Source organism: Agrobacterium sp. S7/73 (genome assembly GCF_019355535.1).
In the GTDB taxonomy this organism is placed as follows: domain Bacteria; phylum Pseudomonadota; class Alphaproteobacteria; order Rhizobiales; family Rhizobiaceae; genus Agrobacterium; species Agrobacterium tumefaciens.
Genome location: NZ_CP072138.1, coordinates 799474 through 914816, shown reverse-complemented (window position 1 = coordinate 914816; position 115343 = coordinate 799474). Strand labels below are relative to the sequence as shown.

At 55.1% G+C, this 115343-nt stretch carries 98 protein-coding genes, 23 pseudogenes and 1 other annotated feature (1 of these 122 running past the window's edge); of the genes and pseudogenes, 42 read left to right on the top strand and 79 right to left on the bottom strand.

Features of this window, described 5'->3' with window-relative positions:
• Together J5276_RS28855 and J5276_RS28850 are read right to left on the bottom strand one after the other, a co-directional pair.
• Positions 1-278 carry the beginning of a benzoate-CoA ligase family protein gene (locus J5276_RS28855; protein WP_209160199.1) on the bottom strand. 1303 nt of this gene lie to the left of the window's left edge, so 278 of the gene's 1581 nt are visible here — the first part of the coding sequence; the start codon lies at positions 276-278; the stop codon falls past the left edge of the window.
• Between the two features lie 25 nt (positions 279-303).
• Positions 304-1470: an FAD-dependent monooxygenase gene (locus J5276_RS28850; protein WP_209160168.1), complete on the bottom strand. Its 1167-nt coding sequence runs from the start codon at positions 1468-1470 to the stop codon at positions 304-306.
• A gap of 116 nt (positions 1471-1586) precedes the next feature.
• Here J5276_RS28850 and J5276_RS28845 point away from each other — a divergent pair, with 116 nt between their 5' ends.
• On the top strand, positions 1587-2393 hold the full coding sequence (locus J5276_RS28845; RefSeq protein WP_209160167.1) for an IclR family transcriptional regulator: 807 nt from the start codon (positions 1587-1589) through the stop codon (positions 2391-2393).
• A 35-nt stretch (positions 2394-2428) separates the two neighbouring features.
• Here the strand turns inward: J5276_RS28845 and J5276_RS28840 are convergent, their stop codons facing one another.
• The 4 genes from J5276_RS28840 to J5276_RS28825 all read right to left on the bottom strand — a co-directional run bounded on the left by J5276_RS28840 (position 2429) and on the right by J5276_RS28825 (position 4972).
• Positions 2429-3013, bottom strand: a complete 585-nt coding sequence (locus J5276_RS28840) for a maleylpyruvate isomerase N-terminal domain-containing protein (RefSeq protein ID WP_209160166.1) — start codon at positions 3011-3013, stop codon at positions 2429-2431.
• A gap of 23 nt (positions 3014-3036) precedes the next feature.
• Positions 3037-4134: a cupin domain-containing protein gene (locus J5276_RS28835; protein ID WP_247750042.1), complete on the bottom strand. Its 1098-nt coding sequence runs from the start codon at positions 4132-4134 to the stop codon at positions 3037-3039.
• 253 nt (positions 4135-4387) lie between these two features.
• Positions 4388-4582: a hypothetical protein gene (locus tag J5276_RS28830; protein ID WP_209160165.1), complete on the bottom strand. Its 195-nt coding sequence runs from the start codon at positions 4580-4582 to the stop codon at positions 4388-4390.
• A gap of 54 nt (positions 4583-4636) precedes the next feature.
• On the bottom strand, positions 4637-4972 hold the full coding sequence (locus J5276_RS28825; protein ID WP_209160164.1) for a hypothetical protein: 336 nt from the start codon (positions 4970-4972) through the stop codon (positions 4637-4639).
• Between the two features lie 13 nt (positions 4973-4985).
• Here J5276_RS28825 and J5276_RS28820 point away from each other — a divergent pair.
• The 3 genes and pseudogenes from J5276_RS28820 to J5276_RS28805 form a co-directional block, all read left to right on the top strand.
• Positions 4986-6172, top strand: a pseudogene (locus J5276_RS28820) (ISL3 family transposase); the annotation flags it as partial.
• A gap of 48 nt (positions 6173-6220) precedes the next feature.
• Positions 6221-6509, top strand: a pseudogene (locus J5276_RS28810) (type IV secretory system conjugative DNA transfer family protein); the annotation flags it as partial.
• A gap of 60 nt (positions 6510-6569) precedes the next feature.
• Positions 6570-6971, top strand: coding sequence for a hypothetical protein (locus J5276_RS28805; RefSeq protein WP_209160163.1), 402 nt, complete (start codon positions 6570-6572; stop codon positions 6969-6971).
• Between the two features lie 251 nt (positions 6972-7222).
• Here the strand turns inward: J5276_RS28805 and J5276_RS30680 are convergent.
• Together J5276_RS30680 and J5276_RS30675 are read right to left on the bottom strand one after the other, a co-directional pair.
• Positions 7223-7681: pseudogene (locus J5276_RS30680) on the bottom strand (IS5 family transposase); the annotation flags it as partial.
• Between the two features lie 75 nt (positions 7682-7756).
• Positions 7757-7954: a transposase gene (locus J5276_RS30675; protein WP_229002323.1), complete on the bottom strand. Its 198-nt coding sequence runs from the start codon at positions 7952-7954 to the stop codon at positions 7757-7759.
• A 793-nt stretch (positions 7955-8747) separates the two neighbouring features.
• Between J5276_RS30675 and J5276_RS28795 the strand changes: the two genes are divergently transcribed.
• Both J5276_RS28795 and J5276_RS28790 read left to right on the top strand, forming a co-directional pair.
• Entirely contained in the window at positions 8748-9698 is a 951-nt protein-coding gene (locus J5276_RS28795; protein ID WP_209160162.1) for an IS481 family transposase, read from the top strand.
• A 68-nt stretch (positions 9699-9766) separates the two neighbouring features.
• A pseudogene (locus tag J5276_RS28790) lies at positions 9767-10533 on the top strand (IS5 family transposase).
• 14 nt (positions 10534-10547) lie between these two features.
• Here the strand turns inward: J5276_RS28790 and J5276_RS28785 are convergent.
• Positions 10548-11078 carry a hypothetical protein gene (locus J5276_RS28785; RefSeq protein WP_229002310.1) on the bottom strand — a complete coding sequence of 177 codons (531 nt, stop codon included), beginning with the start codon at positions 11076-11078 and terminating at the stop codon, positions 10548-10550.
• A 246-nt stretch (positions 11079-11324) separates the two neighbouring features.
• On the opposite strand from J5276_RS28785, the gene J5276_RS28780 reads away from it, so the two are divergent.
• On the top strand, positions 11325-11636 hold the full coding sequence (locus tag J5276_RS28780; protein WP_209160160.1) for a WGR domain-containing protein: 312 nt from the start codon (positions 11325-11327) through the stop codon (positions 11634-11636).
• Between the two features lie 32 nt (positions 11637-11668).
• The gene (locus tag J5276_RS28775) at positions 11669-11947 is read left to right on the top strand and encodes an HU family DNA-binding protein (protein ID WP_209160159.1); all 279 of its coding nucleotides are present in this window, start codon (positions 11669-11671) and stop codon (positions 11945-11947) included.
• Positions 11948-12133: 186 nt separating this feature from the next.
• On the opposite strand, the gene J5276_RS30670 is transcribed toward J5276_RS28775, so the two are convergent.
• Positions 12134-12262 (bottom strand): hypothetical protein, encoded by a 129-nt coding sequence (locus J5276_RS30670; protein WP_255610428.1) that lies wholly within the window; start codon positions 12260-12262, stop codon positions 12134-12136.
• Positions 12263-12400: 138 nt separating this feature from the next.
• On the opposite strand from J5276_RS30670, the gene J5276_RS30875 reads away from it, so the two are divergent.
• Positions 12401-12589: a hypothetical protein gene (locus J5276_RS30875; RefSeq protein ID WP_209160158.1), complete on the top strand. Its 189-nt coding sequence runs from the start codon at positions 12401-12403 to the stop codon at positions 12587-12589.
• Positions 12590-12815: 226 nt separating this feature from the next.
• Here J5276_RS30875 and J5276_RS28765 read toward each other — a convergent pair whose 3' ends face one another.
• From J5276_RS28765 to J5276_RS28740, 6 genes are all read right to left on the bottom strand, one after another.
• Positions 12816-12998, bottom strand: a complete 183-nt coding sequence (locus tag J5276_RS28765; protein ID WP_174067037.1) for a hypothetical protein — start codon at positions 12996-12998, stop codon at positions 12816-12818.
• Between the two features lie 47 nt (positions 12999-13045).
• Positions 13046-13402, bottom strand: coding sequence for a hypothetical protein (locus tag J5276_RS28760; protein ID WP_209160157.1), 357 nt, complete (start codon positions 13400-13402; stop codon positions 13046-13048).
• Positions 13403-13748: 346 nt separating this feature from the next.
• Entirely contained in the window at positions 13749-13997 is a 249-nt protein-coding gene (locus J5276_RS30660) for a hypothetical protein (RefSeq protein WP_229002309.1), read from the bottom strand.
• Positions 13998-14364: 367 nt separating this feature from the next.
• Positions 14365-16191 carry a ThiF family adenylyltransferase gene (locus J5276_RS28750; protein ID WP_209160156.1) on the bottom strand — a complete coding sequence of 609 codons (1827 nt, stop codon included), beginning with the start codon at positions 16189-16191 and terminating at the stop codon, positions 14365-14367.
• Positions 16184-17230, bottom strand: a complete 1047-nt coding sequence (locus J5276_RS28745; RefSeq protein WP_209160155.1) for a cyclic GMP-AMP synthase DncV-like nucleotidyltransferase — start codon at positions 17228-17230, stop codon at positions 16184-16186. The genes J5276_RS28750 and J5276_RS28745 overlap by 8 nt, the downstream gene beginning before the upstream one ends.
• A 3-nt stretch (positions 17231-17233) precedes the next feature.
• Positions 17234-18307, bottom strand: a complete 1074-nt coding sequence (locus tag J5276_RS28740) for a patatin-like phospholipase family protein (RefSeq protein WP_247750041.1) — start codon at positions 18305-18307, stop codon at positions 17234-17236.
• A 37-nt stretch (positions 18308-18344) separates the two neighbouring features.
• On the opposite strand from J5276_RS28740, the gene J5276_RS28735 reads away from it, so the two are divergent.
• Positions 18345-18875: a helix-turn-helix domain-containing protein gene (locus J5276_RS28735; RefSeq protein ID WP_247750040.1), complete on the top strand. Its 531-nt coding sequence runs from the start codon at positions 18345-18347 to the stop codon at positions 18873-18875.
• Positions 18872-19753 carry an ImmA/IrrE family metallo-endopeptidase gene (locus J5276_RS28730; protein WP_209160153.1) on the top strand — a complete coding sequence of 294 codons (882 nt, stop codon included), beginning with the start codon at positions 18872-18874 and terminating at the stop codon, positions 19751-19753. The genes J5276_RS28735 and J5276_RS28730 overlap by 4 nt, the downstream gene beginning before the upstream one ends.
• A 72-nt stretch (positions 19754-19825) precedes the next feature.
• Here J5276_RS28730 and J5276_RS28725 read toward each other — a convergent pair whose 3' ends face one another.
• Positions 19826-20158 carry a hypothetical protein gene (locus J5276_RS28725; protein WP_209160152.1) on the bottom strand — a complete coding sequence of 111 codons (333 nt, stop codon included), beginning with the start codon at positions 20156-20158 and terminating at the stop codon, positions 19826-19828.
• 144 nt (positions 20159-20302) lie between these two features.
• Positions 20303-20920, bottom strand: a complete 618-nt coding sequence (locus tag J5276_RS28720; protein ID WP_209160151.1) for a TetR family transcriptional regulator — start codon at positions 20918-20920, stop codon at positions 20303-20305.
• Between the two features lie 658 nt (positions 20921-21578).
• Here J5276_RS28720 and J5276_RS30870 point away from each other — a divergent pair.
• A pseudogene (locus J5276_RS30870) lies at positions 21579-21690 on the top strand (transposase domain-containing protein); the annotation flags it as partial.
• Between the two features lie 255 nt (positions 21691-21945).
• Here the strand turns inward: J5276_RS30870 and J5276_RS28710 are convergent.
• A pseudogene (locus J5276_RS28710) lies at positions 21946-22884 on the bottom strand (IS110 family transposase).
• A 276-nt stretch (positions 22885-23160) separates the two neighbouring features.
• Positions 23161-23924, bottom strand: a pseudogene (locus J5276_RS28705) (IS5 family transposase).
• Positions 23925-24873: 949 nt separating this feature from the next.
• On the opposite strand from J5276_RS28705, the gene J5276_RS28700 reads away from it, so the two are divergent.
• The 6 genes and pseudogenes from J5276_RS28700 to J5276_RS30640 all read left to right on the top strand — a co-directional run.
• Complete coding sequence (locus J5276_RS28700) at positions 24874-25623, top strand: isopentenyl transferase family protein (RefSeq protein WP_209160144.1); 750 nt, start codon at positions 24874-24876, stop codon at positions 25621-25623.
• Between the two features lie 162 nt (positions 25624-25785).
• On the top strand, positions 25786-27471 hold the full coding sequence (locus J5276_RS28695) for an NAD(P)/FAD-dependent oxidoreductase (RefSeq protein ID WP_209160145.1): 1686 nt from the start codon (positions 25786-25788) through the stop codon (positions 27469-27471).
• 40 nt (positions 27472-27511) lie between these two features.
• Positions 27512-28906: an amidase family protein gene (locus J5276_RS28690; RefSeq protein ID WP_209160146.1), complete on the top strand. Its 1395-nt coding sequence runs from the start codon at positions 27512-27514 to the stop codon at positions 28904-28906.
• A gap of 133 nt (positions 28907-29039) precedes the next feature.
• Complete coding sequence (locus J5276_RS30650; protein ID WP_247750039.1) at positions 29040-29351, top strand: hypothetical protein; 312 nt, start codon at positions 29040-29042, stop codon at positions 29349-29351.
• On the top strand, positions 29348-29710 hold the full coding sequence (locus tag J5276_RS30645) for an IS3 family transposase (protein ID WP_346016512.1): 363 nt from the start codon (positions 29348-29350) through the stop codon (positions 29708-29710). Before J5276_RS30650 ends, J5276_RS30645 begins: the two co-directional genes overlap by 4 nt.
• Positions 29605-30177, top strand: a pseudogene (locus J5276_RS30640) (IS3 family transposase); the annotation flags it as partial. The gene J5276_RS30645 and the pseudogene J5276_RS30640, both read left to right, overlap by 106 nt.
• 630 nt (positions 30178-30807) lie before the next feature.
• Here J5276_RS30640 and J5276_RS28680 read toward each other — a convergent pair.
• The gene (locus J5276_RS28680; protein ID WP_209160147.1) at positions 30808-31425 is read right to left on the bottom strand and encodes a RolB family protein; all 618 of its coding nucleotides are present in this window, start codon (positions 31423-31425) and stop codon (positions 30808-30810) included.
• A 614-nt stretch (positions 31426-32039) separates the two neighbouring features.
• On the opposite strand from J5276_RS28680, the gene J5276_RS28675 reads away from it, so the two are divergent.
• A complete protein-coding gene (locus tag J5276_RS28675) occupies positions 32040-32414 on the top strand; it encodes a hypothetical protein (protein ID WP_209160148.1) in 375 nt (124 codons plus the stop codon).
• Positions 32415-32719: 305 nt separating this feature from the next.
• Here the strand turns inward: J5276_RS28675 and J5276_RS28670 are convergent, their stop codons facing one another.
• Complete coding sequence (locus tag J5276_RS28670) at positions 32720-32875, bottom strand: hypothetical protein (RefSeq protein ID WP_209160149.1); 156 nt, start codon at positions 32873-32875, stop codon at positions 32720-32722.
• A gap of 723 nt (positions 32876-33598) precedes the next feature.
• On the opposite strand from J5276_RS28670, the gene J5276_RS28665 reads away from it, so the two are divergent.
• A complete protein-coding gene (locus tag J5276_RS28665; protein WP_209160150.1) occupies positions 33599-34711 on the top strand; it encodes a glycerophosphodiester phosphodiesterase family protein in 1113 nt (370 codons plus the stop codon).
• 704 nt (positions 34712-35415) lie between these two features.
• Positions 35416-35757: pseudogene (locus tag J5276_RS28660) on the top strand (helix-turn-helix domain-containing protein); the annotation flags it as partial.
• A 34-nt stretch (positions 35758-35791) separates the two neighbouring features.
• Here J5276_RS28660 and J5276_RS28655 read toward each other — a convergent pair.
• Positions 35792-37023 (bottom strand): IS3 family transposase gene (locus tag J5276_RS28655; protein WP_229002307.1). Its coding sequence is split into 2 segments (ribosomal slippage): positions 35792-36729 and positions 36729-37023, totalling 1233 coding nucleotides; the frame shifts between segments, so codons are not numbered across the junction.
• Positions 36623-36739, bottom strand: a sequence feature (AL1L pseudoknot). Its footprint overlaps the gene before it by 117 nt.
• Before the next feature lie 101 nt (positions 37024-37124).
• Here J5276_RS28655 and J5276_RS28650 point away from each other — a divergent pair.
• Positions 37125-37622: pseudogene (locus tag J5276_RS28650) on the top strand (transposase); the annotation flags it as partial.
• A gap of 616 nt (positions 37623-38238) precedes the next feature.
• Here J5276_RS28650 and J5276_RS28645 read toward each other — a convergent pair.
• From J5276_RS28645 to J5276_RS28600, 10 genes are all read right to left on the bottom strand, one after another.
• Complete coding sequence (locus J5276_RS28645) at positions 38239-39219, bottom strand: aldose 1-epimerase family protein (protein WP_209160143.1); 981 nt, start codon at positions 39217-39219, stop codon at positions 38239-38241.
• Between the two features lie 60 nt (positions 39220-39279).
• The gene (locus tag J5276_RS28640; protein ID WP_209160142.1) at positions 39280-39750 is read right to left on the bottom strand and encodes an NUDIX hydrolase; all 471 of its coding nucleotides are present in this window, start codon (positions 39748-39750) and stop codon (positions 39280-39282) included.
• Complete coding sequence (locus J5276_RS28635) at positions 39750-40556, bottom strand: inositol monophosphatase family protein (protein ID WP_209160141.1); 807 nt, start codon at positions 40554-40556, stop codon at positions 39750-39752. The genes J5276_RS28640 and J5276_RS28635 overlap by 1 nt, the downstream gene beginning before the upstream one ends.
• Positions 40549-41352 (bottom strand): glycerophosphodiester phosphodiesterase family protein, encoded by an 804-nt coding sequence (locus J5276_RS28630; protein WP_209160140.1) that lies wholly within the window; start codon positions 41350-41352, stop codon positions 40549-40551. The genes J5276_RS28635 and J5276_RS28630 overlap by 8 nt, the downstream gene beginning before the upstream one ends.
• Before the next feature lie 15 nt (positions 41353-41367).
• Positions 41368-42234, bottom strand: a complete 867-nt coding sequence (locus J5276_RS28625; RefSeq protein ID WP_209160139.1) for an ABC transporter permease — start codon at positions 42232-42234, stop codon at positions 41368-41370.
• A gap of 1 nt (position 42235) precedes the next feature.
• On the bottom strand, positions 42236-43153 hold the full coding sequence (locus J5276_RS28620) for an ABC transporter permease (RefSeq protein ID WP_209160138.1): 918 nt from the start codon (positions 43151-43153) through the stop codon (positions 42236-42238).
• Positions 43153-44169: an oligopeptide/dipeptide ABC transporter ATP-binding protein gene (locus tag J5276_RS28615; protein ID WP_209160137.1), complete on the bottom strand. Its 1017-nt coding sequence runs from the start codon at positions 44167-44169 to the stop codon at positions 43153-43155. Before J5276_RS28615 ends, J5276_RS28620 begins: the two co-directional genes overlap by 1 nt.
• The gene (locus J5276_RS28610) at positions 44166-45113 is read right to left on the bottom strand and encodes an ABC transporter ATP-binding protein (protein ID WP_209160136.1); all 948 of its coding nucleotides are present in this window, start codon (positions 45111-45113) and stop codon (positions 44166-44168) included. Before J5276_RS28610 ends, J5276_RS28615 begins: the two co-directional genes overlap by 4 nt.
• Before the next feature lie 56 nt (positions 45114-45169).
• A complete protein-coding gene (locus tag J5276_RS28605) occupies positions 45170-46705 on the bottom strand; it encodes an ABC transporter substrate-binding protein (protein ID WP_255610375.1) in 1536 nt (511 codons plus the stop codon).
• Between the two features lie 91 nt (positions 46706-46796).
• Entirely contained in the window at positions 46797-47570 is a 774-nt protein-coding gene (locus tag J5276_RS28600) for a DeoR/GlpR family DNA-binding transcription regulator (RefSeq protein ID WP_209160134.1), read from the bottom strand.
• 472 nt (positions 47571-48042) lie between these two features.
• Here J5276_RS28600 and J5276_RS28595 point away from each other — a divergent pair, with 472 nt between their 5' ends.
• Both J5276_RS28595 and J5276_RS28590 read left to right on the top strand, forming a co-directional pair.
• Positions 48043-49677: a Na/Pi cotransporter family protein gene (locus J5276_RS28595; RefSeq protein WP_370647650.1), complete on the top strand. Its 1635-nt coding sequence runs from the start codon at positions 48043-48045 to the stop codon at positions 49675-49677.
• Positions 49678-49731: 54 nt separating this feature from the next.
• Entirely contained in the window at positions 49732-50331 is a 600-nt protein-coding gene (locus tag J5276_RS28590) for an alpha-amylase family glycosyl hydrolase (RefSeq protein ID WP_229002305.1), read from the top strand.
• Positions 50332-50389: 58 nt separating this feature from the next.
• Here the strand turns inward: J5276_RS28590 and J5276_RS28585 are convergent, their stop codons facing one another.
• Entirely contained in the window at positions 50390-50971 is a 582-nt protein-coding gene (locus J5276_RS28585) for a TetR/AcrR family transcriptional regulator (protein WP_209160132.1), read from the bottom strand.
• A 321-nt stretch (positions 50972-51292) separates the two neighbouring features.
• On the opposite strand from J5276_RS28585, the pseudogene J5276_RS28580 reads away from it, so the two are divergent.
• Positions 51293-51452 (top strand): annotated as a pseudogene (locus J5276_RS28580) (IS630 family transposase); the annotation flags it as partial.
• A gap of 160 nt (positions 51453-51612) precedes the next feature.
• Here the strand turns inward: J5276_RS28580 and J5276_RS28575 are convergent.
• Positions 51613-52509, bottom strand: a complete 897-nt coding sequence (locus J5276_RS28575; RefSeq protein ID WP_209160131.1) for a LysR family transcriptional regulator — start codon at positions 52507-52509, stop codon at positions 51613-51615.
• Positions 52510-52609: 100 nt separating this feature from the next.
• On the opposite strand from J5276_RS28575, the gene J5276_RS28570 reads away from it, so the two are divergent.
• Positions 52610-52918, top strand: a complete 309-nt coding sequence (locus tag J5276_RS28570) for a DUF1330 domain-containing protein (protein WP_209160130.1) — start codon at positions 52610-52612, stop codon at positions 52916-52918.
• A 205-nt stretch (positions 52919-53123) separates the two neighbouring features.
• Here J5276_RS28570 and J5276_RS30865 read toward each other — a convergent pair.
• From J5276_RS30865 to J5276_RS28515, 13 genes and pseudogenes are all read right to left on the bottom strand, one after another.
• Positions 53124-53294, bottom strand: a pseudogene (locus J5276_RS30865) (Tn3 family transposase); the annotation flags it as partial.
• Positions 53295-53485: 191 nt separating this feature from the next.
• Positions 53486-53548 carry a hypothetical protein gene (locus tag J5276_RS30630; RefSeq protein ID WP_229002321.1) on the bottom strand — a complete coding sequence of 21 codons (63 nt, stop codon included), beginning with the start codon at positions 53546-53548 and terminating at the stop codon, positions 53486-53488.
• 27 nt (positions 53549-53575) lie between these two features.
• Positions 53576-53785, bottom strand: a pseudogene (locus J5276_RS28565) (IS66 family transposase); the annotation flags it as partial.
• Positions 53786-53858: 73 nt separating this feature from the next.
• A complete protein-coding gene (gene tnpB / locus J5276_RS28560; RefSeq protein ID WP_209160128.1) occupies positions 53859-54203 on the bottom strand; it encodes an IS66 family insertion sequence element accessory protein TnpB in 345 nt (114 codons plus the stop codon).
• Entirely contained in the window at positions 54200-54547 is a 348-nt protein-coding gene (locus tag J5276_RS28555; protein ID WP_209160127.1) for a transposase, read from the bottom strand. Before J5276_RS28555 ends, tnpB (J5276_RS28560) begins: the two co-directional genes overlap by 4 nt.
• A 38-nt stretch (positions 54548-54585) precedes the next feature.
• Positions 54586-55530 (bottom strand): annotated as a pseudogene (locus J5276_RS28550) (IS630 family transposase).
• 491 nt (positions 55531-56021) lie between these two features.
• Positions 56022-56168, bottom strand: a complete 147-nt coding sequence (locus J5276_RS28545) for a transposase (protein WP_209160126.1) — start codon at positions 56166-56168, stop codon at positions 56022-56024.
• Positions 56169-56361: 193 nt separating this feature from the next.
• Positions 56362-58662, bottom strand: a complete 2301-nt coding sequence (locus tag J5276_RS28540; RefSeq protein ID WP_209160125.1) for a pectinesterase family protein — start codon at positions 58660-58662, stop codon at positions 56362-56364.
• An 816-nt stretch (positions 58663-59478) separates the two neighbouring features.
• On the bottom strand, positions 59479-60798 hold the full coding sequence (gene repC / locus J5276_RS28535) for a plasmid replication protein RepC (RefSeq protein ID WP_209160124.1): 1320 nt from the start codon (positions 60796-60798) through the stop codon (positions 59479-59481).
• A gap of 85 nt (positions 60799-60883) precedes the next feature.
• Entirely contained in the window at positions 60884-61786 is a 903-nt protein-coding gene (locus tag J5276_RS28530; RefSeq protein ID WP_209160123.1) for a plasmid partitioning protein RepB C-terminal domain-containing protein, read from the bottom strand.
• 417 nt (positions 61787-62203) lie between these two features.
• Positions 62204-62959 (bottom strand): annotated as a pseudogene (locus tag J5276_RS28525) (IS110 family transposase); the annotation flags it as partial.
• A 215-nt stretch (positions 62960-63174) separates the two neighbouring features.
• A pseudogene (locus tag J5276_RS28520) lies at positions 63175-63423 on the bottom strand (transposase); the annotation flags it as partial.
• A 66-nt stretch (positions 63424-63489) separates the two neighbouring features.
• Positions 63490-63939: pseudogene (locus J5276_RS28515) on the bottom strand (IS30 family transposase); the annotation flags it as partial.
• A 70-nt stretch (positions 63940-64009) separates the two neighbouring features.
• On the opposite strand from J5276_RS28515, the pseudogene J5276_RS28510 reads away from it, so the two are divergent.
• Positions 64010-65050: pseudogene (locus J5276_RS28510) on the top strand (recombinase family protein); the annotation flags it as partial.
• Position 65051: 1 nt separating this feature from the next.
• On the opposite strand, the pseudogene J5276_RS28505 reads toward J5276_RS28510, so the two are convergent.
• Positions 65052-65573: pseudogene (locus tag J5276_RS28505) on the bottom strand (IS3 family transposase); the annotation flags it as partial.
• Positions 65574-65637: 64 nt separating this feature from the next.
• On the opposite strand from J5276_RS28505, the gene J5276_RS28500 reads away from it, so the two are divergent.
• On the top strand, positions 65638-66690 hold the full coding sequence (locus J5276_RS28500) for an IS110 family transposase (protein ID WP_209160122.1): 1053 nt from the start codon (positions 65638-65640) through the stop codon (positions 66688-66690).
• Between the two features lie 238 nt (positions 66691-66928).
• On the opposite strand, the pseudogene J5276_RS28495 reads toward J5276_RS28500, so the two are convergent.
• Positions 66929-67203, bottom strand: a pseudogene (locus tag J5276_RS28495) (transposase); the annotation flags it as partial.
• 96 nt (positions 67204-67299) lie between these two features.
• Here J5276_RS28495 and J5276_RS28490 point away from each other — a divergent pair.
• Positions 67300-68402 (top strand): IS3 family transposase gene (locus J5276_RS28490; protein WP_104679491.1). Its coding sequence is split into 2 segments (ribosomal slippage): positions 67300-67561 and positions 67561-68402, totalling 1104 coding nucleotides; the frame shifts between segments, so codons are not numbered across the junction.
• 244 nt (positions 68403-68646) lie between these two features.
• Here the strand turns inward: J5276_RS28490 and J5276_RS28485 are convergent.
• From J5276_RS28485 to J5276_RS28475, 3 genes are all read right to left on the bottom strand, one after another.
• Entirely contained in the window at positions 68647-70464 is a 1818-nt protein-coding gene (locus J5276_RS28485) for a hypothetical protein (protein WP_209160118.1), read from the bottom strand.
• A 64-nt stretch (positions 70465-70528) separates the two neighbouring features.
• Positions 70529-72079, bottom strand: a complete 1551-nt coding sequence (locus J5276_RS28480) for a VirE2 family protein (RefSeq protein ID WP_209160117.1) — start codon at positions 72077-72079, stop codon at positions 70529-70531.
• 14 nt (positions 72080-72093) lie between these two features.
• Positions 72094-72276, bottom strand: coding sequence for a hypothetical protein (locus J5276_RS28475; protein ID WP_209160116.1), 183 nt, complete (start codon positions 72274-72276; stop codon positions 72094-72096).
• 52 nt (positions 72277-72328) lie between these two features.
• On the opposite strand from J5276_RS28475, the gene J5276_RS28470 reads away from it, so the two are divergent.
• Positions 72329-72559: a hypothetical protein gene (locus J5276_RS28470; protein WP_209160115.1), complete on the top strand. Its 231-nt coding sequence runs from the start codon at positions 72329-72331 to the stop codon at positions 72557-72559.
• A 177-nt stretch (positions 72560-72736) separates the two neighbouring features.
• On the opposite strand, the gene J5276_RS28465 is transcribed toward J5276_RS28470, so the two are convergent.
• The 5 genes from J5276_RS28465 to virD1 all read right to left on the bottom strand — a co-directional run bounded on the left by J5276_RS28465 (position 72737) and on the right by virD1 (position 81139).
• Entirely contained in the window at positions 72737-75268 is a 2532-nt protein-coding gene (locus J5276_RS28465; protein ID WP_209160114.1) for a virA/G regulated protein, read from the bottom strand.
• Between the two features lie 94 nt (positions 75269-75362).
• Positions 75363-77354 carry a type IV secretion system ATPase VirD4 gene (gene virD4, locus J5276_RS28460; RefSeq protein ID WP_209160121.1) on the bottom strand — a complete coding sequence of 664 codons (1992 nt, stop codon included), beginning with the start codon at positions 77352-77354 and terminating at the stop codon, positions 75363-75365.
• A 59-nt stretch (positions 77355-77413) separates the two neighbouring features.
• Positions 77414-79405 (bottom strand): hypothetical protein, encoded by a 1992-nt coding sequence (locus J5276_RS28455; RefSeq protein WP_209160113.1) that lies wholly within the window; start codon positions 79403-79405, stop codon positions 77414-77416.
• A 13-nt stretch (positions 79406-79418) separates the two neighbouring features.
• Positions 79419-80669, bottom strand: coding sequence for a relaxase/mobilization nuclease domain-containing protein (locus tag J5276_RS28450; protein ID WP_209160112.1), 1251 nt, complete (start codon positions 80667-80669; stop codon positions 79419-79421).
• A gap of 26 nt (positions 80670-80695) precedes the next feature.
• Positions 80696-81139, bottom strand: coding sequence for a T-DNA border endonuclease subunit VirD1 (gene virD1 / locus J5276_RS28445; RefSeq protein ID WP_209160111.1), 444 nt, complete (start codon positions 81137-81139; stop codon positions 80696-80698).
• Positions 81140-81367: 228 nt separating this feature from the next.
• Between virD1 and J5276_RS28440 the strand changes: the two genes are divergently transcribed.
• Together J5276_RS28440 and J5276_RS28435 are read left to right on the top strand one after the other, a co-directional pair.
• Entirely contained in the window at positions 81368-82063 is a 696-nt protein-coding gene (locus J5276_RS28440; RefSeq protein WP_209160110.1) for a conjugal transfer ATPase VirC1, read from the top strand.
• A 2-nt stretch (positions 82064-82065) separates the two neighbouring features.
• Positions 82066-82668 carry a conjugal transfer protein VirC2 gene (locus J5276_RS28435; RefSeq protein ID WP_209160109.1) on the top strand — a complete coding sequence of 201 codons (603 nt, stop codon included), beginning with the start codon at positions 82066-82068 and terminating at the stop codon, positions 82666-82668.
• Between the two features lie 124 nt (positions 82669-82792).
• Here J5276_RS28435 and J5276_RS28430 read toward each other — a convergent pair whose 3' ends face one another.
• The 16 genes from J5276_RS28430 to J5276_RS28355 all read right to left on the bottom strand — a co-directional run bounded on the left by J5276_RS28430 (position 82793) and on the right by J5276_RS28355 (position 101029).
• On the bottom strand, positions 82793-83518 hold the full coding sequence (locus tag J5276_RS28430; protein ID WP_209160108.1) for a response regulator: 726 nt from the start codon (positions 83516-83518) through the stop codon (positions 82793-82795).
• 230 nt (positions 83519-83748) lie between these two features.
• The gene (virB11, locus tag J5276_RS28425) at positions 83749-84783 is read right to left on the bottom strand and encodes a P-type DNA transfer ATPase VirB11 (protein ID WP_209160107.1); all 1035 of its coding nucleotides are present in this window, start codon (positions 84781-84783) and stop codon (positions 83749-83751) included.
• Positions 84784-84815: 32 nt separating this feature from the next.
• A complete protein-coding gene (gene virB10, locus J5276_RS28420) occupies positions 84816-85946 on the bottom strand; it encodes a type IV secretion system protein VirB10 (protein WP_209160106.1) in 1131 nt (376 codons plus the stop codon).
• On the bottom strand, positions 85946-86824 hold the full coding sequence (gene virB9 / locus J5276_RS28415) for a P-type conjugative transfer protein VirB9 (RefSeq protein ID WP_209160105.1): 879 nt from the start codon (positions 86822-86824) through the stop codon (positions 85946-85948). Before virB9 ends, virB10 begins: the two co-directional genes overlap by 1 nt.
• A complete protein-coding gene (locus J5276_RS28410; RefSeq protein WP_209160104.1) occupies positions 86821-87534 on the bottom strand; it encodes a type IV secretion system protein VirB8 in 714 nt (237 codons plus the stop codon). Before J5276_RS28410 ends, virB9 begins: the two co-directional genes overlap by 4 nt.
• Positions 87521-87667, bottom strand: a complete 147-nt coding sequence (locus J5276_RS28405; protein ID WP_370647649.1) for a type IV secretion system lipoprotein VirB7 — start codon at positions 87665-87667, stop codon at positions 87521-87523. Before J5276_RS28405 ends, J5276_RS28410 begins: the two co-directional genes overlap by 14 nt.
• A 48-nt stretch (positions 87668-87715) precedes the next feature.
• Positions 87716-88603: a type IV secretion system protein gene (locus J5276_RS28400; protein WP_209160102.1), complete on the bottom strand. Its 888-nt coding sequence runs from the start codon at positions 88601-88603 to the stop codon at positions 87716-87718.
• 71 nt (positions 88604-88674) lie between these two features.
• Complete coding sequence (gene virB5 / locus J5276_RS28395) at positions 88675-89343, bottom strand: pilin minor subunit VirB5 (RefSeq protein WP_209160101.1); 669 nt, start codon at positions 89341-89343, stop codon at positions 88675-88677.
• 16 nt (positions 89344-89359) lie between these two features.
• Positions 89360-91729, bottom strand: a complete 2370-nt coding sequence (locus J5276_RS28390) for a VirB4 family type IV secretion/conjugal transfer ATPase (protein ID WP_209160100.1) — start codon at positions 91727-91729, stop codon at positions 89360-89362.
• Entirely contained in the window at positions 91729-92055 is a 327-nt protein-coding gene (locus tag J5276_RS28385; RefSeq protein WP_209160099.1) for a type IV secretion system protein VirB3, read from the bottom strand. Before J5276_RS28385 ends, J5276_RS28390 begins: the two co-directional genes overlap by 1 nt.
• Positions 92052-92417 (bottom strand): pilin major subunit VirB2, encoded by a 366-nt coding sequence (gene virB2 / locus J5276_RS28380; RefSeq protein ID WP_209160098.1) that lies wholly within the window; start codon positions 92415-92417, stop codon positions 92052-92054. The genes J5276_RS28385 and virB2 overlap by 4 nt, the downstream gene beginning before the upstream one ends.
• Before the next feature lie 14 nt (positions 92418-92431).
• Positions 92432-93148 carry a type IV secretion system lytic transglycosylase VirB1 gene (locus J5276_RS28375; protein ID WP_209160097.1) on the bottom strand — a complete coding sequence of 239 codons (717 nt, stop codon included), beginning with the start codon at positions 93146-93148 and terminating at the stop codon, positions 92432-92434.
• Between the two features lie 856 nt (positions 93149-94004).
• Positions 94005-95753, bottom strand: a complete 1749-nt coding sequence (locus J5276_RS28370) for an FAD-dependent oxidoreductase (protein ID WP_209160096.1) — start codon at positions 95751-95753, stop codon at positions 94005-94007.
• Between the two features lie 5 nt (positions 95754-95758).
• Positions 95759-98374: a two-component system VirA-like sensor kinase gene (locus tag J5276_RS28365; RefSeq protein WP_209160095.1), complete on the bottom strand. Its 2616-nt coding sequence runs from the start codon at positions 98372-98374 to the stop codon at positions 95759-95761.
• Between the two features lie 169 nt (positions 98375-98543).
• Entirely contained in the window at positions 98544-99560 is a 1017-nt protein-coding gene (locus J5276_RS28360) for a cytochrome P450 (protein ID WP_229002319.1), read from the bottom strand.
• 266 nt (positions 99561-99826) lie between these two features.
• The gene (locus J5276_RS28355; RefSeq protein WP_209160094.1) at positions 99827-101029 is read right to left on the bottom strand and encodes a pyridoxal phosphate-dependent aminotransferase; all 1203 of its coding nucleotides are present in this window, start codon (positions 101027-101029) and stop codon (positions 99827-99829) included.
• Positions 101030-101518: 489 nt separating this feature from the next.
• On the opposite strand from J5276_RS28355, the gene J5276_RS28350 reads away from it, so the two are divergent.
• From J5276_RS28350 to J5276_RS28330, 6 genes and pseudogenes are all read left to right on the top strand, one after another.
• Positions 101519-103417 (top strand): potassium transporter Kup, encoded by a 1899-nt coding sequence (locus tag J5276_RS28350; RefSeq protein ID WP_209160093.1) that lies wholly within the window; start codon positions 101519-101521, stop codon positions 103415-103417.
• A gap of 225 nt (positions 103418-103642) precedes the next feature.
• Positions 103643-103882, top strand: coding sequence for a hypothetical protein (locus tag J5276_RS28345; RefSeq protein WP_209160092.1), 240 nt, complete (start codon positions 103643-103645; stop codon positions 103880-103882).
• 213 nt (positions 103883-104095) lie between these two features.
• Positions 104096-104578: pseudogene (locus J5276_RS28340) on the top strand (transposase); the annotation flags it as partial.
• A gap of 724 nt (positions 104579-105302) precedes the next feature.
• Positions 105303-105926 (top strand): reverse transcriptase domain-containing protein, encoded by a 624-nt coding sequence (locus J5276_RS30625; protein WP_229002304.1) that lies wholly within the window; start codon positions 105303-105305, stop codon positions 105924-105926.
• Positions 105927-106050: 124 nt separating this feature from the next.
• A complete protein-coding gene (locus J5276_RS30620) occupies positions 106051-106686 on the top strand; it encodes a group II intron maturase-specific domain-containing protein (protein WP_255610374.1) in 636 nt (211 codons plus the stop codon).
• 83 nt (positions 106687-106769) lie between these two features.
• A pseudogene (locus J5276_RS28330) lies at positions 106770-107476 on the top strand (IS256 family transposase); the annotation flags it as partial.
• A gap of 267 nt (positions 107477-107743) precedes the next feature.
• Here the strand turns inward: J5276_RS28330 and J5276_RS28325 are convergent.
• Positions 107744-108331 (bottom strand): nitroreductase family protein, encoded by a 588-nt coding sequence (locus tag J5276_RS28325; RefSeq protein WP_209160091.1) that lies wholly within the window; start codon positions 108329-108331, stop codon positions 107744-107746.
• A 146-nt stretch (positions 108332-108477) separates the two neighbouring features.
• Between J5276_RS28325 and J5276_RS28320 the strand changes: the two genes are divergently transcribed.
• The gene (locus tag J5276_RS28320; RefSeq protein WP_209160090.1) at positions 108478-108822 is read left to right on the top strand and encodes a helix-turn-helix domain-containing protein; all 345 of its coding nucleotides are present in this window, start codon (positions 108478-108480) and stop codon (positions 108820-108822) included.
• 257 nt (positions 108823-109079) lie between these two features.
• Here the strand turns inward: J5276_RS28320 and J5276_RS28315 are convergent.
• The 4 genes and pseudogenes from J5276_RS28315 to J5276_RS28300 form a co-directional block, all read right to left on the bottom strand.
• Positions 109080-110183 (bottom strand): annotated as a pseudogene (locus J5276_RS28315) (IS701 family transposase).
• An 82-nt stretch (positions 110184-110265) separates the two neighbouring features.
• The gene (locus tag J5276_RS28310; RefSeq protein ID WP_209160089.1) at positions 110266-111936 is read right to left on the bottom strand and encodes an IS66 family transposase; all 1671 of its coding nucleotides are present in this window, start codon (positions 111934-111936) and stop codon (positions 110266-110268) included.
• 62 nt (positions 111937-111998) lie between these two features.
• The gene (gene tnpB / locus J5276_RS28305; protein ID WP_229002302.1) at positions 111999-112268 is read right to left on the bottom strand and encodes an IS66 family insertion sequence element accessory protein TnpB; all 270 of its coding nucleotides are present in this window, start codon (positions 112266-112268) and stop codon (positions 111999-112001) included.
• An 81-nt stretch (positions 112269-112349) separates the two neighbouring features.
• The gene (locus J5276_RS28300) at positions 112350-112796 is read right to left on the bottom strand and encodes a transposase (protein WP_032489286.1); all 447 of its coding nucleotides are present in this window, start codon (positions 112794-112796) and stop codon (positions 112350-112352) included.
• Positions 112797-113029: 233 nt separating this feature from the next.
• Here J5276_RS28300 and J5276_RS28295 point away from each other — a divergent pair, with 233 nt between their 5' ends.
• From J5276_RS28295 to J5276_RS30610, 3 genes are read left to right on the top strand one after another with little or no spacing between them, the layout of a single operon-like run.
• Positions 113030-113542 (top strand): hypothetical protein, encoded by a 513-nt coding sequence (locus J5276_RS28295; protein WP_229002301.1) that lies wholly within the window; start codon positions 113030-113032, stop codon positions 113540-113542.
• 34 nt (positions 113543-113576) lie between these two features.
• Positions 113577-114008, top strand: a complete 432-nt coding sequence (locus J5276_RS30615) for an IS5 family transposase (RefSeq protein WP_255610372.1) — start codon at positions 113577-113579, stop codon at positions 114006-114008.
• A complete protein-coding gene (locus J5276_RS30610) occupies positions 113960-114358 on the top strand; it encodes an IS5 family transposase (RefSeq protein WP_255610427.1) in 399 nt (132 codons plus the stop codon). The genes J5276_RS30615 and J5276_RS30610 overlap by 49 nt, the downstream gene beginning before the upstream one ends.
• The last annotated feature ends 985 nt before the right edge of the window (positions 114359-115343 follow it).

Here is a 115343-nt window from a genome sequence, read left to right as displayed (position 1 = left end):
GGCACAAAACCGGCGCGCACGGCGCCGAAATAGGCGGCGGGATAGAAGCTGGTGTCGTTGAGGAGTAGCACTACGCGATCCCCCCGCGCGAGACCAAGTGAGATCAGTGCATTGCCGAAACGCGCGGCTTCGGCACAAAGCTCGCCATAGGTGGTGTTACCGGCCCGGCAGTATATCGCGGTCTTGCCAGATCGGCCCGCCACGAGATTGTCGAACAGGATCGCGCTCGCATTGTATCGGTCGGGAACGGAAAAGCCGATTTCACCGCAGCAATCCATGTCGTCCGAAACGAAGTCGTTGAGCCTAATGTTCAATGGTTCCTCCCCGTCTGGATTGGCTGGCATCCGCCAAAAGGCCGCGCCGCTGCACCTCCTCGGCAAATTGCGGCGCGATCTGACGAAGCCGATGGAAATCAAGTCTGCCGGACCTCATGATGTAGCTGAGCGCGAACTCCCAGGGCTCCAGCTCCATATGGTCCGCGAAATTCTCGTACCAATCGGCGCTGGCATTCGCTGCCCTGACGAGCTTGTCGACGATCGGCCGGCGCGCGGCCTCGTAGCTCTTCAATGCGCCCGGAATATCGTCCGGGCTGGCCTTGAGCGCCTTGATGAGGGCGATAACGTCTTCCAACGCCAACCGGGTTCCCGAACCAATCGAGAAATGCGCGGTCCGCAACGCATCGCCGACCAGAACCTTGTTGCCCGAGGACCAGCGTTCGTTGCTGATCCTCGGAAACTGCCGCCAGACCGACTTGTTCGTCACGAATTCGTGGCCGCCCAGTTCGGGCGCAAAGACGCTCTCTAGATAAGACTTGGCCCTGTCGTCACTCATCGCGTCGAAGCCCGCGCGGAAGAAAGTCTCCTCATCCACCTCGACGATGAACGTGCTCATGTCCGGCGAGTAGCGATAGTGATGCGCGGTGAAATGGCCGTCGGCGGTCTCGCGGAAGGTCTGGGTCAGCGTGTCGAACCGTTGGCGGGTGCCGTACCAGACGAACCGATTATCCAGCAATTCCTGCTTGAACCCGAAGTCCTCGGAGCGCCGCACGAGCGAATTGACGCCGTCGGAGCCGATCAAGAGATCGTATTCGCCCAGCTCCGACAGATCGTGAACGACCTTTTCGTATTCGGGCTCAATGCCCAGTTCCCTCACCCGCCCCTGTAACAGCTCGAGCAAGTGAAGGCGCCCCACCGCGGAAAAGCCTACCCCATCGAGGCGGATGATCTCGCCCTTGTGGGTGATCGTGATGTCGCGCCAGTGTTCGAGCACAGACGAAATCAGCGCGTGGGTTTCGGCATCATCTTCGCGGAGGAATTCCAGCGCTCGATCGGAAAATACCACCCCGAAGCCGAATGTAGCATCGGAAGCGTTCTGCTCGACGATGCGGATATCGTCAGCAATTCCATTCCTTTTCAGAAGATAGGCGGCATACAGCCCCGCCGGCCCCGCGCCCAAAATAGCGACTTTCATCCCATTTCTCCTCCAGAATAGTTCCACTATATAAAAGTGATTTCATAATGCGCAATAGCAAAAACGCTTGCGCTCGTCGGTTTTTTTCGTTTTCTGGGAAAAAAGGGAGTTGGACCATGGATGACGTTCAGAAGACCGACGAGGGCGAGGCATCACGCGCAGGGATACAGTCGCTGGATTCCGCGCTTGTTGTTCTGCAGTCGATCGTGCGGCTGCGCGCCGGTGCATCTCTCACCGAGATCGCGCGAAGATCGAATATGCCGATGAGCAAGGTGCACCGCTACCTGGCCAGTTTCGCCAAGGCGGGCCTAGTCCGGCAAAAGCAGCGGGCCGGCGTTTACGAACTGGCTCAGGGCGCCATCGAACTGGGGCTTGCGGCTATGGCACAAATGGATCTCGTCAATGAAGCGGCCGAACATCTGGAGGATCTCGTGCTGGGGACGGGTGCGGCCGGTCTCATTGCGGTTTGGGGACCCCACGGGCCGACTGTGGTTCGCTGGCAGCGTTCCGGCAGCTTCGTCGTTACCTCCATGGGTCTGGGCACGACTTTGCCGCTTCTGAACTCGGCAACCGGTCGAATCTTTCTGGCATTCTCACAACCGGCATTGCTGAGCGAACTTCTACAGCAAGAGATCGCACGCGCCAGAAGCCTCGGGCTCATATGGCCGGATTTCGATCCGTCGAAACCGGATGATCTTCAGCGCCTTCAGGAAACCACGCGCGAGCGGGGTTACGCAACGGTCGATGGTCGGTTCATTCCGGGTTTGAACGCAATCAGCGTTCCGGTGTTGAACTGGCAGGGGGAGGCCGAGGCGGCCATCACACTCAATTCCGGGGACCCGGCCATCCTGCGACCAGACTCCCATGCAGCGGTCCTCCTGCGCGAGGTTTGCAAGAAGATATCCGTCTTCTTTCCCAAATAATCGCGCAGGCAACGCTTGCGGACTAGCAGTGCGCTTCAGGCCGGTATATCGCCAGCATGCAGCCGATCTCTGACGGGTGCGGGAAAATCGAGGACGGAAGCGCCGTTGGCGAGATCGACCGAGCGCAGCCATATTTCCCTCACTCGCAACCAGGGCGTATCGCGCATATGGACGACCTCTCCGGACAGGGTTGTCACGGAAGCGCTCCATGCCGTTTCGTCCATGTCGCGCCACTCGACGTTGAGATGCACCTCGGAATGCCTGAAGAGATAGCGCAGGGCATGTGCCGGCAGCGTGGCGCCGAATTCCACGTCTTCGTTTTGCGCCTCCGCTTCGGCCAGTTCCTCGACACCTCTGCCGGCACGCGCAGCCTCCGCCAATCTGGCGAGATGCCGTGCCTGATAGCCGACATGCGCGATGACATGGCGGCGGCTCCACCCGGCGACGCGGGAGGGGAGATCCAGTTCCTCGTTTGAAAGCTCACCGAGTTTGCGGGCGAAATAAGCCGTCCCGAGCCTCGCCCAGGCAAGTGTTTCCGCCGGTGCCTGCGGCGCATCGAAGCGTGCTCCTTTGCCGAGCCGCGATCGCAGTGCGGCTCGCGCATCGTCCAGATTTCCCATCGCCGATTGTCCTCCGCCTACCCTTATCGATCACGCTCGATAACCTGGCTTCGTGCGAAATTGAGCCTCTCGATGATGGGCGCGTCTGAAAAGCGAAATAGATCGAATTGGGTTTCCGCTTGCAAGGACCATGCGACCCACGACGGAACGACGAACATGTCGCCCTTCTCCAGCGCATGTTCGGTCCCGTTCAGAACGACGGAGCCCTTTCCCTCGAAGACCTGGAAGACGGACGAACCGACCTCCCGGCGCCCGGGAGTGATGGCGCCTTCGCGCAAACGGTGAAACTCCGCGCGGATCGTCGACATGACGTCGCCGCCAGTCGTGGGGTTGGTGTAGCGAACGGCCGCGTGCCCTTGTTCGACCGTCGCCGGCTGCCCCTCCTCTTCCAGAAGCAACTGCTCGGTAAGGGCCCGATCGGTATATTCCCAGCGATAGGCTCCGATCGGTGAACTGACCGTGTCCTGAAGACCAGATAGCGGCCGCAGGCCCGGATGACACCACAATCTCTCGCTCTTCGACACCATCGGGGTTGCGTAGTCGGTGACGCGATCGGATCCGAACTCGAAAAATCCGACATCATTCTGATAAGAAAACGGGATGTCAAGACCATCGATCCAGGCCATCGGCTGATCCGTATCGTTGTGATGGCCGTGGAAATGCCAACCGGGCGTCAGCAGGAAGTCGCCCCGGCTCATGCGAACGGGGTCGCCGTTAACAACAGTCCATACGCCCTCGCCTTCAACGACGAAACGGAAGGCATTCTGGGCATGGCGATGTTCGGGCGCGGTTTCGCGCGGTCCCAGATATTGGATCGCGGCCCACAGCGTCGGACTGATATAAGCCCGCCCCCCTAGTCCGGGATTGGCGAGGCCGATGGCCCGACGCTCTCCGCCGCGACCGACAGGAACGAGGTCACCCGATCTCTTGGCGAGCGGATAAAGAGTCGACCATTTCCAGACATGCGGCACAGCTTTGGGATTCGGTACAACCGGCATAAGGTCGTCGATTTGGGTCCAGAGGGGCTTCAAGTGCTCCGCTTCGAAATCCGCGTATAGCCGCTGAAGCGCCTCGGTATCTTCAGGGACCACCATGTTGCTGGTTGCGGTACGATCCATCATCTCTCTCAATCTCCTCATGGGTTGCACGATCCCTGTCGCGTCAAACAGGATGGCGATTTATTGCATATAATAAAGCTATTTTCACCCACAGCAAAAAACAAGTCGTCCCGTTGAGACGATCACACAGAAATCCCGCTACGATTGCTCGCGGCGGGCCGAGAACGTGTTGGGCCCGTGCGGCATGCCTGGCTTGCCGTCCCGCATCGCCGTTTAACATAGCATTTTCCCTTTATGCGCCAGCCTGGAGGCGTGACTACGTCCTGAGCGAAATGCCTGTCGCTAGATCGAAGAAATGAAGGTTGACAACGTCGACGGAGACCTCCACGAACTCATTCCAGAAAACATCAGTCCGCGGGTCGAACCGTCCCACGACCCGAATGGTGTCGTTCTTCGATCCGGGGCCGTGCATATCCGATAAGGAGGCGTCTATATCGCGGGCGATTTCCATGACATCATCGGACCTGACGGGTGTGCCAGGCATCTCAATCTGGACGAGTTTCTCTCAGCCGAGCGCTTCGATGACGACGGCACGTCCACGCAATCGCGGCAGATCGGGCGATCGGCGCAAGGGATCCACCAGATGCTCGGGGCGCACTCCGAGCACAACATTGCCGCCACATCGGTCGCGAAGCGACGAAAAGCTGGACAGGACCGTTTCAGGCAGCGCAAGGGCCTGCCGCGCGATCTCGCAGACGATCTTGCCGTTTCCGCCTTCGTGGATCCGCGCATCAAAGAGATTCATGGCCGGCGACCCTATGAATGTCGCGACGAACAGATTGGTCGGCTGATCGTATAACAGCTGCGGTGCGCCCAATTGCTGCAGTAGTCCCTTTCGCATCACGGCAATTGCTGCGCGATTTGCGGATCGTCTCGGGTTCCCGGTTAGCAATGATACGCTCCTTCGAACCGTTCGCCGGTATAATCGTCCGCCGCCAACGCCGCCGAAAGTTATCGGCATCGATGACTGGGCATGGCGTCTTAATCATCGATATGGCACGATCATCTGCGATCTTGAGCGGCGAAAGACGATAGCATTGGTGCCCGACCGGGAGCCCTCGACCGCCAAGGCTTGGTTGGTCCGGCAGCCGCAGATCGAAATCGTGGCACGAGACCGCGGCGGCGGGTATGCGCAGGCCACCGCACAAGCCCCGCCACATGCCGATCAGGTCGCCGACCGCTGGCATTTAATGGAGAACGCCAGCCAGGCTTTTCTCGACGCTGTGCGCAACTCAATGCGGCAGGTTCGCGTGGCAATAGGTACAGCCACCGTAAAAACGAAGCTTCTGACCGCCGCTGAGCGGCTCCAATACGAGGGATATCTGCGGCGTGAAGAGGCAAACGCCGTTATCCGTGGATTCGTCAGCGAAGGCGTGTCCATCAAGGAAATCGTGCGCAGAACCGGTCACAGCCGAAAGCTGGTTCGCAGCGTCGTTCGTGGTCAGCGGACCGACATCTTCCGAGTCCGGCAAACATCCCTGGAACAGCATCTGCCCTGGCTTGAGGCGCAATGGGATGCCGGATTGCGAAACGGTGCCGAACTGTGGCGGCAGCTTCGGCTGGCCGGCTTTGGCGGCGGTCTCCGTGTTGTCACAGAATGGGCAACACGGCGAAGGCGGGCTGAAAAGGCCGAGGACGGGCTTGGCCACGCGCCCGCCGCACGCACCATCGTTCGTCTTATGACCCTGGAGCGCAACAATTTGACCAAGGCTCAAACGGTCACTGTGGCTGCAATTGAGGAGCGGCTACCCGACCTCGTCGAGGCTAGGGATGTTGTCGAAAGTTTCCACGCTATGTTGCGCCATCAATTCCCGGGACTAAACATCTAGAGACCTGGATCAAGCGCGCGGCGCACAGCTTGGTAGCGTCGTTTGCCAGCGGCGTCATCCGCGACAGAGCCGCAGTTCAGAACGCAATCACTTCGATTTGGTCGAACAGGCAGACCGAGGGACAGATCACCAAGCTTAATCTTATCAAACGGCAAATGTACGGGCGTGGGAAACTCGACCTGCTTGAAGCGCGTATTATCGGAGCGCCCTAACATAATCGAAATTGCGTCAGACCCCCGTTACGACGCCGATTGACAATCGATACCGCCGACTACATTTCCAAGCGCTGCGGCGACACCACTGTCGAGGTGGATCAAACCAACCGTTCTACCAGAATGAAGGGATCGTCGCGATCGCGGTCGAAGCAGCTCAGCCGCCGGCCGCTGATCCTGCCGCATGAGGTGCTGCGGATGCGCAGCGACGAGCAGATCGTCCTTTACCGCCGGCAATGCACCGCTTCGATGCGGACGCGCGATCTGGTTCCGGCGTGATGACATGAAGGTCTGTGTCGGGCAAAATAGATTCCATCAGGAAAGAAGATCGATGTAACTTTGCCTGAAAGCCTTCAAATGCCACCACAGCTTACAATGTCGGAAGGAACAACAGAGCATGCACTGGAAGAAAGACTGGTATTCCCTTCTGGGGCCACTGAACATCTGGGCAGCGTTTATGGCTTTCACGCCTATTATCGTCGCCGAAGCGATCATCAGTCTGGAGGTATTTCCGCAGCATGCGGATTTGACGCTAAGGTTCATTGCTTTGATCTGTACGGTCGGGTTTGTACCGTTGGCGACCCTCGCTGAAATCGCGCCTCCCTTCGTGACCAGAGAAGAAGTCAGATGGCGTAACCGCAATACCGAAACGCTCTTCGAAGGCGATGTCGTCTGGGAAGATGTGCCATTCCTGCCACCGGTATTGAACCGTGTTCGCGCAACGACAGGCGAGCGGCAGCCACAGAACGAAACAACACCTATCACGGCGCAGAATGCTCCGTCCGTTGCTTCCGTCTGAACAATCTCGCGGCACTAGTCGGCTCAGGCCGGCAGTCAATGGTGTTGATGGAACCTGACAGTTAGCTCACCGAAAAGTTCAACAAGCGGGATATCAAGATTGCGAGCGATACGGTCGATGGTGCTCAATCGCAAGGTCACCGTGCCAGCCAGTTTATTCGCTCTCGCTCCATGACCAGTGCCATGTTCGTCAGGATTTCAGCTTGAAGAATTGTCGTCACCGCCGCTGGCCTCCTTTTGTCACCCCCACTCCTAGGCGACGTGGACAAATTTGAGCCAGTATCTGGCTGTGGCGATATGCACCATGCCGAGGAAGCTGTTTGCCAGTTGGTCGTAGCGGGTAGCGATGGCACGGTTGATTTTGAGATGGCCGAACATGCGCTCGATGCGGTTGCGCTGCCTGTAAAGCTTCCGATCATGTTCTATTTTCACGCGGCGGTTTGATCGGCCGGGTATGACAGCCTCGATCTTCGGTTGCGCAAGGTTGGCGCGGATGGCGTCTGCATCATAGCCCCTATCGGCAAGCAAAGCATTCGGCGTGCGCTCGGGCAGGTCGATCAGTTCCTCATAGGCCTTGCTGTCTGCTGCTTCGCCAACTGTCAGATGGAAGGCGAGCGGTCGTCCAAGGGCATCAGCCAGGCAGTGAAGCTTACTGGTGAACCCGCCCCGCGAGCGGCCAAGAGCGCGTCGATGAGCCCCCTTTTCCGCCCGCTGCCGAGACGTGGGCGCGGACTGTGGTGCTGTCGATGCTGTAGTGGCCGCTGTCTGCCATGACCTCGGCCAGCGTTACCGCCACGGTCTCCCAGACTCCGGCTTCGCTCCACCTCCGGAACCGACGATGACGGTGTTCCAATTCCCATACTTGGTCGGAACGTCGCGCCAAGGCGCTCCGCATCGGAGCCGCCAAAAGATTCCGTTGATGATAGCTCGGTTCTGCTCGGGACGCCTGCCTCGACCACGGTTCTTAGGTTCGATTGGCAGCAAACCCCTCAAAATCCGCCACTCTGCTTCGGTGAGATCGCCCCGGCTCAAACCTGCCTCCAAAAGGCAGCGTTGAATCAACCGATTGGCGCGGCGTCAATCATGCAGATTCAATGGGTGTAGATTTGCGCCAAGATCCACCGCTTCCGTGATACGTTTCTGCGCTTAACTCGAAATTTTGCGAGCATTCGGCGCACCGATACCGATAAAGTAAAAGATCGTCGAGCGGGCCGTTAGCGGTCAAATCGCAAAACGCTGTCCTACCCTCCATAGGACCAGCGTCAATTTCCTCGATATCACCATCAGCTAACGCCTGCCGCACTGTTCTGACTACCGAAAACAGCTCATACGGCGTCCTGATGCGCACGACCTCGTCAAGATTTTCACAGCGGGAACATGTCATAAGGCGAGAATAGCACGTCACACGATCCTCGCAAATTTGTCCACGCCGCCTAGTCATCGTAGGGCTTGCAGTAAACGACGTAAGTCATGCGCTGCAGTGCCAACCTGACCATTGATCGGCCGGGACAGGGATAGGGATTTGGGGAGAGGGAGGAGGGAACCGTCCCCTTTTCCCATGGTAGGGTGTTTGTGGGGGGCTTGACCTTCCCTCATGGGATGAGTGTCGAGATGGGGCTTGCGCTCTTTCGTCTGCCGGGTCGGCCGGTCGGTCCGGCTGGCATGGCTCCCAAACGGAGGAGAGGGACGAAAGGCGGCAGCGCCACCTTTCGTCCCCTAGGTGTTTGATCCCGGACTTTGATGGTGCATTATTCTCCCAAGCCTGGAGGGATGCATTGTGGGACAAATTCTGCACGGCAGCGCCACGACGACAGAGGCAATCCGTCGAGCAATACAAAATAGTCAAGAGAGCCTGAGGGCGCTGTCAAAGCGCTACGGGATCAACCAGACGACAGTCGCGAAATGGAAGAAACGGACATCGGTTGCCGATCTGGCGACCGGTCCGAAGGAGCCGAAGTCAACAGTCTTGTTGCCTGAGGAAGAGGCGGTCATCGTCGCCTTTCGCAGGCATACGCTGCTGCCGCTGGATGATTGCCTCTACGCGCTGCAGCCGACCATTCCGCATCTGACGCGGTCATCGCTGCACCGGTGCCTGCAGCGCCACGACATTTCCAGGCTGCCTGAGGTCGAGGGTGACAAGCCGGCCAAGAAGAAATTCAAATCCTATCCAATTGGCTATTTTCACATTGATATTGCCGAGGTTCAAACCGCCGAAGGTAAGCTCTACCTCTTCGTTGCCATCGATCGGACATCCAAGTTTGCCTATGTCGAGCTGCATGAGAAGGCAGGCAAGATGGCGGCTGCACAGTTCCTGCGCAATCTGGTCGAGGTCGCTCCCTATAAAATCCATACCGTGCTGACGGACAACGGCATCCAGTTCACAAACCGCCCTCGCGACATCCATGATTTCGGCCACATCTTTGATCGCGTCTGCGATGAGAATGGCATCGAACATCGGTTGACCAAGGTGAAACATCCTTGGACGAATGGCCAGGTCGAGCGGATGAACCGCACAATCAAGGAAGCGACCGTCAAGCGCTTCCACTACGATGACCATGACCAGTTGCGAACCCACCTCGCAGACTTTGTCGCAGCCTACAATTTCGGCCGCCGCCTCAAGACCCTCAAGGGCCTCACCCCATACGAGTTCATCTGTAGATGCTGGACAAAAGAACCCGAACGGTTCAGGCTAAATCCGATCCATCAAATGCCGGGACTGAACACCTAGGCGGTAAACTCATAAATTCTCTTGGCGCATTGCGTTCCGCGTGATTCAAGGCTTCCGAATTAGGAGCTATGATGACACGCCGCCGCTACGAACTCACCGACCACGAGTGGTCAATCATTTCGTCCCTACTGCCGAACAAGCCTCGCGGCGTTCCTCGTGTCGATGACCGACGGGGCCTGAACGGCATCCTTTGGCGCTTCCGAACCGGCTCGCCGTGGTCGGAAGTTCCAGAACGTTATGGGCGGCCAACCACCTGCTATAACCGCTTCGTCCGTTGGCGTAAGGCCGGTGTCTGGGATCGTCTTCTTAAAGCCGTTTCAGAGGCTTATGACGGCGACATCGTCATGATCGACTCGACCTGTGTTCGCGTTCATCAACACGCGGCCACGGGAAAAAAGGGGATCGAGACGATGGTTGCATGGGACGTTCCCGCGGCGGGCTCACGAGCAAAATCCACGCGCTCGTCGATGCCGAAGGTCGGCCAGTCACGCTCCGTCTGACCGGCGGCCAGATTGCTGACTGCACTGAAGCCGATGCGCTGACAGACGACCTCGGCGAAGGTGATATCCTGCTTGCCGATAAGGGTTATGACACCAACGCAATCCGCGCCAAGGCGGCCGAGCGAAAGGCCTGGGCCAACATCCCGCCGAAGGCAACCCGCAAGGGCTCCTTCTCGTTCTCGCGCTGGGTTTACAGGCAGCGGAACCTTGTCGAGCGTTTCTTCAACAAGATCAAACAGTTTCGAGGCATCGCCACGCGCTACGACAAGCGCCCGGAAAACTATCTCGCAGCTGTCAAACTCGTCGCCCCAAGAATCTGGTGTCAGAGTTTATGAGTCGACGGCCTAGGCTAATCGGCCGCAGGGTTGAGTTCGCGGATGACGGCATAGATGCGCCAGCCACCGATTTCCGTGCGGCGTTGGGCGACGAGGATATCCACGGCAGTCTCGTTGGCTTCGATGGCTTTTATCGCCTCGTCCATCGCATCGCAGGGACCGAGGTTCTCGAGGGGGATGACATCGCCATCCTCGTCATAGCCACCGGAAATGTAGGTTGGCGCGCGCTTGAGGCGATCATAGGCGTGCTCCGCTTCACGGATCAGCCGAAACCCTTCAGCGCGCTCGCGCCAGTACTGTGGGCTGCCACTATCGATGTCTTTGATCTTTCGCTGTGTCGTGGAACGTCTCCTTCGTTTTTGACGCAAGGAGCCCGCACCGTAGACGCGAGTGGTCCAGGATCGCATCGCGACCGCCGGAGGCGGCGAGCGGAGGAACCGATTTGCCAGAGCCATCTCAGGCGGCGGCAGCAAATTGGAGGTTGCCGCGACGTCCTTGACGCCGCAGCGGCGGGTGCAAAATAGCAGGTCAGAAAAGAAGAGCATCACGACGACGCCAGGCGTCGTGTCCGTGTGCCAGTAAAACGGCCAGCGAAAGGGGGTGTCACCGCAGGCGGAGACCGGGTCCGGGCTCCGTGAGCGCAAGCGAATAGCACCCGGTCGGCGAAAGCCGGTTCGCCCAAACGCTTCCCGAGATCGGCAAATGTCAAACATCACGGAAATGAATCGGAAGCGGTTCTTCGATTCATAAGTGTCGTTGGACCGTATCGTGAACATCGGCGATCATGCGGCATGGGCACTCACCACTACCAGTTTTATTGCCAGAGGATCGACGCCAACAGGAACATGGCCCGATATTACGCGCTTGCGATCCGGCCAACCCTGTTCGGGGAAATAGCCGTGGTGCGAAGCTGGGGACGGATCGGCAAGGCGGGCGGAGAGATGACCGAGGTGTTCGGCAATGAGAAGGACGCGATATGGCGCTTTCTCGAACTGGTGCTGCAGAAGCGAAAAAGAGGCTACAAACCAGCAATAAACTGTGGAAACACCAAGAGGATCACCGTTCCGCAGACATCGCCGCATGACAATATCTGGATCGGCTGAGATGGTTTTGCGTCTTTAACGAGGAACCCATCATGACCACGACCAACGAAATCGCCGACAAGATCGCATCCGAACAGAACCTGACCAAGGCGCAGGCAAAGACGATCGTCGAAACCGTGTTCGCATCGATCACAGCCGCTGCCACCTCCGGCGCGGAAACATCGATCCCCGGATTCGGCAAGTTCAAAACCAAGGACACGCCGGAGCGCGAGGCTCGAAATCCGGCCACCGGCGCCACCATCACGGTTGCCGCTGCGAAGAAGCTTACGTTCCAGCCCGCCAAGGCACTGAAGGATGCTCTGAACAAGTAATCCACACGAAGGGCTGGGGACGAACTGATTGAAGCCGCAGAGGCGGCTCTCCGCGCAGCATCATCGGCGCGCTCGCCTTCACGCTCGAAGCTGATCCCGATCCCCGTCCCCGTCAAGGAGACAGCGAAAGCGTTGCTTCTCATGACAGTCGGACGGTGGCGGCTGCATTGCGGATGATCGCCGCCCTCAAAAGGGCGGCTCGGCGTCGATGGAGCCATCTTGCACGGCCATGATGACCGCCAGTTCCGCCTGAGCCAGCTCCAGCTCCGCGGCAATCGCGCGGCGCAGTTCTTCGATGTGTTGTTCCAGCAGCATCGTCATCTCCTTGACGTTTAAGAAAGATGCTGCAGGAGCCGCATCTCGCGTTGAGCGTCGCCACTCCGGCTCTTGCAAGTCGATCCCAACCAGCGACGCGAGACGTGCCAGAGCATCAAGAAAGGAGAAGTCCTCCATATGTTGGATGAGGCTGAAGACATCGCCCTTGGCTTCGGACAGCGGATCAAACTAACCGCTGCCGCTGTGTATGACGATGACAATCTCCCCGCCGCGCCGGTATTTGATTGCCCGCCGTGTGCTTTCCTTCAGATCGACCGCGAACCCCGCCTGCTCCAGCACGACGGCGCACGGGACACGATCCCGTAAGTCTTCCAGTTTCTCCATCCTTATACCGGCGCTCCTGGCGCCGCCCTTCTTGTCCGATTCATTTCTCCCGCATTTTGCGGGACCGTTTCCGACGGTCCGCGAAGAGCAAAGGAGGCAAGGGCGCGACTGGCAACCTGCAGATCTGCACCTTGGCACCAGGGGCCACACCAGCCGCGGCGAAGCTTCCCTTGCCGCCTGCGGCTCGCAAGCGGCAATGAATGCCGACTCAATGAGCCGGCCCGTACGCGAAGGGATCGAACTCGGCGATGGTCTCGACCTCGCCGTCATCGAGTTCGTCGCTCGGAAGAACGCCGAACTCGTCGCCAGACCGGAAAAGCGTGACCGGGACCATAAGCGTACGGGAAAGCTGGAAGGCGTGGTTCTGTGCGAGGTTGAGATCTGTGTTCATCGAAGGGCTCCATCTTGGAGCGGGCCGTTCCCGCTCGATGGCTCCCGTCAGTGTCCGGAACCGGTCGCGATCACCGCGGAGGCAAAGCCGAGCGGCCGCAGCTTGCTAGCGGACCCCACAGCGGGTTGATCGACGGAGATCCGGGGCTGGACCAGGATGCCATCGAGCGGGAATGGAACGCCTCCATAAGCCCAGCCTTGAGCTTCAAAGGTCTCGCTGATGCGGAACACATCCCCCCACACCACACTCTTTGATCCGTCCACACCGGTCTGGGAGTAGCTTGCATTCAATGCAGGCGTCAGGTGGGAAAAAGAGGTGCACGCAGCAAGCAACCGCAAATTCGAGGGTGTTATGGAGGTCGTCCCCTTTTGCATAGGTGCGTTGCACAATTCTTGTTTGCGCATCGCTCAATATCTAGGCAGTTTGCGTATAGCTGATGCACGCGATGGCTTCCTCCGAGGTCCATCGTATCAGCTGTTCCCCTCTGGAGGTTTTTGACCTTCACACTTCAAGGGCCTCGGTATTCCGGTGGCCCTATTTTTTGTCTCTGTGGACGCTTTGACTACGACCGTAGGGAGAGGGGGAATCGAGATCGCGCTCATTTCATCGAAAGAGAGATAGCATGTCGGGGAAACCTTTGTACGGGAGATCAAGCTGCGCAGTGATACAGGGCAACCCATGAGGTGCTTACGCCGCGAATTGCCGGAACGGACATTTTCTATGGGCGATCGTTAGACTCTTGCGGCGCCTTCACAAGTGCGTTTTCGCCCATAGGAGCGCGCTTATTGCGGCAGCTTTAGCCCCTTCCTGGCTCGGATAATTCTTCCTACCAATCTGACGCTTATCCGTCCCGCGACGCGCGACAAAGATCCCAAATCCTTCACCGCGTTCAAAGACAGTAAGATTAAAGCCTTCAGTGTTGACGAAATGATTGCCTAGTTGCGAAATCCGCCACTTCTTCGCGGCCAAGGATTTTCGCCGGCGGGCAATCAGACGCATTCCCGTCTCACGCTGCTTTGGTCTGACGTAATCGTCCTACATATGCTCCGCGCATACGCACCCCACAGCAAGTGTCTCCGGATAGTGCGGAGGCTCCATGTAATGAACATAGCGCACATCAACGCTTTCGCACATTTCACATTCCTGCGACGGCGCTTCAAGATCGTCGATGCCTACGCAAGTCCACCCCTTATGCGGAATTCTTGGTGAAGACCACTTGCCCCGGCTGGTATGTACAACGCGATCTGCCATTTCCCGGCTTTCACAAAACAAGAAGGCGTTTGATTACTGCCGCAGCCTGGCCTGCCTGATTTCCCTTACCCACAGAGAAAAGTCAGCCAGAGGCTCAACGTTCTGGATAACATGATTATTTCTCAGAAGGCGCTCGGCGGCAAGCAGCGCAACCGCGTAGGCTCCAGTGACGATCGACTACCCGACCATCCCCATCTTTTGTCCCGAACTCGGAATACCAGTCAGTACTGTAGACCCCGCCCAGCATCCCAATGCGCTTGTGCGGGGCAGCAAAAATCCGATGGGCTGACGTGCTTGGCGCGTCAAGCAAGCAGTCGAGCGCCATGTCGCTGGCCATAGCGTTCACAAAGGAAAGCTCAACAGGGCCGTAAGGCTGGAAATGCGCGCCGCATGCCGGCTCTTCCTTGTTTTGGCCACCGTCTGGCCAATCCACCACTTTAAAATCCGGGGTACCGGTGCGGCCGAGATGGCATTGCAGGCATCCGCCGTGTTCGGCTATTGCCACGGCATGTCCTGCGCAAGCGTGCGCTTCGGTCCAGCAATAGAGGATTGGCTTCTTCCTGCCTTGCTCGACATGCCAGTCGTTCAAAGCATGCTCTGCCGCCCAACTGCCCGTCGCCGAGATGATAAGATCGGCCTCGGTGAGCAATTCGGTGTCCAACTGAAGGAGCGCGCTCATGCCATATGACCGGCTTTCGATAAGAAGATGGGGATAATCCATCTGCAAGCGCTCAGCCAGGGCAATCGCCTTGTTCTTGCCGATCGCAGTCGCCCCTAGAGGATGGCGACCGACATTCGGCCAGCTCAACTCGTCAAGATCGACAAGAACGAGATGGCCGACGCCAGCTTGCGCCAGCGAGCAGGCGACGGGCGCGCCGACTGAACCGCAACCGATGACCACAACAGTGGAGGAGAGAAGTCTCTCGGTTCGGGGATCCTGCCCTCGTCCGTGTATCCAGGCTACATCGGCGCGCTGCACTGACGATCTCACCACAGGTGTCCTCCCGAAAAATCGCTGACTGATTAATGTTGGCGGAGCGTTGCCAGCGCGAAATCCCTTCGTCACTGGCTCAGCAACCGGTGACGGTCGGCCATGCGCGAATTTCGGATTCAATGTCCGGACGGCAATGAGGCCAGCGCCGGCACGGCCCTCGGCGCCAATGACGGTGACAATTTCTTCAGGTATTCGGCGGGCGGCATCCTCGAGCGCATTAACGGAATCTGGTCCTAGTTCCGCCGCCAGCGAATAGAGGTCGGCTGCCCTGTCCGGATACTGTGCCGGAAGCGGTGGGGTTTCCATCCAGAGGAACGCGCCCTGCGTAATTTTGCCGGTTGCGCCTTGTCCATACCGCCGCGCAACCCAGGTCAGGAGAGTCTCCTCGTGCTGGCCGACGACGGTGATGCCCTCACCTTTCCAAACGCGCACGGAGCGCGATGGCGCTGCCGGGCGAATCAGGCTGAACAACCGGCTGCCATCGGAGTGGGTCTTGTAGGCCCAGTAGGTCAGAAACTCTTCCTTGAAGTCCCGTTCGACGATATCGCCCTGTAACAGCTCCTCTATCAGACCAACCGACCGGATCAGGAGGTTTTCTGCGACGGCCGTTGGGTCGTCGGGATCGACCTCTGCCATATTCGGTAGCAAACAAAGTATCCCATCACCCTCTACATGCGGCCATGTCAAAGCTTCGGGATGATCTACCAGCGCGGTCCGAACGGGGATTCTCGGAAATGCCGCCGTCGCAACAACATCGATACGCCGTGTCTTGCCGTCGCTAAACTTAATGCTCACTCTCCAGGCGGCGACCCAACTCCGATTTGGATAGGAGGTCGAAATCGTGTGACCGTCCAACCGCTCTGGCGCTTGACCTAGAAGGGCCCGCAGCCGCGCCTCGAGCTGAAGCGCGGCCTGTCGCCATTCAAGCGATGGATTAAAGTCATGCATGGCGTCCGCCACCTGCGCTGCTCACCGCAGCGGCAGCAGCGGCTGCCTGACCGAGAAGAGCGGCTGAACCGATGATCGCCGGCGCAAATGCATTGGCCCTTTTCTCTTCCTCCAGCCGTTCACTGAAAAAGGTTGTTGCAAAGACCTTGTCCCAACATTTCAGGGCTTTTTCACGGGTGCAGTCAGTGTCGAACAGCGGCGCGAGCATATCGATCGCATCGGTCAGCTTGTCGCGGAAGAACCGCGCGCGCGCGTCATCATTGCCGTTGGTGATGTCGCTGTTCGGCGTAACCGGATGGGCTATCTGCAGGTTCCAATCGAGCCTGTTTCGGATCGACACCATCGTGTCGTAGAGCGCCTTGTCTTCACGGGTGGAATGTTGGTAGCGCTCGGTCAAGACGACGGTAATGCCGAAACCGCTCAAGATCGATGAACGCCAGTTGAACCGGCTGCGCGCAAATTTCTTGAGGTCGCGATTGATGCGGCGCAACTGACGGCCATCCGAAGAATTTGAACGCTCATCTTCATACCAGGTAGAGACGTCGCGTGCGTCGGAGCGCTTCCAGCCGCTGCTTGCAGCCAACTCGTAGTGGTATACGTCTCCAAAGATCGTGGAGGTCGTGACGCGACGATAGACGGGAAGATCGACGTGATAGCCCGCCTCATAGAAGATGCGGACGCAATTCGAGCGCACCTCTGGTGCTCGCTTGAACTTTCCGTCGTCAACGGCATCACGCACCATCGAGCGCGCTTGGTGAGAGGTCATCTCGGCGCCACGCTCCCCGACTAGATCCTCCTTGGCGAAATAGACGCCATCGTCGATGTCGTAATCATTGTCCGGGTCACGGACCATTGTCTTCATCGCGTAACTGCCCTGCTTGACGAACTCCAGAGGGCCGGGCTTTTCTGCCTTCTGCAACCCGTTGCGAAGCCGCGTCCGGTTGGCGTCACGGCGATTGCGCATCTTATCCTGCTCGGTCTGCGGCAGGGTCACATCCTGGTCGTGGTAGGCCCGGACATCTTTTGAACAGTCGAACATGCCTTATCCTTTCCGGCCATCATCGATCGGCCACACAACACCCGATACCGGCATGGCCGGCAGATCATTCATGAGACGCGAGATCATTGCCCCCTCAGGGTTGTTGCGATCGTCGCAGGCACTTTTCGTCAAATCCGCATCCGTGTGAGCCTGATGAACAAGCCGATCCATCGCCTCCGGACGGGTATCGTCCAACGCGAGATAGGGCATCATGCTCGCGGGCACTGCCTTGTTGGGGAACCTCACGCGCCGAATTGAGCGTCCGCAGTCGCTCATCGCATTGGCGAGAAGGCGCGCCATATTGTCGAAAGCAAATTCCTGTGCGGAAATGCTCAACGGTGCGACGTCGGCTCCGAGGGACCAGTCCAGCATCGACCGATGAGCCGATTCCTCATCAAGGTGATCTCCCTCGGGACGCGGGCAGGTCCCGAGCGAATAGATTTCTATCGGCTGATCGGGTCCCGCAATGGTGAGGGCATCGACGAGACCAACCATGATAGGGTTGTTGGCCCAGAGTCCGCCATCGGCGAAGACCTGCTTCGGCCCGCCAACCGAATTGGGGTCATCAATGGCAGCAAGCGACCGGTAGATTGGCGCGGCACTCGTCGCCATGCAGACGTCGACAAGAGGATAGAGATCGTCCCGCACACCGCTCCGGGGCGTCTTTTTGAAAACCCACGCTCGATGCGTGCTCATCAGAACCGCAGGGATGGAAAGGGAAATATTACGCCTCTGGAAGACGTCGAGCATCGTCCTGGTGCCAAGAACAGCTGTCAGCGCCTCGCGCAGTGCTTTATCACCTTGGCGCACGTAGGTACTGCCGCGTCCCGCGCGGAAGAGCGCGCTGCGCTTTCCAGTAATGCGATGGGGAAAAATTTTTGGCCCGTGATCGCGATAAAGGTTGACGACCTCTTGCATCGGACGACCGACAGCAAGGGCGCATCCGACGATTGCGCCAGTGCTGGTACCAGTGATCAGATCGAAGCCCGCGCCAAGATCGAGCGGGGTTGTCCCGCGAATGCGCGCGAACTGATCAGTAAGCCGCGCGAGAAACGCCGCGGTGTAGATCCCGCGCATCCCGCCACCATCGAGGCTCAGGACACGGAACGGTCGCTTGAGCGACGAAACGTCCGCTTTGTCTGGCGACGCGGTACGTGCAACTTCATCTGAACTACCGGCCAACATCGCTTCTTTCTCTTGGACTTGTCGCATTCGACATGAGATAACTGTCTATCCATATATGATGTGGTTTACAATTCGTCAAGATTTTCATGCCGGAGTAGACATGCCAGAAGAAAAGAACCCGTCGCAAATTTTTCAGGAACGGCTGAAAAGTGCCCGGATTCTAAGGGGTTACAACCAGGATGAACTCGCAAAAAAAGCGGGGATGCCTGCGAGCTCCATCGCTCATTTTGAGACGGGTACACGCAAGCCGTCGTTCGACTCACTGCGCCGACTCGCAAACGCACTCGAGATTACGACCGATTACCTGCTGGGGCGATCCGAAGAGCCGGAGCTTGCAAAGGACGGCGACCCGCTGTTCCGTGACATGAGCAAGCTGACAGGAAATGATCGTGAAATTGCGAAAGACTTTTTGCAGATGCTCGCGCGACGCGCGGCTGAGAAAAAGGGTTCGGGTGGATGAGCAAGGTATTCAGCCTTAAGATGGCACGGCAAGCTGCTGAGGCGCTGCTAAAGGAAGAGGAACTCCTGTCTCTTCCGGTCGATCCGTTTGCAATTGCCGCAAGTCGCGACATCATGGTGGAGGGCAAACCGGAAAAGGTCGATGGCGTCTCAGGGATGCTGCTCCGACACGGAAACGATTTCGGCATTGTCTACGCGACCCATATTCGCAGCGAAGGCTTTCAACGGTTCAGCGTGGCCCATGAGCTCGGCCATTATTTTCTTCCGGGCCACGTGGATCAGGTTATTCAGAACGGCATTCACGTTTCTCGCGGCGGATTCGTCACGAATGATCCCTATGAGCTTGAAGCCGACCATTTTGCAGCTGGTTTGCTGATGCCGGAACAGCCGTTCCGCAAGGAAATTGACCGCCAGAAGCCCGGCCTGGCGGCGATCGAAGCCATCGCCGACCTCTGTATAGCCTCAAGGACGGCGGCTGCAATCCGGTATGCGGAAATCAGCGATGCTGCCACGGCCGTGATCATGAGCACCGGCGGTGTCATTGATTATTGCTTCATGTCCGAGGCCATGAAATCGCTCCCAATGCTGGACTGGCTTCGGAAGGGGCTCAGGTTGCCCCTGGGTACCGTGACTGCCACGCTCGCTGCTAATCCGATGCGCGTTGCCGCCGGGGAGCGGGTCAAGGATGAGATCGATGTCCGGGAGTGGCTTGGAGGCCCCACACGCGAAACCGTCAAGGAAGAGTCCCTTGGCCTTGGCGCCTACGGAAAAGTGTTGACTGTTCTCACGTCTAACAAGATCGGGCAGGAATTGGAGCCCGACGAAGAGGACGAGCAGCAGGAATTGATCGAAAGCTGGACGCCACGCTTCAAGCGCTGATGGTAGTCTTCGCTCAGAAGTTCGAGTTCAGTCGAGCCTATAAGCTGAAACTAAATCTTGAGCTGCCAATGACTACGTTCTGATGCCATCATTCTGTAGCCGCGTTTGACGAAGAGCGCCGCGAGGCCCCAGTGAGACCGAGTATTCACCGCGATGACGACCATTGAGCAGACCTAGATCGCAAAGGCGATCGAGACGCGGTCGCGCCTTGGTGACCTTCGTGTTGGGGCTGAAGTTCAGCAGCTTCGAAAGCTTTTTCAGATTCACGCTTGTACCCGGTTTGATTCCGTGGTGCCAAACCACTGCCTCTCGACTGAGAGAAGGCAAAGCAGGATCCACGAGCTCAGCAATGTATTTTCTCGCCAGCGGATGCAACAGGGCCTTTCGCCGTTCAAGGTCGCGCATGACGTGCAGAATTCCATGCTCAAACCCTCTCGAATGGAGGGCGGTCTGTCGGGTTTAGCATCTACTCCACCTCATTTGAGGAAGTACCGGAAAACGCTCGGCGATTATAAAATCGAATTGTCGAGCGAACTCTTCTCGTTTTATCTAGTGACCATAGTCGGCGCGCTCGTATGAGGAAAGCATCGTTTGAACGATACGCGTGCCGTCGGACTTCAAGTCAAACCGCGGATCCTCCTCCAGCCAGGTCTGGAACGTTCCGCGCATTGCAAACCAAAAGGTATTTGCCGCAGTGTCCGACGTCCAGGGATCTGATAATTCCTTTCTCGCCTCCGCGTATCCAAAGATGCTCCCTAACGTAGCACGCATCTCCTGTTGAAACTTGCGGTCTTCATCATAGAGGGCCACTGTATCGGAGACCTTCTTATCGTAGATCTGGAGAATTTGCCTGCCGTTTGCATTGTCTGCAAAATATTGAATGGCTGATGCGGCAATCTCGGCGATTGCCTTCAATGGCTTCTCAACCAAACCCGCGTCATGGAGCCGGCCCAGCTTTCTCCCATGCCAGCATAGCTCATCGCGCAAGGCTAGTAGAATGTGCATCTTTTGTCCGAAATGCCACTGAACGGCGCCGGTTGATACAGCCGCTTCGGTGGCAATTTGCTGCAAGGAGGCGTCATCGTATCCTCTTTCGATAAAGACAACTTCGGCAGATCGTAAAATCCGCATTCGGGTAGCTGCAGCCTCTTCCGACGTCCTTCTCATGCATCGCCTCCCTGTTTCCAGCCGCACAAATCCTCCTGCGAGCGCTTTTCAGCCGGCCCACGAGAAACAAGAAATAAGAAACAGGTCATGATTTGTCACGATAATTTCGTTACAAAATTAACATCGCCGACCTGGGTGTGCGTGTCGCCCGCGCTCGTAATATCATTCCGCTTTTTAGACAACGCGTTTCAGGTAGCCGGCAAAAGGGCCTTGATTTACCCTGCACCCACCTAAACATCGCTCTTTTCTAAACATGACTTTAGAGTGGGACTACCATTTTCAGTGGTAGTTAGAAGCGCCTCGGCGTCCTCTTCAACGAGGAGGATGTTCCGATGACTTGCCGTCAAGAACGCTTTGCCAACAACATGATCAAGAGTACCCCTCCGCTAAAGGCCGCCTGTCCTGACTTGCTGACTGGCGTTATGTCCATGGCTTATGTCATGTGCTACAATCATTTACCCCCATTGAAATATTGTCCGCCGACGATCTTGGTCGCCGGCGGGATTGATCAGACGAGAGAAAGTTTGGATCGTTGATGAGAGCCCGCAAGGATTCGGCAGGGGCCGGCGACGGCCCAGCGATATGGATTGTCGCGATCACTGTTGACGACCTGGCGTCGTCAACATCGTGGCGAGCTTCTGAGCTTCCTTCACTCATCTGTTCCTTAATCGTCACGGCAAAGATGAACGATATCGATCCGCAGGCCTGGCTGGCCGACGTGCTCGCCCGCAGTCCTGGCATTTCCCGTATCACGGCTACCGGAACTGTTGCGTGGAACTGAGGGCAGCACACCCTTTACCGACCGCAGCATCGAGAGCCTGCAGGAGTTCCTTGCCGGCGTGCGCTCCTGGGAAGGCGGCGTTCGCCCTCGCCAAGGGATGGGCTATCCCAGCCTGGTCTGTGGTTGTCAATGCCGTGTGAATTTTCTCGACTATTGGGGAGTATCGCTCCGGTAATGACACGTGGTGAGCGATCAACGGGTGAGACGGTCAGAAGGGGTTCTATTACTAGAGTATCCGTTTTGATCAAGCGTGTTTTGGCTGCCATTTTCGATTTTTCCGCAGCAATGCGTTTGCGAGCACAATGAGCTTTCGCATGACGGCTGTTATCGCGACTTTTGGTGGCTTTCCGGCTTTAGTGAGTTCTTCGTACTTCGTCTTGAGTTGCGGGTTGAAGCGGCATGCGACAAGAGCTGGCATATAGAGCGCGTGGCGGACGATGGCCCTTCCGCCAGCGATGAAAGCGCGTCCGGTCCATCGTCCGGACTGGCGGCTCATGGGTGCCAGTCCGGATAATGCGGCTGCAGCCTTCTCATCCAGCTCGACCAGTTCGGGCATCTCGATTAGGAGCGTAAAGGCCGTGATCTACGAGACGCCAGGAATCGAAACAAGTATATCGAACCTGGCTTTGAGGGAGACATCTGCGCCGATCAGCGCCATGATGGCCTCGTCCACAGCCTTCATTTGGCGCTCGATCTGCCTGAGCCTATCGACATTTTGTCTCTTCAATAGCAGGGTGGAGACGTTCTTCGCCCTGTTCTTTGCGGCAGTCCTGTCCTCGATCAGGGCCAGACGCGCGACATGTAATTCCTTCAAGTGGTTGTGGATTTGCGTGTTGGCTCGCAGGATGCGCGGTGCCAGAAGTGCGCCGTAATGGGCCAGCAGTCCGGCATCGATCCTGTCGGTCTTGGCCAGTCTGCCCGTGGCTTCAGCAAAACGTCGGGCAAGGCGCGGATTGACCTTGGAGAGCGGCAGCCTTTGGACCATCATGAAGCGCTCGAAGGCCTTGTGATAGGCGCCTGTGGGTTCATAGACAATCCGCTCCACGCCCTTTGTGCCGATCCATCGGACAATTGCGGCAAATCCCTTGCGGTCATTGGCAACCGTCAAGGTTCTTCCCTCAGCCAGGCTGTGCAGATCGATATGGTCTTTCGAGATGTCCGCGCCGATGGTAATATCCGTCATCTTTTCTCATCTCCCATGCTTGTCATCCGAGCCTTAAAACTCGGGTATCCGTTCAGGACGATTGGAAAAGATGGGGGCGATCAAACTCTAGTTCGGCCCGGCATTCGAAAGAATGGCGGCCTGCACGTCAACGACCCGTCCCCCATCGCCGGAAGAGGATAGCCGTCCTCTCCGGCGCTTCTTTATCTCACGAAGAAGCAAGAAGTTTATAAGACAAGCTGGTAACGGTCGGGTCCGGCACATGCTGGTCGAGAGCGCCTGGACTAGGCCGTCGACTCATAAACTCTGACACCAGATTCTTGGGGCGACGAGTTTGACAGCTGCGAGATAGTTTTCCGGGCGCTTGTCGTAGCGCGTGGCGATACCTCGAAACTGTTTGATCTTGTTGAAGAAACGCTCGACAAGGTTCCGCTGCCTGTAAACCCAGCGCGAGAACGAGAAGGAGCCCTTGCGGGTTGCCCTCGGCGGGATGTTGGCCCAGGCCTTTCGCTCGGCCGCCTTGGCGCGGATTGCGTTGGTGTCATAACCCTTATCGGCAAGCAGGATATCACCTTCGCCGAGGTCGTCTGTCAGTGCATCGGCTTCAGTGCAGTCAGCAATCTGGCCGCCGGTCAGACGGAGCGTGACTGGCCGACCTTCGGCATCGACGAGCGCGTGGATTTTGCTCGTGAGCCCGCCGCGGGAACGTCCCATGCAACCATCGTCTCGATCCCCTTTTTTCCCGTGGCCGCGTGTTGATGAACGCGAACACAGGTCGAGTCGATCATGACGATGTCGCCGTCATAAGCCTCTGAAACGGCTTTAAGAAGACGATCCCAGACACCGGCCTTACGCCAACGGACGAAGCGGTTATAGCAGGTGGTTGGCCGCCCATAACGTTCTGGAACTTCCGACCACGGCGAGCCGGTTCGGAAGCGCCAAAGGATGCCGTTCAGGACCCGTCGGTCATCGACACGAGGAACGCCGCGAGGCTTGTTCGGCAGTAGGGACGAAATGATTGACCACTCGTGGTCGGTGAGTTCGTAGCGGCGGCGTGTCATCATAGCTCCTAATTCGGAAGCCTTGAATCACGCGGAACGCAATGCGACAAGAGAATTTATGAGTTTACCGCCTAATCGGCATACGCTGAAGGTCGGCACGAAAAAGCTCTAACTCATGTAGCAGGCCCCATCGAAAGTTCGAGAGATTGCATGGAAGGCTTAGAGTCGGCTGACATCTCGATATCAATTGCTCGCCACTCTGGGAAAGCGAACGACAGCGGTTTGCACGTCCATTACCCGGGAGCTGACCGGCTTCATCTGGGCTGCTGCGAGGGAGACGCAGGCGATCAGATCGTAGATCGCCGAAGCGAGCTTTGCACCTCGCCTATGGCTGGAGGCGGGATTACGGCAGGGTAACACGCGCTAGTCGCTTCTTGGCCGGCCCTGGGCCGACGCAAGTAATAAGATCGGAATAGCCCCAGACGCATAATCGGGAATGCGGTAGCCAACCACGCCTCGGAACTCGATCACCAACGTGTTTGAGTTGCGCCTCCAAGATTTCAACTTTCGCGGCAACCGACCAGATAATCCTCAGACCGCTGCTGTTCCCCGACCCGCCGACCGCTTCTGGTTGTACGAATGAGACGATCGATCCTTGATCATCATGTCCTCATTAACCGGTCAGCGTGAGCGGTGCGCTTGGGAGTCAGGAGCTACAGCAGGCGAACCGCTGTCAAATGAGAGCTTTTGAGTTTAATCATAACAATCAATATTTTACATTAATAAGGCATAAAATTAATGTTTACAATCGTATTGCAAACGGAAGACGCCTTTTGCTATGGTTGTGTCTAGAATAAATACCATCTCCGCACTCAGATATCTTAGCCAATCTACTTCTACTGTTGTTTTTTTACAATCTGCGCGGCGTAGCCCATGGACAGTTGAAAGTATTGACCGTGAGACAGTGTCGCGTCACGTCCGCTAGTCGATAAACAAGCACGAGGTGCACATGTTGATATATCTTATTTATGGACCGACCTGCAGCGGAAAAACCGATTTGGCAATCCAGGTGGCACGAGAAACCGGCTGGCCTGTAATTGCGCTAGATCGAGTCCAGTGCTGTCCTGAAATTGCCACCGGCAGCGGGCGTCCTTTGGCGTCGGAACTGCAGTCCACTCAGCGAATCTATCTGGATTCACGCCCGCTCGCTGCAGGTGTGATCGAAGCAGAGGCGGCTCATCGTAAGCTCATCTCGGAAGTGGAGAATCGCAAGAAATCTCCTGGCCTCATCCTCGAAGGTGGTTCGATTTCCCTTCTGAACTGCATGGCCAAGGACCCCTTTTGGAACGCCGCTTTTCGATGGCATGTAAGACGACTGCGCCTTGCAACTCGGGATGTTTTCCTTCCCCATGCTAGACGTAGGGTTACGGAAATGTTTGCTGTCAAGAACGACCGCCCGTCTCTATTGGAGGAGTTGGTGGATCTCTGGAAGCAGGAGGCGCTCCGGCCAATACTGGAGGATATCGACGGGTATCGTTGTGCGATCCGGTTCGCCAGGGAACATAATATTGGGATCAGCGATTTGTTACGTCTCGATTCGACGCGGCAGCAGGCGCTGATAGCAGCGATCGCCGACGAATATTTTGATCACGCGCAGTGGCAAGAGCGCGACTTCCCTGATTGCGGGCAACACGATGGATTCCGGCTGAGCAATCCATACGCTGTATCGTCTTCGACTAACGAGATCTGCTATCGCTAAGTACAGAAGGTAGCAAGTTCTTTCCAAAAACACGTCGTTATTTGTGACACCCTGTGAGCAGCCACTTCTAAGATGTAGCCGCGACGTCCCAATTTAAGGGGCAGGCATTCCGAGGGCGGCGACACTGGCTCTCGAAAAATATGTTCATCATTGGAGAGCGATATGCTGAACAGTCCCATCCCAACAACTTCATTACCGAGTATCGATCTTCTATATGATTATGGATCGTTCTTGCGATTGAGCGATTGTGAAGGTGGTATTGGGAGCGTTGCTCAAAACAGTCTCCGTCCCCGGATTGGCATCGTGGGCGCCGGCATCAGTGGCTTGGTGGCGGCGACTGAACTTTTGCGGGCCGGAATAACGGATCTCGTGCTATTTGAGGCGCGGGATCGTATGGGTGGAAGGGCTTGGTCACAAATTTTCGACCCGCGCGAACCAAATCTCATTGCCGAGATGGGTGCTATGCGATTTCCTTCCAGCGCAACCTGCCTGTTCCATTATCTGGACAAATTCAGGATAGATACCGCAGCTTCATTCCCCGATCCGGGCATCGTGGATACTGAGGTACATTATCGAGGTGAGCGCTATTTATGGCAGGCTGGGGAATCTCCGCCGCCTCTGTTCAAGCGTGTTTATCAAGGATGGCAAGCTTTGATCAACGACGGTTATGTGCACGAAGGAATTCAACTGCCGGCACCAGCTAAGATCACAACATTGCTTCGGTCGCGTCGCTTCGACGAGGCTCGTCAGGCTTGGCAGGCTTGGCTAGATTCGTTTCGCGACCTCTCTTTCTATTCAGCCTTGGTCACCATCTTTACCGGACCGCGGCCGCCAGGGCGCGTTCCTTGGAAAAGACCGGAAGATTTTGAGCTTTTCGGATCGCTGGGGATTGGATCTGGAGGCTTCTTACCTGTGTACCAAGCCGCGTTTACCGAGATACTGCGTCTGGTGATCAACGGGTACGAGGACGATCAGCGCCTGATCATGGGAGGGATCTCCCTGTTGGTGAAACGGTTGGCTGAACAGGAGTTTCACGGTGTGAGTTTGCAGCAGCGTGTCCGCAACGGTCATGTGAGCCGTATCTACAAACAGGATGGCCAAATACTTTTGATGGGCGCTACAGGGCAGGTTGAGCCCTTTGACCGCGTCATCGTTACCACCAGCAATCGGGCTATGGAACTGGCCCATTGTCTCACGGCGGATGGAACATTTCTTAACAACGAGGTTTTGCGAGCGGTCAGACAGACTCACCTTACTGGCTCTTCCAAGCTGTTTATGCTGACAGAAAGCAAGTTCTGGTTGAAAGGGGTATTGCCTACAACCATCCTGTCCGATGGCCTTGCCAGAGGCGTTTACTGTCTAGATTATCAGCCAGATGATCCAGATGGTAAGGGCGTAGTGCTATTAAGCTATACATGGGAAGATGATGCTAACAAAATGCTTTCCATTCTGGACAAAAAAGAAAGGTGCCGGCGCCTGGTCGATGACCTGGCCACCATTTCCGCTGATTTTGCTCGCCATTTAGTTCCGGCGAACGGTGACTATGAACGCCACGTTCTGCAGCACGATTGGCTGATGGATCCCTATTCAATAGGTGCTTTCAAACTCAATTATCCTGGTGAAGACATCTATTCACAGCAGTTATTTTTCCAATTTACTACAGCAAAAAGACCGGAAGAAGACACGGGCCTGTATCTCGCAGGATGTGGATGCTCCTTTACCGGCGGCTGGGTCGAGGGCGCATTACAAACGGGCTTGAATGCCGCTTGTGCTGTTATCCGCAGCTGTGGCGGGCAGCTCTTAGAGGGGAACCCTATCGATGAGATGACTTCCGCTTATCGATATTGAGAACCGGTAGATTTATCGTCCTGTAAAAAAGGCTACTTTAATGTTCGTAAGGTCCACTCTCGAGGAGATTTGCAATCAAATACAGGCCGGGGAAATCTCGGTGTTGGAAATCAGAGAAGCGACATTGGCAGCGATGCTTCGAAACAGCCAGCTCAATTGTTTTATCCACGATAGTGGGGTTGAGCAATCGTTTGCCAAGCCTGATGCCGCCTGTGTGGACGCTCCACTTTTTGGGATACCTGTCTCTTTTAAGGATAACATCTGTGTGGAAGGGCAACCGGTGACCGTTGGGACGTCCGCAATGGCGGCCTGCATCGCTCCGCGTGATGCTAAAGTCGTCAGGAACCTGAAAGTTTTGGGAGCGGTGGTCTCCGGCAAGAACAACATGCATGAACTCAGTTTTGGTGTCACGTCGGCAAATATTCACTGGGGAACCGTCGGAAACCCGGTAGCGCCTGGCTATTGCGCTGGAGGTAGCAGTGGCGGGGGTGCCGCCGCTGTGGCTGCAGGAATTGTACTGGTTGCAGTTGGTACCGATACTGGTGGTTCGGTAAGGATACCTGCATCTTTCTGCGGCATTGCCGGTTTTAGGCCCACAAGCGGGAGATGGTCATCGTCCGGCATCATTCCGGTATCGGGAACCAAAGATTCGCCCGGTCTGCTGACGCGCAACGCGGCAGATGCCCTTTTTGTCTACAAGTTGCTCTCACCTGACGAACCGGCGACGGCTGCTGATACGTCGCCTTTGCGAATAGGCCTGCCGTCTTCGCTATGGACCGGGCTAGATGTCGACGTCAAGTCGGTTTGCCGTGCTGCAATCGATAGCTTGAAGTCTGTCGGGCATCAATGCGTGGAGGTAGACGATGCCTCGATACTTGAACTGAGTCAGACGATCACCTTTACGGTGCCGCTTTACGAATTCTTTTTGGACTTCCCAAGGGCGCTAGTCTCATTAGGTTGGGAAGACAAAATATCTGAGGTTTTCGAGAACATTCGTGACAAGAATGTTTGCAGTTTAATTCATACACACTTGGGCGGCGGGCTGATTACTCCCGCCCATTATGCCGATGCAATTTCCAATGTCGGACGATTGCGGCGGAAAATCAATGCGCTTTTTAACTTCGGCGACATCGATCTGCTAGCCTATCCTACGGTCCCCCAGGCGGTACCGCTCGTTTCTGAGGCCGCACACCCAGACATCTTTGCTAAGTGCATCAGAAATACCGACCTCGCCAGCAATGCGGCGCTTCCTTCGATTACGATCCCGGTCGCTCCGAAGGGCGCCCTCCCAGTGGGATTAAGCTTTGATGCTGCATTTGGGCACGATCGGTATCTATTGGAAGCTGCCACGCGTTTCGAGAAAGTGATAAGCTTACAAGTCGGCTCGAAGAAGCAACTATCCAGAGCCGAGCGTCTTGAGCCAAACAGCGGATGAACCGCGGCGCCGACATATGCGTGGCTGTTGCCGCTTGAATAGGCGCGAGAGAGCTGGCTCGGGAAAACTGCACAGCCAGGATAAGTGGAATTTCTGCCTGACTTCAGCTTAGATGCCGGAAACAGGAGAAATCATGACAAGACGACCGCACCGGAACCATAGCCCGGCTTTCAAGGCAAAAGTGGCGCTCGCGGCCATCAGGGGCGAGCAGACGCTTGTGGAATTGTCCCAGCAATTTGACGTGCACGCCAACCAGATCAAACAATCGAAAGACCAGCTCCTTGAGGGGGCGACAGGCGTTTTTGGTGATGAAGCGAAGGCGGAACCGGCGGGTCCAACCGTCGATGTCAAAACGCTGCACGCCAAGATCGGCGAACTCACACTGGAGAACGATTTTTTATCCGGTGCGCTCGGCAAGGCAGGATTGCTGGGCGGAAAGAAATGATCGACCGCCAGCATAAGCTATCAGTCGTGCGCCAGGCGAAGCTTCTCGGCTTCAGCCGTGGCAGTGTCTATTATCTGCCTCGTCCGGTGTCTGACGGCGATCTGGCTCTGATGCGCCGGATCGACGAGTTGCATCTTGACTACCCCTTTGCCGGAAGTCGGATGTTGCAAGGGCTCTTGAGGGGAGAAGGGTTACAAACCGGTCGACTGCACGTCGCCACGCTGATGAAGAAGATGGGCATCGAGGCGATCTACCGTCGCCCGAACACGTCGAAACCGGCACCTGGGCACAAATCTATCCCTACCTCCTGCGCAAGCTGGCGGTTACCAGGCCCAATCAGGTCTGGGCGATGGACCTGACCTATGTTCCGATGGCTCGCGGATTTGTCTATCTCTGCGCCGTTGTGGACTGGTTCAGCCGGAAGGTTCTGTCCTGGCGACTGTCGATCACGATGGAGGCAGCCTTCTGCGTCGAAGCAGTCGAGGAAGCGCTGGCCCGTTATGGCAAGCCCGACATATTCAATACCGACCAGGGCTCGCAGTTCACCTCGATGGACTTCACGGCGGTACTGAAGAAGGCTGAGATTGCCATCTCGATGGATGGCAAGGGTGCGTGGCGGGACAACGTCTTCGTCGAGCGGCTCTGGCGTTCGATCAAATACGAGGAGGTCTACCTTCACGCCTACAAGACCGTGTCCGAGGCCCGTGTCGGCATTGGCCGATATCTGACCTTTTACCATAGCCGACGCCCACATTCATCCCTTGACCGGCAGACGCCGGATCAGGCTTACTTTAACGCGCTGACACCGATGATGATGGCAGCATAATCGAGGCGGAAATCCACTTAGCGAAACGCCCGAAACTGTTCAGACAAACCGAGCCACCTCTAACTATTATATGAATGCACGAATTAACGAACATGACATAACGATAAATCCTGCCCAACAAATGTGTCTATAAAAAGATTAATGAGTGAGATACTACACTTTGCTAATCGCCAAAATTAAAACAAAGAAATAGTCGCTTAGCAAATTGCGCCAGACTCGAGGCGTCGCGCGGTCATGGGGAAATGCCCAAGGTAGATATGGCTTGTTAAAAGAGCGGTGTGGAGAGAGCCGTGATCAGCAACTCATTGCTCCACAACAAGCTCACACAGAAGCGGAACATCCGAATTTCAGAGAGCAATATCATGAAGCAGCATTCAAAATAACTTGGGAATAGATTCTTTAAAATAGTGTAGATATTGCGCACATTATAAGAGCAGAAATGACATTGATCTCAAGCACGGAGTTTAAAATTAAAATCGTATGTCTCAATATAGGATAATATTAAAAAGACAATAATACGTATGTCGAAATTTTCTCCGAAAAACCGCGATTTTATTAAAAGCGAAGCAACACAAAACATAAGACACTGCTAGGGATCTGGAAGATGAAGCATCATGTATAATTTACGATCTATGGAATAACATCACACGATCCAACAGCTATGATCGGATAATGGATCAAGTCGCCAATTTGATGCTCTCTCTGTTCCTCTTCTCCATCTTCCTCCTCCTCAACCTCTGCGTCTTCTGCGCGCTCTTCTACGTAGTTCCCGCCTCTCGCGAAGAACCCATAGTTTTCACCCTCGATCACCTCTGTCCCAAATCGCACGAACATCGAGCTTCTCATAATAGCTAGATAGAACAAGTTGGTCGATGGGCCATGATAATAATTGATTAGCCCTCCCTGATCACAGCGCTGCTGTAGCACATAATTGAGTTGTTGAGGGGTCAGCATCCAGGGCGCTATTTCAGTTGCCACCGCCCCGTGGTTAGAGGAACTAGAGGGAAGGAGACGATATAGGGCGCAATGCCGGGCGGTAGTTTCGTCAGCATACACAAAACTGAGGTATTGATCATTCATAATGTACTCATCATCGAACTCGCCAGGGTTGAGTTCGGACGGGTGGAAGTACATGGAATTACGCATCGTGTTACTGTAGTCAGTCTCCGCTTGTTCCAAGTGAATCCTGAGCTCTTGCTCGCGGAAGATAAAGGTGAAATCACGAACCGCCCATTGAGGAGCCGTCATAGTTAGAGATCGCTTATTGAGAATGATTTGTCGGAGTGACTAAGTGGGGTGGGGTTAAATGATTTATACTCGCGAGAAGCGCGATGACGCCACTCCTGAAGTCATCTTTTTGTACCAATCCTCCGCTAGTTTTGGCGATGGCACATGCATGAGTTATCTCGCCAGCTTGTGGACTAGATCTTCTCTTATGGTCAAAAGTCGAGCGCACGCGGTCGCCGGTGGGCCAATCACAGAACGCAATTTTCAAACTGCGTGCGCCGAAAGTGTCGTTTATTTAAGATAGCACGCAGCTAGTAGGCATATCAGGGCCCTCCCGGCTCGAATGTCAGTGATAGCGCCAGCACCGCCATTTGACAGAAGGCTCATTAAGCATACCACAATGTGAACAGATTGGGCCGCCCCCTAGCAAAGTCAAAAATGCGCAGCAATTAGGTTAAGCCCTAACCAATCAGCGCAAATCACGTAGTAATCAGAATTCTACAGAAAAATGACAGCCACTTTCAACAATTGCGTGCTTGAACTTGGACAATCATGCAATTCTATTGCAATATATATGTTTGTGACTGAGCAATATAAATTCAGCCTATCATCAATATTATCACCCACGAAGGCCGATGGCGAATTATATCGGAGAAGATTTGGCGACCTACGATCTCGATGGCGCAATTCAGAGCTTCATTCAGCTACATGGAGAAGCCAAAATTTTAGACACTGGCGAGACGGTGCGAACATCTGATCCCTTGATCTACATGTATGGGGACCAAAACATTATTCGCCGAACCTTTGAAGGAACTCTCTATCTCCCGGGGAAGAAGGAGGATACGTTTGTGTCGACCGATCCTAAGCAGATTAAAAACAGTTGTAGCCACACCCACTACATAGCGCTCTTTCCGAGCGAATTCTTTCTCCTAGTGGATCAACGCGGCGGCTATGCCAGATGTGCTGACACAGATGTTCTCTACCCAATTGTTGCGTACGGCACTCTTTGAAAAGGTTCCCCATGGGAGAACCCGCTTAAAAAAATTTCCTTGAATAAGCGATCGTTACGCTATAATTAAATAAAAGGAAATGGTTGTATTTTTTATTATACTTGCTGGCAATCTATATTAATGTATTATTCTGCATATGCCTGTTGAACACATCACCTGGTCTTTTGAGAATTACTAACTTAACCATCGAATGCTTTCAACAAGCCAGTCGCTTTAACTAAACTGTGTTTGTGTTTAAAATTATTCTGAAATGCGCCTACAATCTTTCTTGCACGCTTAAGATAGTTCAATCATTATGAGTTCCATTAGATGTTGAAGTCATCAGCGAGCCCACGAGGTTCTTCATTCACGCGAACGATGTGAGCGGCCTTAATCTTCTCTATCGCCTGAAGCGCTTTGTTGTTTTCGCCCAGCAGATTTTGCGTCAAAGGCTTCCAGTTCACAGCGAATTTTATCTGCACAAATATCTCTGTGACTAAGTGCAAGCCGAGGGGAATTGAACTAAGAAACCTATCTGCTGAACGTTCCTGCAAATAAACTTCGCTAGTTCACCCCTAACAATGTCTGAAATCAACGGATAAGGCACCTCTGACAATTGGCCGGCCATGTTTGAAAACTTTGTCCTTTGTTGAAAAAATCGCTATTCCTAGCAGTAATAATAAACCCAATACCGACCCGAATTCGTAAGCAGTAACGTCACAATATCAAGATGGAATAGACTCAACAGCATTGAAATTTTTACGCCAGGCTTGACTTACAAGCCGCTGCCGATGGCCCGCCTCGCCAGCTATTTTGGACTTCAGTACCGCGCCAACATAAGCGCTTACGTCAGTAACACAGGCCACTCCCTCTATAAATAATAGTTGAGGTGTAGCACTAGAAGAGTATCTATCTATATAGAGGGGCAAAATAGCAGCAGAAAAAGAGACGAAATGGAGGTATGTTTATAGTTTTGTTCATTTTGTTTTAATTTTTTTGTTTCTGGCTTAGCACTAACTTGCCTTCAGGTAATCTGTCAGAGGAAGCCGAGACGCCAGAGCAACACCAACTGGCCGATTTGGGAGCTAGCGTGGGATCTCCCTGAAGGAATAAGTGTCTCTGACGTACTGGCGCGCCACTCGGTGCCAAATCTGCTCCGGAACATCAATGAGAAACTCGATGTGCAGATTGTAGAGCACAGAGGTATGTACAATCTGGGTGGGGGAATTCAGGAATGCACAAAAGCAGCTATTTTGGCCGCGATCGGAGAGGGGGGTAGAAACCTATGTGAAATTGACGTTGCGCTTACGGCGGACGGTGTTCCAATTGTCGCTCATGAGTTTAACGTATTCCGCGTGGCTGCTTTAGATGAGGACAAGCCTGTCAAAGAATTTCTCTCCCACGAGATCGTTGGAAGACCGGTGGTAATTCGCGAGATTGAAAACGGCACGATCTCTGAGACCAATTACAGGGTTACTGACCAGACGATAAATACTCTTGAAGATATTCTCGACAGCGCACTTGAGGTGAATCCAAACGCGACCTTCTTTCTCGATGGCCGTGAGGACGAAGCTCATCTAATCGTGGCCTGGCTGAGCTACAAGCGAAAGTATTTCGGCAAGGTTGCGCTGCTGTTTTACACCTTCAAGTATTCCAATGGGGATCACTTCGTACAATTGGTAGAGAGCGCTAGTCCGAAATCTGGATGGAGACGAAATGTCTATCTCATGCCCATGATTTTTCCTAAGGAAATGGTTCGTATCGCAAAGGATTTGGGATATTTCCACCTAACTGCTGAAGAAATATATGAGGCTGCAAAATACTGGATAGATTCCGTTCTTGCCCAAGACATATCCATTTTTGCAGTCCAAACTATGTTGTCTCATGTTTCTGAGGACGAATTGGAAGACGGGGCGACAGAGGAGGAAAGAGTCGCGTTTAGATCAAGCGAGGCAAGCACGCGTTTGGCTTTCTATATAAAGTTTGATCCCAATGTAAGGGAAGCGCGGCCAAACCTTAAACTCTCAACAGGAACCCGCACCTACGACTTCAGTGCCGTAACACATGGACGGAGGTTGCAGTTCCATAACGAATTCTTCACAGGCAGAGAAGAAGCATGGGAAACTGATCGTCGCCATTATATCCGCTGTCGCCAGGGGACCCTTGGTGTACCGCTACTATATGATCTTCCGGATTTGGTGATTTCTGACCGCTCTGAGGACGACATGGCTCTGCTTGCTTGGAAGAGCGTTGGCATTGAACGTGCGGTTGACTGGCATACACCTCACCTTGATATCTACGATAGTGAAGAAGAATAAACTTTGGCCTTCTTCGCTGATGAATGTCCTACGGTTCAATAGTATTGGCCTGAGGGCCTGATTTATAATATTTACGTTTGAGTGTGCAATAAAACTGGGCATAGCCCACCCTCGCGCGATTTACCCAATTCGAATGTTGACGCCTCGTGATGTAAAATATCTTATTTCTTCGTAATGCAATATTTTATAAGTTTATTATCTTATAAAAGTAAAATCTTATTTTCATTGTAGAGTCTTCTATATTTTGATGCCTGCTAAATTTTTTATTATTCACTTAAATCAAGGTAGTTTCGGCTACATTCGACTTCATATATTTCACTAAAAATGGATCGATTTTTGTTTTATCAAACATTCTAGGGAAATGTGTCTCAACACGGATGGCACTCCGCTAAACCAATTTGAGTAAATCAAAAGTAAAATTTGCCAGACTATCGTCATGCATTCACCAAATGACGGATTCTCGTTCGTTAGGAGAAAACAATTTTAGCCCACTGTCGGCAGCCGTAGGCAACGCGACTTCGAATGCCTCAATGGTTTCCAGCCCATCTGGTCGTACCAGCCTTGCAGCAGAAGGGTAGATCGCCTTCCTCTTGCCATCCTCCGGATTGCCATTGAAACTCCTACCCCTAACGTAGCATTACAGTTGCAATTTAATTTCGAGATGAGCTTGCTGAGCGGCTGCCTGATGGGCGGATCTCGTCGTTCTGAGCGATGCGGATAGAAGTTTTCTCGAATCTCAGGTGCGCCGGCATAAAGCGCCACGCTTCTTGTCCGATCGCTGCCGAATGGTCTTGCTGTGCGCGCAGGGTCTACAAAGCAAGGACGTTGCCGAACGCCTTGGTGTTCATGAGCGCACTGTTGGCAAATGGCGCCGCCGTTTCGTACAGGATGGTATCGAAGGGCTGACGGATGAATATCGTGCCGGCCGACCGCGATCTGTCTCCGACGCTCAGGTTGCCTAGGTCGTCGAGCATACCTTGAACACTACGCCCAAGGATGCCACGCACTGGTCCATTCGTTCGATGGCGGCCGATAGCGGACTGAACCGCGCCGGGTTTAGCGGAGACCGGTTGGTTTAAGTTATGCGGCCATGGCTGGTTCGTCCAGCATGACGTAGTAGCGTTCCTCGGCCTCGGCTGGAGGCATATTTCCGATGGACTCCAGAAGACGGCGGTGGTTGAACCAATCGACCCATTCGAGCGTGGCGAACTCCACCGCTTCGAAGTTGCGCCATGGTCCCCGACGATAGATGACCTCGGCCTTGTAAAGGCCGTTGATCGTTTCGGCGAGAGCGTTGTCATAGGAATCGCCAACGCTGCCGACCGACGGCTCGATGCCTGCCTCCGCCAGCCGCTCGGAATACTTGATCGACACGTATTGCACGCCCCTGTCGGAGTGGTGGATGAGCCCGCCGCGATGGACGGGCCGCCGATCATGAAGTGCCTGGTCGAGAGCGTCGAGCACGAAGCCCGCATGTGCGGTCCGGCTTGCCCGCCAACCGACGATGCGGCGGGCGAAGGCATCGATGACGAAGGCCACGTAGACGAAGCCCTGCCAGGTCGCGACATAGGTGAAATCAGAGAGCCAGAGCATGTTTGGCGCAGGAGCCTTGAACTGGCGATTGACGCGATCGAGCGGGCATGGCGCAGCCTTGTCCGACACGGTGGTTTTGACCGGCTTGCCTCGAATGATGCCCTGAAGACCCATCGTTCTCATGAGCCGTGCGACGGTGCAGCGGGCAATATCGAATCCCTCCCGCTGTAGTTGCCGCCACACTTTCCGCACACCGTAGACCTGGAAGTTCTCATTGAACACGCGACGTATTTCGATCTTCATCGCCATGTCGCGACGGGCGCGGACCGACAATCGATCCACGTCCGCGCGCTTGGCGATGGCGTCATAATAGGTGGACGGGGCAATCGGCAGCAGCTTGCAGATCGGCTCGACCCCGAGCACCGAACGATGTTCGTCGATGAAGGAAATCATCGCTTCAGTGGGCGGTCGAGCTCCGCCTGGGCGAAATAAGCGCTGGCCTTGCGCAAAATCTCGTTGGCCTGACGAAGCTCGCGGTTCTCGCGTTCCAGAGCCTTCATCTTCTCGGCCACATCACTCGGCAACCCGGCCCGCTTGCCAGTATCGACTTCCGCCTTCTTCACCCATTCATTGAGCGTATGCGCCGAGCAGCCGATCTTGGCCGCTATCGAGGAAACCGCCGCCCAACGGGACGGATGCTCGGATTCATGTTCCGCCACCATTCGAACGGCGCGGGCGCGGACTTCAGGGGAGAATTTGTTTGTCGTCTTGCTTGTCATAGACCCTACTTCTCACGAGTTGAGGTCTCCGGCAAACCCGGCGCGGTTCAGACTGTCGCATAACACCATCCGTCGGATCACATCGTCGGCCTCTATATGTCCCGGACCGGGCGATCGTCCTTTGCGTGGATGAGAAATCGCAAATCCAGGCACTGGATCGCGAGGCCTGTGCTACCCATGGCACCGGGTATCGCCGACCCGGCCATTGCTACAAGCGTTACCGGGCAACCGAATTCCTCGACTTCCTGAAGCGGATCGACGCTGAAATGCCTGATGGGCCGGAGGCGCATTGGGTGATGGACAATTACGCGACCCACAAGACCCCGAGGGTCAAAACATGGCTCGCACGCCGGCCCCACTGGCATGTTCACTTCACGCCAGCGTCGGCATCCTGGATCAATCAGGTCGAGCGCTGGTTCGCAGAGTTGATACGAAAGCAGTTGCAGCGCGGCGTACACCGCTCCACTGCAGAGTTGGAAGCTGACATCGACGCCTTCATCCAAAATCATAACGAAAGACCAACACCATACAAGTGGGCCGAATCCGCCGACCAGATCCTCGCATCCGTCCTTCAAACCAGCGCCATATACCTTTACTGAAGCGGGTGCATCAGCTTTGGCCTAGCTAGAATATTGCGTTTTACGTTGCAATATATCCTGCCGCCGGGGCTGACCGGCCGCTGCCTTGGACGACAGGCAGGTAGTAGCCTATGTCATCGACGATCAGCGGACTTGGCCTGCAAAATAAGGCAGAAAAAGCCGATGCTTACATGAAGCCGACCTTCCCATTTGGAACGAGCGAGTAAACGATCCGGTCAGCGAGCGTCGTGAGTACACGCTCTTTCCCGCTTTCACGGTTTCGATTGATAACTAACGCAGGGTCTCGACGTGGTAGAAAAATCGTTATTGATATTTGCAATAACAATTATTCCCCGCCGTAGCAGCAGACGCCGAATATGCGAACCAACGCGTCAACAATGTCATGTGGGTCGAATAGACGCGAAACGGATTGAGAGTTCGGATGAAGACCAAAATTCTTGCAAAGCTCTCTCGACACGAACCGCAATATCGGCCAGTTCGTGCGGCGAAAGGAGGTGTTCCAGCTGTGTTGAAACGTCGAGCAGGATCGCCCTCCAATTGCCTTCTAACAGAATAGTATCATCAGGATCAAAAGGTTCGTGTCAGGTCAAGGAAGGTCATCATGGCCGACCGGGCATCAAATGCTCTCGCAAGAGCTAAATGTTAGTTCGACCGTGTGATTGCAGCTCTCGCCCGGCTGAAGAAAGGGGCGCTCTTCTGCAATGTCCGTCCGGGGCTCAACGCCGAGCGCGTACACACCCGATTGATATGCTCGCCAAATCGCCAGCTTGTTCAGGTGCGTACGGCTGAACGACAGCCGCACAGATATGTCGAGTGCCGGGTTTGACAGTCGGATAGGATCAGGCCCGGGAATATCACGGCTATCTATAGTATCCACACGCTCGCCGTACTTGTCATCGGGAAGAGGTGTATCAATCCGTAGTTTCGCAGCGAGAACTTCGGGAAGACCTGAGAATTCCAGGTTCTTGTCGAGAAAAGGATAACCGAAATTCAGGTGGTAGATCATTGCATGACGCGACGGTACGAAGCCGCGATTGGTAACCGCATCGGCAATCGCTATTTCAGAGCCAAATATCCCAAGTGTTATGCGCCGCCGCAATTCGAGAGTTTCACCAAACACACTCGCCTGCCTAACGATACCCTCACAGAATATTTCTTCTGTTTCATGGTCGACGCCATATCCCACCAGCCGGGCTCTCTCTGAAGAGATCCTTCCGTGCAGGGGCATCTTTTTTGTTTTAAGATGGGGATGCTCGAAGTGCGAAATATCTATATCGCGCGGACGGCTGATGTGGTCGAGACCGCAGGTCACCATGAAGCCATCGAAGTTGCGGAGGAAACCCCACCCCTCCTCGGAGCCAGGGTCAGATGGCGGGTAACGCATCTGAGTTGGCGAATTCCATCCAATATTCAAGCCCTTGAAGGCAAGGCTGGAGATATCAAAACCTCTGTCGACCGCAACCTCGAACGAAATTCCCTTCGCGTTGCGGGCAATGAGAAGCCTTTGACCTCGCGCCGGGCCATCCTCCACCGCCACCAGTCGGATGTCTGCTACACCTCTCAGATCGGGAGACTTCTTCAACAGGTTGATATCCATAATATCCTTGATTACCAAAAATTACTGAGATTGCCCGGAGCCCGACTAACGCGCGTGACGCTATTTGTCCGCATCCCGGTTCTGCAAACTGAAGATAAGCTCCTGGAGCCCAGGCTCGTTCACAGCGAGAGCGGCATCTGCAGGTGAACACCATTTCTTAATGCGTTGGCCCCGCTCCGGGAACTCGTCTTCAACGTCCGAAACCGTCAACAGATGAACCTGAACGAGGCAGGAAAGACGCTCATCTCGCGAGATCTTCTTGTCGTAGGTGTAGTGACCAAAAGGCTCCTTGCTCACGCGGCCTCTGACGCCGGCCTCGTCCCACGCCTCCTGTTTCGCAACTTGATATGGCTTCTTCCTTTCCATAGGCCAACCCTTGGGGATCACCCAACGGCCGGTTTCTCGGCTTGTGATGAGAAGAACCTCAAAATCGCCATCCGCGCGATCAGTGGACCGCACACATAGAGCCGCGTACTGTTCAGCTGTAGCGCCACTCGAACTACGACCAGACCTGGTTGCGCCGCGCGCCATCAGGCAGCAACCGCGACTTTCTGGAGCAGTGGTCTTACTTTCTCCAGAAAAGCGTCGCTTCCACAAGCAAAACGGAGCTTCTGCGGCAGTTCAGTCCTGTCCCAGTCGATCGTATGCGAGACGCCGAGGTTGCCGAGTATCGGCAACGCCGCCATCACATCCCAGGTCGAATCCCCCAACGACACATAGCCATCGGTTTCTCCCATCGCCACCTCGATGAGAGAGAGGGTTGCCGAACCGCAGCATCGAAAGCTGATGCGAAGATCATCGGAGATAAAACGAACGACTTCGAGCCGGTCTTCGGTTGCGACAGACGGATGAAGACCAACCCCCATAGAAGCCCGGGAAAGGTCGAGAGGCGGAATCGGTTGTAAGGGCTTGTCGTTCAATTGCGTCTCGACGTCCCTGCCACCAGTCAGCATCAGATCTCGCACGGGGGCGTAGATCACGCCGAAGACCGGACGGCGATTTTCATAGAGTCCGATGGAAATCGCCCAGTTCTGGCCACCGCGAACGAAATTGAACGTCCCGTCTATAGGATCGATAACCCAGGTCCGTCCGGACGTTCCATTGATCTCGCCACCTTCCTCGCCATAGACGCCGTCTTCCGGAAAAGATCTCTTGAGATTGGCGATCAGGAACTCCTCGACCTGCCTGTCCGCTTCCGTCACGAGATCAAGATGCCCCTTTTTCTCGACAGGCAAATCAGTGACCTTGCGGAAATACTGAAGGGCCAGTTGGCCCGCTTCCCTCGCAATGTCTTCTACAACTGCCTCGACTGTGTCCCCCGTATGCAAATCAGCCATTGGCTTCGTCCTTAAGCCGCACGACCTGCGACACGTCGTTGCTAATCAACTGATCAAGCTGCCCTTCGCGAATCCAACGAACGACGTCGGCTTCGATATCGACCCCGTACGTCTTGAGACTCTTCAGTTTGCTCGGGGGCGGAACGTGTAGGAAAGTCGCGATCCCGCCGTCATGGAGCTGCATTGCTTCTCCGCTTGGAAAGTGGTGGATCTCAAGGTTGATGGCATCAACGTTGGCTTCGCGTGCGATGGCGGCCGGATCGATGAGGCGCGAGTGCGACAAGCCTACGGTGGGTACCTCTGGAATAGCTTTTTTCAACGCCCTGAGCTGAACGAAGTCGAAGGATGAAAACTGAAGCCGGTCCGCACAACCGAGCTCATCGATAAGCGCCCTCAGCCTGGGAAAAAAGACCTCATCCTGACCGTAGGTCTTGAGCTCGAGTTGATAGATTATTTTATGCTCACGCGCGAACTGAAGAGCATCTCGCAGACGTGGCACCCGCTCGTCGGCGAACTCTTCGCCAAACCAACGACCGGCACTCAAATCGGCAATTTCGGAATAGGTCATGTTGCGGATGAGCCCATGGCCATCCGTCGTGCGATCGACGGTTTCATCGTGGATCAGGACCAGTTCACCGTCACTGGTGATACGCAGGTCGGTTTCGCAGGTCACGCCGGGTCCCGCAAATTCTCGGGCCGCGCGAAACGCAGCATACGTATTTTCCGGTGCGCCTTCGCTATGGCCGCGATGGCCAGCGACGCGCATTGTTTTCGCCGTCATTCTCAGCGGGTTCATTCTATTTCCTTTCATTTAACGAAGTCGCGCGTCGAAGCGGTCGCGCAGGTAGTCGCCGAGCAGGCTGATCGATAGGGTCGTCAACACGATCACCGCGCCCGGGAAAGCAGCCAGCCACCAGGCGATCGCGAGATAATTGCGACCATCGGCCACCATTAAGCCGAGGCTGGTGGCAGGCGGCTGAATACCAAGACCAAGAAAGCTTAAACCGCTTTCAAGCAGGATGATTTCCGGGAAATTGACTGTGAACTGTACAATGAGCGGCCCAGCAATGTTCGGCAGCATGTGGCGCAGGTAGATACGCATTGGGGGCACGCCGACGATCCGCGCCGCCTCCGCATACCCCTCCTCTTTCGCGCTCAGTACCAGCCCCCGGGTCAATCGCGCATAACGCTCCCAGTTCGCGAACCCGACCAGAAAAATAAATAACAGTGGGCTTGACCCGAAGATCGCGAGAATACCCAACGCGACGATGATGAATGGAACAGATGCCATGGCGTCGGAGAAACCCATGATCGCATTATCGATCCATCCGCCAAAATGGGCGGCAATCAGCCCCAGGCACGTGCCGATCAGAGCGCAGATCAGCGATCCGACGACCGCGATCATCAGAGTCGTCTGGGTTGCGACCAAGAGATTGCTGACGACGTCTCGGCCAAGGTAGTCGGTCCCGAGCATATGAGCTACCGACACGAACGGCTTGGCAAACCGAGCCAGCGGATCCTGATGGAGGTAATCATAGGGTGCTGTCCACCGCGCCGTGATGCCAATGATCACGACAATGGCAATCCATGCGCAGCACAGTCCAATGCTGACGGGCATACGATGAAAGGGAGCCCACACGGCGCCCTTCAACGAGCGAGAAGCTGTCGCTGTCGTCATGTCAGTGCTTCCTGATTTTGGGGTTGAGAACTGCGTAAAGCACATCAACGGTCAGATTGATCGTCACCATGAATGCAGTGAAGAGAAGAATCATCGCCTGAACGACAGACAGGTCGCCGCTGCTGGTTGCGGCGACGAAACCGCTACCGAGCCCCGGCCACGCAAACACTGGCTCGATAAGAACGGCGCCCCCAAGCAGTCCGCCAGCGGTGAAGCCGAGCGTGGTCACCATAGGTATTGCCGCGTTCGGCAAAGCATGTCGCAGTATGATTTCCCAGTTTGGGATGCCGTCAGCGCGAGCCGCGGCGATATAGGGTTGGCCAAGAACATCGATCAGGGTGGAGCGCATGAACCGTGCAATGGCGGCCGCATTGAACAATGCGAAGGTGGCGACCGGCAGGATCACGTGGTTCCATGACGAACTTCCCGAGCTCGGCAGCACCCGCAGCCAGACAGCGAAAACAAAGACAAACACAAGGCCCAGCAGAAAATTCGGAATGCTGTAGCCAAGGACAGCGCCTGCCATGACGCCCTTGTCAACAGCAGACTCCCGCCGAACCGCAGCGAGAATGCCCGCTGGAATTCCGATCAGCATGCTCAGAACAAAGGCCGAGACCGTCAGAAGCAGCGTTTTCGGGATTCGCTCGCTGACGACATCGAAGACGTCTCGGCCATCGGCGTAAGAAGTCCCGAAGTCGCCTCTCAACGCGTTACCGACGTAAATCAGGTATTGCTCGACTATTGACCGATCGAGCCCCCACTTGGCCCGGAAAGCGGCCAACGCCTCGGGGCTTGCAGTGTCAGGCAACATCTGTTGCGCGGCATCTCCGCTTAAGCGGAGAACAACAAAAACAAGAGTTACGGTGAATGCAAGCACGATGACAGCCCGGACCAGGCGGGCAAAAATGAAAGCCACCATCAGGCAATCTCCTTTTGCAGCGGGTTTGCCGGCAACGAAGCGATTGATCGAGGGAACTCTTCAGCCCTGTGGCATGCCACCTGCTGGTCCCCGACGGATCGAAGTACTGGAGTCTCATTCGCGCATCTGTCGATAGCAAACGGACAGCGCGATCGAAAAGCACAGCCATGTCCGGCTTTCGTTACGTCCAACTCGCCTTTGATCGGCGGTTCGACATTGCGGACAGTCGGGTCCATGGTGGGGACAGATGCGAGAAGCGCACGTGTGTAAGGATGACGCGGCCACTGGTAGACCGACCTGATTTCGCCGGTCTCCACGACACGCCCCAGATACATCACCGCAATGCGGTCCACGAGATGGCGAACAATGCGAAGGTCGTGAGTAATGAAGACGTAGGCAAGATCTAGGTCTCGCCAGAGTTCCCGTAGCAGCGCCACAACCTGCGCCTGAACTGACACGTCTAGAGCGGACACGGCTTCATCGAAGACGACCAGCTTGGGGTCAAGGATGAGAGCCCGAGCGATCACGACGCGCTGTCTTTGGCCGCCAGACATCTGGTGCGGATAACGGTCCATCATCGCACTCGACAGGCCGACCCGCTCAAGCATGGCGGCAGCCCGCTCATAGGCAGCCGCACGGTTCGTCACATGATGGACAATAAGACCCTCGGCAATCTGCTCGCCTATCGTCATCTGCGGATTCAAAGCCGACAAGGGATTCTGTTGGACGAGCGACGTGTGTATGCGGAAGTTCTTCCAGTCCTGAGCAGTCCGCTCCTTGTGGTTCACGCCTTCGAACCAGATGTCACCGCTGGTCGGCGGTGTCAGGCCGAGGAGAAGTCTGCCGAGTGTCGATTTGCCGCTTCCGGATTCGCCGACAATTCCGAGCCTCTCGCGGGGTGCCAGTTCCAAGTCGATCGATCTGGAAGCAAAAAGGCTCGTGGACTTCGAGAAAAAGCCGGTCTTCTGACCGAAGGCCTTGGACAGATCGCGTGTCTTGAGGAGGGGCGCGCTCATGCAGCCACCGGATGATAACAAGCCGCTTCATGAGCGAGACCGACATTAGCAGGCGCTGGAAAGCGCGCTGAACATTCTGCCGTCGCACGCGAACAGCGTGGGTAGAAATAACAGCCTTGTGGAAGGCTATCGAGGAGCGGTACCGATCCAGGGATCGGGACGGGCGGTTCGAGATCCTCCGCGTCGATACTCGGCATACAGTCGATCAAAGCGCGAGCATACGGATGGGCTGGTCTCTCCAGCAATTCAAAAACGGGCGCCGTCTCGACGATTTTTCCGCAATACATCACGGCGGCCCTGTCGGCGAGACGCGCGATCACACCAAGATCGTGGGATACAATGATAAGCGCCATGCCGGTCTCGGCTTTTAGTTCTTCGAGCAGATGAAGGATCTGTGCCTGCATCGTCACATCGAGCGCAGTCGTCGGCTCGTCGGCTATCAAGAGCTGGGGCTTTGCTGCCAGAGCATGGGCGATCATGACGCGCTGGTTCATTCCGCCGGAGAATTGATGCGGATAGGAGCGCAGCCGGCTTTTGGCGCGATCGATACCGACACGCTCAAGAAGGCGCATCGCTTCCAGCCGAGCATCATTGCCTTTCAGACCCTGGTGGCGATAAAGGGCCGACTCCAAGTAGTAGCCGATTGTATGGACCGGGTTCAGGCTGCTTGTCGGGTCCTGAAAGATCATCGCAATCGTCGGCTTGCCGGATTTGTCGGACGCCGTCCGTCCCGCCCCGAATTCGATCGATCCGCCGGTTTTCGCAATTCCCCGCGGAAGCATGTTGCCCACCGCGTAGCACGTCATGCTCTTTCCACAACCCGACTCACCAACGAGCCCAAGCGTCTGGCCGGTTTCCAAAGAGAAACTGACACCGTCGATAATCCTGATATTGCGTGCCGGTACCTCGACCACGAGATCACGAACATTCAACAAAGTAGGCATTCCATCCTCCCTGAACGGTGCGCACGGATGCGCACCGCCACCTCGTTGGATTGTTGTTATTTGAAATTAAGGTTGCCGCGGAATTCCATGGTTTCGAATGAGACGGGACTCCATTGGACGTCCTTGCGTGCGGCGTAGACATCATATGGCTGATACATAAGGACAGCAGGAGCTTCTTCCTCAAAGATATCGCGGAGACGGTTGAAGGCTGCTGAACGCTCCTCCCCATCCTTCAACTGTGCAACCTTGTCGCAGAGCTCGTTGAACTCTGCGGGTGCTTTCCAGCCCCAGCGCTTCTGAATGCCGCGACCGGGACCGAATTCGGATACCAAGGTCGTGAGACCATCGGTCAACCACTGGCCATTCGACCAATTGCGGATGAAGATGTCGGGATCCTTGGGCGTCGTCCCCGGCGCGAAGATCTTCGGCACGACGTTGATGCCAGCGGCTTTCCACATCTCGATCATCATCATCAACGCGGGGACGGCGTTGGCGTAGTAGTTGCCCATCGTATGATAGGTGATCGGGGTGCCGTCGTAACCGCTTTCCTTGACGAGGCGCTTGGCCTCTTCGAGGTTAAACTCCATCGGCTTTCGCTTCGGATCATAGCTCGCGCCGTAATGCGGGAAATTGAAGCCGTTCGGTATGGAAGCCTTGTTCTTCCATAAGGCCTCGACCATCAGCGGGCGATTGACAGCAAGGGCCAGAGCACGACGTAATGTCTTGTTCTGGAAGATCGGCTGGTTCATGTTGAACGTGAACATATGGACGTTCTCGATCAGCGTGCCACGCGTTTCGAGGTCAGAGTAACCGTCAACCAATGCCATGTCGTCCGGCGTCAACGTGGTGATGATATCATACTCACCACTGATCAGACCGGCCACGCGCGTGGCTGGTTCCGCAACGACCTGGTAAGTGATCGTCGAGGCCGTAGGCTTGTCGCCCCAGTAACCGTCATTTGCTTCCAGCGTCACATGATCGTTTGCGACAAGCTCCTTGAACTTGTATGGGCCTGTACCGATCGGCTTGTTGCCAAAGGCAACCGCACCGATGCTCTTGTAATATTCCTTCGGGACGATCGGCCCGAGCCAGGAGCCGAGATATTTTTCGATGAGATAGGACGGCGTCTTCGTACGCAAAACGACGGTGTACTTGTCTTCCACAACCGGCTCGTCCCAGTTAGGCGAAAAATTTCGGCCATTCGGAATCGTCTTGATAGCTTCGTCACCCCACAGCCGCTCAGAAGAGAAGGTGAACGCGACATCTTCCGCCGTCATCTCGGCGCCGTTGTGGAATTTGACGCCTTGCCGAAGCTTGAAACGAATAGACTTATCGTCAATCCGATCGAAGCTTTCAGCAAGCGCCGGCACAAGCTTGATACCGTTTCCCTTGGCGCCATCCGCAAAATAGTCGCGCCGGATCAAGGTATCAAAAATCTGGTTGATGATACGCGGGCCGGTGTTGCTAATGCCGTTGATCGGCTCCATCGACGGCGGCAGCCCATTTACACCGATGCGCAACGCGCGACGATCCGCGGCAAATGCAAAATTTCCGCCTGCGGTTGCCGCAAGAGCTATCACCCCCGCGCTCATCATAAAACTTCTTCGACTGGTCTTAAGCATTTGGTTGTCCTCTCCCTGCTCTATCTAAAGAGTGCTTGTGCTTCTGCGCGGACTTCGAACCTCAGTTCGCGATGACGAACTTTTTCCGCAGCTTTTCCGGTACTGTCTCGATGATGCCTTTTGCGCCGGCGTCACTGACGATCACAGCGACGTCGTCGATCCTGGCGGTCACCGAGAGGCTCGATTTCGTGAATTTTGAATGATCCGCCACAACGATGACGCGGCTTGCGACCTCGATCATGGCCTTCTGCACACTTGCGTTCAGGGGTGACGCCGTGCAGATCAGCCCCCGATCCAGATCGATCGAGCTGGCATTGAGGACCAATTTGTCGACATTAAACTGCCGTATGAACTGCTCGGCGAGCGGCCCCCTGAAAGAGCGGTTGGTTTCGGTATATTCCCCGCCAACCGAATAGACGTTTTGCGTTTCGCCACCGATCAATTCGGCGACAATATCGACACCGTTCGAGATCACCGTCAGTCCAGCGCGCCCCGAAAGGCACTTCGCCACTTCGAGGGCTGTGGTACCGGCATCCAAAAGGACAGCGTCTCCGTCCTTTATCATCGCTGCGGCCGCAGCAGCGATTACCGCTTTCTCCGCCTGGTGCGAAACGGCTCGAGCAGCGTTCGGCTTATCCTGAGCAACCTGAGAGACGCTGACAGCTCCGCCATGGGTCCTGCGCAAAAGACCAGCCTCATGGAGCTCGCTTAGATCCCTCCGCGCGGTCGCTACTGAAATCTGGAAATGGTCAGTCAGCTTCCCGATGGACAGAAACTGCTCGCCTCGTAACAGCTCGACAATTTTAGCCTGGCGGTCCTGCGTCGAGTTGAACACAACACTTCCCTTTCACCTGAGAATGATCTATATCGCTCATATTATGATCGTATTCGATCTTCGTCAAATGAAAGTTTGATGACAGCTTTGTTGCGTTGTGACAATGGAAAACGCGACTAAATGCCTCTCTGCTGAGCGATGGGCCACGCGTGTTCGCGGTGTAAGCAGTTGGCATACTGAGCGATATCGATCACCTTTTTGGGCTGCATGGAGGAAGCGTGCTTGTTTTTGCCTGAGGTGAAATTCGGGGGATTTCTGTATCCGGCGCACGATCGATTGACGTTGATCCCCGCGTGGGGCTCCAAGATATCCTTCCTGTCTGCGAGGCGGCGCAGGCAGGATGCCGGTGGGCAGCTTTCCTCCCAGCTTGCCCACCGGTTCCTTGGCTGCGCTCTCACGAGTTCATTTCGACCATATTCCGAACCAAACCAGCTTAGAGATTGAGGAGACGGCGTTGGAATCGATAACCGTCATGATCAACCTGTTTGGGGCCGTTGCTCTGCTGCTGTTCGGCCTTTCGCAGGTAAAGGAAGGAGCTACCCGGGCGCTGGGTTCGAAGCTTCGTACCGGTCTCGCCACCGGGACAAGGAGCAGCACACGATCGTTTCTTTCGGGCTTTGTCGCGACCGTGGCGCTGCAGAGTTCCACGGCCACCGCGCTGATGGTCTCTTCGTTCGTGGAGCGGGAACTGATCAAGCCGCGCATGGCGCAGGTCGTGCTGCTGGGAGCCAATGTCGGCACAGCGGTAACGGCCTGGATCGTTGCAACCGGGATCGAATGGGTTTCGCCTGTCCTGTTTGGTCTGGGGATCATCCTTTATCGAGGCGGGACAACGTCGCGTCAGGGCGCCGGAGCCGCTCTGATCGGCATTGCACTGATGTTGCTTTCGCTTCATCTTCTCAGTGGGGCGACCGAGCCGTTGCGCCATTCACCAGCACTTGCAGCGTTCATCGGGCTCCTCGACAATGCCTGGCCCGTCGCTATGATTTTCTCGGCGGCGATTGCATTTGCATCGTCCTCTAGCCTAGCGGCGGTTGTTCTTATCCTGTCGATGGCGTCCACCGGAATTCTGTCTGGCGGCCTTGTCGTCGCATTGGTTCTCGGCGCCAATCTGGGGGGTGCGGTCCCCCCGCTGATTGCGGCCTTGTCGGGATCGGCAGCAGCAAGGCGTGTGACGCTCGGTAACTTGCTCGTTCGCGCCATCGGCTGCGTCCTTACCCTTCCCGGTGCCGGCATTCTCGCCGATTGGCTATCCATGCTACCCCTGCCCCACTCCAAGCTTCCGGTCGACGCGCACCTAGCCTTCAACATCGCCCTCGCTCTACTCGCATGGCCCTTCTCGCGGCTCATCGCGCGCTGGATGACCATTCTGATCCCTGATCAGGCCCACGCAGAGAACGGCCCAAAATTTCTCGACGCCGATGAGCTCTCGACACCGATCGTGGCCCTCACCAGCGCTTCCCGCGAGGTGCTTGGTGTCGGAGACCTGATCGAGAGAATGCTCTTGAAAGTCTCCGACGCATTTGAGCAGAACAACACGTCGAGGCTGAAGGACATTTCCCAGTTAGAACGTAAGGTTGACCGGCTGCAACAGGAGGTCAAGGTCTACCTTTCCAAACTTGGCCAAACCGGATTGTCAGAAGACGAAGGGCGCCGTTCGATCGTCATCATCGACTATGCCATAAACCTCGAACATATCGGCGACATCATCGAGAAAGGCCTATTGCAGGCGGTGACCAAGAAGATCGGGCACGGCCTCAAGTTCTCCAATGACGGCTTTGCCGAGCTTCAGCAGCTTTTCCAGTTGACCATCGACAATCTCAGGATCGCACAAACGATCCTGATCACCCGTGACATTAGCCTTGCCCGCCAACTCATGGAGCGCAAGATCGAGGTGCGTCAGATGGAGAAGCGATCCTCCGAGCGCCACCTTGAGCGTTTGCGTCACGGACGCGCCGACAGCCTGCAAACCAGCTCGCTTCATCTCGACATCCTGCGCGATCTCAAACGGATCAACGCCCACATCGTATCCGTCGCCCATCCGATCATGGACGAACAGGGGCTACTCGGCGAAAGCCGTCTTATTGCTCGCGGCTCAACAACCTGACCTACAACAGATCAATGCACCTCGTGCCCCGGGGCAAACTATCGGAAGCTCATAATGAAGAACGAAGTACAGCTGATTACCTATGTCGACCGGTTAAGTGGTGGCGGCTTTCCAGACCTGAAGGCCTTGATAGAGGGTAAGTTTGCCGGCTTATTTGGCGGTGTTCATGCGCTGCCATTCTTCACGCCGATAGATGGCGCCGACGCCGGGTTCGATCCCACGGATCATACGACGGTCGATCCGCGACTGGGAAGCTGGCAGGACGTGCGCGACCTGTCCCTCACGATAGAGCTGATGGCCGATCTTATCGTCAATCACGTTTCGGCCAAATCGAGCTTGTTCCAGGACTTTTTGGTGAAAGGGAAGAGCTCAGAGTTCGCGGATATGGTCATGACCTTTGACAAGGTCTTTCCACATGGGGCCACCGAGCAGGATCTCCTCAATATTTATCGCCCCCGTCCGGGCCTTCCGTTCTCGAAAGTGACGCTCTCGGACGGTAGCCAAAGGATGATCTGGACGACATTCGTAGCCCATTTTATCGAGCCAGTGCGAGTCAGAAGGGGCTCCGCATTTTCAGTGGGAAAAGCCACTGTAACGTTTCCCTTCTGTGATCTGACAATGAACGGCGCTCACGCGCTGCGTACACAGCTATAACAGTTAAGGAACGTTCAGTCCATAACGTATTAGTCTTTTGCGCTGAGGGAACCATCTGCTATAGGTCGAGAGTGGCGAGAAGTTGCTTCAGCGCGGCAGATAAACGATCTTCGCTACCGCCGGCGCGCACCAAAACCTGAAAACCCGGAAAGGCGACGACGAATAGACGCGCCAACGTCCTCGCACTGGCGACGGTAGCAATCGAGCCGTCCACCTTTCCGCGCGCAATGGTGCGTTCGAGGGCATCTTCGATGAGTTGGAAATCAAACTCTATGCGTTGCCGTACTGCAGGATCGTGCGGCGCGAGTTCCACCGCCTGGTTTGTACTCATGCAGCCATTGGAGAAATGGGGCGCGCGACTGTCTTCGATAATACTGCGGAAGAAAGTCTCAATCGCTGCCCTGCCTAGGCCATTGTCAAGGGTCAGGTCCATCGCACGCGCCCGATCAGCCCGATATGAGTCGAACGCTGCGAGGAATAGCGCGTGCTTGCCACCAAAGCTACCGTATAAGCTGCTACGGCTGAGCCCTGTCGCTTCGACTAGATCAACCAGCGACGCGGCTTCATACCCCTTGCTCCAGAAGACGCTCAGGGCGCGGTGCAGCACATCTGCGGTGTTAAATTCCTGTGGTCTCACCATGTCCACTCACGTCCTTTTCGAGAAGTGTGACCCGAGGCATACTAGGACTTGGCACATGGACTTGTCGAGGGCGACCGTAAGCGACGATATCGGCACTCCGACGGCGTGCAGTGTCGAAAGTAAGGACTTTCATCTTTACATGCTCGAATTGATCACGGCAGCGTTAGTTAGCATGAAGAACCGCTGGAACCTGTCACGTAGGTAGTAGGTCCGCATTGCTGAATTAGCCCCCGGAAGGGCCGGGCATGCTCCCCTATTTAGCTACGTGGGTAGGAGTAACTTGGCAATATGATTGGAGCAATATTAAGATGGAAGTCCTGTCCTGAACGGCTGGTCTTTATTGATGAGATCAGGATAAACCAACATGACGCCCATCAGGGGCTGGTGAGCAAAGGGTAAGCGTCTGCGGGCGTTTGTACCGCACGGACACTGGCGCACGCTGACAATCCTTAGGACCTTGCTCAGCGATCGGCGGACCGCGATACCAGCGAACCGTCCAGAAGATCGCCTCGCCCTGAAATTGACACCACTTAAAACCACTTATCAAAAGTCTCGCTGAAAATTGTCAGCGCTCATTCGGCCTTCAATTGATTTTTTGCAACAGAGCCATGGTGTAGCCATTGGGATATCCCAAAAAATATTCAAGCGTGATCGACCACGCGAGCAAATTCTTCGACCGCACCCTTCGAGAATGATTTTCGCAAATAATCTAGGAAAACGGATACCTTCCTGCTCAACAGGCGTCGGGAAGTGTAGAGTGCCCAAAGTTCTGCGTCCCCTCCTTCCGCATAGCCCCAGAGTAACAATTCGCCATGCTTAACGTCATGTGCTACCATGGAAAGAGGTAGCATCGCTGCGCCGACGCCTGTAAGGACCGCATCGCGCATCATTTTTAGAGAAGACAGCTTAAGAACAGGACGCGGTGTCAACGTAGTCGTGCCAGTTGGTCCCAAAAGCCGCCAAGGCTGAGAGACATCGGCCGTTGCCAGTAGAACAGCCGGGACATCTTTACCTTCTGGCGGCTTAGGCAAGATAGGTGCTGCAACAAGAACAAAGCGATCACGCATCAAGCACCGGCCGATCAGCCCTTCTTCTGGCCCCGGATTAATACGAATAACGAGATCATAGCCTTCTTCAACTAGGTCGACGTTGCGGTCTTCCGCGCTGACTTCAACCAGCACGTCCGGATAGAGCAACGTAAATTCCGCTGCAAGTCGACCCATGATCGCGTGGGCGACCAGCAAAGGCGCGCTGATCCGCAGGCGACCGCGCGGTCGAGCCGCGCGATCCCCTATCTCGGTCGCAATTTCTCCGATTTCGGCAAGCAGGGGGGAAGTCCGTTCATGTAATGCTCGTCCTTCATCTGTCAGTCTCAACGTTCGTGGGCCCCGCTCGAATAAACGATATCCAAGACTTTTTTCCAATTCAGCGACACGCCGCGCCAACGTTGCTTTGGGGCGACCAGAGGCGCGTGCAGCCCGGCCGAATCCGCCATGTCCCGCCACTAGGTTGAAGTCTGAGAGCGTAGCTAAATCCATATCAACTCACCAATGAGACATACCGTCTCAAAATAGCATCTTTCAAACCCATATCGGATCAATAAATTCAACGGGTGAATCAGAAAATGGAGTCGCTATCATGACACAATCCAACGCCGGCTATCTTGTGGGGAATTATTCAGTCACAGATGAGGCTTCTATCGCCGACTACGCGCGAGAGACACTTCCGTTGCTGCAAAGCTTCGGAGGCAAAGTAATTGTCCTGAATCGCAACGTTATCGGGCTAGAGGGCGAGCCGAAATCGGTTCTAATTATTGTTGAGTTCCCCAATATCCAGAATGCGAAGGCGTTTTACGATTCCGCCGAGTACACGGCAGTCAAACATCTTCGGATCGGCGCAACAAGCGGCGGTTTTCTCACTGTAACCGAAGGTTTTGAGCCGCACTGACCTAAACGCGTGCGCTCAAGTTTTGGTAGCCTCAACCCTATCGCATTAGCGCACCGGCTGCCCTGCGGTAAAGCGGAAATAGAATAGCCACTTCGACCGCCAGCCGACTCCAAAAAAAAAAGAGAAGCGCAGCGAGTTTTGTTGTGTCCACACCTGAGTCGGAATAAGGCGGGGTGGTTGCCGCCCTCCCCAAGCGGCATAGCAGTGTGCGGGTCAGACTGATGGGCAAAATACTGAAGTAACCGTACTGATCCGGCAGATGGCTATAGAATTTCTATCCGTGTCCACTATCGTAGTGCAAATTTATGTTGCCACGCTTTGTGGTTCGGTCGCTCACGCGGGAGAATTGGCCATCTGACGAAGATGTCGTGCCGTTGGCATTCAAGTCGTTGGCAAGATAGGCCGGGGTTGCGTTACCCTCCCGGATCATTTGGTCCCACCGTCCTGCTGACATACGCGCCTGCAACGTCGGATCGATCTCCAATCGCCGCACAAAGGCTGTCCGCTCTGTCAACCCGATCAGATTCGATGCGCCCGGCACTTCTGTAAGCGGCAAGCTGAGGCCGTTCAGCCCGCATAATTCCATGGCATGAGTGCATCGACATCGCTGCTCGGCCAGCCGTTGGCGATGCGCTCGAGGGTCTGGGTGAGCCAGGACTCCGACCGCCGGCCAAAGCGGGCACGATCGAAGGCTTTCAAGATCTGGGTCAGTCGTTCGATGCGTTCATCAGCATCGGCGTTTCTGGCCTTCAGATCTGCGACCTCGCTCTCGAGAGCATCGGCGCGCGCAGCCTTCTCAGCCATGGCAAGGACCATGGCTTTCAGGGTCTCTACATCATCTGGGAGCTGCAGATCGGGCGGCGTCATAAGGCCTACCAGAGCACATTTTGCTCCGGTTTTCCTGCCCTTTCAGACGGTTGATTCACTTCGCCGCAAGCCTTTACCCAACAATCTCCGGCGGCTTCACCGCCACCGAGCGGACCCGTTTCCAGTCCATGCCATCAACGAGCGCCATGAGCTGGGCATGGTTGAGCTGCACCTGGTTGTGGCCGATCCGAGGCCAGCAGAACTGCGCCTTCTCCAACCGTTTCGAGTAGAGGCACACCCCTGATCCATCCCACCAGACGATCTTGACCCGGTCCGCCCGTTTGGCCCGTAAGACATAAAGGGAGCCGTTGAACGGATCACTGCCAGCATCGCGCACCAAAGACAGCAAGCTGTCCGGTCCCTTGCGGAAGTCGATAGGATGGCTGGCAAGGAACACCTTTACACCTGCGGGGATCATGCTGAGCGAACTGCCCGGATCACGCGCCGCAGATGAGCTTCGTCAGCATCGACGGGAGCGCGCACGACAATACCGCCAATCAGAACTTCAATTATCGCAACGCTTGCTGATGGCGTGACTGCCTGATGACCGCTCGAGCCTGTGCTCTCTTTGTGAGGGCCAAGCGCGGCGCGACGCCATCCAAATAGTTGTGACGGGTGGATATCGAGCCGACGTGCAATCGCTGAGACACTCGAACCAGGCTCAAGTGCCTCTGCCACTGCCCGTGCTTTGAAATCATCCGACCAGCGTCGGCGAAGCTGCCGGGGTGCGCCCTCAAAGCGGTCCGCAACAGCCTCGATCATATGGAAAGTTCTAGTTCCAGAGCTAGAGCGCGTCCGCTTTACTCGGGGTCATATCTGCACGATTTGAAGTAGTTGGCGCACTCTTGCGGTTCGAACAGCGTGACGATGTGGCCGACGGTATTCCATAAAGCCGTCGATCGTTCGCTCGGCTTTGGCGCGCAAGATAGCCTTAAGCTTCGCGAATGCCTTCTCGATGGGGTTAAAGTCAGGGCTGTAGGGAGGAAGGTAGAGCAAACGGCATCCCGCAGCTTCGATTGCGTGACGCACCCCCTCCGCCTTATGTGCGGGCAGATTGTCCATGATGACGATGCCGCCCGGCCCCAAGGTTGGAATGAGAACTTGCTGGACATAGGCCTGGAATGCTACCCCGTTCATCGCACCGTCCAAGACCATGGGTGCGGTCATTCCCGATAGCCTGAGCGCTCCGGTAAATGTCGTCGTCTTCCAGTGGCCGTGCGGAACCGGTGCGCGGCATCGATCTCCGCAAAGGGCCCGTCCGCGCAGCCGAGACATCTTCGTGCTCAAGCCAGTTTCATCGATGAAGACGAGCCGCGCCGGATCGAGATCGAGTTGACCGTCGAACCAATCCTGACGACGTTTCAGGAGGTCAGGACGCTCCTGCTCCAGCCCATGTGCGGTCTTTTTTTGAAAGTCCAGCCGCGCTTTCGCAGCCAGACGTCAAGCGTGCTGCGACCGATCGATACGGCTCTGTCCTCACGCAATCGCAGAACCATCTCGTTGAGCGTGATATCCTTTTCCTCTTCGATCATGCCGATGATGAAGCCCTCGTGAGCATCCAGGCATGAGCCACCGCGTCGGCCCTGCTTCGCAGGCGTCAACTGACCCGCCCGTGCGCTGGCGATCCAGGCGATGGCCGTTGAAACGCCAATTCCAAATCTGGCCGCCGCCGATCGCGCCGACATGCCACCGCGTGACGCAGCCAAAACGCGGCTACGCAGATCATCACTGAAAGCTCGGGTCATAATGCCTCCGACCAAATCAACAGTCGGGGCGATGGAATCAGAATTCGGCAGTCAGGGGAATCCCCAAAGCGATTCCGCGTTCAATGGACGTGCTCTAGGCGCAGACATAGAAGCTCACAGCGGTTCATCTTGTCCGCTACCGATACCCGACCGCTAAGCTGCTTCGCCAGATGGGGTCTGCTTGTCGCTTACGCACTTCTGGCGCTGATGTTGTTTTGCATTCAATCGTGAGACCCCCGGCAACCGTGGCAATAAAGATAGTCGGGCACATAATGTGAGTTCAGTCGTCGACGAAATCGGCGGTATCTCAGTATGATAGATCGATTTCCAGACGAGATTGACGAAACGCTTTGGGCCGAGGCGTATCTTCGGAGTTTTTTGTGCATATTCCGAGCACGACCTCAGTCGCGAAATTGCCTCCGCAGCCGTATTTCCCAAACAGAGGAGATTTTCGGAACAACTGGTAAGCCGGAAATCATACATCATTTCCGTTAGTGCACGATATCAGCCACGCGGGCAATCTCGGAGATGACCGCGTCTGGCTCAAAGCAGGCAGCGACCAGGCGCTCTTTGTCTTCTCGTGACCAGCGCCGACGGCGCTCTACGGACGTGATCACCTCAATTGGATGCTTCGTCATATGATTACTCCTAGTGTTACCACTAGGACTGGCAGTCAGAAGGCCGTCATCGCAAGACGGCCTTCACCGTGGGCTTACCTATGTCCATGCCTTTGCGCTGTTGGTATGGGCGAGCGTGCGCGATCAGCGTTTGGGTGTTCGGACGTGACGGCTAACGATGCGCGCATGGCGGGGTCTGGCCATTGGATAAGATTTAATCTCCCTTGGCGAAGAACTTGTTGGGCGATGACATCCGCGCCAGTGTAGCAGGATTAGGCTTTACCAACCACGCTTCGCGATACTTCGAAATCGCACCAGCGCCCCGGGCATTGGCGATGAGATAACGTGCCGTCGGGAGACGCCGTTCGCCTTGCCACTCCGTAAAACCCTGCGGCAGAACCCGACTGTCGAGTCGGCAGCCAACGTAGCTCACCGTCGCAAAATCACCCCAAGGTCGACCTAGACTAATCGTCTTCACCGAAGAATTGGCGGTCACTACGCAGTCATTAAATACATAGCCGCTGAGCTGGTTTAGAGTGCTCCGGCTCTGAGCCGTTATTGTCACCTGAGACCTGTCTACGCCACGTAGTTCCGCCCGCTCGAACCACGCTAACGCATCGCCAAAAACGAAATCCACTGCGCCCTCGATGACATCGTCCTGAAAATATTGACGGGAAGGCTTGCAGGATTGAGAAGAGCAACCATGGCTGCCAGCATAAAGTGTGTCCTGCCAGCCAATGAGATGCAAACTGACAAAGCGCTCCTGGTCGCCGGTCGCCGACAACGCCACAGCCTGCGCACCCATCGCCACGTCCGGATGTTCTTCGTGGAAGCGGTTAGCGATGGTCAAACGGTTAATCTCGATACCGTCGGCTTCGGCAAAAACCGTTGCGGAATGAGATGTTCCACCACTATCACCGGCGGACCGATCCGCTTCAATTGCCACGTCGTCAGGGTTCCTGCCCATGCCCACGAGGTGGAGATCAGGAGCACGCAAGTGCACCACCCCGCGATAGGTGCCGGGCTCGATGAGGATTGTATCGCCTTGTTTTGCGGCGTCGGCAGCCGCTTGCACAGACTCATAGGTCTGACCAGGGCCGACAATGAGGTCCGCTCCCTGTTTCATCACGTGATCGACCGGGTTGTATCGAAACGTCGGCGCCGCGTAAACGCGCTCATCTTTGCTTGCCAGAAACGAAATCCAACGGTTGTCGCAACTATGGTCAGCATCAGCCCCCAGGGCCGAAGTAAAATCGCGCGGAGGCCGGATAACTGCACCCTGGTCATCAGTAAGATCTGCGTCCTCTATACGCCAGGTGATTGCGCTGCCGAATCGCACGTCGTCGAACGTCACGCCGAGAGGATGCGTGTCGTCATATCCCCGGATAACGAGCATTCCACCGTGCCCGATGACGTGATGGAGCGCGATATCGCGGTAAACAGGAATATGATTTCCCTGCGCCTTGGCATCGTAGCGCGTATCGAAATCAACCGGCTTCTTGTTGTTGCGGAGGCAGACGTTTTCATAACGTACTCCACTGACGATACCGCCGCGACTAACATCACTCTTGATCCTTATTCCCGAAAGCGTGCCGTCGAGAGTTATGTCCCGCACGAGAATGTCGCTGATGCCAGCATTCGTCTCGCTACCGATCGATAGGCCGTGGCCCCAGTAGAAATGATCGTCAGTAATGGACACATGTCGTGTCGGCTCGTTTCCAGCCTTGATGGCAATGTTGTCATCACCGGTCCGGAAGAAGCTGTGCGCGATGGTGACGTCTTGCGAACCAATCGGGTCAATGCCATCGGTGTTACGAGCGTCCGCGGGCGTATCTATCCGGACGCCCCATATTGTCGCCGCCGCCACCCCATTCAGCACAACGTGAAAGTTGGGTGAATTCCGAAGGGTAATCCGATAGAACGTGACATCGTGAGCTTTGTCGACCTCGATAAGGCGGGGATTGTTCTGCTTGCCGTTTAGCACTTGGGCGCGGCGGGCGAGTTGCCACCAGGTTTCCGTTCCGCCGGTCATGACTTCGCCACCTCGTCCGTCGATGACTCCATCACCGACGATCCCGCCCCCCTGCGTTCGATCGAACAGAATAAACGGCCGGCACCCCTTGCCATTGTCGTCGATCGTACCGCAACGCCCGGCGCCGCGATCATAGGCGCGCGGATCGGAAATAGCCGTCAGCGCTACGCCGCTGTCAATCCAAAGCGTCACGCCAGATTTCATAGTCAGCGGTCCACTCAGAAAACGTCCAGCCTGTCCATTTGAGCCAAGCCGTACGGCTTCGCCCACCGGGCAGCCATCGATCGCGGATTGGAGCCTCCTTGTGTCGTCGGAACCGTTAGTGGCAACAGATCCGGTCGTCGCCAACAGCTTCACGCAGACATGACTCGGCAAAGTGGGCTCGCTGAGTGTCCGACGATCCCGACCAAAGGTCTGATCCGCAGATGCAGCGAGAAGAAGAGAAACGAGACACGCACCAAATAAACGCGTCAATAACGACATAGACCGATCCTCGCGATGTTCCGCCCCTCGTTTCAGTTAACGACGCCAAGCCCAACAAATTTTCGGCCCTTTTACGCGATTGCTTATAGAACCCTCGCAGTTCCACCAAAGGCGCAGCCGCTGTCAAACCCGAAGATTGTGGCGAACCGCAACAGTTAATCGAAAGCCTCTTTCGAGACGGAAGTCTTCACGTCCTAGGCGATGGGCGTGTCTGGCAAATCAATCAGGGCGCCTTTCGTCTCACCCATATCTCGGGAACGTCGTATCTTGTCCATCAAATGTAGGGCAGCATGATGATCAGACAAAAGACTTTAATCGACTAAGTTTCAACGGAGGTCCCTCTCTTTTTGCAGCGGTACTTCGGCGAGAGTAATTTGACTTTATGAACTGATGGGATGGATGCCCCCTCCGGCCGGCATCGGCGTATGATGCCTGCCTAGCGCGATGGTGGCACTCATGGAGGGAAAGCAGATGACACAGGTGCATAACTCGCCTCAGTTTCCAGCTCATCCCGAAGTCAGTCGTTGTGGTCAGCCAGTTTTATAACTATGAGCGCATTCTTCCAACATGCTTCTGCCAACACCAACTCCCGTCCCATCCCTGCTCCGTGTGCAGCGGTTAGGTCAAAGATTGGCACTCGATTTTCAGCTTAGCGCTTCAATTGAAATCGCGAACTAAAAGCCACAATGGCTCCACGAACGTACCCCAAGAGGAGAATCCAATTGGTCGTCCTCTTCTATCAACGACTTGCTCGACCGCCCTCGTCGCAGGCCTCAGTGGTGATGCGGACGAGCACAACTCCGCCTGAATTTGCCGTCATCTTGATTTCGGCTTGGCAAGCGACCGCAACAACGCCTTAGAGGGCCTGAAGCTGGAGTTGCCCTCCGCAGTGCGGACAGATGCTGACGGTGCATCCTTCTCCGCCGACTTTAGCGCATCGAGTTTCGCTCTTAGCAACGCCATGATCATTGGCCAGGTGGAGAATTTGCCCTCTCTCGCCCTTTCCGTGAGGCTACGCAGGTATCCTCCGGCAGAACCGATCTGATCGGCACGCTGATAAATCGCGGCCAGCGTGATCGCTGCATGCTGTTCGCCCAGAACCTCACAGGCTTCCCACCATGCACTTGGACTGATGCCCAGCATCGGCCGGGTTAGCTCTGCTGTGGCCAGAAAGTCATGCCAATGGCGGATTTCGCCATCCTGAGCCAGTGTCAGCACTCCGGGGCAGGCTTCCAGCACGATTCCCAAAGGCAGTTCTCGCTTCGGCAAACTTCGTCCGTTACCGAGATCGTCGACCGTGCCGCTCACCTCCTGCTTTTCTCCATTGCCTTGCTTAGGTTCAAAGATGCTGTCTGGATTTGAATTCTGTATGTAGCAACCAAAATGGGACTCATTGGCATCCGTAAATTGCGTTTTTGCAAAAGATTCCAAGGTGTCTCGGATTTCGGTGTACAATGCATGAAGATCGATGCAGATATCATCCACTATCTTTCGCGGCGCCGAACGTGGAAGCTCGCTTATAATTGTCTGATAGGTCTGCTGAATTCTCCCCCAGTTACCTGGAACGTGTTCCTTGATCCCGGCTTCGATCAGTTTCACTATATCCCGCCGCAAAAGCGTCAATCGTTCCTTCGCAACCCGGAATGCTTTCTTCTCAGCTTGGATGGCCGCTGCCATGTCCCTAAATTCATTTGCCCTTGCCACGATCGGCGATAGATCGAAGCCGTAGGCCTGCTCGATCTCGCCGCCCCTTCCCTTGCGGGCAAAGCGTTTGCCGTTTGGGCTATCGCGCCGGATAACCAGGCCGCAATCGACGAGAACAGCAATGTGCCGGCGTAGTGTCGTCGCCGGCATGCCATTGGCTCTCGCCGCAAGTTGCTCATTCGATGGCCAGACGATGAGTTCCGCCTCGCCAGTTAACGTTGTTTCTGGGTGGAAAGTCAACAGAGCGTTGAGAATCGTAAGCGAGCGATCCGTTGCGCCGAGGAGTTCTCTCGCCTCCCTGATATACTGGAACACATGCCACTTGTTTGCGGTAACGCCAAGCTTCGCGTCTTTTACCGCTACTTGTCTTGAAATCTCGCCAAGCGACATCGCCCGCCGTCCAAAGGGCGTCGTTGGTACGTGCGTCTGCATTCTTTCGACCTTTCAAAAGGCAAAAGAAATCTGGCCGCCCAAATGACCGCACGGCTCTTGACAGCGATTCCTGGAAATGCGATTCTCAGCTTGCTACGAGTTGAGAGAGGCTTCCGCGACAGTTGTCGATTGGGGGCCTTTTTCTTTTACGGGTTGTGATTTCAGTTTTTCCTTGCTGTTGGAAAGTCTGGCAATAGCTTTCAATGTTTTTCGTGATCCAGTCGCCGAACGCGACCCCATTGGATGCCGAAAGAACGATCATCATGGCCTTTGATGTTGCCTTCTGCGAAACGCTAAACGCGTTGTCTTTCGCTTTCCAAAGTTGCCGCGGCTGGGTATTCTCTGAGCGCTTAACAGTCGTTGTTTCTTTGCCGGATCGGAGCCACTTGAACATCGCGTCAAACCTCTCGGTCTGGGGCAGACTTCTGAACCCAGATTCTTGCGTGAACTCTTCCGCAAGAAGCTTATTTTTCGGGACGTCGATGAGCTTTCGAAGCTGTAGCCAACGAGCGCGACCGACCCCTTTTGCAGGGCCAATGGATTCGATCAGGCGCTCACCAAACGCAGATAGGACGGCAAGCATTTTCGAAAGCGTTTGGTAGTCGACCGAGAAAGCTGCCTGAATGACTTCGCGGGCGTATGCAAGCTTCTCGAATCGGTCAGCAAACAATGCTCGCCCAATAAAACTCAAATTGGCACGACCAGAGTTTTCCTGTCCCTGGCTAATAACGTATGCCTGCTCATCCAATTGCCGAACCACTGCACGTGCTTTTCGACTCAGATCTCTGGCAAGCTGTGACATCGACATCAGGTCGAGCATCTGCGGATGAACCGTGATGGGTACGCAGGTTGATGCCGTGAGTGCCGTGAGGGTAAGATAGTTCTCCATACGCAACTGGTTTAACTTCCGCGATATATCTCTCCCTTGAGCGAGGATAATATCGTCAAAACCAATCTTCTTCGCCGAGTTTGGCGCAAAACCACTCATGACTTTCCTCGAAATAACGGCATTTGGGTGAATTTAGCCCAGGTGCCGTCGTTATCGGCGATTGCGCGAGAGTGGCAAGAAGAATAAAGTTAACGGCAGGTTACAAAATGCCGGCGAGCATCGCACAGAAGTAGATTTTATCGCGCGTTGTCAGCCGCTTAGCATCCTCCAGATATTTACTTCATTTGTAGGCAAAATGGATACCTGCAAAGGAAAAAGCAGCGGGACAAACCTCCTCGCTCGCTATCTTTAGCCTTTTGTCCGACTCACTAGAAATTGTGACGTGCAAATCTGCAGATAACCACTCGATGATCGCTTCGTTCTTTTCCTGTTAGCCCCCAGCCGTTCAGGACCAGAAGCCGGCCCATCTCGCAAGCCTCGCGCCTGCGACGATCTTCATCGCGAACCGTCCTTCGGCAATGCCTCCAGCTTGCGGTCGCATTCAATCATCTTGAGCTGATAGAAGTCGTAAAGCTGCAGCGATTGGGAAAGCGCAAACACATGCTCATCACGATCGTTACCGATCAGCGATGCTCTGATCGTGTCGACAGAGGAGTGGCAGCGAACATCGCGCAATGATGCCAGGACGTCGGGATCGCGCTCGCCGGCGACAATCGCCCGTATGATCTTCATGCCTGTTACGCCGGTGATGTCGGAGACGACATGATGGAGTTGCAGGTTCATCTCCATCAGAGCCTTCTGCATGTGCTGGATATGAGCCGCCGCATACTCGACCAGCCGTTCTCGCTGTCGTAAATAGGCTCGCAACGTAGCAACCTGCGCCTGCGGACGAAAGCTTCCGCGCAGCAAGCCGTAGGAATGTAGTTGGCGAAGCCACGCCGCATCACTGACATCGGTCTTCCGGCCCGGCACATTTTTGGCGTAGCGGGCATTGACGAGGATCACCTCAAAGCCGTGCTGTTCAATTATCTCAAAGGCCGGGATCCAATAGACCCCGGTCGATTCCATCGCAACGCTTGTGACGCCGCAGGATCGGAACCAAGTGGCGAGATCATGCAGATCATGTGTGAAAGTGCCGAAGGCGCGGATCGGCATATCGTCACTCTCCGGGTCGACTGCGGCCATATGCATCGTGGATCCGATGTCGAGAGCGGCTGCTCCGGGGTTCATGCGTGTGAGATTTTGTGGATTGGTAGGTATTATCTTTGGCATGACTTCTCCTCCTATAGATTGGGAGGGGCTGGGCCGTGCAAGTTCGTCATTTTCCTAACCGGGATCGCCGCCAAAGCCGCGTCACCACTCTCAAGTCCGCAACAGCCCATGTGCCACGTTTTTTAACGGGGTCGATCGCCTCCAATAAGCAGTCGGCAACTCCCCTCCGGTGGTCAGCGTAGCACAGCCTGTTTCTACCGCGCACAGGAGGACCAAAGCCGGTGATCGCTTTTTAGGATATCGCGTTCCTCAGTGACGCGAGCCAGTTCCTTCTTCAGCCGCCTGATCTCCTCGGCCTCGTCGTTGCCCTTGGAGTCCGACCCAGCAAACTTCTTCTTCCATTCATACAGCGAATGCTGGCTGACGCCGAGACGCTGCGAAACCTCAGCCACCGGATAGCCCCGCTCCGTGATCTGCCGCACCGCGTCACGCTTAAACTCTTCGCTGAAATTCGATTTGCCCATGATGCTCTTCTTGCCTCAAAATTAGGAAAGAAGGCGTCTACAAATCTCGGGCTATTCAATGCTTGCCTGAAGATAGGGCCAATCAGTGAACTCTGTTCCGCGGTCGAACGTGATCGATCGGCGGGCGAGGTGGGGCAGGGCTTGCAGGACACGAACAAGGCCATCCATGACGGGCCGGGATTGCCGGTCGTTGTTGCGTAGGAAGATTGCAAAGCGGCTGACCCTTTCTACGAGCGATGTCAGGTTTGCCTTCCCAAACTTCTTCCGGAACTGGATCAGATCGCATTCCCAATGACCAAATTGTTTGCGCTCGGCAACAGCATCCGGCCGCCGCAAGATGTTGAGGTCTGGACTAAACCTTTGTCCGTGCTTACGTCTTGCGTATCGTGGTCGCCGTCGAGCACGATGCTCTGGAAGGTGCCGCCACAGCTTAATCGCATGCCCGTCGGATGAGTATGCAAACTTATAGATCGTTTCATGACTGACCGAGACCGGATGGCGCTCCAGGCGCTGACGGTGCTCATCGTGCGGCTGTTCGTCGATCACGCAAACTGCGGGCGCGTCTCCCGGCAGAAGGAGACCGGTCATGATGCATGAGAAGATCGGACCGCACCGTCTCGAGCGGAAGGCCATCCTTTATGTTCGGCAGTCCTCGGCTCACCAGGTTCTGCACAATCGCGAAAGCAGCGCCCTGCAGTATGCCATGCGGGACCGACTGGCAGCACTCGGATGGTCACATATAGAGACGGTAGATGATGACCTTGGTCGTTCGGCCGCCGGCGGCGTGACCCGTGCTGGATTTGACCGGATGGTGGCGGAAGTCTGCCTTGGCAAGGTGGGCGCCGTGGCCGCGCGTGAGGTATCGCGCTTCGCCCGCAACAGCCGGGACTGGCAGCAACTCATCGAGATGTGCCGTGTTGTCGATACCGTTCTGGTCGATCAGGAAGCGGTTTATGCGCCCCGCCAGGGCAACGACCGCCTGCTCTTGGGTTTGAAGGGCAGTCTCAACGAGTATGAGCTCGATCTCTTGCGTCAGCGTTCCCTTTCCGCCCGCTATGAGAAGGCTCGCCGCGGTGAACTCGTCGTCGCTGTTCCCGTCGGTTTTGTAAAGGCCGGTGACAGGATCGAGAAGGATCCCGACCGGCGCATCCAGGAAGTCATTGCACTCGTCTTCAACAAGGTTGCCGCACTCGGCAGTGCGCGGCAGGCTCTGCTATCGTTCCTCGAACAGGGGCTGGACCTGCCGGTCAGGTACGCCAATGGTGACGTCATCTGGCGCAGGCCAAATTATGCCACCATCCACCGGATGATTGCGAACCCGATCTACGGCGGAGCATACGCCTATGGTAAGAGTCGCTCCGTGCCGGGATACGATGGCCGATCTGGAATTCGCCGCAAGGCGCGTGATGAATGGCTTGCCCTGATCCCGGATGCGCTCGAAGGCTACGTCAGTTGGGAACGGGCGGAGGAGATCCGCAATATGGTCAGCAATAATGTACCGGCCAGTCGCCATCATGGAGCACCGAAGCATGGCGACGCTCTGCTTGCCGGCCTTTTCCCCTGCAAAAGGTGCGGCCGGAAGCTGACCGTTCGGTACACCGGAAACAATCATAATATTCCGCGCTATTGCCGCGCCGTTCGATCAGTGTCGTCAGTTCGCGAGCAACACGACGGCCGGAGATTGACGTGTCCGGGATGGCCGCCAGGCATTCGCGCGTGACGTCGTCGACAATATTAAGCACGCGGAAGCGCCTGCCGCAGGCGAACTGATCGTGGACGAAATCCAGCGACCATCGCGCATTGGCCTTCGCCTCCACCAGGATCGGCGCACGTGTGCCCACGGCACGTCGCCGAGCCTTCCGTTTGCGAACGGAAAGACCCTCCTCGCGATACAGCCGATAGATGCGATTGACGCCTGATGGCTCTCCATCACGCCGAAGCAAATTGAACAGCCGTCGGTAGCCGAAACGTCGCCGCTCGTTGGCGAGATCGCGCAGCTTCGTCCGCAGTGCGACCTCCAGCGGTCGGCAGGATCGGTAGCGGACCATCTTGCGGTCGGCGGATATGATCTGGCAGGCCCGCCGTTCCGAAAGAGCCATGACGGCCTTCAGGTGCGCGACGGCATCACGCTTAGCGGCAGGCCCTACCATTAATGGGATGGTCCGCCTCGTCATCCTGCCGCATCATGAGGTGGCCAAACCGAAGGAGGTTGCCATGCCACAGCGCAATATGCCGCGCCCAGCGGCTGTCTACGGAATTGATATTGGCAAGAACATCTTTCACGTTGTCGGCCTCGGGAGCGATGGCGTGCCAGTGCAGAAGGTTCGTTTCCGACGCGACACGCTGCTACAGTTCTTCGAGCGCGCAGCACCGGCGATCGTGGGGATGGAATCGTGCGCCGGATCTCAGTGGATTGCCCGAAAGATACAGGCGCTTGGACATAAGGTGCGCTTGATCCCCGCGCAGTTCGTGAAGCCTTACGTAAAGTCGAACAAGAGCGACATCATTGATGCGGAAGCAATCGCTGAGGCTGCCACGCGACCAACAATGCGATTTGCTGCACTCAAGAGCGAGGAACAAGCCGATCTTCAGGCTTTGCACAGGATCCGGGATCAGATGATCGGAACGCGAACGCGTCTGATCAATCAGATGCGGGCTTTCTGCCTCGAATACGGGATCGCCCTGCGCCAAGGCGCAGGCCTATTCAAGGTCGACCTGCCGCACGCTGTCGAAGATCAATCCAACGATCTCTCGTCGGCAATGCGTAAGCTGCTCGCAGACCTGTTTGCCGATCTGCGCCAATTGGAACAGCGCATTGGTGACGTCACACGCGAGATCGAGGCAATCGCCAGTCGCGAGGATGTCGCACGACGGCTCATGACGATCCCTGGGATCGGAGCGTTGGGAGCCACCGCACTTCTTGCCGCAGTTGGCAACGGCCGACAATTCCAGAAAGCTCGCGATCTGGCAGCGTGGCTTGGCCTTGTGCCACGGGAATACTCGACCGGAGGAAAGCAGAAGCTTCTCGGCATCAGTAAGCGGGGAAACCGCTATGTGCGCAAGCTCCTTGTTCATGGAGCACGATCCTGCTTTCGGCACCTCGACCGAACACGAGATCGATTGGGGAACTGGCTGGATGGCCTTCAGGCTCGGATGCACCCCAACAAAGCTGTTGTCGCACTTGCCGCTAAAATGGCCCGGATTGTCTGGGTCGTCCTGACCAAGCCTGGAGCGCTCTACGAACGCAGGGACCCTGCCTTCACCTGACGCTCCGGGCTCGATTGCAAGGCTCGGGAATAGTGATGACGAAACAGTGGATCAACATGCTGTAAGTCCTGTGCAAAAAAGCGGGCCTCGTGCCCGAACCATTTATTGGAAACGGCGTGTGCGGATCTCATCATGGCCTGGCTGCAACCGCAGCCCACTCGCGAGAGGCCGGATACATTTATGCAACTGGAATCGTCATTTACGATGTCGCGTACCCTTGCACGGACGAGGCGGGCCATACATTCTTTCCCAAAATGTCTTTCAAAGCCGCATTGTCGAGCATCGTATCTGCCAGGAGCCGTTTCAGCTTCGTGTTCTCGTTTTCTCGTCTTCAAGCGTCTTCAGCCGTTTCGCCTCGGAGACCTCCATGCCCTCGTATTTGGCTTTCCAGTTGTAAAATGTCGCCTCGGAAATCCCGTGCTTGCGGCACAGGTCAGCCGCTTTCGCGCCAGCCTCCTCCTGCTCACGCAGAACCCCGATAATCTGCTCTTCCGTAAATCTCTGCTTCTTCATGCGTCCGTCCTCAATTGATCTGAACCCTTCAAACTGGACCGTTTTTGGTTAGAGTTTTCCGGTGCATTTTCCTGGCTGGGAAAGGAACGGAAGACGATGAAAGCATCACAGTTTTCGGACGCACAGAAGGCGTTCATTCTGAAGCAGGGTGATGAAGGAGTGTCGGTTGCGGAGATCTGCCGGAAGGCGGGGATCAGCCAGGCGACCTATTTCAACTGGAAGAAAAAATACGCGGGCATGCTGCCGCCGGAGATGAAGAAGCTGAAGCAGCTCGAGGACGAGAATGCGCGGTTGAAGAAGATCGTCGCGGACCTGACGCTGGACCGTGAGATGTTGCAGGATGTCATTCGGCGAAAGCTCTAAGGCCTGCTCGGAAACGCGAGATGGTGAAAGGCATGTGCCGGGATTGGATGATCTCGATCCGGCGTGCCTGTGGGGCACTGAACTTCGATCGGTCGACCTACCATTACACCTCTCGCCGTGCCGATCAGGCCGGTCTGGAACGTCGTATTCGTGAGATCTGCGAGATACGTGTTCGCTACGGCTATCGTCGCGTGCATGTATTGTTGGAGCGCGAGGGTTGGGGGACCAACATCAAGCGAACCTATCGCATTTACAGAGACTTGGGCCTGCAACTGCGTAACAAGACGCCGAAGCGACGGGTCAAAGCCAAGCTGCGGGAAGATCGGCAAATGGCCGTTGGACCGAACGATGTCTGGGCGATGGACTTCGTTCACGACCAACTCGCGACCGGCAAGAAACTGCGGGTGCTCACGGTGGTCGACACCTTCTCGCGCTATGTGCCGGTGCTTGATCCACGTCACAGCTATCGAGGTGAAGATGTCGTGCAAACCTTGGAACGGGTATGCCGGAAAGTTGGCTACCCGAAGACGATCCGTGTCGATCAGGGGACTGAGTTCGTGTCTCGCGATCTTGACCTTTGGGCCTACGCCAAAGGCGTCACCTTGGACTTCTCACGCCCGGGCAAGCCGACCGACAATGCGTTCATTGAAGCGTTCAATGGCCGCTTCCGCGCCGAATGTCTGAATCAGCACTGGTTCCTGACCCTTGCGGATGCCCGCGAAAAGATGGAGGATTGGCGTATAGACTATAATGAGTTTCGGCCGCATGGTGCGATCGGCAATAAGGTACCGATCTCGCTGATGAAATCAGGAGGCTCAACCAGCCCGCCTCCCTGAATGAAGCCGGAAAACTCTAGCCTCAGATGGTCCAGAAACCTGGGGCGGTTCACAATGGGCCGGACTCTAACCAATTCTGGAGGAAATTACCCGTGGCAGGTCAGTCAGGGTCGACCGCGCCGTTGCAATGCAGATTTTAGAAGCGGTGAGGCCCGATGAAAGATGCCCTGAAGCCGGTAAGGTGTGCTTGAGCGCACCCACCGACCGCCCCTTCGCCTTACTATGACCCAATGGGTGATGTGGTCTAAAGCGTTACCGCCGATGAGGCAGAACGGTCTCGGCTCCGGGTATCATAACCCCCAAGTGGGGACGTCGCGTTACCCGCATCAGGCAAGGGGAAGGAGAGCAATTCGTTTACCTTTGCTTGTTCTTCTGTGTTCAGCGGTTTAGCATTATGAGACGGGGACACTGGGCTGACCTTTTGATTGTGCTGAGAGCTTGGCTCACCAAACAGCGACTGCGGATCGCTACCTAGAGGACGCAAACTATTAAATTGACCGCCTGTTGCAATTGCATTGGGGCGCTTATCAAACCCCGGCACTGGCATTGCTTGGAGGAGGTTCGATATCTCATTTTGCTGTGGATTTTTCGGTTGCTGACTGGAAGAAACGGATGTTGCAGCTTGATCATTTTTAGATGAGCCAGATGGAACTGCAGAGGCTGGCTGTAAGGAATTCAAGCGATTATCGGTGGAATTGCCTCCAAGACGTCCCAACGTGTCCTTCAAGGGAAGAGGCATAGGTTTTGGCTCTGTGACCCCACTATTTTGGGCCGGCTTGGCCCCACTATTTTCAGATTGAATGCCGGATGATCTTAATCCAGCTAGGAGGCGTGATGCCCTCTCCCTAAAATCCGGGCTTGCAGACGGCGTGCTCGCCAAAGTGGGTGTATCATTGATCGATTTCTGATCCTGACCCACCGCGGCCGCTGGTTTTACGCTATCCCCGCCGGTGTTATTCTCTCTCAACACCGGCTGGTTGCCTAGAGGCCGTGGCCAAGCCTGCTGATGGCTTGCAACTTCCATATCTCGAAGCTTTCGATCGGCACGTTCATCTTCGGCAATAACCGTCAAGTGCCGCGCCACTGTAACGCCGAGAATTTTGGTGGATACGCTTTTCACATGCTCGTTTAAATAGAGCGCCTCTCGCTTGAACAACTTTCCAAGCGTATGCTTGTAGCTTTTTAACTGACCGGTCTGGTCATCATAGTTTGCTGAAATCTTATTGAATAGCCGTCGGTGGCTGACCACCTCTCTACCGATCTGATTCCCTTCTGTGTCTAAAAGGGACCTGTACGTTTTGCTGATCGCACCACCAAATCGACGAATAACTGTTAGTGCGCTGCGACGATCTTCAGTTTTTAGAACCTCCTTGGAAAACCATCGACGCTTCCGACTGAGGAGTTCCAGGTTACCTTTATCGTCACGCTCGAATATTTCTTTCTTTGAGCCACTTTGGCGCCAAATCCTGCGAAAAAGTTTTTGATCCGCCCCACTCCGATAAGGCGCGCTCATTTCCTCCACGATGGTTCTGCCCAGCCCGACACCGATACTTCCCTTATTCATGTACTTTGTGCGGATCAGCGCTCCCTGCTCATCTCGCTCCCATCTCTCTTCATAACGGCCATCTTTGTATTTCACATGCCTCGCGCGAAGGCTTCCATCCTCCCCGAACTTGTGCGTCGTAACGCTTGCCCAGGTCTTTCGCATGTGGGTGCCCAAATACAACTCGCCGGAAGAGGCCTTCCGCTTCAAGACATTTGTAGTCTTCCTCAGAAGCCCACGCTCATGCCTCAACTGTTGGTCCTGGTCGATACGAATACGTTCGTTGCCAAGCAGCTTATAGCGAATTTCGCCCCGATAGCCCTTATCGATGTTTGCAAGAAGCTGTGGGTCCGCGAAAACAGGTTGCTTTCTCAGCGTGTCCTCCGAACGCATTTTGATAGCGGCGGCCCTCTGCTCAGCTAGTGCTGACCTTTTCGACTGTTCGAGCGCAAGCTGATCTGCACGAAGCTTTTCCTCTAGTGATACTGCAAGAGATTTACTTTTCAGGATGCTGACCATGGCTAAGCTCCTTCGTTCATCTATCTACTGCACAGGCAACCAAGATTGAGAAGCCATTGCAAAATTAGAGGTTGTTGACGGTTTGATCCCTTACCCGTACAAAAGTGCGTGGATCCCCGGAATAGACAATCGGTGGCCTCTCCGGCGCCGGTTGAACGCGGTCGTGGGAAAAATAATCAATCGGATGCCCCAACAAATCCGCCACATCATGTGGTAGTTGTTCTTTAGTACGCGCGTACTCCAGCAGACTGGTATAAGTGCCTTTTCGCTGATTTTGCGAGTTTCGGTCTGCGAGAAGGACATGTGCGGTGACCGCTTGCGTCCTCTCTTCCGCAGAAAGACTCCTAATGTCTTTTATTATAGCCCCATCAGCTACAAGAACCGCCGCTTGCGTCTGGAACCTCTCATATTTCGTAGCAGTTGCCTCGGTAAATTCACCTATTCCATGAGGCAATCCGACCCGGTCCAGGATCTTTTTAAAATGGTCGCGATCGGAATACATCAGTCTCTGAGGTGTCTTATACGTGTTCCCGGTGCGATCACGGATGAGAATTCGGTCCCAGAGTTCGCCTCTCTTTAACGCCTCCGCCCACGGATTGCCGGGCGACTGGAAAACCGCCTCTACCGAGAGAAAAACATCCTGAGGACGAACATCGCTTTTCAGATTCACAATGGCGTGGGGCAAATCAGGGTTATGAGTCCGGACTTCACCGGCATACGACGCGAAACGGATATCCGCACTTCCTTGTTGCCAAGCATCGAGATACTTCGAGTCATGCATAATTCCTGATTCTGATTTGAGTTTGATTTCGCTCTCGCTGCCGTACGTCCTCTTGATTATCGCCTCAAATTCCTGAAACGTCTTGTTGGTATAACGGTCGTTTTCAGACCTGCTAACGAAATAAACATCATTGTCTGGCGTCTTGATCATTATGTCAGGAAGCAACATACCCGCCTGAAAGGAATGGAGGTAGTGTCTTTGAACTTTTCGCCGTCCGTATGCTGTTTCAGTGTATTGGTCTTCAGGTCTAAGTTTTCCGTATTTATCGAGTGGATATTTCGGATCCAAATCGAAATACATTCTTGTTCCGGATATGTTCATCTCACGATGAGCTTTGTACCAAACATCTTTCCTGAACGCAGCTTTGTCTTCTATCTCGTCCGGGACTAAAATTCTGTTATATGCTTGCGGCGGCGGGAAATAATTACCAGCGCCATCTCGATAGAGACGGCAGGCATTATTGAACTCGTCCCTGGTTGGCAAACGGCCGAGCTTGCCCTTGACCGTCCCGGTCACTCTCCCCGACCCCGTCCCGACCACCAGAATATACTCATCAGGCCGTCGGGCTGCTCCGGGCAGCAGAGGAATTTCCTTCAGTAGAGCCGCGATATACTCTACCTGCTGATCGTCGGTGATGGAACTGGAAGCGGAGGACGGCGCATCAACGCTCTCCTGGCTCAGATTGAAGGTTTTTTCTCCCTCATCCATTAAATCTGAGAGATGCTCAGGCAATTTCTGCCTTTTGGCTTTCAGATCTCCCTCATTCTCCGCCGCGTGTGGGCGAAGAGGCTCATATACATCATTCCCTGAGGGCGTTATTGCATTCGGGTCCATGATTGGATTCCTTGTCAATCAACTGTTCGTTCCTTAGGAACCGGGGAGTTGAGGAGAAAGTCCTCAAGCTCAATCAGTTTTAGATCCATAGGAGAGAACGTACTCACCGGATCGCTATAGGGTTGTTCCTGAGCGACTTCATTTTCTGCGTTTGGTGAGTTGCGGCTGATGAGGGTGAGAAGCTTTTTAATCGCCATGCTGTTGCTCCGTTTGATCAGAATTGACTTTATCGTGACGATGAGAGCGCTGATGAAAACCACGGTCCCATTGATGCTTTTGCGATGTTCTCACTCGGGCGGGAAAGACGGTTACAACCTGCTTTCGGCGGCGCTGGCCTGCGTTCCACTTCTGTGGTGGCCGATACTCGAATGGGAGATCTCGGATAAGCGCCAACTTTGTATTTCCAGTAAACCTTTCGGCTGCATGTCTCGCGTCATTGCCTTCAAGGTTTTTATCGATCATCATCAGCGCGCTTTGTGATTAAAGTACCATTAGATCCCAGGGCGCTAAAGATGTTTGACGTTTCAACTGTAACCCTGAAGACCTTAACCCAGCCTGCTTGTCGTTAGGCTGTAGGCGAGTTGAGCAGCCGAAGTATCTCTCCTTCATCGCGTGTGCCTTCAAGGTGTCCTTACAACCTGATTATCATGAGCTTAGTCATCGGCCGAAGCTCTCGTCTCGGCGATGATCGCGCGGATCATAAGTCCGTGGTTGATCGATCTTGTCAGCTCTATTTTCGACCTCTGCGATTAACGGCCCAGCTTTCATAAGCGACGCGCCTATCAAACCGGCAGTACGGTTCAAAGCAGAAACAAGCGCAGCTTTTTTCTTCCTCGAACTAATCGGCTTGGCCTCCAGATCCTTCTTGATAGCATGTAGGGCCAAAAACTCCCGGTAGACTTGCTGCTCACGCTCGCGGGTGGGCCATTTTCCGGTCAATGCGGTTTCGCGGGCTAGCAAAGCTTCTGTTTGCCCCCGGGGTCCAAGATGCAGCAATTGAGACGATTGCTCTTTAGTAGGCGGCAAGAGTACAGGATCACGACTTACCGTATAATTGTAGCTGGTTGTCGCGATCTGTAGCGGTATGATGACCTCAGCGGGCGTTTCGCTTTGCAGACCGCCATTCGCGAGTTGGTGAGCGTAGCCTAGCTGGTTCAATTGGTAGCCGTTTGAAGCCGCTACACCTTCCTCGGACGCCACGGGGTCCGACAGGGTTGCCCTTTGGTCCGAGCGGTAGCTTGCGTCATCTGACCAGCCCCGCCCGACCAGCCTGGTTCTTCCCTTCCCGGTACCCACATGTTGTCGATGGAGGCTCTTGCATTCGAGGTATGCGGGCATTGGTCTTTCCAGACGCCTACCCTCTTTGGTTGAGCGCAAGATATCGTGGACAACTTTGAATCCGAAAATGTGCTCAGACTCGTATTTTCCGGTCTCGGTGGCCAGCCGCACGCGTTCATTTTTCCGGCTTCCGTAAGTGCCAATATTATCAACTTTCGAAACCACAGCTTTTTTTGGCGGAGAGGACGATGCGATACACCTGCCTATATCAGGCGACAGTCTCTTCGTGCTTGAACTAGCGCTATAGGTGGTCGCCTCGTCGCGTTGATAACTTTTAGCACCTAGCCGCCGGACTTTGCCGACACCGTAAAAGCAATTTCTGTCCTCGACGCTCTGCGGTTCACCCACATCCCGCCCAGAGGATTCGAAACATAGTGTACGCCGTGTTCCCGGCTGTCCGGTCGAGGGGTTTGCATCGTGAGTCTTCCCTCGTGTTGCCCCAGTTGCAAAGCCGGGCCGGTGTGATACGGGCTGATTATCCAAAGCGGGTTGGGACGTATTGGCTCTGGTTGCTTGCGCTGGGAAAGCCGCCGCTTCGCTATCTTCAAACGGATCATGTTCATCGAGAATCCAGGCCGACGGGTCGAGCTCTGCCAGACGCGCATTCACCACAAGGTTTTGCCACCGCGGCTGGGCTGGCTGCCGCCACCTCCCGTACGCCTCACGTTCCGCATTTCCAAGCGACATTCCCTCATATAAGAAGACTGATGAAGTTGCCTCTCCAATCGCTGGGCGCAAAAAGCCATCGTGTTCAACAGCAGTTTGGTGTGCGTCTAAGATAAGATCGTCCCAATTTGGTCGGTCCGGCTTGCTCCAGCGATCATACGCAGCGCGCTCGGCTGCCCCGAGCGCCACTCCATCGTATAGAAAGGATACGCCGACCTCCTGCTCGGCGATGATTGGAACTGGAAATGTGCGCACGCGCTCCTTAAGCGGAACGTCCTCGCCTTCTTCAAAACGCCCATGTTCGCATTCCGTCGAAGCAGACGGATATAGTTCTGCAAGCTCTGCAATGCGGGCGTCTACAACGAGGTCTTCCCAGCCTGGCTGGGCGGGTTCGAGCCATTTTTCATATGCAAGCCGTTCGCCCTGTCCAAGCGGCATGCCCTCGTATTCGAAAATCGAACTGTCATCTAATTCGTTGTGCCAGGTAGAGTTGCTGATGGCGCGAAGACGCCCCTCAATGATAAGTTCGTTTGAGGTTGGTGGGTGCGGTTTGCTCCAGTTCTTACATGCTGCGCGTTCAGGTGAGCCGAGCCTCATCCCATCATATTCAAATGGTTCAAGAAAGGTCTTTTTTTGATTGATCAGGTCTTCCCGCTTGCGCTTGGATGCATCGGCGCGCAATGCTTGGTCTGTTTGGCACCGACCACACGCATTCGGAATTGAAGCGAGTGTATTTAGTTCTTCAATACGAGCGCTGATAACGAGTTCTTCCCAACTCGGCTGCGCTGGTTCCGCCCATTGCTCGTATGTACGCCGTTCCTCTTCCCCCAGAGGAACACCCTCATAGACAAAAGCCGAAGAGGTGGTTTCTCCGGCGTTAAAACTCCAAGCGGAACCGTTAATCCTGTTAACGCGAGCACTCAGTATTAGGTCTTTCCAGGTGGGCCTGTCCCCTCCATCCCATGTTTCGCAAGCGGACTGCTCGGCAGCCCCCAGTCTCATTCCATCATAAAGGAATGGCGGAGATAATTCCCCACGTGGCTCGGTTTGGCGGTTAGACGGGGAAGCCGCAAAAGGGCTCTTAGGTTTGTTGGGACGAAGGACAGGCGTAGACCCACCGTGACCGTGCGATGAAGATCTGGCAAGCCCGGCGAATCCAATTTTCGAGTTTCCTGACGGTTTCATGGCGATATCTCATCAATCGGTAGCTTTCTGAGGTTGCAATGAATTTGCGGAATAGGACGTCTGACGCTGTATCCAAAAGGTGTCACGACGAGCTTCAGCCGAAAGTTGTTCTTCCACGTTGCTGTAGCGAAATGATCTGTTCAAGGAGTTTACGCTGCGCGACAAGAGCTGGAGCGATTTCAGAAAGCTGCTCGGAGTTTGCCATGTCCGCACCCTCGCACTCTACCGCGCTGCCAAGGTCGTTCAGAACTGGACGAGCTTTCATTGCAATTGCAACCTTGTCCTCCCCATCAGCCATGCTTCCGCTTCGGAAGCTCTCGACCTCCCCTTGGTAAACCTGTTCTATCTGCGCAGGTGCCTGCAACGTTGTGTCCGCTCCTCTTTGAGCTGGACCATCGTTGGCATGGTTCGCGTCTTCCGGCAGTGTCAAAGATGCAGGCTCCGGAAGGGACCCCCGTTGGCTTTCAAAAATGCGCTTCAATATGAGATCAGAATAATATCGGATCTTTCGTAGTTTGAGAGGAGGTTGGCCCTTGATCAGGACAATTTGATAGTTGTCGTCGAGTAAGCGGACTTGCTCAGCTCGCAGAAGCGGGGCTCCTTGGTCGGATATCTGGATATTATGATCAAACATGCGCGCCTGGCTGTAAGACGTAGAGCGAGCTTGGAATGTGTAGTCACCGATTGCTTTAGAAATGTAGGTTGGCGTCTCGTCATCAGCAGTGGCCATAAAGACCTGCACGCCAGTATTGCTGAGAAAATTTTGCTTTCCAGCTTCGTCATAAGTTCCTGTCAAAGCCGACAGGCTCTGAATAATAAACATGAAGCGGCCTTTGTAGCCGGCCATCGTAGTTATTGCAGTTTCGACAGCTTCAAGCTTGCCCAAGTGCTTGAATTCATCAAGGAGAAACAGAACTTCGTGTCGTTCATCCGTAGTTGGTAGTGATCGCTGCAGGATTGATACAACCTGCTGGAAGAAAAGTCGCATCAAAGGCGCAATGACTTCAAGATCGTTAGGACTGACACAAAGATAGATGCAAGTCCTCTTAAGTCTCAGATCGTAGACAGAGAAATCCGAACGGCTTGTAGCAGCCTTGACAAGCGGATCGGCCCAGAGATTGAGGCCTCCGTCGCCAAGCACCGACGTGTAAGACGTCAGTATTTTGGTGTCATTTCCCGCCATATTGTCGAAGATTCGCTGAGCCTCTTTGTTTTGTGTTTCTTCCGCGAGTTGCGCAAATAGTCTGTATTTTTCGCCCGGCTGGGCAAACAGGTCGTAGACGGCACCAATCGTCGGGCTACCGCGCTCGATGCAACTTAATACGCCAGCCACGAAGAGATCCCGTGCCCCATCGATGAAGCCTTCCGCCCCTTTGCCTTTGGCTGTGATGAGATTTGCGGCCAGCCTGCGCGTTTCCGTAAAGCGCCGCTCGGGCGGCAATGCGGCTATGTCCAGTACGGGATTGTAACAGTGCGTTCGCCGTTCTGGGTCGAGGGGAGAAAACTTGAAAACCGCATCACCGCTGGACTTGCGCGCCCTCGATGTAAGTTCAAACAGTTCGCCTTTCACGTCCAGAGCAATTACAGATCCTTTGAAGGTAAGCAACGTCGGGATAACGACGCCAACGCCTTTACCAGCGCGAGTCGGCGCGACAACAAGACTGTGGGGTTGTTCTCCATTACTTAAATAGCTGCCAAACCAGCGAGGTCCACAGGTCTTGCCGAAGATGGGACCTGTGACTTGACTGTAGCGTTGGAGGTAGCCCGCGTGCCGCATCTCTCCAGAGCCGGCCCATCGAGCAGTTCCGTGATGATCGCGATCTCGCATCGATAACAACAGTTGACTCAGCAACACCAGCGTTGCGGTGGCCATGATGATGGCGAGTCCGCGGTAGAACGGAGGGCTTGCATATCCCAGATAAAACGGTGTTTCATACAGGAACGCAAAAGCGCTGAAAGTCATGAGCGTTTCGCTAGCAAAGCCATGGCGAAATGTCGCATAGAGGCTTGCCGCACAAAACCCAACGGCCAGTGAACATGCTACGCTCACAGCGAGGCGTAATGGCGTGTACCTGCTTGAATTCATCACGTGACCACGCTTCGTTCACCTATCGGGAACGCCAATTTGTTTACGGGCAGTTGGATCTAAAGCCCATAACTTTCCCGCCCCCGCGATTCAAATGCCCTCGTACGACGATGCGCGTCACGGCCATGTCCGCTTCGGCCCGTGGACTGATCCGCTAACCGGTCCGCATGTTCGTCGCGAAGTTCGTTTCGGTCGCCGGCGGTTTTTACGTTTGAAGTTCCAGGATCCGCCACCTGGTAGGCCATACGAGAGGGTAGTCTGAATCCGGTGACAGGATTTTCGGCGTCGTTCGGAAATCTAGGATCATAGGTCTCGGAACGCGCATCAATCCGTGCCGGATTCTCAGCTATCAACTCCGGCACGCCATTGAAATTCGTTTTTGAGGGGCTCGATTGCTGCCGAAAAGCCTCCCGATGGACAGCGGGATTCGCAAGCCGGCCGCTAGGGCCCTCGATAGCCCTCGCGGATGAGGAAGCGCCGTTCAGGCTCAACGACTGAGTGGTGTTGGCAACCTGCCGCCTCCAAGTTGGAAAGGCTTCGGAAAGTGCGTCGATTCGCGCCAGGTCCCCGTCACTCAATTGTGGGAAATCGTCGGACTTCGCTTCTGACGAGCCCGATTCCTTACGAGAAGCCTCATGGTGGACCGAAGGGTTCGCAAGCAGGCCCTCGTGGCCTGCAGCGAGATCCTCACGTGAGAAGGCATCGCCCAAGCTGACCGCGTGAATAGTGCGCGCAACATCCCGCCTCGAAGGCGAACGGGCTTCGGAGAGTGCATCGATCCGCGCCAGGTCCTCGTCGGTCAATTCGGGGAAATGGTCGGACGTCGTTTCTGACAAGCCCGGTTCCTTACTAGAAGCCTCATGGTGGACCGAAGGGTTCGCAAGCAGGCCCTCGTGGCCTGCAGCGAGATCATCGCGTGAGAACGCATCGTCCAAGCTGACCGGATGGATAGTTTGCGCAACATCCCGCCTCGAAGGCCAACGGGCTTCGGAGAGTTCATCGATCCGCGCCAAGTCTTCGTCGGTCAATTCGGGAAAGACATCGAAGCGTTTGTCAGGTGAGCCAAGCGATCGAGCTGAATTTTCATGGATCAATCTCGAAGCAGTTTGTCCGCCGATTTCGGTCGCGCTGAATGAGTAGTCAGTGCTCGCGACGACTTGAGTACTTTCGATGCCAGGGAACCCTGCCTCATTGCTTAAATCCGCAACAGCTATGTCAGCAGAAATAACCTGAGTGTGGATGGGCGAACTGCTGTCGGCAAGCGAATCGAGGCCGTCCAGCTCTGGGCTAGAAATGCCCTGTTGCGTCGATGGCAGGCTATTGGTCTCGCTATCCCCACTGTCTACCATCCAATATGGCCCGCCGTCGGATGTTTTTTCAGGCTGCTGGCTCTCGCCAGGAAGGATCACATCATGAGTTGAACCCTTGTCCAACGTCATGATTTCATGCGGAGATTGCGTACCGCTCTCTCCAGTCTTTTCTATATTATTGAGACCCGTTGCAGGGGGGTGAACCCCTTGTGATGCAGGCGTCGCGCTCGAACCATCTTTCATAGCCAGGGACGCGGCAATAGTACCCACCTGCATTTCCGAGCCGGTCTTCCGCTTCGCCATTGATTCATCGTCGTTTCCGGATTGCTCCTGCTCGTGCAATCGCTTTGTTCCCCCCGTGTTAAAACGTGACGACGCCGCCGCTTCATGGTTCGTTCCAGCAATAGACTCCCTTTCAAGGTTCAGGATGTATTGCATGGCCGTGCGAAAATAATCTTTTGGCGTTGAAAAAATCGCTGATCGGACTGCCGGAGCTTCACCTGACCCCGCCGGGACTATCTCTGTGATATTCGGCGCAGGGACCGCATGCTGCCGACTGCCGGAGGACATACTTGGATCGACGCTGGCTCCACCAAGATTTAACCGTCGTAAGGAGCCGGTTGTTACCGCGGGTTCTCTTCGGCCGCGTTGGACAGCGGTCGATATGGGTGTAACCGGGATCGGTACCCTTCTGGCTCTTCCGTCGCTGGTGAAATCCTGACGGGATTCCTCGTCTGCCATGATCGATCCCTTTCTACCTTCTATTTCCCTCATTGCCTTGGCTGCGCCCGCCGCTTGAACGCTTGTGGATGCTGAGCTCGGTGTCGTTCTCACGAGGACGCTTAGAACTTGGCTTTCCCTGAGGCGGGCGTTCGGCTGCCGGAGGTATTCCGTCCGTAGCGATGGTGATTTGGCCCGGCTCATGCGACGGATTTGGGTAGGGGGGCTGGATAGGCGATGTACTAGGATTCTCCGGGACAATCGGTTCGTTAGGGATTGAAGTCCCCTCCCGAATCTCACCTACTCTGGCCAGTTTTGCGCCACTGTGCTCTTCCTGATCATCGTGAGGCCGTTTTCGATGAGGCGGTTGCCGAACGTCATCTCTGCTTGTCGTGTGCGTGTCAGGTAAGGCTACATCGCTAAAGGCTTCAGAACGGGAAGCGTTTCCCAACAGTCCACGAGCCGGCGGCACACCATGGTCGTTCGATCCGATTGGTGCTTGGGAATGAACTTCAGAGGCCGGCTGCAGAGGTTCGTTTCGTTTTGAACCTTCCGTCACGTTTCGGGATGGCTCACCGAGAGAAGAACCGGAAGATCGATCCAGTTCTTGCTGGTTTCCTCCGGATGACAATTGTTCGAGATCAGAATCCTCGAAACGAATTTGATTGGCCTGCTCCCGCTCGAGGCGCCGATACTGCGCGTAAGTGATGGGTCGCTCGGTGATGCCACGTTCTGCTCGCCTGGTTGCATCGAGCATGATGCCATGACGAAGCGAGATGTCGGCCATTTTAATGCGCATGGCGTCATAGTTCAGCTGGGGGTGGCGCCGAGATATTTTCAGCCAGCCGTGTCCCAGAAGTTCGCGACGATTCACGACAACATGCAGATGTGGGTGATCGCGATCAATGTGAAAGGCTGTCAGATAATTGTAAAGCCCTCCACCAGCGCCCGACCCAAGCATCTCGGCTGCCCATTCCCGGCTCGCGGCATACGCGGCTGCGTGACTTGTACCCGCAGGAAAGCTTACAATGATGTGTGTGGTCAACTCTTGTTGCCTTTCTTCGTCCGGCCGACTTTCGTCATAGGTTCCAGTCTCTTGAACCCAACTCTTGGCAAGCGCACGGATCTCATCCGGTGGCACAAAAACATCGAGATGCCGGGCCGAGCGCTGTAGCTCCAATTTGCCTTTACGGGATAGATACTCCAACTGATTGATAATCTGTTGAAGGCTCTTGGTCCCACCTCCCGGCACAATGCGGATGATAACTTGAGCTCGCTCCGGCATCCAACAGCTTCCCCGCCAAGTGTTAATTAGTACTGAGAGGCCTCCCTCAACATGGCGCAACCGTCAATCCGTCGGCGTGATACAGACAAGATGGAACGAAGCAAGGCGTCGAGGTCAGCAAAGGACTTACCGAAAGCGTTCCGTTCAGCTTGCAGAGCGTCTAAATCCGGTATGGGATTTTCAGCGTAGGCGCATAGCAGCGCGGCAACGTTGCTTGAGAGTGCTCCTATGGAATAAAGTATGGCTTCCATCTTCTGACGAGTCTCTGCATCGATTTCGAGAAAGCCGCCAATACGGCGAACCGCAACTCTTATGGCCATGCTGTCGGAGAGCCCTAGCAGACGGGCTTGTCGGGAAAAGCTCTCATATTCGGCTGATCGCAATCGAGTGCTCACGACCTTGAAACCCTCAACCTTGGGGCTTTCGCGCCGGTCGATGTCACTCGAAGTGGGTTGCGCGCTTTGCGACATGGCTTGCTCCATAGAAGTGAAATCTTCAAGTCGAGAGCAATGGAATCTAACCTTTCACAAAATAAATTCAATAATATACTGGGCATATTCCGTTATATATAGTTGCAATTGCAACGCCGTTACAATGAAAATGAAATATGGTCATGATATTTCTTATTATATACACATCCACACATACAAACAAAAATACAGAAGAAGTCCCGTTCACAACGTCGGTAGGATAAACTCATGAAACTTTTGACATTTTGCTCATTTAAAGGAGGAGCTGGCAAAACCACGGCGCTCATGGGCCTTTGTACTGCTTTTGCCAGAGACGGCAAAAGAGTGGCTCTCTTCGATGCCGACGAGAACCGGCCGTTAACCCGATGGAAAGAAAACGCCATGCGTATCGACACCTGGGATACGTCGTGCGAAGTGTACGCTGCACAAGAAATGTCACTGCTTGAAGCGGCTTATGAGGACGCCGAGCTTCACGAATTCGACTATGCGTTGGCCGATACGCATGGCGGTTCGAGCGAACTCAACAACACAATCATCGCCAGCTCAAACCTGCTTGTAATCCCCACAATGTTAACCCCACTCGACATCGATGAGGCACTGTCAACATACCGTTATGTCGTCGAGCTGCTGCTGAGCGAGAACCTGGTAATTCCGACAGCCGTGTTGCGCCAACGAGTCCCGGTTGGGCGATTGACGACATCGCAACGCGCGATGTCAGACATGTTGGCGAGCCTGCCCGTCGTGCAATCTCCAATGCACGAGAGAGACGCATTCGCCGCAATGAAGGAACGCGGCATGTTACATCTCACATTACTGAACACGACAAATAATCCAACGATGCGTCTTCTTGAGCGGAATCTCAAAGTTGCGATGGAGGAGCTCATGACAATTTCAGAATTGATTGGCGAAACCTTGGGGAATTGAAGATGGGCATCCGCAAACCTGCCTTATCTGTCGTTGAAGCAAAACGGCTTGCTGCCGCGCGACCAGAGATCGTTCACCCAATCTCAACTCGTTCCTCGCGAGACCCGGCGCCTAATCCTGAAATAGGCGGACGGGAAGATCGATCACCTCCTTCTGTCGCCGCCAAGCGTCGTGACAGCTTCGATCGGCAATCAATGCTAACGGTAGACGCATTGAGTTCGGCTGCGCCGCCAGAGAAAATCCAGGTCTTTCTCTCGGCGCGACCGCCCGCTCCTGAGGTATCAAAGATGTATGATACCTTGGTTCTGCAGTACAGCGATTCCAAGTCGCTGCAGATGATCCTGCGGCGTGCGCTAGCCGATTTCGAAGCGATGTTAGCGGACGGATCATTTAGCACGGCTCCGAAAACCTATCCGATCTCACAAGTAGTCGGAAAACCTGTCATTGTTCAGACCTCTCGCATGTTCCCGGTACCGCTGCTAGAAGTCGCGCGCAATCATTTTGATCCATTGCGGTTAGAGAGTGCCCGCGCTTTTGGTCACAAACTGGCTACGGCCGCGCTCGCATCGTTCTTTGCCGGAGAGAAGATGACTAAAGGCCGCTAATGTGACCATTCCGATCACTCAACGGCGGTGACGTCTTCGGATGATCGGGAATGAGGCACCCCGTGCCCAGCTACATAACAGCCGGCTTACGTTGGATCAAAATGAAAAATCATGAATCACTGCATCAGGCCGCCATCATGCCTCCAAAGGAAATATTGACATCAGCATCGAAGAAATAGCCGGCGCCCCTGGCCGTTTTGATCAAGTGAGGGTTCGCAGCATCCTCCTCAAGCTTTCGGCGAAGCCTCAAAATGAGAACGTCGATGCTTCTGTCATATACTTCCTCCTCGCGAACTCGGCTCGCAATCAGGAGCTGCTCTCGGGATAGCACGTCGCGAGGCTTTTCGAGGAAAGCAACGAGAAGATTGAACTCCCCGGCGGTAAGTTTCACATCGCCACCTTGTGTAGATGTTAGACGGCGTTGTCTGAGACTCAGTGTCCAGCCAGCGAAACAAAACGTGCGCCGGTCTTTGGTTCGCATGACATTCGGTCGCTCGCGCAATGCCACACGTATGCGTGCTAGGAACTCGCGCGTTCCGAAAGGTTTTGCTATAAAGTCTGATGCTCCTAGCTCGAGCGCGACAACTTTATCCGCCTCGTCAAGGCGATCACCGCTGATGATTATAATTGGAACATCAGATTTTGTAGCCAGACTGCGAACGATCTCGAGTCCGTCTTCACGCCCTAAATTGAGATCCACGACAACGACATCGACTGTCTCGGATGCAAGTACGCGGGTGAATTGCTGGCTATCTGATACCGCAGTGACCCGTAATGCGTGAACGGTTAAATATTCTTTGATAAGATGGCGCATCGCGGCATCGTCATCGATTACAAGAATATGTTTCACAAGTTCGCCTCCTTTCAGAATCCTGCAGAACCCATAGATTCGTGCAAGCAGAGGATGTATGTATCGGCCTCTCTACTCGGCGCCTTCTCTCACTATGCGGGTAGTTCGGCAAAATTTCGGCCAAGCCGTACACGACAAAAATCCTAACGGAAGATTTCACTTTGATGACAGGAGTGGCTGCCGCTTGCTACAAGCTGCATAAGCCGCTACGAGCAAACTGTCGTTGATTTCTAGTGCTGGTTTAAAAGATCCCCTATCGTCTCGCCGCGTCGGCGGGCGTCGGCGGCGACCCATACCTCACCCACTTCGTAAATATCGCCGTGTGCACGGAAGGGAACAATGACGTCTATTGCCGTTGCCAACATGTCAATCAGTGTGCGGTCTTCCAAGCTCGCCCCCTGGGCACTGCTCTTCACAAGTGAAAACAGCTTTTTGAAGCCTTGGACAGGATTCGCCCCATGAATTGTTGAAATCGATCCAGGATGGCCTGAGACGACTTCACTCAGGTAGGCCCACGCGGCATCGTCGCGCATCTCACCGAGTAATATTCTGTCAGGCCGCATCCGAAGGCTTGCCTGGAGCAATTGTTCCGCAGTCACGGCACCTAGACCGACCCCACTCTTGGAGTAGAGTAGTCTGACATGATTCTCATGTGGAATGACGAGTTCAAGCGTATCTTCAATGGTTATCAGCCTTTCCTCCCGCGGAATAGCGCTGATCAAGGTCTTGCTCATCGTGGTTTTGCCGCTCCCGGTTGGACCGCAAAGCAACATCGTCCGCTTTCCGATAACACATGCACGTAAAAATGATTCCAGATCGCCGTTGTCGTATTCGCGCAGAATCGCTTCATCGCGTTGATCTCGTCGCTGCTTCCGGATTTGCCACTGATTCCACCGACGAGCATCGTACCGAGCCGAGACTTCTCCCAGTTCCGACACCCGATTGCTTGGCCGTCGAATTGTCAAGCTCACGGTGCCAGAGGGTACCGTTGGCGGCAAACAGATTTGCATCCTTTCACCACCCGGGAGTTCCGTGGCGCAAAGAGGGTTGCGGGGACCGACATCTTGTTTTCGCAGTGCCCCTGCGAGAATAGCGATGTCTTCGAGGTCATCATATGAGAATGGTAGGGAGAACTTCGTGAAGACGCCGCTTTGTCGTACGAAAGCTTCTCCCGGTCCATTTATAGCAACTTCTTCAGTCCTCGGGTCATCGAGCCATTTCAAGACCGGGTTCAAAAGGAAGCGCAATTGCGGATTTACTTCCATTGGATCATCTCCAAGCCTTGGCTGTCTGAGCATTAGTGCGGAGACCGACGTTTCGCCGATCCACCGGTCATACGAAGCTGGTAGATGCTTGAGAAATCCAAGTCCCGCGCGACGAAAATGGAGACCGTATCGCCCTGATTTTTCTTCAAGGTGGGGGGAATGTTTATAGTCGCCCTCAAGGCGGTATCGGCCGCTTGTTCACCATTGTTTTGGAAACTGTTGAAGCTGGTCCCGCCGGCCGAATTCTCGGCGTAGCTACTTGCCGCCTGAACCGCGCCCTGGACGACACTCAGGAGCATGGCCCCGCTAAAGCGTTTCCAGAAATGATCGTCGACCGTACCGGGCAGTCCGGAACGGCCAAGTTCGTCGGCGCCCGGGGAAGAAAGAGAGACGACGGCGTGCGACGGCGTTTCGGCGCGGCTCCAGAGAACGAAAACGCGGGCGTCTCCCTGCTGCAAGCCACGCTGGATCTCGCCGACGACTGTCGTTCCGCGATCCAGAAGCACAACATTTCCAGTTGCTCCGCGTATGTCTTGAGGCAGTACACATTTTACATACCCCGCCAGGTTTGTGTCGATGGCGGTTTGCAGGATACAGGGAATGATCGTTCCTTGGGTCACAGTGAAATCTGGGTGCGGCAAAAGTGTAGCAACACTAGGCTGTAACACTGTCGGTCTCATGCGGACCGAAAGATCGTTTTCAGCGGAATCCCCAGACGCTGCTAGGGAGTTCGCGTTTATATTGCCTTCGCCGCCCTTCCGAGTATCATCGTGCGGGACAGATTTGACACCATTCTGAGCACCTCCGTTGTAGGCAAAGATCGGTGTTTCCTCGGGCCTCAATTCGTTCCGTTCCCGCAGATGTTGATCAGGCGGCAAAACCGTTGCTTCTGCAGTCGGCGAGATCGTTGTGGGTTTGGCGGGAATATCGATCGGGGCCGGCCGAAAGGGCTTCGTGTTGGCATCGACCATTGTGTTTGGTTGAGGCGGCTCGGCCTTTTTCTTTGAGCGCGCACCAAGCCAAATGAGGCTCAGCGACAGTACCAGGACTAAACCCGCAACAAGGAGCTTTTGCGACCCAGAAAGGCGCCGGCCGTGAGGATCGCTGACGAGGGATCCGGGCGCGTCTATACCCTCTCTGGATTTGGCATTGACCTCCTCCATCACCTCGCCTCCTTCAACACGCGCTCCACATCCGGTCTGACCGTGCCAGTGCCCGGCCTACGTCCGACAGCGTCATATACCTTGTTCCAGATGCATAGTACTGTCTGACCGTCGCGCAAACGCCATTGCCTGGAAACGGAAGCGACTTCAACATAATCTCCCTTGACTGAATAGTTGGCAGTAGCTTCCTTCCCATCTGGGTTGATCACGTAGATTGAAGGTACACGCACGTTTCCGGGAAAGCGAAATGTCGTGGAAAACCCGTCGTCGAAAACCTCGAGCGGTAACAGAGAACGATCTCCCTGCGCGACATAACTCCAATTTTTCAAGCCTGTGCCGCCACTTGCTGCGGGATGATCCAACAAGTCCTCGGCTCGACGCTGATAATGTGCTTGCGCTCGCATCCGATCCGCAAGATCTCTTTGCTCCACTTCTTTTCGGCGAGCAGCGGCGATGTCGGCAGGATAAGTAAACTGTACGCTGTAGTAGAGATCAGGCTGCTCTTTATCGAGACGAGACATTGTTCTGGTCGCGAGGCTGAAAACATAGCGCCGCATCCCTGCGTCGCTTGCGGTCAGAACGATCACAGGCTGTGGCTGCAGGACTTTGCTAGCCTTGAAAAACAGATAATTGCCTCGTGGGAGGGCCGCGAGATCTTTGCTGTTGGAAACGGCAACGGCGGTCACTGTTTCATTGTTGCCGAATGTTACGACCAAGGTGGCTCCAACAGCGGTTGAAAGATGCACAACCTGATCGGGATTGTAAGCGAGATAGCGCATTCGTGGATCCAGTTTGCCTGCCGCCGGCGTGTCTTCCGCCTGCGCGCCGCTGGTGACAAAGAGGAGACAGACCAGACCCAGAAAAAGATTCTTTGTCATTGCTGGCTCCGGGTCGTGTTCGAAACGGTATCTTCCGAGGTTTGATAGGAGGTAACCATTAAGCCGCCTGGATTTGTAAGCCTCGATCGGGCAGGCAGGTTAGTGATCTTCTCGTAGTGTACCGTGGCGGTCCAGGTCGTAGCTACCGGAGCCTGCCCTTCCATGATAAGAGTGCGCTTGTAGCGGATTTGCTGGACGCCAGGCATAACTTCATTTGATCCGATATGTTCAGCCTCCAGCTTTCCGCGCTTGCCTATGATGGTTTGAGGGGAGCTCGGGTTGGGGTAATTGAAGAATTGCTGATAATCTTGACGCACCGTTGGAGCACTAAAGCTTGAGACGAGATCATAGGCATATTGGGCTGTATCCGCCGTGTAGCTTTCGCGTAGACGGACATATTCCCACAGGGACGCATTCACCACCGCCTGCTCCTGCGTTGCCGGCAATCGCGAAACGGACACTTCACTGTCAACTGTACCATCGGGTCGTACCCACAAATATACTGGCACAAGTTTATTCAAAGGCACCATAACGGCGATAGCGAAAGCCTGCGCCACGTTTCCTGCAACTGCAATAACTGCCAACGCGGCCAAGGCTCGCGAAATTCGCCGAGCCGACCTAGCACGTGCAGACTGAAATGCCTCCACTTGCTTATAGTGGTCAGCTAACGTTTCCCGCTCAACTAATAGGGCGTATTCAGAGCCTTTCATGAGCGTCTCCTGCGTTGGAAAGCTGAAGGTCCGACTGAGCGGGCTGCCATCGCCCGACGTTCAGCGGAAAAATCGGCCCCTTACAAGTCGCCAGCCGATCGTTTGTTTGACAAGAAGCCAAGCCGAAAATCACAAACAACAGAAAATACTTCAAGGAAATCCTCCATTTTTGGAGCTGAAACTAACGGCGGGTTGTCTGGGCAAAATGGCGATTTAGGCTACCGGCCGTCTGCACCGCACCGCTCCAGTAGCTACCCCCGATATTCCCAGCGATAGCTGGAAGGGCGACGATCAAGGCGTCACCGGTCAGGAAGAACATATCGAGTTCATAGAGTCCGATTATCTTGGCTGCTGTTGTGCCAGCAGACGTGACAACACCGAGCATGAGCGCGAGCGCCGTCGCTTCCGTCAGGACCACGATCGTTGCCACTATGTTTAATAGAAGCAGAAGTATCCCATAAGTGAGAAGTTGGCCGATCCATTTCGCAGCCATGTCTCTGGTGCGATCGAAGAGATAACCAACAAGGATTAATGGACCGATCGCCAGCAGCACCTTGGTCAGAATTCCAACGGCGTCGTAGATTCCAAACGCAGTCCAAAGCGTTCCATAGAAAATCCATTGTGCTCCCTGAAAAGCAAGGATGTCTTGATCGTTCATCGGTCCAATCTCAGAAGCAATCTTCTGAAAGGCTACTTGAGTGAGTGAAAACATCGTGTCGAGCTGAGCAGGAATCGACTGCAAGGGAAGGCCACTGATACCCAACTGTTGAATGAAGTTCGGTATCGTCTCCTCAAATACCGCGGCAACATAATCGTGATATTCCGCTTGCTCAACGACAAGAGCAACAACGACCGACACCATGATTACCCGGGTGATTCCGCCGCGTGCGTCCATCTCTCCACGCATTACGAGGATACCCTGGACAATGATCCAGAGCGTCACGCAGGCCACGAGAGGTGCGCTGACTGCCCGTTGAATGTTTCCGAGCAACATGTCCAGCCCGGCAGTAAAAGCAAGGTCGAAGATCGTATGTATCGCCGTAAAAGGCGCAGGAATGCTAAATTTCATTGCCCTTACCTGGATTTGCCTTGGTGTATTTCGGAAACGATGGGCCTCAGACTTCGACAGAAGATCGGAAATCAATGCAAGGAAGCAGCCCCAAACATCAGCGCGGTTGCCTGGTGTTCCTTTCTTTGAGCCGCCGCCTCCTCCGCCCCATGCAGTCCCGCCTGTGCGGTGGCCATCGTCAACAGGCTGGTCGCCTGAATGTCTTGAATAATTGCGTCATGTATCTGTTTGAGAAGCAGTCCGTTCGTGACGGTGGCCTGCATAATATTGCGCGAGCGGGAGAGCTGGGCGACTGTCTCTGAATTTGCCGCAAGCCGCTTGTCCATTGCATCCAAATTATCCGCTGCGACACCCGCAGTATTTGCGGCTCCTGCAATCTGCTGGCGCAGGAGATTTCCTTCAGCGTCGTCGCCCATGACTGTTCGGTCGGCATCCAAGGTAATCGCACGCGCCGTGGTCGAAGCAGGCGTCTGGGGCGAAAACATTTCCCTGTTGAGTTGGCCGCTGGAAGGATATTGGTTCTTCTGGTCCAGCGCGGATAACATGCCGGTAACGCCAAAAGGCGATGTCAACATTGTCACCATCGTGATCAACTGTTCGAGGTTCGCCGCAGTATTGATCGCCGTCGTCAGCGTTTCGGCCTCCGTCGCAGGGTCGGTGACAACAAACTGTGCCCTAGCAGTCCCCGACAGAAGCAGACAGATGAAAAGTGCGTTTATCGCAAGCCTCGGGATTTTCATGACTTCGACCTCCAGATCAATCTTGTGCTTCGTGATAGCGTGTCATGAATTTATCCAGCCAGGCGGCGGGATCTTCTCCATAGATCTCGCGCAACTGCTGGGCAAAACGCACTGTGTTGGCGCGCCCGGATAGTACGGCTACGTATTCTTGCATGTCGCGAAGATCGAATTCGCAGATGACACTTCCGCTCTCGCGCTTAAGAAGAAACTTGCGGCTACCGATCGCCATATCCTCGCGAATAGCTTGAAACTCGCGTTCTGTGCACTTCAAACCGTCCATATAAGCGGACCGATCTGCGGTAGGCGACGGGTAGAAAATTTTGGTCATACATTGTGCAACGAGGCTAGCGCCTACCGGGGAATCAAGTACGTGCTCCGGTTGCTGTGTGGCCAGAATTAACATTCCATTGTTCTTCCGGACAGTCAGCAAAAACTTGTCGACGACTGCCGCGAATTTCGGATTGAGCAGGTAGGCACGAAACTCATCGCAACTCATGACGAAGCGTCGACCGTCTACCATTTCTCCTATTCTGTGCAGAAGATATGCTGCGGCCGGTGCACACACCTCCTCATATTCGAGGAGATGTGTCATATCGAAGCCCGTAATCGAGGGATCTAACTTAACCTCATCAGATTCGCCGTCAAACGCCCAGCCAAGAGCATTCCCCCGGCACCACCGCTGCAGCCTGGCTCCAGCACCTTCAGAGGGCCCGTGCAATAAGAATTCTCTTAAGCCCGCAAGGGACCTCATGTTAGGTTCAAACGACAATTGCCGTTGGATACCACGCTCCAACCGGCGATTTTCCTCCGGCGAGATTCCGCCCCTACCGTCGCTTTCAATCAGCGCCACGATCCACTCGCGGAGAAAGTCCCGTGCCCCTGCCGTGTTCTCCAGGCCTCGTAAAGGTGCAAGGCCGCTTGGCGCGCCTCTTCGCAGCGTGAGGTAAGTCCCTCCGGTGGCGCGCACAAGCAATTCACCGCCGCGATCCTTGTCGAAAAAGACGATCATCCCGCTGCGACTGGCGATGCTCTGTTCGAGCATGGCCAAAATGAAAGTCATAAGCGTCGTCTTTCCTCTACCGATCGGCCCGAATATTGCGGTCATTCCAACGTCGTTTTCATGCGGGATATAGTCGAAAGGAGTACCGCCGTTGGTGCGGAAACGAGCAACCGCCCTTCCCCAATGGCCCGATTTCATTCCGACAGGGAAGTTTTCGAAACAAACCAGTCCGGCAAAGTTGCGTGAAGTGATAGCTCCGGCACGGGTACGCCATCTATGGTTTCCTGGTAGCTGAGACCAGTATGCAGCCTCCATTCCGATGCTTTCCTGGACGATAACAGCCCCCGCATCCGCCAGATTCGTTCGGGCTCTCGCGCCGTAGTCGGCAAGGGTATCGAGATCGTCGGCATAGACGCAAAGGCTGAGATGATGGGAACCCATAACGAATTCGCTACTGGCCAATGAATCTTCCGCTTGAGCGAGCTCACCGATCTGGGTGACTGCCTTGTCACCAGAGCTGGTCATCTGGTTAGATTTGAGGCTGAGTTTGGCGTGAGCCTGAGGACGGGTCAGGAAAGAGAAACTCTGGCTCAAAACAAGCGGAAAACTTGATGACAGGAGTGTGTTAAGCATTCCAGGCCGCGTCTTTGCCGGGTATTCCCGGAATGAAAAGATAGATCCAACGTAACAATCTTTTGGCGCTCTTATCTCCAAGGCGCGCTTGCCGCAGATGACCCGGTCCGTATACACGGAGGCGCCGAGGGAGCCGCTAACAACCGGAACTGGTAAAAATCGGCAAGTCATTATTAGCCGGAGGGCCTCACCAATTTCTGTGAAAAGCACCTCATTTTTTTCTCGGATGCCAAGGCGACGAAGCCCATATTCCTCAAGAGCGTCAGCGACAACATTCCAAATATCCTCCAGATGCCGGATCTGATGTGTAAGATCGCTTCGGTTCTTGCTGTAGCGCCTGCTAAATCTGCTTCTCACTTTGCCGAGCGCGGTGCGAGGAGAGACAATGAGTGTGAGGAAGTGGTCGTTTTGAAACAGCTTACCAGAGAGAACACGCTGCTCGAACGTTTCGCTCAGGTTTGACGCAAAGTCGCTGCGAAAATGGCGTGCCGGCGGCGCTGGCACATCGTTGTGGCGGACAAGATGGGCATACACTGAGACGTTGTCATCGGCGATATTGCGAAAGAGCGTGTTAAAGGCGCGGCAGCGCGCATTTCGGACCTCTACTTCCTCCAGTTCGAAGGGAAGGCCACTGATATGCGCCATGGTCAAAATGGAACCGTCCTCCAGAAGAACGACATGGTCCCTAAGGTGCCCAACGTAAGGCAGATAGATTTCCCCGGATCTCTCGATCCGTCCGCTTGCTCCGAACATTACGTCATTCCTCTTCCTCGCGGCGCAACTCTGGTCGGGTTGGGACTGACACTTGCCCCGCCCCATGTATGGCCATCAACGCTCCGCCCCGCTGTCCGGAGAAACAGCAAGACCACGCTTGCCGCGTTATAATCGCGCTCCACGACGAGCCGCGCTCCAAGCCACAGCGGCAGGAGAACAATTTCATAAAGGGGGTTCTGCACAATCACGATGAGGAACCCAGCCAACATCATGAAAAGTCCGGCCAGCGTCAGCGGTACCCCAAAGAACAATGCAGGCCTCGTTGCCGCCAAATAGAGTGTGGCCTCTTCAAGATCCTCGGTCATCCCCCACCCCCGGTAAGCGTTTGGCCGAGAAAGCTGGCTCCAAACATAATAACGATTCCGCCAACGACACCTGCTACAAGACCGAGTGAAGCCCGGCCGAACATCCACGACACGCCGATGGCCACGATGCCAAGAACAGCGAGCGATTGACCAAACGGACCAAGAATGAACGTGCAAATATTATTGACCATGGTGGCAGGGTCAGTGCCTCCGGCGGCCTGCGCTGCAGCTGGCCGGTAGAGAACCAAGCTCGCTCCGATCGCGCCACTTACGCTCGGTGCGAGCGCAACCGCGACGCGCGAAGCCTTCTCCATCAGGCCACGGAAGTTCGATTGCTCGCGGTGTTTGTCAAAGCGCGCCATATGGTGCATCTCCATTATTCGTTTCGGAAAACTTGATCTTTTTCGGGGGATTCGCCCTTATTTGGCTTTCGAGCCTCAGGCGAAGCAGACGAATCGTCTGCTTCGCCTGCCGAGTGGGAGTGGTCGTGCGCGCCCCAGACGTCCCACGGTTCGTCTTGGCTCTGCTCGCTATGGGTCTGATTTTTCCCGGACTGAGTTAGCGGAGGTACAAGTTGCTGAGCCGCCACTTCGACCTGCCGCACATAACCATTAGCGAAGCCGCGCGCCGGGTTTCCGGTATTGTAAGCCGAGATCGCCTGCCTTAGGGCAAGTTGTTCTGTTTCTTTCGTGTTGCCGCCATGATAGCGTCCTACAAGCAAATGCGCGGCCGCTGAGAGGGACGCGCAAGGCTCGATTGCATTGCCGGGATCCAAGCCCAAGTGCGCGAAATTCTTCGAGTTCACTTGCATTATGCCGACATCGACTGAATGCCCTGCTGCGAGGCGATGTTGTAGATTGTGCGTGGCATCCGCCGGATTCTTCCAATGCAGAGTTTCGCCTGTGGTATTGTCATGCAGCACAAGCGGATCAAACCGACTTTCGACTTTCGCAATCGCACCAAGCGTGGATGGAGCGACTGAAGGAGCGCATTCGCGAGCGAGTTGGCTAAATTCATCGAACGAGAGTGACGCAGCTTTGCTTGGCTGAACCATCAGAAAAATAATTACGAACGATCCTGCCGTCTTCAGCATTACTTATTCCCCTCGGTATAACAATTGGCCCGGTTCAGCCACGAGATGACTCGGTCGCTAACGGGGTGATTTTGGAAGGGGTCTGTTACTTTCTGATTTTATTACCTTCACGCATGATTTCATTTGAAGCAATGAAGCAAATATGCGCTTCTACTGTGGTTGCCGCCCCAGAAGAGAATTGCCGCACCTCAGTAGTGGGCACTGCCACAAGCATTTAGAACAACAACGGCTGCTGGCTGACGCTTCATGGATGGAAAACTGACCGCGCGACAATTTCTCCCGATGCTCATGAAGCACGATGATATTCTTTGCCAGACCCCGATCATTTTATCGTTCATTTGCCGCTCTCTCCGTTTCGTGGCCTCAACACCACCTTTTTTGGCACATTGCGATGCCGTTTGGGGAGGGCGGCAACCATCCCATCTACTTCGGCAGATTGGGGTACAGGCTTTCAGCATTTTGCAGCCATTTCCTAGGCTGTGGAAAAACACCGTTAGCCACAATGAATAACTTTTCAGACGCCGAAACTCTTGGGCGAACGACGCGGAGCTCAGATCGCCAAAAAAGTAGATGGCGATGCATCTGATGCGAACTGCCCTGCCGGAGACAGTGAAGGCGTATGCCACCAGATAGTGGACGCCTAAACCAAGAAGCGTTGGCGCCAAACGTCGCTTACGTCTCTGCTGCCTAATGCTGCAAATTTACCCTCAAACCGTCACGGGCAGAATCACCATATCTTCGCTGCGCAAAGCGCGGTCCCGTGAAACCGCTGCGAAATTTCTTGGGATAACTGCAATGCTGAACAGCCTCGAACCTTGTCGACAGTGACGCAGTCATGGTCACCACCACTTGCCTGCTACAGATTCTGAGGGTGAACTTTTCGAGGGAGCACTGGAGGGGAAATGCGTTCCGGTATGAACAACGCTGAAACAACTTCGTCGTAGGGTATATCCTGCATATCTGATTGGCTTTTGGCCGCCAAGGCCGCCGCCGCCGCGGCCGACTGACCAAGCTGCATCAGTGACATCTCCATCCGCGTTGCGCCGAAAGCTTCGTGTGTTGCACTGATAGCAAATATCGACAGCAAATTTGTGCACTCAGCACGGCGCGGTAGGATTGCACCATATGGTATCGGGAACATTTTTTCCGTTCCCCCCGCCGCGGCTTCGAAATTTCCCTCATTCCATACAGAAACCGTGGACATTCCTATTAGATTTGAACTGGTGCGCAGAATGCGCTGGGTATGGTGACTGTCTCGGTTATATGAACCGCATCCGATAGTACGGGAATCCACAGGATCCATGTCGCCATTGGCGGCGACTTCGCGCCCGCTCATTTGGTAATCCGATACCATGCGACGGGCCTCCCTCACATAAAGCTGGTAGGGCCAGTGTCGCTCGTCATTCTCATGCGGATCTTGATAATGAGCTTCATCCAAACCGTATTGCCTGAAAGCATCCCGTAGATCAGCAGGCATACGGGGGTCCGGATGATGCTGTAGAGCGTAAAAAAGTCCGCGGATCCATGTCTCATGTGCTTTCCACAACAGCTCACGTTCCGAATAATTCGCCTGTGAATAGCTCCAAGACGCTCCGATTAAATCCGTCGAGACGGGCCCGAAATTGTTTATGTCAAAAATTCCATCACCTAAATCGTTATGGAGCAGAAAGAGTTTGACCGCCTCCGCGGGATTCTCTAGCAGACCACGGCTTTTCAGCACTTCGATCCAGCGATAAAGGAGTTCGTAGCGAGCAGGAGTGAAGCTTTTGGGCGCCGTTGTAGGAAAATCCACGCGGCGAGATTGGTCCCTCGTCATAGTCATACGAAAGTTATAGGCTTGCACCGCTCGATCGGCCGCCCCTACTTCAGGTTGAGGATAGGTACGAATACCGGGCAAAAGACCGCTTCCAGGTATGCCGGCTTTGACATAAGGATCAACGCAAATCGGCCCGAGAACTTTCTCAAGGTGACGCCGGCTAAAAAAATTATGATCAGCCCCTTGATCTGTTTGTTCAGTGCCCCGGAAACCGTTCAGCACATTATCACCATCACGAGCTTCCCTGCCGACCACGGAACTTATACCCGCCGCCGCAATAAGATCGCCCTCATAGCTAGCATCGATAAAAACTCGCGCCGCGAAAACTTGGCCATCAACTGTTTCAAACGCCTCTAGTCGTGAGCCAGACCTCCTCACCCGGTGGATTCCGCGGGTACGCACTACTGGAATGTCGTAGGTCTTTAATAAGGAGTTAAAAACAGTCTCAGCAAAGCGCGGCTCGAATTGGAACTGATCATTTGGGCGCCTCCCCTGGGCGTTTATCAGGCTGATGATATAACGCGGCAGGCCTCCATATGCCCGGCCTGAATCGAGATCGGTGCCGCCTAATCCACCTGACATCATGCCGCCGACATGCTTTTCCCGCCACCCACCTACGATCATGGGAAAAAGACCCATGGTACGAGCTTGGATCGCCGCGGTGACTGCACCGCTGGTCATACCATAGATGACCATATCGGCTTGCGTTTCCAAACCTAGCGCAAGCCGGGGGGTAACAAGTAATGCAGCTGCTGCAATAAATTTACGTCGAGTTAGATGTGAGGTCATTGCATCTATTTCTCATCGGAGGGGGGGCGGCATAGGACGGTATTTTGGGAATATTCTCTTGCTCGACAAAGCTCGTCGGCCGCGCCGTTGCTAGTTGAGCCATTCATTCGTTCGGTTCTGATATTTGCTCGAACTACACAGGCGAGTGTCTTGGCTGAAATTGGCTTTTGCAAAAAATGAGTGAATTCCTCTCGGTCCGCAGAACGGTGAACATTTTTTTTGTTCTCGCCGACAATGATGATTGGCACCTGTTCTAGCGTCGCGACTAAGGAACTTGCGCCTTCTGCACCTAGAAAAGATAATTGATCAATCAGAACAAGATCGGGCTCTTTACCTTCCATTACCCAATCCATCAAACCTTTGACCGTGTTAAAGCCGGCTGGCTCATAGCCGAGCGCCGCGATCTTTTCCTCATACATTCCCAGCGCCACGGAATCGGGTTCAACCACCGCGACAATCTCTCCGCGGCCAAGGGGTATTTTTCCAGGCTCAAAAAAATTCTCTGAATTCACTGGCTGCTTCGAGGAACGCGGCAGGTAGACGTCGAAGCGCGTACCTTTGCCGACGGCTGATACCACGTCGATATAACCTGCCATCGCGCTGACGTGGCCGTGAACCATAGATAATCCCAGACCGGTACCACCACTACGGGCGCGGGTGGTAAAAAAGGGCTCGAAAATACGTGGCAACGCGACCTCGGGTATACCGGCGCCGTAATCCTCGACTGAAAGAAGGATGTAGTCGCCGGGAGGAATGGTGCCGTTTGCGAACATCTTGGGCTTCAGGATTGAAGACTTGCAGACGCTGACCTCCACCCGCCCTGAACCTGAGCAAGCTTCAGCGGAGTTTTTACACAGATTCAGCAGTATCTGCTCAATCTCGAGTGGATTTCCGTCGACAACCGTCTGAGCGGCTTCAAGTTTGAAATCGAGTTCCACGTCTGGGGGCAACGCAACCCGTAACGAGGGCGCTATTTCCGTCACCAACTCCGAAAGGTCGAATGGCTTTGCATCTCGCTCACTCCTTCGACTGAGTGCAAGGATTTGGTTGACAATCAATCGCGCTCGATTGCCTTCAGAAATTATGTGGTCGATGTAACCTCGCACGCGCGTATGGCGGCGGAGCACGTTGTGTGCCATTTCTGCGTAACCGAGAATTGCCCCCAGAATGTTGTTAAATTCATGAGCTATGCCGCCTGCAAGCGTGCCAACAGCTTCGAGCCGTTCCGCATGTTTCAAACGACGTTCCAGAATACTTCGCTGGGATTGCTTGCACCGAATTACCGCATAGTGGCTAACACATCCAGCGGCGAGTTCCATCAGTTGAATTTCACGTGACGTTGGCGGTTGTAGATGTTCTCGATCGTATCCTAAGCCGAAAACAGCGGCTATGCGATCGGACACCTTGAACGCAAGCAGCACCCACAGGCAGGGGGCGTCCTCATGGAAACAACTCATTTTTCGTTCAGGATAGGCTCGCAAAATACCCTCGTGCCCGTCCGCCTCGACCTTGGAAACAATTTCGAAGACCCGCATTTCGTTCCATCTTGGCGGAGGAGCGCTTGCAAAAAAGTTGCGGACAATGTCATTCTCATTGACGTTAACCAGTGCCAGCGCGCATTGGTGAGCTTCAAAGAAGGATTGAATAAGTCCCAGCGCAGCGTTCGTTGCGGTTTCCAACGACGGTTTTGCTTCTGAAGCATCATCGAAGCAGAGCCCAATCCTCTTGATAACTTCCTCGAAGTCCAATCGTCTCGTCAATACTTTGGTCCGTAGATGCAACCTATGGACCAGGAAAATTATACAGAAGCAAAAGAAAACCGAAACTGCGCCGAGGAAGATTCGTACCTTCTGCTCACCCGCATTAGTCAAGCTGTAAGCTTCCAAGTATGCCTTCTGCAGCTTCTTCGTGTTATCGACTGTTTCGGAAGTCTGGATCACCCTAATAGTATCCGTCAATTGCGGCACCAGGGTTACGATATCCCTCCCGCTACGGACAATCGCCTGGATGGTGGCCTTATCCCCATTCGCCGATACCTGAAGCTGGTCGAGACGTTGGTTGATCTGTCGTGCAAGCTCGAAATTTGGCCGAGACGAAAACCGCAGTATCAAGTACCCCAACTCAGAGGCTTTCGGTGGGTTCAAATCCTTTCGATCCCAGGATTCTAAGAGCGAATCTATCGACTGGTTAAAAGTAGCCAATGAATCTTCGAGCATCACATTTTGCGCACCGAACGCCGCGACAGCTGCGTCGGTCGCATTTACTGACTTCTTCACCTGCGCCAGCAGTTGTGAAAATCCACCGGCGCGGTCAAGGCCCGCTCGCTTGAAATGCTGCTGCAAATCTGCGACGCTTGTCCGCACTCGTGCCAGAGGAACGATAAGAGGTTGGTAGTTCCGAAGAAGGCCGGCGTGAGCACGCAATACGTTCCGCTGCAACATCGCACAATCGACGTCGATCGATTGCAACTCTGTCAGGATCGCCTTGTTGCTTTCGTTGTCTTGCCACGGCCCTCTGGCCAGAATCCCGAAAGATAAAGCGGCGACTAGCAATATCAACGTATACCACGATTTGATATCGAGTAGAATCTTTCTGGAAGGCGACGAATGATCCCACAACATGCGGTCACCCTCCTTCTAATACCCAATCCAATTGAACAGAGCGGTTGCAACCAAGGCGCCCGTGTCTCACCCAGTTTCTTATCACCTGCATCCCGGTGCGACTTGTTGCTAGTCAGATTTCGACCGAACAAACCAAGCTAGTCAGCCACCAAGAGAAAGCACGCCGCATTTAAATTTGCCGCCTGAAGCCAACTCTCATCTCTGCAATTCGTCGCACACCTCCGTGACCCTGTACAGTCGGCCATTCGCCTTCAATCGAGAGAGTGGGAGCATATCTAAGCACTGTCGCAAGTCCTTCTTGCAATTCCAACCGAGCCAGTGCTTCGCCAAGGCACCGATGTGCACCGGCGCCGAATACCATATGCCAGTGCATCTGCTTGCGATGAATATCAAAGAGTTCAGGGTGTGCAAAATGTTTCTCGTCTCGTAATGCGGACATTGTGCAAAGCGCGAGAAGACTACCCTTTGGCAGTATGAACCCCTCAAGATCAATGTCTGCAAGCGCTAACCGCGGGTACGACCCGACTGGAGGCTCGAAGCGCAGTCCCTCCTCGACGGCAGCGGGGACGAGAGACTCATCTTTCAACAGGGCTTCCCATACGTGTCGATGCCGCAAAAGCTGACCAGTTAATGCGGTAAGGCCGGTTTTGGTGGTGTCAGTTCCGGCCAAGACGATGAGCATCAACTGAGCGAGCCCTTCGTCAGGTGAAAGATCTTCTGCTTCTCGGGTTGCACGTATGAAGGATGAAAGAAAGTCATCACGCGGATTACTTCGACGGTCATCGATTACCGCTTGCACGTAATTCTTAAACTCGGCTGCTGATGCTTCGATGTCGGGCAAGTCCGCGTCTCGCCATGAAGGGCTCAGGCACCGAGCAACACGATACACAAGCTGAGTAAAATATGGAATGTCGCTGGGCGGGAGGCCCAAAAGCCCCGCTATCGCAACGGCTGGGAGTTTTGAAGCAAATTCCTCAACGAAATTGAAGGAATCAAGCTCCTTCAAATCTTGAAATAGGGTCTCCGTCAATTGACTTACTTGCGGACGCAGGTTCTCGATCATCCGGAACGCGAAAGTCCGGGTAAAAGGAGAGCGACGTCTGCTGTGGACCTCATTGTTTGAAAAAAGCATGCTGTAGCGAACAAAGTCGAAGACCGCTCCTTCATTGATCCCCCGATTGAGCATCAATTCCGTCTCTATCTGACGGGTTCGCGGGTCGCTACTTAAGCCTAATACGTCGTCGGCCCTCAATAAGACGTATACGCCGTCCTGTCTTCGGAGGAATGGTCGCTTTGGCCGCCATTCCGCAAAAATGGCGTGGCCGGAACGATCCAGGTCTGAGACACTAACGTTGTCTGGGTCGAGGGACGCAGATATTATCGGTCCGGACGTTTGCGATACTTTTTCAGGGCCTCTAGCATTCATAAAATATTCCTTCGGAGGGTACCGTGTTACGAGCAATCGGCGCAGAAGCGCTGGATGCGCTTGCAGGCCTCTTCGAGAAGGTGTTCCGAGGTCGCATAGGAGATGCGGAAGTTCGGGCCGAGGCCGAAAGCCGATCCCTGCACGACGGCGACGCCTTCGGCTTCCAGAAGTTCGGAAACGAAATCCGTATCCGTCTCGATGACCTTGCCCGACGGCGCGGTCTTGCCGATCAGGCCGGCGCAGGACGGATAAACGTAGAATGCGCCTTCCGGAGCCGGGCAGCTGATGCCCTTGGCCTGGTTGAGCATGGAGACGACGAGGTCACGGCGGCCTTCGAAGATTTTCTTGTTCGCCGGAATGAAATCCTGCGTGCCGTTCAAAGCTTCGACAGCGGCCCATTGCGCAATCGAGCTTGCGCCCGAGGTTTGCTGGCCCTGGATCATGTCCATGGCCTTGATCAGCGGCAGCGGGCCGGCAGCGTAACCGATACGCCAGCCGGTCATGGCATAGGCCTTGGAGACGCCGTTCATCGTCAGCGTGCGGTCATAGAGCGAAGGCTCGACTTCAACCGGCGTGACGAATTTGAAATCGCCATAGGTCAGGTGCTCATACATGTCGTCCGTCAGCACCCAGACATGCGGATGCTTGACCAGCACATCGGTCAGCGCCTTCAGCTCGTCATGCGAATAGGCGGCGCCCGACGGGTTGGACGGCGAGTTGAACACGAACCACTTGGTCTTCGGCGTGATCGCCTTTTCCAGCGCTTCCGGCTTCAGCTTGAAATTGTCTTCCAGCGTGGCGTCGACGAAAACCGGCGTGCCGCCGCAGATCGCCACCATTTCCGGATAGCTGACCCAGTAGGGCGCCGGAATGATAACTTCATCGCCCGGGTTCAGGGTGGCCATGAAGGCGTTGAAGAGGATCTGCTTGCCGCCCGTGCCGACAATCGTCTGCTCCGGCTTGTAGTCCAGCCCGTTTTCACGCTTGAACTTGTCGGCAATCGCCTTGCGCAGTTCCGGAATACCCGAAACCGGCGTATATTTCGTTTCGCCGCGCTTGATGGCGTCGATGGCCGCTTCCTTGATATTGTCGGGCGTATCGAAATCCGGCTCGCCAATATTGAGCCGTAAAACGTCCCTGCCCTCAGCTTTAAGCTCGCGAAACTTCTGCGAGACGGCGATGGTGGCAGATGGCTTTACACGGGAAAGAGCATCGGAACGTACGAACATGCCAGCCTAACCTAAGCTTTCAAAAATAGCCTTTCCAACATTTTATGTTAAACGCTTTGGACTTCAATCGAAGTCGGCTCGCTTGTTACAAACGAAATCAAATTTCGCTCGCTCTGCAGAGTGCACAAATTGTGTTGTTCCACAAACTTATGGTGTAGCAGCAGGTAGATTAGCCTGTCGATCCGTCTTCGTTCACCATCAAGAAGGTCGCAAGTATTTCGCTGTAAAGCCGACCGCTTTAGAGGCTCTGAAGAACCCGATCGTGGCATCGATTCACGGCGCCCTGGAGCTCTTAGGCGTTACAGGTGAAGTTCGATTCTATTTTTTTATTGTTCGTAGTCGTGAGATAAGGCCTCAAAAAATGCTGCGTCAGCAAGGAAATCCCGGCTGATCATTAAGCGATCACCGCTATGAATGCGTTGGCATGCGGGTAGGCAGGCCAAGTTATGCAGGAGAAGAGGCTGGCTCGAAGGAGCCTGTTGCAACTTCATGTCCGCAGAGAGCTATCCGAAGGAATCACAGATGTCGCAAAAAAAGCTTTTCTGTCTTGCGCTCGGTTCTGTCGGCGTCGTCTACGGCGATATCGGCACCAGCCCGCTTTATGCGTTCCGCGAAGCGCTGAAGCCCTTCGCCCATGACGGTGTCACGCGTTTCGAGGTCGTTAGCCTGACCTCTCTGATGATCTGGGCGCTGACAATCATCGTCACCATCAAATATGTGCTGTTTCTGCTGCGCGCCGACAACGAAGGCGAGGGCGGCACGTTGTCGCTGCTCGCTCTTCTAATGAAGACCACCAACGGCCATACCGACATACTGATGCTGCTCGGCCTAATAGGGGCTGCCCTCTTCCTCGGCGATGCGATGATCACGCCGGCGTTGTCGGTCCTCTCGGCCGTCGAGGGCCTGAAGCTCGTTGCACCGAGGCTTTCGGAATATATCGTGCCGATCTCGGTGATGATCCTGGCGCTGCTCTTCGTTGTGCAATCGCGCGGCACCGGTGCCGTCGCCAAGTTCTTTGGCCCGATCACCGCCGTCTGGTTCCTGGTCATGGCTGCCGCCGGCATTTCCCATATCTCCGACGATTTCGGCATCATCGCCGCCTTCAATCCCTATTATGCCCTCAGCTTCCTGCTGCACGAAGGCTTATGTGGCATCGTGGTTCTCGGCGCAGTCTTCTTGACTGTGACAGGTGCGGAAGCGCTCTATGCGGATCTCGGTCATTTCGGTCGTCGCCCGATCCAGTGCGCCTGGTTCGCGCTGGTCTTCCCGTCCCTGACGCTGAACTATCTCGGTCAGGGCGCGCTCGTCCTCGGCAATCCGGCAACGATGTCCGATCCATTTTACCTCATGTATCCGAAGTGGGCGCTGTTGCCGGTCGTCATTCTCGCGACCTGCGCCACGATCATCGCCAGCCAGGCCGTCATTACCGGTGCCTTCTCGCTGGTGCGCCAGGGCATCAACCTCGGCTTCCTGCCGCGCATGGAAATCCTCTTCACCTCGGAAACCAATACCGGACAGATCTTCGTACCTTCGGTCAATGCGGTGCTATTCATTGGCGTCATCTTTCTGGTGCTGAGTTTCAAGACTTCCGATGGGCTGGCGACCGCTTATGGTATCTCCGTCACCGGTGCAATGGTCGTCACCTCGATCATGGCCTTCGAATTCATTCGCGCCCGCTGGAACTGGTCGCTTCCGGCGGCGGTGATCGTGCTTGCACCACTGATTGTGCTTGAACTGATCTTCCTCGGCGCCAACCTTTTGAAGATCTACGACGGTGGTTATATCCCGATCCTGATTGCCACCGCCTTTACCGTCATCATGTGGACCTGGCGCCGCGGCACCACCATCCTGATGGAAAAGACTCGCCACACCGATATTCCGCTCCCCTCCTTCGTTACTTCGATTGAGCGCAAGAGCGAACATTCGCCAGCGCAGGTTCCGGGCACCGCGATCTTCCTGACCAGCGACCCGGAATCGGCCCCCGCCGCCTTGCTGCACAATCTCAAGCACAACCACGTGCTCCACGATCGCAACGTTATCCTAACGATCCGCACCGTCAACAAGCCGCGCGTGCGAAGCCAGGACCGTTACAACGTCGAGAAGATTTCCGAACGCTTCTCCCGCGTCGAACTGCTGTTCGGCTTTATGGAATCCCAAAACGTCTCGCAGGCGCTGGCGGCGCTGCGCAAGGCCGGTCTGAAGTTCGAAATCATGTCGACCTCCTTCTATCTCGGCCGCCGCAAACTGGTGCCCGATGCCAAGTCCGGCATGCCCTATTGGCAGGACCGATTCTACATCCTTCTTGCGAATGCGGCCTCTCTACCATCGGACTATTTCCACCTTCCCGCCAATCGCGTGGTTGAACTGGGATCGCATGTTATCGTTTAGATGCGGCCCTTGAGAGTTACCGGAAGGGACGCATCCCGGCCGTGTTTGCGAACATTACGGCTGTCCAGACTTTGCAAGCAGGTTGCGGACCAATTCTTCCTCAAATGCTCACCACCTTACATCGAGCTCACTGGATTGCAGTTGAAACCGACTTTTCTGCACGGCTAATCGTCTTAGCGCATTCAGATGGTAAAGTGAGTGGACATTATACAACGAGTTCGAAACATGAACCTGAAAAAGAAACAAGATACCTCAATTAGCTGCTCGGATCTGCCGCAGGCCAACGTCGATGGCACACGATTGTCGGGCTCGCTAGCCGTTTCAGAACAGTTCGGGGAAACAAACGCTCCAGTGAAACGATCATTCTTTCAACAGTTACTCTTGGATTTTGCCTATGGCTGTGACTTTTTTTATCCGGTGCATCAATTTGAAGATTGCAAGGCAAAAGCAAAAGACGAAGAGTGAGGATGAACTCGGCTCCTACGCCGGATGCAGAGTCACATGGCTACACTACGCTTTTAACGAACATGCCGTTTTGGACTGATGTGGTTGTCTAATCGCAATTGGGGTGACAATAGCAATCTTTTGTAAGCAGCGCTGCCGGGTGCATGATTGTCTTCGCGGTTGGTGATTCTCGGTAGGTCGGGTTGCTTAGAGCCAACCTGAGGGACACCACCGATGACCAACGACATGATGAACCTGCGCTCACTCGTTGAGAAGAGCGCTGATGCCTATTTGCTGCGCGAGATGATCGGGTTCGCTGCCCAGAAGTTGATGGCGCTGGAGGTCGGCACGAAGACCGGCGCTGCCTATGGCGAGAAGTATGGCTTCCGAATGGCCCAACGTAACGGCTATCGCGACCGGGATTGGGAGACACCGGGGGGCACCGTCGAGCTACGCATTCCCAAGCTTCGCACAGGCAGCTACTTCCCGAGCTTTCTCGAACCACGCCGAATGGCCGAGAAGGCCCTGACGGCGGTCATCAAAGAGGCCTATATCCAGGGCATTTCGACCCGATCCGTCGATGACCTCGTCAAGGCGATGGGCATGAGCGGAATCTCAAAAAGCCAGGTATCCCGGCTGTGCGAAGAGATCGATGAGAAGGCGAAGGTCTTCCTCGACAGGCCCATCGAAGGAGAATGGCCCTACCTGTGGATCAATGGTGCGCCGTGCGGCGCGGGAGGTGCGTATGATTTAGTGTAACCTCTCAAGCTTGCCGATTTTTGACCGACGGCTGCAATGCCGTCCGATCCACGGGAGCAGTGGATCGAAGGGGGCCAAGAAGCTCGGCCGGGCGTCGCCGGTTGGGTTGCATAAGCAGATTGGCCTTAACTGTACCGGATGCGGGCCATCAACCGCGGGCCGGGCTACCGCAGTGCCCCTGGCGAGACAACGAAGTGAGCGTCAGAAGCCTCGAAACACAGAAATCGCTTCCATTAGCGTGATGGCGTGGAGGCACGAAAGAACGATCAGAGGCGGTAAGGCTCGTCTATCCTTACTGCCGTGTTCTTGTTGAGACCCGAGATGGGACTGGCTCCTATGCCCCATCTCCAGCATCGCACGGGGTAGAGCTCACCGCCTAAAGGCAGAAGGTTGAAAAATCGGAACACGCGAACTTGGATCGTCTGCCCGGTCGGAAACCGGGCTCGCTGCGATGGCCAGATATGGGCGACACCAAGGGCGGAGCTTTCGTAGTAGTCGGAGTGCGGGAAAGCCGCACACAGGGCGAAGGGAAGCAGTAGGACGATAGGCTGCAAAGACGGAGGAGTGATCTGTGGACATGGATCATCAGACCGACAAGGTCTGAGTACTCGGCATTCAAAGCAAACTTTATCAGTGGAGTAAGGCTAATCCCGACGATCAGTGGCGCGACATGTGGGGTTGGTTGACCGACCTCAGAGTGCTGCGCCATGCCTGGCATCGTGTCGCCTCCAACAAGGGTGGACGCACGGCCGGCGTTGACGGGATGACGGTGGGACGCATCCGGAACAGGAGTGAACATCGCGCCCTGGTCGATCTTCAAGCTGATCTGCGCAGTGGTGCATATCGGCCAAGTCCGGCCAGACGCAAGCTCATTCCAAAGGCCGGGAAACCAGGGCAATTCCGCCCCTTGGGCATCCCCACCATCAGAAACCGCGTCGTACAAGGCGCGGCCAAAATCCTTTTGGAGCCGATCTTCGAGGCGCAATTCTGGCACGTCTCTTATGGGTTTCAACCCGGCAGAAACACCCACGGCGCCTTGGAGTACATTCGCCGGGCAGCCTTGCCTCAGAAACGGGACAAGGACACCCGGCGAAACCGGCTGCCATACCCTTGGGTGATCGAGGGGGACATCAAAGGATGCTTCGACAATATCAATCATCATCACCTGCTCGAGCGGATGCGCAAGCGTATTGGCGATCGACGAGTGGTGCGATTGGTCGGATCATTCCTGAAGGCCGGTGTTTTGACGGAGGATCAGTTCTTGCGGACGGACGCCTGTACCCCTCAAGGCGGGATCATCTCTTAGTGCGATCGAGGAGCGGTATGAAAGTTGGACCTATCACCGCCGAAAGACCCAAGCCCGTCGCAAAAGCAACGGGGTGGCGGCAGCGGCGAGCGCCCGCGACAGTGATCGCATAGCAGGACGCTGTGTGTTTCTGCCGGTGCGCTACGCCGACGACTTCGTGGTTTTGGTGTCTGGATCGCTGGAGGAGGCTATGGCAGAGAAATCCGCTCTGGCCGACTACCTGATCGAGACGACCGGGCTAACGTTGTCGCCGGAAAAGACAAAGGTAACGGCCATGACAGAGGGCTTCGAGTTTCTCGGATTCCGCTTCAGCGCGCATTGTGATAAACGCAACGGCTATGGCCCGCGCGTTGAAATACCCAAGGCAAAGGCCGCGAACCTGCGTCTCAAGGTCAAGCAACTGACGCAGCGTGACAGCATATCCGTCAGTCTTGGCGAAAAGCTTCGGAAGGTGAATTCCATCACCAGCGGATGGGCGAATTATTATCGCTACTGTGTCGGCGCTGGCCGCGTATTTGTCGATCTCGACTGGTATATTGGCCTGCGTCTTTACTGCTGGCTACGTAAGAAACGTCCAAAGGCAACACCCAGCGAACTGTGGGGCTCAAAACAGCCAAGCAGGCGCCGGGCGACGAGACGGGTTTGGCGAGAAGGGTCCGTTGAGCAACAAGTGCTCGGCTGGACAACTGTCGAGCGATACCGTCTCGCGTGGATGGACATGCCTGACTTTGCCATGTCTTCTGGAGAGCCGGATGCGTAACGAAGGCGCACGTCCGGTTCGGCGAGAGGCGATGCGAAACCTGCCGCCGTAATGCGGTAAGGCGCGCATCGCCTACTCATCCGACCTACCTCAAGGTTCGGCGCGCTGGTTGTATTGTCTCCGTCGCCGTAATCATCGCGGTGGGCGTCAACACCGATGGTCGACCCGAGGTGCGCGGCATGGAGATCGGTACGTCCGAGGCCGAGGCGATCTGGACTGAGTTTCTTAGAAAGCTGGCCAGGCGGGGTCTGCGTGGCGTCAAGCTCGTCGTCTCAGATGCGCATGAGGGAAGGCCGCGGTATCGAAGGTGCTCTCCGCCACTTGGCAGCGCTGCAGGGTCCGCTTCATGTGCAATGCCTTGGCCCATGCGGGAAAGAGCGGACGGCGCGTCGTCTCCGCCTTCATTGCCACGGCCTTTGCTCAGGACACGCCGGAGGCGGCAAGCACTCAGTGGCGCAACGTTGCCGACCTGATCAGGCCAAAGGTACCGAAGCTCGCCAGTCTCATGGACAGCGCCGAGCAAGACGTGCTCGCCCACATGACCTTTCCCAAGCAGCATTGGGCCAAACTTCACTCGACCAACCCGATCGAGCGATTGAACGGCGAGATCAAGCGGCGGACAGAGGTCGTCGGCATCTTCCCCAACGACGACGCCATCGTGCGCCTGGTCGGTGCGCTGCTGCTCGAACAGAACGATGAACGGGCCGTCCAGCGACCTCGTTATATGACCCTTGAGACAATCGCCAAGATGAGCGATGATCCACTCATCAGCGTGCCAGCCGCAAGCTGACACTCATCCGGCCCTCTGGGATGAGCCGTGGTCGTCTAAGCTACACCACGTCCTGGGACATGATCGGGGACCGCGAAGACAACGATGCACCCGGCAGCGCTGCTTACAAAAGATTGCTATTGACACCCCAATTGCGATTAGACAACCACATCAATCCAGATTGCCGTAGATGTTCGTGCATACTCGAAACCCGTTACTCTCACGAACTGCGCATAGCACAGCACGTGAAGATTGGAGCCGGCGTTCAAGCCGGCTCCCTTTACCTGATCAGCGGAAACTGCGGAAACGAAGGGCGTCAGGAAGGAAAGTCTTGTCCGGGACGGGAGCCTCATTTGAGCCAATTGGCATCTGCGCACGGAGCTTCCAACCCACAGGAAGATTCCAAGTCTTCTTCACAGATTCATCGATCAGAGGATTATAATGTTGAAGACTTGCCCCAACGCCAACGTTGGCCAGCGCCGTCCATACAGCAAACTGGGCCATGCCGCCGGACTGTTCAGACCAGTCGGGGAAATGGTCTGCGAAGAGCGGCCATTGTTCCTGTAGGTCTAGCACAGTTTGCTCATCTTCGAAAAAGAGGATCGTCCCAACACCTGCTGCAAATCCGTCGATCTTCTTCAGAAACTGTTCCAGAGTATCGCTAGACATGATCTGCGCTATCTCTCTTCTTACTATACTCCAGAGTTTTTCGCTTTCGTTGCCGAAAAGGAACACCACTCGAGAGCTTTGAGAATTGAAAGGCGACGGAGACCATCTGATCGCCTCACGAGCCAGGTCCTCTATCACCGTCTCTGCAATATCGAGGTTGCGACCCAGCGCATATTGCGTCCGGCGCTTTTTCAAAAGTTCAATCATGTTCTTCCTCTTCGAGGTTCGATATGGGAAACCGATATAGGAGGATTACGCTCGCTTCTACCGGCTGCGGACCAAAGCAAGAGCGGCACGCCTTGACTTAATACAATCTGTGCACCAGTTACATCAAATGCACTAATGGAGACCAAATGGAAAAAACACCGGCCCCCGAACTTATCGCCGGCGTCAGGCGGTTCGTCGAGATGGTAGACGGCCCTTGGGCCGCCCTCATTCTTGCCCAACTCTGCAGTGGAGGCCGACGTCGGTTCAGCGAGCTTCGCGAAGCATTGCCCGGGATCAGCCCTCATACCCTAACTCGTCGGTTGCGTCAGTTTGAGGAAGCCGGCATTGTCTCCAGAGTGTACTACGCCGAAATGCCGCCAAGGGTGGAATACGAACTGACGCCCCTCGGCCGCACCATGCGCCCGGTGCTAGAACGTATGTCCGATTGGGGACTTGACGCGGCTAACGCGACTCAACCAACCAAACCTTGACCGCATCCGTGCGGTGAATAACCGGAGTGCGTTCCCTCTCCCCCCATTGCTGTTGGATGATGACCCGCTTAATCCGTAACGCAACACGAACGACTCTAGCTAGCATTACAGTTGCATTTTGGCTTTCAGATGAGCTCGTTGAGCGGCCGCCTGATGGGCGCGTCTCCACCATGACCATGCGATGACATAGGCGGGGTTTATTCGACGCTGGGCGAGTCTGATGGCGATGCGCCGGACTTCCTTGATAGACCAGCGGATCAGATCCTGCTGGTCGGCATCCGCGGTCTTTTTTTGGGCGTCACGTCATTGGCGCGGTACCGGATCACCGCCATCATGGCGAAGGCGAGCATGACCAGCGAGACGTGGCGATGCCAGCCGTGCCATGACCGGGTTTCATTGTGATCGAGTCCGAGCTCGTTCTTGGCGGTCTCGAAACTGTCTTCGATCGCCCACCGATGGCCTTCAATGGCAACGAGGGCCTGGATGCTGGTCCCGACCGGGCACCATGTCGTGAAGAATGCGAGATCACCGTCGCTGATATTGCGCCGGATCAGGAGGCCACGGGTCCAAAGTCCTGATTTCGTGTCGTCGTATTCGTCGGCATCGAGGTCGGCGAGTTCGCAATAGGCCCAGTCATGAAGTCGTGTGCCTTTGGTACCTTCACCCGCGGAAAGACGCCGCCAGGCTTCAGGATCGAGATCACGGGCGATTTCCTGCGCTGTTCCGGCGACCGGAGGCTTGCCCGACCAGGAGCCGAAATGGTGGTCCGATTTAACCCCAATAACGTAGCCTTTACAGGCTCGGCGCAGGGTCCCTTCGACTTACACCGCATCTGCGGCCACCCATGAAAACGGTACAGCGGCTGAAAGCGCACGCCGTATCATATCGACAGCCAGGCCGGGCTTGGTAGCGAAGGCTGTAGCTTCAGGAACATGAACAGTTGCAAGCCTTGCCGGATCGCCGGTCCAGTTCTTGGGCAAGTGCAGGGCTTGATCGATAAAGGCATGACCGCGAACGGACACATAAGCAGCGAACACACCGATCTGGCAGTTAGTTATCTTGCCTGCCGAACCTGTATATTGGCGCGCAACTCCGCACGATGTCGCGAAGTGCGTCCGCGTCCAACGCCCGCGACCCAGAATGGCTTGTTGCCGCCACGGGCCGGGATCACCCGCCGCCTCAGCGGGCATCCAACCTGTCTCACGCCGTTCGTCACCGAGCAAACCGTCCCGGAAAAGGTTCGAAGATGCTGCAACTCGCTCCTGCGTAAACAGTCCGCGCATGCGAGCCTTCACGTCACGCAGCGATAACGCCCAAAGCTCAAGCGTCGTCTCGGTAGATGCACCGTATGCGACGTCCACGCCCCAGCGCTTTTTCAGTTGCAGCTATCTGAGGTTGATCTGCGGGCCGTCAAATGAGCTCACCGAAGAGTACCTGACGAGCTCATTGTGAGGCCTTGATGCGGGCGGCATAGGCCCACGGCATCAGGGCTTCGATGTCCTTGGCGAGGTGGCCGTTTGCGAGGCGGGTGAAGAGGTCGCACAGATAGGCGTAGGGCTCAACGCCGTTCATTTTGCAAGTGCCGATCAGACTGGCAAACCGAGCCCAATTGCGCGCCCCTTCATCGTGCCCCGCAAAGAGCGCATTGCGGCGGTTCATGGCCGGTCGGCGGATCGCGTTTTCCACCAGGTTAGAGTCGATATCGACGTGGCCGTCGCCCAGGAACAGCCGGAAGCCGTCCTGCCGCGTCAGCATATAGGCCAGGGCTTTTCCGAGGTCAGACTTGCGTGAGACGCGCTTGGCTTGCGCTGCCAGCCAGGTGAAGAACTCGTCCACCAGCGGGAGGGACAGGTCCCGTCGAACTGCCCAGCGATGTTCGGGATCTGAGCCCCGGATACTGTCTTCGATCTTGTAGAGCGCGGCGATCTGCACCAGCGCCTCGTCGACGATGGGCGATCCACTCTTTGGCGCGGCCTTGATCAGCTTTCTGCGCCCATGCGCCCAACAGAAAGCCAGCTTCAAGGGATCGCCACCCATCCGGTCCGACGTGGCGAGGTGAGAGTAACCACCGTAGGCATCCACCTGGATTGTCCCGTTAAACCCGTCGAGGATTTCAGCGTCATATTCGCCTTTACGCCCGGGCCGGTAATGAAACACCGCACCTGGCGGCGCAGAGCCATTCCAGCCGCGGTCGTCACGTAGCACGGCCCACAGATAACCGGTCTTCGTCTTGCCTCGCCCCGGATCCAACACCGGAGCCGTTGTCTCGTCGACATAAAGCCGCGTGCTTTCCCACAGCAGCCGTTTGGCCATATGGTCGACCACCGGTGCGATTTCGCTGCCCGCGCGCCCCATCCAATCGGAAAGGACCGTGCGGTCTATCGGCACCCCGTGTCGCGCCATGACCTCAGCTTGCCGGTTGAGCGGCATATGTTCGGAATGCTTGGCGACGGCAATCTCCGCCAGAAGGGCTTCAGTCGGCCAGCTTGCCTCCAGAAGATGCGCGGGCGCTCTGGCCTGGATGACGCCCGTTCGACCCTTGGGGCATGCGTATTTCGGGCGGATCGTGACGATCACCTCGTAGCGCGCCGGGATCCGGTCGAGCCGTTCCGTCCGGTCCTCGCCGATCCGCACCATGTTGCCGCAACCGCAGGGACAAACGATGCTCTCGGGCTCGATCACGCGCTCGACCCGCGGCAGGTGTTCAGGCAGTGCACGGGCCTTACGCTCCTTGCGAGAAACGGCCTTGTCAGGATCGCCAGCCTTTTCGGGATCATCTGCGCTTGCTTCGATCTTCTGCTCGACGGCGGCGATCCGTGCTTGTGTTTCGGCGATCGCCGTTTCAAGGTCTTCCAGCGCCAGTTCCATCTGCGCCGGATCGAGCTTTTCCGATTTCGGCCCGAACTTCGTGCGTCGATAGTCGTGAACCTGACCCTCAAGCCTCTCGATCAGCTCCTTCAACTCACCGATGAACGCGTCCTTTTCGGCAACGACCGCCTGTTCATGCTGACGTGCAGCACGCTCGACCGACAGCTCGAACTGCATCGCGGCAAACGCCTTCACCACCTCTGGCGGAAGGTTCGGAAACAGGCTGAGATCAATAGGTTGCGACATGCGGTCTTATAGCAAGACAGCACAAAAAATCCAAATAAAACAATGCAAAGGCAGCCGGATAGTCACCCTGCCGCCGACGGCGCGATCACCCGTTGCGCCATGACTCGCCGCCAGTCGAGCCCCTCGAATAACGCTTCGTATTGCCCCCTGGAAAGACGCATCGTCCCATCCTGCACCTTGGGCCAGGCAAAGCTTCCATGTTCAAGAATTTTGTAGGTTAGCACCATTCCGGTGCCATCCCATGCCAGGATTTTCAGACGATCACCGCGCTTCGACCGGAAGATCACCGTCACCCCGGAATGCGGGTCGAGCTTCAACTCGGTCTGCACCATCAGAGCCAGCGCCTGATGCCCGCAGCGGGAGTTCACCGGCCGCGTTGCAATCAGGGATCGGCAGTCGTTGGCCCGCGACGATCATGCCGTCCCTCGCATGGCGCGCACCAGAGCGGCGACCCGTTCAACCGGCGCATCGCCGGGAACCCGTATCACAACGTCCGGGCCGATCGTGAGCGTCAAGACTGACGAAACCGCCTCCCGCAGTTTCGGCGGCGCCAAAACATTCAACGCCTCGCTCGGCTCTGCCGCAATCGCCAAAGGCACAAATGCAGGCTCGGCATCGCCGCTCTCCGACAGGCCCAGCATAGCCTCAAAAGGCAGCGCCAGAATGCCCTCGCGCGCTTGTCGGCGCCAGAAAGAAAGCTGGTGCGGAACAACGTCATGACGGCGCGCGACATCAACAACACGAACACCAGGCTCAAGGCTTTCCGCCACGATCCGCGCCTTCACATCATCTGGCCAACGCCGGTTTCCGCGGCGCGGCTCGACAACTTCGTAGCGCCCAACAAATCCATCATCTGCCATGCAAATCTCCAGATAGTCCTGGAAACCTTCTCGCACGCCCGCCCAGCCTCAAAATACAGCCTATCCAATGGGGCGGAGACAGCGCTTACGATGCACCTGCTATCCATCGTCTCCGAACCATGGAGGCCCGTTTATTCAGACAATAGATAAACATGCGACTGTAATGCTAGGTCCTGTTGACAAAGTTCTCGATCATCGGGGAGTTTCATCCGTTATGGGTTGGGAGGGATACGTTGCCAACGCCTCTGGAAGTTTTCGATAAGTTTCGATCTGCGCTTTTGACAAAGCCGTTGTCGGCGGTTTGGCGTGGCCATGGCTCGGCAATTTTCTTGGAGTTTGGCCGCTTATCACCCCAAGTGAGACGCGACGGTACTGCCGGAAATTCACAGGGCGACTTCACAGTCATGATCGAGTGGAGTTGGCGGATTGAGAATGAAAACTCGATTGTGTGCGGAAGGTGGAGCGACGAAGACGGTTGGGAAGAGACTTTTCGGTCGCTTATCGGTCGTGACGTTCGAAATGTATCGTTATTCGGACGACTTCCAGAGCTCTCGATTGAATTGGCAGGCGGACTTTATATAGCTTCGTTTATGACCGCAGACGGCCAGCCTAGCTGGACCATATTTGACCGTTGCCCTGAGCATCAGAAATCCGCCTGGATTGAGGTTCGCGATGGCGAGATTTGGGAGACTTTGGACGCGAAAAGCTCATCAGCTGCAATTGACCCCGATTCCAAAATCGCTTGAAGCGTGATTCAACACTACCTTTTAGGAGGCGGTTTTGGAACGAGGCGATTTGAGTGATGCAGAATGGCGGATAGTTGAACCGCTGCTGCCGAGAGAGCGGGGCCGCAAGTCTCGCCCATCGCATGACAACCGCCGCTTTTTGAACGGGATGCTTCACGTCTTGCGCGTTGGCTGTCCATGGCGCGATATGCATGAGCGATACGGCAAATGGAATTCGATTTATGTTCGTTTCCGCCGATGGGCTGAACAAGGCATATGGGACGCTCTGTTAGAGACGCTGGTCGAGTTGGGGCTGACCGACGACTGGCAGCATATGATCGAGAGTACAACGGTTCGTGGCCATTCGCAGGCAGCGGGCGCTAAAGGGGGACTTATAAGGAGGCTTTTGGTCGATCACGCGGTGGCTCTACGACGAAAATCCACGCCCGTGCAGACGGTCAAGGACGCCCTCTCGGCTTCATCCTGACCGGCGGAGAGGCTTCTGATTACAGTGCCGTTCCTGATTTACTGGCAATACCGGTCGGTAAACCGAGGTTGTTTCTTGCCGACAAAGGATATGACGGCAATTTCCTGCGCGAGGAACTGCTGACCCACGGGATCAGGCCGGTCATTCCGCCGAAAGCCAACCGGAAGAACCCGCCTGCCTGCGACTTCCGAGCCTACAAGAATCGAAACCATATCGAACGGATGTTCAACCGTCTCAAGCAGTTCCGCCGCGTGGCGACCCGATACGACAAAACCCGAAAATCCTTCTCAGCATTCCTCGCTCTGGCCGCCGCGAAGATATGGTTGCCGTACTTTGTCAACAGGACCTAGACAAACTCTTCCGGCGAACGAGTGAGCTTTCGTCGGCGGGATTTTCTTTGGCGTCGTCTGATATCCCCAATGCCGCCGATCTGTGTCACATAGTCCGAGAGATCGACGTGCCGCGCCATCGGAGAGATTGTGCTTCCAAGGCCGTAAAAACTTCAGTCCCAAAACAGAGATACAAACAAAGTTACGCAGATAGGGGTCAATAAACGATCACTACAATCTGATACATCCTGCCACTCTGTGATTTTTGCAGATTGATCTAAGTCCGCGAGCCCAGTTTACCCGTAAGTTTGTGTGAGTAACTAATTGATCTAAGCGCAGAACAAGGTCGCTGCATCAAAATCTCATATGTGATTCTGGTCAACGAACACGTACTTCACTTAGCATCCCTCAGGAAGACGCGATTGCCATTTTACGAATGTCGCATCCGCTGGTTCTCTCCCCATGATCGGCCGCTAGATTAGCAAATCTGCAGCCGCAGTACGAGATATAGCAAGTGTTTTGACGAATATCGCCTATTACTGGCAGAGAACGTCAAATACCTTGACACATTTTTGTATCCTCTCACGTCACTTGTTTTATTTACGAGCTGTAATTTTGTTATTTTAATAATCACTATTCGATAATTAAATATAAATTTACCGATGATCATATTATCTTATCACGTTATTCCAACGTCCCTCAGCATTGATACAGTGATCATAATCGTTAGTTTGGACCGATATTAACGTTGTGAACCGTTTAAAAGTTCAATCGCATGTTTCGAGCTCGATAATCCCCATTTTAGGGTAGAGAGCATCTTTTACGAAGTGGCGCGTGATCAAATTGCATTCTATAAATAAGTCGGAAAATTGCTACAATCCACTTTTGCGGCACTCAAGCAGCTGCACTTTATTCGTTACTTGCAACGCATTTTGCGAATATTATTAACGTGATACTTGAAACTTTCTTTATCATTGCTTTGATTATTTTCTGGAGAATATTGTTT

What these genes read in the sequence shown, in the direction of transcription:
- J5276_RS28830 (WP_209160165.1), bottom strand. Translation starts at nt 4,582, where the DNA reads ATGGAAATCGCCCGCGATATAGACGCCTCCTTATCGGATATGCACGGC.
- J5276_RS28725 (WP_209160152.1), bottom strand. Translation starts at nt 20,158, where the DNA reads ATGCGCGACCTTGAACGGCGAAAGGCCCTGTTGCATCCGCTGGCGAGA.
- J5276_RS28370 (WP_209160096.1), bottom strand. Translation starts at nt 95,753, where the DNA reads ATGACCTCACATCTAACTCGACGTAAATTTATTGCAGCAGCTGCATTA.
- J5276_RS28645 (WP_209160143.1), bottom strand. Translation starts at nt 39,219, where the DNA reads ATGGATATCAACCTGTTGAAGAAGTCTCCCGATCTGAGAGGTGTAGCA.
- J5276_RS28840 (WP_209160166.1), bottom strand. Translation starts at nt 3,013, where the DNA reads ATGGGAAATCTGGACGATGCGCGAGCCGCACTGCGATCGCGGCTCGGC.
- J5276_RS28700 (WP_209160144.1), top strand. Translation starts at nt 24,874, where the DNA reads ATGTTGATATATCTTATTTATGGACCGACCTGCAGCGGAAAAACCGAT.
- J5276_RS28570 (WP_209160130.1), top strand. Translation starts at nt 52,610, where the DNA reads ATGACACAATCCAACGCCGGCTATCTTGTGGGGAATTATTCAGTCACA.
- J5276_RS28695 (WP_209160145.1), top strand. Translation starts at nt 25,786, where the DNA reads ATGCTGAACAGTCCCATCCCAACAACTTCATTACCGAGTATCGATCTT.
- J5276_RS28385 (WP_209160099.1), bottom strand. Translation starts at nt 92,055, where the DNA reads ATGACCGAGGATCTTGAAGAGGCCACACTCTATTTGGCGGCAACGAGG.
- virD1 (WP_209160111.1), bottom strand. Translation starts at nt 81,139, where the DNA reads ATGTCGCAAAGCGCGCAACCCACTTCGAGTGACATCGACCGGCGCGAA.
- J5276_RS28780 (WP_209160160.1), top strand. Translation starts at nt 11,325, where the DNA reads ATGGGCACTCACCACTACCAGTTTTATTGCCAGAGGATCGACGCCAAC.
- J5276_RS28325 (WP_209160091.1), bottom strand. Translation starts at nt 108,331, where the DNA reads ATGATTGAACTTTTGAAAAAGCGCCGGACGCAATATGCGCTGGGTCGC.
- virB5 (WP_209160101.1), bottom strand. Translation starts at nt 89,343, where the DNA reads ATGAAAATCCCGAGGCTTGCGATAAACGCACTTTTCATCTGTCTGCTT.
- J5276_RS28665 (WP_209160150.1), top strand. Translation starts at nt 33,599, where the DNA reads ATGTACAATCTGGGTGGGGGAATTCAGGAATGCACAAAAGCAGCTATT.
- J5276_RS28540 (WP_209160125.1), bottom strand. Translation starts at nt 58,662, where the DNA reads ATGTCGTTATTGACGCGTTTATTTGGTGCGTGTCTCGTTTCTCTTCTT.
- tnpB (WP_209160128.1), bottom strand. Translation starts at nt 54,203, where the DNA reads ATGATCCCCGCAGGTGTAAAGGTGTTCCTTGCCAGCCATCCTATCGAC.
- J5276_RS30645 (WP_346016512.1), top strand. Translation starts at nt 29,348, where the DNA reads ATGATCGACCGCCAGCATAAGCTATCAGTCGTGCGCCAGGCGAAGCTT.
- J5276_RS28435 (WP_209160109.1), top strand. Translation starts at nt 82,066, where the DNA reads ATGGGCATCCGCAAACCTGCCTTATCTGTCGTTGAAGCAAAACGGCTT.
- J5276_RS30660 (WP_229002309.1), bottom strand. Translation starts at nt 13,997, where the DNA reads ATGCGTCTGATTGCCCGCCGGCGAAAATCCTTGGCCGCGAAGAAGTGG.
- J5276_RS28595 (WP_370647650.1), top strand. Translation starts at nt 48,043, where the DNA reads ATGATCAACCTGTTTGGGGCCGTTGCTCTGCTGCTGTTCGGCCTTTCG.
- J5276_RS28450 (WP_209160112.1), bottom strand. Translation starts at nt 80,669, where the DNA reads ATGCCGGAGCGAGCTCAAGTTATCATCCGCATTGTGCCGGGAGGTGGG.
- J5276_RS28465 (WP_209160114.1), bottom strand. Translation starts at nt 75,268, where the DNA reads ATGAAACCGTCAGGAAACTCGAAAATTGGATTCGCCGGGCTTGCCAGA.
- J5276_RS28630 (WP_209160140.1), bottom strand. Translation starts at nt 41,352, where the DNA reads ATGAACCCGCTGAGAATGACGGCGAAAACAATGCGCGTCGCTGGCCAT.
- J5276_RS30875 (WP_209160158.1), top strand. Translation starts at nt 12,401, where the DNA reads ATGTTGGATGAGGCTGAAGACATCGCCCTTGGCTTCGGACAGCGGATC.
- J5276_RS28620 (WP_209160138.1), bottom strand. Translation starts at nt 43,153, where the DNA reads ATGGTGGCTTTCATTTTTGCCCGCCTGGTCCGGGCTGTCATCGTGCTT.
- repC (WP_209160124.1), bottom strand. Translation starts at nt 60,798, where the DNA reads ATGCAGACGCACGTACCAACGACGCCCTTTGGACGGCGGGCGATGTCG.
- J5276_RS28355 (WP_209160094.1), bottom strand. Translation starts at nt 101,029, where the DNA reads ATGTTCGTACGTTCCGATGCTCTTTCCCGTGTAAAGCCATCTGCCACC.
- J5276_RS28605 (WP_255610375.1), bottom strand. Translation starts at nt 46,705, where the DNA reads ATGAGCGCGGGGGTGATAGCTCTTGCGGCAACCGCAGGCGGAAATTTT.
- J5276_RS28455 (WP_209160113.1), bottom strand. Translation starts at nt 79,405, where the DNA reads ATGGCAGACGAGGAATCCCGTCAGGATTTCACCAGCGACGGAAGAGCC.
- J5276_RS28850 (WP_209160168.1), bottom strand. Translation starts at nt 1,470, where the DNA reads ATGAAAGTCGCTATTTTGGGCGCGGGGCCGGCGGGGCTGTATGCCGCC.
- virD4 (WP_209160121.1), bottom strand. Translation starts at nt 77,354, where the DNA reads ATGAATTCAAGCAGGTACACGCCATTACGCCTCGCTGTGAGCGTAGCA.
- J5276_RS28680 (WP_209160147.1), bottom strand. Translation starts at nt 31,425, where the DNA reads ATGACGGCTCCTCAATGGGCGGTTCGTGATTTCACCTTTATCTTCCGC.
- J5276_RS28845 (WP_209160167.1), top strand. Translation starts at nt 1,587, where the DNA reads ATGGATGACGTTCAGAAGACCGACGAGGGCGAGGCATCACGCGCAGGG.
- J5276_RS28785 (WP_229002310.1), bottom strand. Translation starts at nt 11,078, where the DNA reads ATGCTCTTCTTTTCTGACCTGCTATTTTGCACCCGCCGCTGCGGCGTC.
- J5276_RS28350 (WP_209160093.1), top strand. Translation starts at nt 101,519, where the DNA reads ATGTCCGCAGAGAGCTATCCGAAGGAATCACAGATGTCGCAAAAAAAG.
- virB2 (WP_209160098.1), bottom strand. Translation starts at nt 92,417, where the DNA reads ATGGCGCGCTTTGACAAACACCGCGAGCAATCGAACTTCCGTGGCCTG.
- J5276_RS28500 (WP_209160122.1), top strand. Translation starts at nt 65,638, where the DNA reads ATGCCACAGCGCAATATGCCGCGCCCAGCGGCTGTCTACGGAATTGAT.
- J5276_RS28745 (WP_209160155.1), bottom strand. Translation starts at nt 17,230, where the DNA reads ATGTTCGACTGTTCAAAAGATGTCCGGGCCTACCACGACCAGGATGTG.
- J5276_RS28365 (WP_209160095.1), bottom strand. Translation starts at nt 98,374, where the DNA reads ATGTTGTGGGATCATTCGTCGCCTTCCAGAAAGATTCTACTCGATATC.
- J5276_RS28760 (WP_209160157.1), bottom strand. Translation starts at nt 13,402, where the DNA reads ATGCGCAAACAAGAATTGTGCAACGCACCTATGCAAAAGGGGACGACC.
- J5276_RS28400 (WP_209160102.1), bottom strand. Translation starts at nt 88,603, where the DNA reads ATGAAATTTAGCATTCCTGCGCCTTTTACGGCGATACATACGATCTTC.
- J5276_RS28530 (WP_209160123.1), bottom strand. Translation starts at nt 61,786, where the DNA reads ATGAGTGGTTTTGCGCCAAACTCGGCGAAGAAGATTGGTTTTGACGAT.
- J5276_RS28635 (WP_209160141.1), bottom strand. Translation starts at nt 40,556, where the DNA reads ATGGCTGATTTGCATACGGGGGACACAGTCGAGGCAGTTGTAGAAGAC.
- J5276_RS28390 (WP_209160100.1), bottom strand. Translation starts at nt 91,729, where the DNA reads ATGTTCGGAGCAAGCGGACGGATCGAGAGATCCGGGGAAATCTATCTG.
- J5276_RS30670 (WP_255610428.1), bottom strand. Translation starts at nt 12,262, where the DNA reads ATGCTGCTGGAACAACACATCGAAGAACTGCGCCGCGCGATTGCCGCG.
- J5276_RS28345 (WP_209160092.1), top strand. Translation starts at nt 103,643, where the DNA reads ATGAACCTGAAAAAGAAACAAGATACCTCAATTAGCTGCTCGGATCTG.
- J5276_RS28675 (WP_209160148.1), top strand. Translation starts at nt 32,040, where the DNA reads ATGGCGAATTATATCGGAGAAGATTTGGCGACCTACGATCTCGATGGC.
- J5276_RS28740 (WP_247750041.1), bottom strand. Translation starts at nt 18,307, where the DNA reads ATGCGCGGGATCTACACCGCGGCGTTTCTCGCGCGGCTTACTGATCAG.
- J5276_RS28310 (WP_209160089.1), bottom strand. Translation starts at nt 111,936, where the DNA reads ATGTCGCAACCTATTGATCTCAGCCTGTTTCCGAACCTTCCGCCAGAG.
- J5276_RS28805 (WP_209160163.1), top strand. Translation starts at nt 6,570, where the DNA reads ATGCACTGGAAGAAAGACTGGTATTCCCTTCTGGGGCCACTGAACATC.
- J5276_RS28485 (WP_209160118.1), bottom strand. Translation starts at nt 70,464, where the DNA reads ATGGTCAGCATCCTGAAAAGTAAATCTCTTGCAGTATCACTAGAGGAA.
- J5276_RS28480 (WP_209160117.1), bottom strand. Translation starts at nt 72,079, where the DNA reads ATGGACCCGAATGCAATAACGCCCTCAGGGAATGATGTATATGAGCCT.
- J5276_RS28730 (WP_209160153.1), top strand. Translation starts at nt 18,872, where the DNA reads ATGAGCAAGGTATTCAGCCTTAAGATGGCACGGCAAGCTGCTGAGGCG.
- J5276_RS28720 (WP_209160151.1), bottom strand. Translation starts at nt 20,920, where the DNA reads ATGAGAAGGACGTCGGAAGAGGCTGCAGCTACCCGAATGCGGATTTTA.
- virB11 (WP_209160107.1), bottom strand. Translation starts at nt 84,783, where the DNA reads ATGGAAGTAAATCCGCAATTGCGCTTCCTTTTGAACCCGGTCTTGAAA.
- J5276_RS28640 (WP_209160142.1), bottom strand. Translation starts at nt 39,750, where the DNA reads ATGGCGCGCGGCGCAACCAGGTCTGGTCGTAGTTCGAGTGGCGCTACA.
- J5276_RS28475 (WP_209160116.1), bottom strand. Translation starts at nt 72,276, where the DNA reads ATGGCGATTAAAAAGCTTCTCACCCTCATCAGCCGCAACTCACCAAAC.
- virB10 (WP_209160106.1), bottom strand. Translation starts at nt 85,946, where the DNA reads ATGGAGGAGGTCAATGCCAAATCCAGAGAGGGTATAGACGCGCCCGGA.
- J5276_RS28300 (WP_032489286.1), bottom strand. Translation starts at nt 112,796, where the DNA reads ATGGCAGATGATGGATTTGTTGGGCGCTACGAAGTTGTCGAGCCGCGC.
- J5276_RS28625 (WP_209160139.1), bottom strand. Translation starts at nt 42,234, where the DNA reads ATGACGACAGCGACAGCTTCTCGCTCGTTGAAGGGCGCCGTGTGGGCT.
- J5276_RS28750 (WP_209160156.1), bottom strand. Translation starts at nt 16,191, where the DNA reads ATGCATGACTTTAATCCATCGCTTGAATGGCGACAGGCCGCGCTTCAG.
- J5276_RS28320 (WP_209160090.1), top strand. Translation starts at nt 108,478, where the DNA reads ATGGAAAAAACACCGGCCCCCGAACTTATCGCCGGCGTCAGGCGGTTC.
- J5276_RS28690 (WP_209160146.1), top strand. Translation starts at nt 27,512, where the DNA reads ATGTTCGTAAGGTCCACTCTCGAGGAGATTTGCAATCAAATACAGGCC.
- J5276_RS28555 (WP_209160127.1), bottom strand. Translation starts at nt 54,547, where the DNA reads ATGATCGAGGCTGTTGCGGACCGCTTTGAGGGCGCACCCCGGCAGCTT.
- J5276_RS28615 (WP_209160137.1), bottom strand. Translation starts at nt 44,169, where the DNA reads ATGAGCGCGCCCCTCCTCAAGACACGCGATCTGTCCAAGGCCTTCGGT.
- virB9 (WP_209160105.1), bottom strand. Translation starts at nt 86,824, where the DNA reads ATGACAAAGAATCTTTTTCTGGGTCTGGTCTGTCTCCTCTTTGTCACC.
- J5276_RS28470 (WP_209160115.1), top strand. Translation starts at nt 72,329, where the DNA reads ATGAAAACCACGGTCCCATTGATGCTTTTGCGATGTTCTCACTCGGGC.
- J5276_RS28590 (WP_229002305.1), top strand. Translation starts at nt 49,732, where the DNA reads ATGAAGAACGAAGTACAGCTGATTACCTATGTCGACCGGTTAAGTGGT.
- J5276_RS30650 (WP_247750039.1), top strand. Translation starts at nt 29,040, where the DNA reads ATGACAAGACGACCGCACCGGAACCATAGCCCGGCTTTCAAGGCAAAA.
- tnpB (WP_229002302.1), bottom strand. Translation starts at nt 112,268, where the DNA reads ATGGTGCAGACCGAGTTGAAGCTCGACCCGCATTCCGGGGTGACGGTG.
- J5276_RS28585 (WP_209160132.1), bottom strand. Translation starts at nt 50,971, where the DNA reads ATGGTGAGACCACAGGAATTTAACACCGCAGATGTGCTGCACCGCGCC.
- J5276_RS28375 (WP_209160097.1), bottom strand. Translation starts at nt 93,148, where the DNA reads ATGCTGAAGACGGCAGGATCGTTCGTAATTATTTTTCTGATGGTTCAG.
- J5276_RS28825 (WP_209160164.1), bottom strand. Translation starts at nt 4,972, where the DNA reads ATGCGAAAGGGACTACTGCAGCAATTGGGCGCACCGCAGCTGTTATAC.
- J5276_RS28610 (WP_209160136.1), bottom strand. Translation starts at nt 45,113, where the DNA reads ATGCCTACTTTGTTGAATGTTCGTGATCTCGTGGTCGAGGTACCGGCA.
- J5276_RS28775 (WP_209160159.1), top strand. Translation starts at nt 11,669, where the DNA reads ATGACCACGACCAACGAAATCGCCGACAAGATCGCATCCGAACAGAAC.
- J5276_RS28440 (WP_209160110.1), top strand. Translation starts at nt 81,368, where the DNA reads ATGAAACTTTTGACATTTTGCTCATTTAAAGGAGGAGCTGGCAAAACC.
- J5276_RS28765 (WP_174067037.1), bottom strand. Translation starts at nt 12,998, where the DNA reads ATGAACACAGATCTCAACCTCGCACAGAACCACGCCTTCCAGCTTTCC.
- J5276_RS28360 (WP_229002319.1), bottom strand. Translation starts at nt 99,560, where the DNA reads ATGCTCAATCGGGGGATCAATGAAGGAGCGGTCTTCGACTTTGTTCGC.
- J5276_RS28835 (WP_247750042.1), bottom strand. Translation starts at nt 4,134, where the DNA reads ATGATGGATCGTACCGCAACCAGCAACATGGTGGTCCCTGAAGATACC.
- J5276_RS28575 (WP_209160131.1), bottom strand. Translation starts at nt 52,509, where the DNA reads ATGGATTTAGCTACGCTCTCAGACTTCAACCTAGTGGCGGGACATGGC.
- J5276_RS28410 (WP_209160104.1), bottom strand. Translation starts at nt 87,534, where the DNA reads ATGAAAGGCTCTGAATACGCCCTATTAGTTGAGCGGGAAACGTTAGCT.
- J5276_RS28545 (WP_209160126.1), bottom strand. Translation starts at nt 56,168, where the DNA reads ATGACGAAGCATCCAATTGAGGTGATCACGTCCGTAGAGCGCCGTCGG.